The sequence below is a fragment of the Aeromonas schubertii genome (assembly GCF_000820105.1).
GTDB lineage: Bacteria > Pseudomonadota > Gammaproteobacteria > Enterobacterales > Aeromonadaceae > Aeromonas > Aeromonas schubertii.
Window position 1 is genome coordinate 1 of sequence record NZ_CDDB01000097.1, and the last position, 85,074, is coordinate 85,074.

At 61.9% G+C, this 85,074-nt stretch carries 69 protein-coding genes, 1 pseudogene and 1 riboswitch; of the genes and pseudogenes, 46 read left to right on the forward strand and 24 right to left on the reverse strand.

The annotated features are described in order from the left end of the window. Positions 1–51: 51 nt before the first annotated feature. Together BN1133_RS17870 and mutH are read right to left on the reverse strand one after the other, a co-directional pair. Positions 52–372 carry an isoamylase early set domain-containing protein gene (locus BN1133_RS17870; protein ID WP_050667804.1) on the reverse strand — a complete coding sequence of 107 codons (321 nt, stop codon included), beginning with the start codon at positions 370–372 and terminating at the stop codon, positions 52–54. Between the two features lie 89 nt (positions 373–461). Continuing rightward, positions 462–1,136, reverse strand: a complete 675-nt coding sequence (gene mutH / locus BN1133_RS17875; protein WP_050667805.1) for a DNA mismatch repair endonuclease MutH — start codon at positions 1,134–1,136, stop codon at positions 462–464. Positions 1,137–1,854: 718 nt separating this feature from the next. Between mutH and rppH the strand changes: the two genes are divergently transcribed. The 8 genes from rppH to BN1133_RS17915 all read left to right on the forward strand — a co-directional run bounded on the left by rppH (position 1,855) and on the right by BN1133_RS17915 (position 9,411). After that, positions 1,855–2,382: an RNA pyrophosphohydrolase gene (rppH, locus tag BN1133_RS17880; RefSeq protein ID WP_082178049.1), complete on the forward strand. Its 528-nt coding sequence runs from the start codon at positions 1,855–1,857 to the stop codon at positions 2,380–2,382. Positions 2,383–2,393: 11 nt separating this feature from the next. Then, positions 2,394–4,667 (forward strand): phosphoenolpyruvate--protein phosphotransferase, encoded by a 2,274-nt coding sequence (ptsP, locus tag BN1133_RS17885; RefSeq protein WP_050667806.1) that lies wholly within the window; start codon positions 2,394–2,396, stop codon positions 4,665–4,667. A 90-nt stretch (positions 4,668–4,757) separates the two neighbouring features. After that, positions 4,758–5,585 carry a prolipoprotein diacylglyceryl transferase gene (gene lgt / locus BN1133_RS17890; RefSeq protein ID WP_050667807.1) on the forward strand — a complete coding sequence of 276 codons (828 nt, stop codon included), beginning with the start codon at positions 4,758–4,760 and terminating at the stop codon, positions 5,583–5,585. After that, positions 5,582–6,376 carry a thymidylate synthase gene (gene thyA, locus BN1133_RS17895; protein ID WP_050667808.1) on the forward strand — a complete coding sequence of 265 codons (795 nt, stop codon included), beginning with the start codon at positions 5,582–5,584 and terminating at the stop codon, positions 6,374–6,376. Before lgt ends, thyA begins: the two co-directional genes overlap by 4 nt. 167 nt (positions 6,377–6,543) lie before the next feature. Further along, a complete protein-coding gene (nhaA, locus tag BN1133_RS17900) occupies positions 6,544–7,731 on the forward strand; it encodes a Na+/H+ antiporter NhaA (RefSeq protein WP_050667809.1) in 1,188 nt (395 codons plus the stop codon). Further along, a complete protein-coding gene (locus BN1133_RS17905; protein ID WP_396021060.1) occupies positions 7,728–8,138 on the forward strand; it encodes a hypothetical protein in 411 nt (136 codons plus the stop codon). The genes nhaA and BN1133_RS17905 overlap by 4 nt, the downstream gene beginning before the upstream one ends. Beyond that, positions 8,125–9,057, forward strand: coding sequence for a transcriptional activator NhaR (nhaR, locus tag BN1133_RS17910; RefSeq protein ID WP_050667810.1), 933 nt, complete (start codon positions 8,125–8,127; stop codon positions 9,055–9,057). The genes BN1133_RS17905 and nhaR overlap by 14 nt, the downstream gene beginning before the upstream one ends. A gap of 51 nt (positions 9,058–9,108) precedes the next feature. Further along, positions 9,109–9,411, forward strand: coding sequence for an ArsR/SmtB family transcription factor (locus BN1133_RS17915; protein WP_050667811.1), 303 nt, complete (start codon positions 9,109–9,111; stop codon positions 9,409–9,411). Positions 9,412–9,463: 52 nt separating this feature from the next. Here BN1133_RS17915 and rpsT read toward each other — a convergent pair whose 3' ends face one another. After that, positions 9,464–9,727: a 30S ribosomal protein S20 gene (gene rpsT, locus BN1133_RS17920; protein ID WP_005345658.1), complete on the reverse strand. Its 264-nt coding sequence runs from the start codon at positions 9,725–9,727 to the stop codon at positions 9,464–9,466. A gap of 189 nt (positions 9,728–9,916) precedes the next feature. Here rpsT and murJ point away from each other — a divergent pair, with 189 nt between their 5' ends. From murJ to ispH, 6 genes are all read left to right on the forward strand, one after another. Beyond that, the gene (gene murJ / locus BN1133_RS17925) at positions 9,917–11,482 is read left to right on the forward strand and encodes a murein biosynthesis integral membrane protein MurJ (RefSeq protein WP_050667812.1); all 1,566 of its coding nucleotides are present in this window, start codon (positions 9,917–9,919) and stop codon (positions 11,480–11,482) included. 61 nt (positions 11,483–11,543) lie between these two features. Further along, positions 11,544–12,476 (forward strand): bifunctional riboflavin kinase/FAD synthetase, encoded by a 933-nt coding sequence (gene ribF / locus BN1133_RS17930; RefSeq protein WP_050667813.1) that lies wholly within the window; start codon positions 11,544–11,546, stop codon positions 12,474–12,476. A gap of 82 nt (positions 12,477–12,558) precedes the next feature. Further along, positions 12,559–15,420: an isoleucine--tRNA ligase gene (gene ileS / locus BN1133_RS17935; protein WP_050667814.1), complete on the forward strand. Its 2,862-nt coding sequence runs from the start codon at positions 12,559–12,561 to the stop codon at positions 15,418–15,420. Next, a complete protein-coding gene (lspA, locus tag BN1133_RS17940; protein WP_050667815.1) occupies positions 15,420–15,926 on the forward strand; it encodes a signal peptidase II in 507 nt (168 codons plus the stop codon). The genes ileS and lspA overlap by 1 nt, the downstream gene beginning before the upstream one ends. Then, on the forward strand, positions 15,923–16,375 hold the full coding sequence (fkpB, locus tag BN1133_RS17945; protein ID WP_050667816.1) for an FKBP-type peptidyl-prolyl cis-trans isomerase: 453 nt from the start codon (positions 15,923–15,925) through the stop codon (positions 16,373–16,375). Before lspA ends, fkpB begins: the two co-directional genes overlap by 4 nt. Beyond that, positions 16,375–17,310 carry a 4-hydroxy-3-methylbut-2-enyl diphosphate reductase gene (gene ispH / locus BN1133_RS17950; RefSeq protein WP_050667817.1) on the forward strand — a complete coding sequence of 312 codons (936 nt, stop codon included), beginning with the start codon at positions 16,375–16,377 and terminating at the stop codon, positions 17,308–17,310. Before fkpB ends, ispH begins: the two co-directional genes overlap by 1 nt. Before the next feature lie 31 nt (positions 17,311–17,341). Here the strand turns inward: ispH and BN1133_RS17955 are convergent, their stop codons facing one another. Further along, on the reverse strand, positions 17,342–17,722 hold the full coding sequence (locus BN1133_RS17955) for a type IV pilin protein (RefSeq protein WP_050667818.1): 381 nt from the start codon (positions 17,720–17,722) through the stop codon (positions 17,342–17,344). 84 nt (positions 17,723–17,806) lie between these two features. Here BN1133_RS17955 and BN1133_RS17960 point away from each other — a divergent pair, with 84 nt between their 5' ends. The 5 genes from BN1133_RS17960 (at position 17,807) to BN1133_RS17980 (ending at position 22,710) form a co-directional block, all read left to right on the forward strand. After that, positions 17,807–18,349 (forward strand): GspH/FimT family pseudopilin, encoded by a 543-nt coding sequence (locus tag BN1133_RS17960; protein WP_050667819.1) that lies wholly within the window; start codon positions 17,807–17,809, stop codon positions 18,347–18,349. Continuing rightward, complete coding sequence (locus BN1133_RS17965; RefSeq protein ID WP_082178050.1) at positions 18,343–18,954, forward strand: PilW family protein; 612 nt, start codon at positions 18,343–18,345, stop codon at positions 18,952–18,954. Before BN1133_RS17960 ends, BN1133_RS17965 begins: the two co-directional genes overlap by 7 nt. 4 nt (positions 18,955–18,958) lie before the next feature. Then, positions 18,959–20,059: a PilX N-terminal domain-containing pilus assembly protein gene (locus BN1133_RS17970; protein ID WP_050667865.1), complete on the forward strand. Its 1,101-nt coding sequence runs from the start codon at positions 18,959–18,961 to the stop codon at positions 20,057–20,059. An 8-nt stretch (positions 20,060–20,067) separates the two neighbouring features. Next, positions 20,068–22,176, forward strand: coding sequence for a type IV pilus modification PilV family protein (locus BN1133_RS17975; RefSeq protein ID WP_050667820.1), 2,109 nt, complete (start codon positions 20,068–20,070; stop codon positions 22,174–22,176). 72 nt (positions 22,177–22,248) lie between these two features. Further along, complete coding sequence (locus tag BN1133_RS17980) at positions 22,249–22,710, forward strand: hypothetical protein (RefSeq protein WP_050667866.1); 462 nt, start codon at positions 22,249–22,251, stop codon at positions 22,708–22,710. A 27-nt stretch (positions 22,711–22,737) separates the two neighbouring features. Here the strand turns inward: BN1133_RS17980 and BN1133_RS17985 are convergent, their stop codons facing one another. Both BN1133_RS17985 and BN1133_RS17990 read right to left on the reverse strand, forming a co-directional pair. After that, on the reverse strand, positions 22,738–23,502 hold the full coding sequence (locus BN1133_RS17985) for a helix-turn-helix domain-containing protein (protein WP_050667821.1): 765 nt from the start codon (positions 23,500–23,502) through the stop codon (positions 22,738–22,740). Between the two features lie 377 nt (positions 23,503–23,879). Further along, positions 23,880–24,770: a LysR family transcriptional regulator gene (locus BN1133_RS17990; protein ID WP_050667822.1), complete on the reverse strand. Its 891-nt coding sequence runs from the start codon at positions 24,768–24,770 to the stop codon at positions 23,880–23,882. Positions 24,771–24,874: 104 nt separating this feature from the next. Here BN1133_RS17990 and BN1133_RS17995 point away from each other — a divergent pair, with 104 nt between their 5' ends. From BN1133_RS17995 to BN1133_RS18025, 7 genes are all read left to right on the forward strand, one after another. Next, entirely contained in the window at positions 24,875–25,561 is a 687-nt protein-coding gene (locus BN1133_RS17995) for a pirin family protein (RefSeq protein ID WP_050667823.1), read from the forward strand. 18 nt (positions 25,562–25,579) lie between these two features. Then, positions 25,580–25,972: a DoxX family protein gene (locus BN1133_RS18000; RefSeq protein WP_050667824.1), complete on the forward strand. Its 393-nt coding sequence runs from the start codon at positions 25,580–25,582 to the stop codon at positions 25,970–25,972. Between the two features lie 117 nt (positions 25,973–26,089). Then, positions 26,090–29,383, forward strand: a complete 3,294-nt coding sequence (gene recC, locus BN1133_RS18005) for an exodeoxyribonuclease V subunit gamma (RefSeq protein ID WP_050667825.1) — start codon at positions 26,090–26,092, stop codon at positions 29,381–29,383. Then, positions 29,383–32,901, forward strand: a complete 3,519-nt coding sequence (recB, locus tag BN1133_RS18010; RefSeq protein ID WP_050667826.1) for an exodeoxyribonuclease V subunit beta — start codon at positions 29,383–29,385, stop codon at positions 32,899–32,901. The genes recC and recB overlap by 1 nt, the downstream gene beginning before the upstream one ends. Further along, on the forward strand, positions 32,898–34,937 hold the full coding sequence (gene recD / locus BN1133_RS18015; protein ID WP_050667827.1) for an exodeoxyribonuclease V subunit alpha: 2,040 nt from the start codon (positions 32,898–32,900) through the stop codon (positions 34,935–34,937). The genes recB and recD overlap by 4 nt, the downstream gene beginning before the upstream one ends. A gap of 246 nt (positions 34,938–35,183) precedes the next feature. Continuing rightward, positions 35,184–36,572, forward strand: a complete 1,389-nt coding sequence (gene dbpA, locus BN1133_RS18020; protein WP_136612744.1) for an ATP-dependent RNA helicase DbpA — start codon at positions 35,184–35,186, stop codon at positions 36,570–36,572. Between the two features lie 246 nt (positions 36,573–36,818). Further along, positions 36,819–38,261 (forward strand): chitinase, encoded by a 1,443-nt coding sequence (locus BN1133_RS18025; protein WP_082178051.1) that lies wholly within the window; start codon positions 36,819–36,821, stop codon positions 38,259–38,261. 108 nt (positions 38,262–38,369) lie between these two features. On the opposite strand, the gene BN1133_RS18030 is transcribed toward BN1133_RS18025, so the two are convergent. The 3 genes from BN1133_RS18030 to BN1133_RS18040 all read right to left on the reverse strand — a co-directional run bounded on the left by BN1133_RS18030 (position 38,370) and on the right by BN1133_RS18040 (position 41,456). After that, positions 38,370–38,927, reverse strand: a complete 558-nt coding sequence (locus tag BN1133_RS18030) for a hypothetical protein (protein ID WP_050667829.1) — start codon at positions 38,925–38,927, stop codon at positions 38,370–38,372. A 103-nt stretch (positions 38,928–39,030) separates the two neighbouring features. Next, the gene (gene yjeM / locus BN1133_RS18035; RefSeq protein ID WP_050667830.1) at positions 39,031–40,494 is read right to left on the reverse strand and encodes a glutamate/gamma-aminobutyrate family transporter YjeM; all 1,464 of its coding nucleotides are present in this window, start codon (positions 40,492–40,494) and stop codon (positions 39,031–39,033) included. Positions 40,495–40,790: 296 nt separating this feature from the next. Beyond that, entirely contained in the window at positions 40,791–41,456 is a 666-nt protein-coding gene (locus BN1133_RS18040; RefSeq protein WP_050667831.1) for an acyl-homoserine-lactone synthase, read from the reverse strand. A gap of 60 nt (positions 41,457–41,516) precedes the next feature. Between BN1133_RS18040 and BN1133_RS18045 the strand changes: the two genes are divergently transcribed. The 7 genes from BN1133_RS18045 to BN1133_RS18075 all read left to right on the forward strand — a co-directional run bounded on the left by BN1133_RS18045 (position 41,517) and on the right by BN1133_RS18075 (position 49,730). Beyond that, positions 41,517–42,296, forward strand: a complete 780-nt coding sequence (locus BN1133_RS18045) for a LuxR family transcriptional regulator (protein WP_050667832.1) — start codon at positions 41,517–41,519, stop codon at positions 42,294–42,296. A 94-nt stretch (positions 42,297–42,390) separates the two neighbouring features. Next, the gene (locus tag BN1133_RS18050; protein WP_050667833.1) at positions 42,391–42,987 is read left to right on the forward strand and encodes a lipid-binding SYLF domain-containing protein; all 597 of its coding nucleotides are present in this window, start codon (positions 42,391–42,393) and stop codon (positions 42,985–42,987) included. A gap of 120 nt (positions 42,988–43,107) precedes the next feature. Continuing rightward, positions 43,108–45,933 carry an excinuclease ABC subunit UvrA gene (gene uvrA, locus BN1133_RS18055; RefSeq protein ID WP_050667834.1) on the forward strand — a complete coding sequence of 942 codons (2,826 nt, stop codon included), beginning with the start codon at positions 43,108–43,110 and terminating at the stop codon, positions 45,931–45,933. A gap of 119 nt (positions 45,934–46,052) precedes the next feature. Next, positions 46,053–47,729, forward strand: a complete 1,677-nt coding sequence (locus BN1133_RS18060) for a sensor domain-containing diguanylate cyclase (RefSeq protein ID WP_050667835.1) — start codon at positions 46,053–46,055, stop codon at positions 47,727–47,729. A 184-nt stretch (positions 47,730–47,913) separates the two neighbouring features. Continuing rightward, positions 47,914–48,510: an OmpW family outer membrane protein gene (locus tag BN1133_RS18065; RefSeq protein ID WP_050667836.1), complete on the forward strand. Its 597-nt coding sequence runs from the start codon at positions 47,914–47,916 to the stop codon at positions 48,508–48,510. Between the two features lie 132 nt (positions 48,511–48,642). Then, a complete protein-coding gene (locus tag BN1133_RS18070) occupies positions 48,643–49,044 on the forward strand; it encodes an acyl-CoA thioesterase (protein WP_050667837.1) in 402 nt (133 codons plus the stop codon). 23 nt (positions 49,045–49,067) lie between these two features. Next, the gene (locus BN1133_RS18075) at positions 49,068–49,730 is read left to right on the forward strand and encodes a hypothetical protein (protein ID WP_082178055.1); all 663 of its coding nucleotides are present in this window, start codon (positions 49,068–49,070) and stop codon (positions 49,728–49,730) included. Between the two features lie 28 nt (positions 49,731–49,758). On the opposite strand, the gene BN1133_RS18080 is transcribed toward BN1133_RS18075, so the two are convergent. From BN1133_RS18080 to BN1133_RS18100, 5 genes and pseudogenes are all read right to left on the reverse strand, one after another. Further along, entirely contained in the window at positions 49,759–50,436 is a 678-nt protein-coding gene (locus BN1133_RS18080) for a lipase secretion chaperone (protein ID WP_082178052.1), read from the reverse strand. Next, a complete protein-coding gene (locus BN1133_RS18085; RefSeq protein WP_050667839.1) occupies positions 50,433–51,338 on the reverse strand; it encodes a lipase family alpha/beta hydrolase in 906 nt (301 codons plus the stop codon). Before BN1133_RS18085 ends, BN1133_RS18080 begins: the two co-directional genes overlap by 4 nt. A 135-nt stretch (positions 51,339–51,473) precedes the next feature. Further along, positions 51,474–52,172: pseudogene (locus BN1133_RS18090) on the reverse strand (SanA/YdcF family protein); the annotation flags it as partial. Between the two features lie 102 nt (positions 52,173–52,274). After that, the gene (locus tag BN1133_RS18095) at positions 52,275–55,007 is read right to left on the reverse strand and encodes a collagenase (protein ID WP_050667841.1); all 2,733 of its coding nucleotides are present in this window, start codon (positions 55,005–55,007) and stop codon (positions 52,275–52,277) included. Positions 55,008–55,250: 243 nt separating this feature from the next. Continuing rightward, a complete protein-coding gene (locus BN1133_RS18100) occupies positions 55,251–55,541 on the reverse strand; it encodes a fimbrial protein (protein ID WP_231686296.1) in 291 nt (96 codons plus the stop codon). An 86-nt stretch (positions 55,542–55,627) separates the two neighbouring features. Next, a riboswitch (cyclic di-GMP riboswitch) is annotated at positions 55,628–55,714 on the reverse strand. A 546-nt stretch (positions 55,715–56,260) separates the two neighbouring features. Here BN1133_RS18100 and BN1133_RS18105 point away from each other — a divergent pair. The 6 genes from BN1133_RS18105 to BN1133_RS18130 all read left to right on the forward strand — a co-directional run bounded on the left by BN1133_RS18105 (position 56,261) and on the right by BN1133_RS18130 (position 62,114). Continuing rightward, the gene (locus BN1133_RS18105) at positions 56,261–56,794 is read left to right on the forward strand and encodes a fimbrial protein (RefSeq protein WP_050667842.1); all 534 of its coding nucleotides are present in this window, start codon (positions 56,261–56,263) and stop codon (positions 56,792–56,794) included. 73 nt (positions 56,795–56,867) lie between these two features. Beyond that, entirely contained in the window at positions 56,868–57,194 is a 327-nt protein-coding gene (locus BN1133_RS18110; protein WP_050667843.1) for a hypothetical protein, read from the forward strand. Positions 57,195–57,254: 60 nt separating this feature from the next. After that, positions 57,255–59,789 carry a fimbria/pilus outer membrane usher protein gene (locus BN1133_RS18115; RefSeq protein ID WP_082178053.1) on the forward strand — a complete coding sequence of 845 codons (2,535 nt, stop codon included), beginning with the start codon at positions 57,255–57,257 and terminating at the stop codon, positions 59,787–59,789. Between the two features lie 10 nt (positions 59,790–59,799). Continuing rightward, the gene (locus BN1133_RS18120; RefSeq protein ID WP_050667844.1) at positions 59,800–60,531 is read left to right on the forward strand and encodes a fimbrial biogenesis chaperone; all 732 of its coding nucleotides are present in this window, start codon (positions 59,800–59,802) and stop codon (positions 60,529–60,531) included. Between the two features lie 23 nt (positions 60,532–60,554). Further along, positions 60,555–61,559 (forward strand): fimbrial protein, encoded by a 1,005-nt coding sequence (locus tag BN1133_RS18125; RefSeq protein ID WP_407922039.1) that lies wholly within the window; start codon positions 60,555–60,557, stop codon positions 61,557–61,559. A 9-nt stretch (positions 61,560–61,568) separates the two neighbouring features. Next, a complete protein-coding gene (locus BN1133_RS18130; RefSeq protein ID WP_050667846.1) occupies positions 61,569–62,114 on the forward strand; it encodes a fimbrial protein in 546 nt (181 codons plus the stop codon). Here the strand turns inward: BN1133_RS18130 and BN1133_RS19855 are convergent. From BN1133_RS19855 to BN1133_RS18165, 7 genes are all read right to left on the reverse strand, one after another. Further along, a complete protein-coding gene (locus BN1133_RS19855; RefSeq protein ID WP_082178054.1) occupies positions 62,105–63,301 on the reverse strand; it encodes a winged helix-turn-helix domain-containing protein in 1,197 nt (398 codons plus the stop codon). The genes BN1133_RS18130 and BN1133_RS19855 overlap by 10 nt on opposite strands. Before the next feature lie 273 nt (positions 63,302–63,574). Then, positions 63,575–64,963 carry an AMP-binding protein gene (locus BN1133_RS18140; RefSeq protein ID WP_050667847.1) on the reverse strand — a complete coding sequence of 463 codons (1,389 nt, stop codon included), beginning with the start codon at positions 64,961–64,963 and terminating at the stop codon, positions 63,575–63,577. Beyond that, positions 64,956–65,885: an o-succinylbenzoate synthase gene (menC, locus tag BN1133_RS18145; protein ID WP_050667869.1), complete on the reverse strand. Its 930-nt coding sequence runs from the start codon at positions 65,883–65,885 to the stop codon at positions 64,956–64,958. Before menC ends, BN1133_RS18140 begins: the two co-directional genes overlap by 8 nt. Beyond that, a complete protein-coding gene (gene menB, locus BN1133_RS18150) occupies positions 65,885–66,745 on the reverse strand; it encodes a 1,4-dihydroxy-2-naphthoyl-CoA synthase (protein ID WP_050667848.1) in 861 nt (286 codons plus the stop codon). Before menB ends, menC begins: the two co-directional genes overlap by 1 nt. Beyond that, positions 66,738–67,490, reverse strand: coding sequence for a 2-succinyl-6-hydroxy-2,4-cyclohexadiene-1-carboxylate synthase (gene menH / locus BN1133_RS18155; protein ID WP_050667849.1), 753 nt, complete (start codon positions 67,488–67,490; stop codon positions 66,738–66,740). Before menH ends, menB begins: the two co-directional genes overlap by 8 nt. Then, positions 67,483–69,183, reverse strand: coding sequence for a 2-succinyl-5-enolpyruvyl-6-hydroxy-3-cyclohexene-1-carboxylic-acid synthase (gene menD, locus BN1133_RS18160; protein WP_050667850.1), 1,701 nt, complete (start codon positions 69,181–69,183; stop codon positions 67,483–67,485). Before menD ends, menH begins: the two co-directional genes overlap by 8 nt. A gap of 13 nt (positions 69,184–69,196) precedes the next feature. Then, the gene (locus BN1133_RS18165) at positions 69,197–70,513 is read right to left on the reverse strand and encodes an isochorismate synthase (RefSeq protein WP_050667851.1); all 1,317 of its coding nucleotides are present in this window, start codon (positions 70,511–70,513) and stop codon (positions 69,197–69,199) included. Positions 70,514–70,687: 174 nt separating this feature from the next. Here BN1133_RS18165 and BN1133_RS18170 point away from each other — a divergent pair, with 174 nt between their 5' ends. Beyond that, entirely contained in the window at positions 70,688–71,596 is a 909-nt protein-coding gene (locus BN1133_RS18170; RefSeq protein ID WP_050667852.1) for a 1,4-dihydroxy-2-naphthoate polyprenyltransferase, read from the forward strand. Between the two features lie 47 nt (positions 71,597–71,643). On the opposite strand, the gene BN1133_RS18175 is transcribed toward BN1133_RS18170, so the two are convergent. Then, positions 71,644–73,287 (reverse strand): methyl-accepting chemotaxis protein, encoded by a 1,644-nt coding sequence (locus BN1133_RS18175; RefSeq protein ID WP_050667853.1) that lies wholly within the window; start codon positions 73,285–73,287, stop codon positions 71,644–71,646. Positions 73,288–73,457: 170 nt separating this feature from the next. On the opposite strand from BN1133_RS18175, the gene BN1133_RS18180 reads away from it, so the two are divergent. The 3 genes from BN1133_RS18180 (at position 73,458) to BN1133_RS18190 (ending at position 78,877) form a co-directional block, all read left to right on the forward strand. Continuing rightward, positions 73,458–75,293: a M3 family metallopeptidase gene (locus BN1133_RS18180; RefSeq protein ID WP_050667854.1), complete on the forward strand. Its 1,836-nt coding sequence runs from the start codon at positions 73,458–73,460 to the stop codon at positions 75,291–75,293. 174 nt (positions 75,294–75,467) lie between these two features. Beyond that, positions 75,468–77,435 (forward strand): methyl-accepting chemotaxis protein, encoded by a 1,968-nt coding sequence (locus BN1133_RS18185; protein WP_050667855.1) that lies wholly within the window; start codon positions 75,468–75,470, stop codon positions 77,433–77,435. 8 nt (positions 77,436–77,443) lie between these two features. After that, a complete protein-coding gene (locus tag BN1133_RS18190) occupies positions 77,444–78,877 on the forward strand; it encodes an ABC transporter substrate-binding protein (protein WP_050667856.1) in 1,434 nt (477 codons plus the stop codon). Positions 78,878–78,915: 38 nt separating this feature from the next. Here BN1133_RS18190 and BN1133_RS18195 read toward each other — a convergent pair whose 3' ends face one another. Then, a complete protein-coding gene (locus tag BN1133_RS18195) occupies positions 78,916–79,707 on the reverse strand; it encodes a GNAT family N-acetyltransferase (RefSeq protein WP_050667857.1) in 792 nt (263 codons plus the stop codon). 323 nt (positions 79,708–80,030) lie between these two features. On the opposite strand from BN1133_RS18195, the gene metF reads away from it, so the two are divergent. After that, positions 80,031–80,924, forward strand: a complete 894-nt coding sequence (gene metF / locus BN1133_RS18200) for a methylenetetrahydrofolate reductase (protein ID WP_050667858.1) — start codon at positions 80,031–80,033, stop codon at positions 80,922–80,924. A gap of 51 nt (positions 80,925–80,975) precedes the next feature. Here the strand turns inward: metF and BN1133_RS18205 are convergent, their stop codons facing one another. Further along, positions 80,976–83,252, reverse strand: coding sequence for a zinc/cadmium/mercury/lead-transporting ATPase (locus tag BN1133_RS18205; RefSeq protein ID WP_050667859.1), 2,277 nt, complete (start codon positions 83,250–83,252; stop codon positions 80,976–80,978). 116 nt (positions 83,253–83,368) lie between these two features. Between BN1133_RS18205 and BN1133_RS18210 the strand changes: the two genes are divergently transcribed. Both BN1133_RS18210 and BN1133_RS18215 read left to right on the forward strand, forming a co-directional pair. Next, positions 83,369–84,103: a substrate-binding periplasmic protein gene (locus tag BN1133_RS18210; RefSeq protein WP_050667860.1), complete on the forward strand. Its 735-nt coding sequence runs from the start codon at positions 83,369–83,371 to the stop codon at positions 84,101–84,103. A 107-nt stretch (positions 84,104–84,210) separates the two neighbouring features. Next, positions 84,211–84,771, forward strand: a complete 561-nt coding sequence (locus BN1133_RS18215) for a single-stranded DNA-binding protein (RefSeq protein ID WP_050667861.1) — start codon at positions 84,211–84,213, stop codon at positions 84,769–84,771. The last annotated feature ends 303 nt before the right edge of the window (positions 84,772–85,074 follow it).

Below are 85,074 nucleotides of genomic sequence, written 5' to 3' on the forward strand. Positions count from 1 at the left end.
TTAACTGATCGGCATTACGCCAATGGCGAGCCTTTTTCGTTGGGTTGGTGACTACTGTACCCGGATTACCGAGTTGTCACGACCGAAAGGGCCAGGCACATAGTCGTCGGCTGCCCAGTCATTGTCATAGCGCTCTTCCCCCTCCGGATTGACCAGTCGGTAGCAGTATTGAAACTGTGCCTGCCGATCGGTGGGCAGGTTCAGGGTGGTCTTGAACTCCCCGCTCTTCATCCTCTTCAGCTCCAGTGGTTCCCACTGATTGAACTCGCCGAGCAAGAACACGTGATCGGCATCGTTTGCGGCCTCTTTATCGACCGCAAAGGTCACCTTCACCTCCGGCTTGGACTTGAGATATTGCTTCGACAACGGCATGACTGGCTCCTCTGAGTGATGAATAGAATTCCATTCCACAAGGCTAGTTTTACACCAATTGTTGATATTGGTGTTACCTGTCATTGCCATCAGCAGGCGTAATAGTGCCGTAGCAAGGCGTGGGTGAAGGGGATCTTGAGGTAGAAGCCGCGGGGGCGAGTCAGCACAGGGTCGCCGTCCTGACCGATAGCCCGGGTGAGAGCCCGTCCATTGGCCGCTTTGGGACGCAATTGCAGTACCTGACCGTGGCGGGCGGTGATCTGTTCGACCTGCCCCAGAACTATCATGTCCATCAGCTCTTCCCAATCCTGGCGTAGCAGCGCCTCCTCCTCCGGCGAGGGAGACCACAGCAGGGGCATACCCACACGGCGCTCGGCCACCGGAATATCACGGGAGCCCTCGACCGGGATCCAGAGCACCCTGGAGAGCTTGTTGCGAATGTTGGAGTGTTCCCATGACAGGCCCGTCAGGCCGACCAGCGGGGCGACGCAGACGAAGGTGGTCTCGAGCGGCTTGCCGAGAGGATCGATAGGGATCGTCTTGAGCTCGACGCCGAGCTCGGGAAAGTCCTGCTCGGGTTTGCTGCCTGCGGTGGCGCCCAGGTGCCACTCGATAAGCTGGCCGACCCAACCCTTGTGACGTCTCAGATCCTTGGGCACACGCAGATCAGCCCGATGGGCCAACTCGGCCAGAGAGAGGCCGGCGATGTCATGGGCTCGACTCAGTAGCCGGTCGAGCGAGTCGGGGGGAAGAGGCGCTTTCATGGTGGGCCATTCTACCCGATCCACTTCGTCATGGTGCTGTCTGTTTTTTGAGCATGACTTGGCGGGGTGCATCATGCTTGGACTGCTCCGATGACACTTATATAACTATCTGTTTTTAATAGGTTTAGTTTTGGTTTTCCCGGCGTATCTTGACCGCCTTCAATCACCAACCGCTTGTCCAAGGGTTGGGCAGATCTGTTGCACACACTTATCCACAAAAAAATGGGATAACTCCCGTTTTTCTCTCTCAATAGTCGTGGCAAGAGAAAATTCTCTGCTATACGCGCATTTTTGCTGCCGAACCGGTCGATAATCTGGGCGTCTTTTGTGGATAAATTGAGTTAGCTCGATCTTTAATCAGGAAAACTTGTTCACAGTAGCAGGAGGCGATCCAACCAGGATCCCGATCCGCCAAAAGGATCCTTCTGTTTGATATATGATTATGTTTTTAAATGATTTATTATCTTATTACTTCATTTTTATGCTTCTCAGTTCCACGGCAGCGTGGTGACAGGATCGGGAGCTATACCAAGATATCCCAAGCTTTTTCCACAGAACAGGTGGGAAACTTGCGATGCCTGTCGCAGAAAAATGTTTATAACTTTGCTTGAAAACTGAAGTTATCCATGATTCTTCCTCGCCGTCGGCGGTTTGCTGCCATAGGGCGAATGTGGAACAATCATCCCTAAATCAGATTTAGCCTTGTTAAGGTGATCACGTGATAGATGGTGACGGGTTTCGTCCCAATGTCGGCATCGTGATCTGTAACCGTGATGGGCAGGTGTTGTGGGCTAAACGCTATGGTCAGCACTCCTGGCAATTTCCCCAGGGGGGCGTGGATGATGGCGAGACCCCAGAGCAGGCCATGTACCGAGAGCTCTATGAAGAGATCGGTCTCAAGCCGGAAGATGTCACCGTGCTGGCTACCAGCCGGAACTGGCTCAAATATCGTCTGCCCAAACGCCTGGTTCGCTGGGACAGTTCACCGGTCTGCATAGGCCAGAAACAGAAATGGTTTTTGCTCCAGCTCGACAAGAGCAAGGAGTCGCGTATCGAATTTGGCTGCCACGGCCATCCCGAGTTTGATGACTGGCGCTGGGTGAGTTTTTGGTATCCGGTCCGGCAGGTTGTTTCGTTCAAACGCGAAGTTTACCGCCGGGTGATGAAGGAATTTGCCCCCATCGCCATGCCGGTCTCGCAGCCGGCGCAACCCAAGAAGGAACACAGGCGTCACCGCCCACGTTAAGGAGAACCCGATTGCTGACCCAGTTGCGCCATATCGTCGAGAGCATGACGGCGGCTGCCTCCCTCGAGCAGGCACTGCAGGCGCTGGTGCATCTGACCCGCAACGTGATGCAGGTCGACTGCTGCTCTGTCTATGTGGCGGAGCCGGAGCGACGTTGCTACAGGTTGGCGGCCACCGATGGGTTGGCGGAGTCTGCAGTCGGCAAGGCTTTCCTTCCCTTTGAAGAGGGGATCGTCGGCCTGGTGGGGCAGCGTGAGGAGCTGATCAACCTGGCCGATGCCTCTGCCCATCCCGCATTCAAGCTCTTGCCTGATGTGGCAGAGGAGGCATTTCGCTCCTTTCTGGGGACGCCCATCATGCATCAGCGCCAGGTGGTCGGCATCCTGGTTGTGCAGCAGAAGGAGAGCCGTCTCTTCGATGAGGGGGAGGAGTCCTTCCTGGTGACCCTGGCGGCACAGTTGGCGGCCCGTATCGCCCATGCCCAGGCGCGTAGCCAGCTTACCCGAACCGATTGGGGCAAGCCCCTGCGCGGTGTGGCCGGCTCCCCGGGGGTGGCCATCGCTCGGGCCTGGGTATGGCGGCCACGCAAGGAGCTGGCCGCCATAGTGCCCCGCAAGGCGGATGATCCTGACGCTCAACTGGGTCGCTTCGATCAGGCTGTCGAGGTGGTGCGCCATGAGCTGGAAGCCTTGGCACTGCGCTTTCGCGAGTCCTCGAGTCAGGACTCGGTGGCGATCTTCGATATTTACCTCCATCTGTTGGCTGACCCCAGCTACATCAAGCCCATTCGTCTGCGTATCGAGCAGGAGGAGTGGACGGCCATCAGCGCCGTCAAGCTGGTGAGCGAGACTCTGATCGGGCGTTTCGGGTCCATGCAGGACCCCTACCTGAGGGAGCGGGCCACCGACATCAAGGATATTGCCCTGCGCCTCATCAGCCGCCTGGTGCAGGATGAGCCTGAGCATCTGGCCATCAGCGAGCGGGTGGTGTTGGTGGCGGAGGAGGTGACGGCCACCATACTGGCCGAGGTGCCGCGAGACTGCCTGGCCGGGGTGGTCTCCATCAAGGGATCGAGCAACTCACATACCGCCATCCTGGCACGGGCCATGGGAGTGCCGGCCATCATGGGGGTCGAATTTCCTCTGGCCGAGATCCACCGGCTCATGCTGGTGGTGGATGGCTACAGCGGCGATCTCTTCGTCGAGCCGAAAGAGCCCATCCTGGCCGAGTATCGCCAGCTGCTCCATGAAGAGCAGGCGCTGGACCAACTGGTCCACAGTACCGATGGCCAGCCCTCCGAGACCCTGGACGGGGTCAAGGTCTCCCTGCTGCTCAACGCCGGTCTCAGCGCCGATACCGAGATCGCCATCAATGAACTGGCAGACGGGGTGGGGCTCTACCGTACCGAAATCCCCTTCATGCTGCACGACAGCTTTCCCTCCGAGTGGGAGCAGACCGCCCGTTATCGGGGAATACTGGAGACGTATCGCAATCGCCCTGTCTGCATGCGTACTCTGGATGTGGGGGGAGACAAGCAACTGCCCTATTTCCCCATCGTCGAAGAGAACCCCTTTCTCGGCTGGCGTGGCATCCGCCTCACCCTGGATCATCCCGAGCTCTTCCTGGTGCAGCTCAAGGCGATGCTGCGCGCCAGCGAGGGGCTCGATAACCTGGCGGTGATGTTGCCCATGATCAGCAGCGTGGGCGAGATCCGGGCTGCCCGACGTTTGCTCGATCAGGCGTGGAGCGAAGTCTCGCAGGAGGTGGCCACCCGGGGCGGGACGCTGCACTACCCCCCGCTGGGGGTGATGATAGAGGTGCCATCGGCCCTCTATATCCTGCCCGAGATGGCGCCGCTCATCGACTTCTGGTCGGTAGGCTCCAACGACCTGACCCAATACCTGCTGGCAGTGGATCGCAACAACGCCCGGGTGGCCAGTATCTATGACTCCTTCCATCCTGCCGTGATCCGGGCCCTGCAGCTGCTGGTCGACTCGGCACGCCGCTATGGCAAGCCGGTGTCGGTGTGTGGCGAGCTGGCCGGTGACCCTATCGGCGTGCTGGTGCTGCTGGCCATGGGATACCGCCGCTTCAGTATGAATACCCGTAATATTCCGCGCATCAAGTATGTGCTGCGCAACGCCTCCCTCGATGAGCTGGTCCCCCTGCTGGCCGAGGGGCTCAGGAGCGATTCACCCCACGCCTTGCGCGGGCTCTTCTCCCGTTATCTGGAGGAGCGCGGCATGGGCGGCTTTCTGCGGGCCGGCCACAAGGTGACAGCCTAATCAATCACCTCTGGATTGGCCTGCAAGGTTGCCCAAGGTGGGGAATGATAGGACAATGCGGCTCTTCAATTTCACGTGACAGAGTCTCCTATGCAAGTGCAAGACGGATATTGGGTATTCCCACAGTTTGACCCTGTGGCCTTCGCCCTCGGGCCGCTTCAGGTTCGCTGGTACGGTCTGATGTACCTGTTCGGTTTCGCCTTCGCCATGTGGCTGGCGGGGCGCCGTGCCGATGAGCCGGGTAGCGGCTGGACCCGTGACGAGGTCTCCGACCTGCTGTTTTATGGCTTTCTCGGCGTGATCCTGGGTGGGCGCGTTGGCTACGTCCTCTTCTACAACTTCGATCTCTTCCTGGCCGACCCCCTCTACCTGTTCAAGGTGTGGACCGGTGGCATGTCCTTCCACGGCGGCCTCATCGGTGTCATCACCGCCATGATCTGGTTTGCCCACAAGACCAAGCGTCACTTCTTTACGGTGGCGGATTTTGTGGCGCCGCTGGTGCCGTTTGGTCTGGGGGTCGGCCGTCTTGGCAACTTCCTCAATGGCGAGCTGTGGGGACGGGTAACCGATGTGCCCTGGGCCATGATCTTCCCCGAGGCCGGCCCGGAGCCACGCCATCCCTCCCAGCTCTATCAGTTTGCCCTGGAAGGGGTGGTGCTGTTTGTCATCTTGAACCTCTTCTGGCGCAAGCATCCGCCGCGCGGGGCCATCTCCGGTATGTTCCTGCTCTGCTATGGCCTGTTCCGCTTTATCGTGGAGTTTGTGCGTCAACCGGACAGCCAGCTCGGTCTCTACTTTAACGAGATCAGCATGGGGCAGATCCTCTCCACCCCCATGATTCTGGCCGGGCTGCTGATGATCTGGGCGGCCTATCGCAAGCCGGCCCTGTTCGGCGTGAAGGCGGAGGGTGCAAAATGAAGGTCTATCAGGCGCTGATGCGCAAGATCCTGGCCGAGGGGACCGACAAGTCGGATCGTACCGGCACCGGGACTCGCTCTCTCTTCGGTCACCAGATGCGCTTCAATCTGGCCGAGGGGTTTCCCCTGGTGACCACCAAGAAGTGCCATCTGCGCTCCATCATCCACGAGCTGCTCTGGTTCCTGCAGGGGGATACCAATATCGCCTATCTCAAGGCGAATGGCGTCAGTATCTGGGACGAGTGGGCCGACGAGAACGGGGATCTGGGGCCGGTCTACGGTGCTCAGTGGCGCTCCTGGCCGACCCGGGACGGTGGCGTGGTCGATCAGATCCAGAAAGCGGTGGACGACATCAAGCACAATCCTGACTCGCGTCGCATCATCGTCTCGGCCTGGAACGTGGGTGAGCTCGACAAGATGGCGCTGGCCCCTTGCCACGCCTTCTTCCAGTTCTATGTGGCAGATGGCAAGCTCTCCTGCCAGCTCTACCAGCGTAGCTGCGATGTCTTCCTCGGCCTGCCGTTCAATATCGCCAGTTATGCCCTGCTGACCCATATGATGGCCCAGCAGTGCGACCTGGAGGTCGGTGACTTCGTCTGGACCGGCGGTGATGTACACCTCTACTCCAACCATATGGAGCAGACGGCCCTGCAACTCAGCCGTGAGCCGCGCGCCCTGCCCACCCTGATCATCAAGCGCAAGCCCGACTCCATTTTTGACTACCGCTTCGACGATTTCGAGATAGTGGGGTATGACCCCCATCCCGGTATCAAGGCTCCCGTAGCCGTTTGACAAGAGGCGCCGAAAGGCGCCTTATTCATTTCGGATCTCCTCATAATTTCCGCGTTCAATCGACAACTCTTCGGTTTTTTCGAGTTTAAAGGTAGTTAGAATCGATTTTTAAAGGGGGAACGCCTTAACTAGACTGGAGAAATCAAGCACAACGAGGTTTCAACGAAATGAGTGAAATGGTCAAAAGATTTCTGCGGCTGGAGTCTGCATCGGGGATCATTCTGATCCTCTCTGCGGCCTTGGCGATGCTGCTGGCCAACACTTCATGGTCTGGCGCCTATCAGGCGTTTCTGGATACGCCGGTGCAGGTGCGTATCGCCGCCCTGGATATCAACAAGCCGCTGCTGCTCTGGATTAACGATGGCTTCATGGCTGTCTTCTTCCTGCTGGTCGGTCTCGAGGTAAAGCGCGAGATGCTCGAAGGGGCTCTCTCGACCCGCGAGCAGGCCACCTTCCCGGCCATTGCGGCCCTGGGGGGGATGCTGGCTCCGGCGCTGGTCTATACCCTGTTCAACTACTCCGACGAGGTGGCACGAGCCGGCTGGGCCATTCCGGCGGCGACCGATATCGCCTTTGCCCTCGGCGTCATGGCCCTGCTCGGCAAACGGGTGCCCCTGAGCCTCAAGGTGTTCCTGCTGGCGTTGGCCATCATGGATGACCTGGGGGTCATCGTCATCATCGCCCTCTTCTATACCAGTCAGCTCTCTACCACTGCCCTCGGTGTGGCACTGGTGGCCATTGGTGCGCTCTGGTGGATGAATCGTCGTGGTGTCGACCGCATCTCGGCCTATATGCTGGTGGGGATCGTGCTTTGGGTTGCGGTCTTGAAGTCCGGCGTGCATGCCACCCTGGCCGGTGTCGTGGTGGGCTTTATGATCCCCCTCAAGGGTCAACGCCATGAGTCACCTCTCAAGCATCTGGAGCATGCTCTGCATCCCTGGTCTGCCTATCTGATCCTGCCGCTGTTTGCCTTTGCCAATGCGGGGGTCTCGCTGGCCGGGATCGGGCTGGCCGATATGCTCAAGCCGGTGCCGCTTGGCATCATGCTGGGGCTCTTCGTCGGCAAGCCGCTCGGGGTCTTCACCATCAGCTGGCTGGCGGTCAAAGCCGGTATTGCCAAGATGCCCGACGGGATTAACTTCCGACACATTTTCGCCGTCAGTATCCTGTGCGGGATCGGCTTCACCATGTCCATGTTTATCGCTTCGCTGGCCTTTGAGCACGGTGGTCTGGACTATGGCAGCTACTCTCGCCTCGGCATCCTGAGCGGCTCTACCCTGGCGGCCATAGTGGGCTATCTCGCCCTGCGTTGGGCCTTGCCACAAAACAAGCCAATGGAAGGAGGGGATAAATGAGATCCGTGTGGATGATGGCCGTGTTGTTTTCGGGTTCGGTATTGGCTCAAGGGGAGGGGATCGATGCTTGCAAGAGCGATGCAGCCTCCCAGGCCTGCGCGACCTACCTCAACGGTGTGGTCGACAGCGCCCTCATGATGGGGGATCGGCAGGCTCGTGCCACCTTCGGTGAGACTTTCGGCGAGCGGGCGCTCAGCAGCCGGGTTGGCGAGCGAATCAAGCAGACCGGCCGCAGCGATTGTCGCCATGGCAGACCGGACCCCCTCTATCTCAAGGGGGTTCTGCGGGAGGAGTTCGCGGCCGGCAAGGTTGACTCGACCAGCGACATGTACGACATTCTGGCCGCAGAGATGAGCTGCCCCAGCCGGCAGCGTGCAGCGGAATCGAAACGGGATGTCACACCTTAACTACAACCACCTCTACTATTTTTGGATGACCCAGAAGAAGGGCTCTGTCACCCAGGCGGCAGAAGCCCTTTTTCTGACCCCCCAGACCGTTACCGGTCAGATCAAGCTGCTCGAGCAGCGTCTCGGGGGAAAGCTGTTCAAGCGCAAGGGACGCTCTCTCGAAGCCACCGAGCTGGGCCAGCTGGTCTACCGCTATGCCGACCGCATGTTCAGCCTCTCCTATGAGATGCTCGACATCGTCAACTATCGCAAAGAGAACCAGATCCTCTTCGATGTCGGGATCGCCGATGCCCTCTCCAAACGCTTGGCCAGTCGGGTCCTGCTCTCTGTCATCCCCAACGATGGGTCGATTCACCTGCGTTGCTTTGAGTCGACCCACGAGCTGCTGCTGGAGCAGTTGAGCGAGCACAAGCTCGACATGATCCTCTCTGACTGCCCGGTGGACTCTTCCCAGCACGCGGGACTGCTCTCCAAGCGGCTCGGTGGCTGCGGGGTCAGCTTCTTCTGCAAGGCCCCCCTGCCCGAGCTGCCGTTTCCTGCCTGTCTTGAGGAGCGCAAACTGCTTATCCCGGGGCGTCGTACCGCCATGGGGCGTCAGCTGACCCAGTGGTTTGAAGAGCAGGGGGTGACGCCCCAGATATTGGGGGAGTTTGACGATGCGGCCCTGATGAAGGCCTTTGGCTTCTTCAACCAGGGGATCTTCATGGCACCCTCTATCTATCGGGAGGAGATCCTGGAGAGCGAGGGGGTGGTTCTGCTGGGTGAGACTCAGGATCTGAAGGAGGAGTACCATGTCATCTTCGCCGAGCGGATGATCCAGCACCCAGCGGTGAAGCGTATCTGCGAGAGCGACTTCTCCTCACTGTTTAGCGGCGTCGAAAACCTCGACAACCTGCATCCCCCCACGGTCGGATTTTAAAAGTCGCTCACTCCCAGTATGATACAACCCTTTCACCAATCGGAGAGGGTCATGGAACTCGAGCAGATGGAAGCCAATGCGGCCCGTGCCGTAGCCCTGCTCAAGGCGTTGGCGAACGAGCGTCGGCTTTTTATCCTGTGTCATCTGCTGGATCGGGAGCTGTCGGTCGGTGAGCTCAACACCATACTGGGTCTGAGTCAGTCGGCCTTGTCACAACATCTTGCTGTGTTGCGGCGTGATGGGCTGGTGGCGACGAGAAAACAGGCGCAGACCGTCTACTATTCGCTCAACAGTTGCGAGGTGCGGGAGGTGATCGCTTTGCTCCATCGCCTCTACTGCAGCGAGGTGCAATAAAAAACCGGCATTTCTGCCGGTTTTTTCGTTCGATCGAACTGCGAGGCGTAGATTAGGCCAGAGCCTTGATCTGAGCAGCCAGACGGCTCTTGTGACGAGCAGCCTTGTTCTTGTGGATCAGACCCTTGGTGGCCATGCGGTCCAGGATCGGCTGAGCCTTCTCGAAAGCGGCAACGGCGGCAGCCTTGTCACCGGAAGCGATAGCAGCGATCACTTTCTTGACGTAGGTGCGGGTCATGGAACGACGGCTGGCATTGTGCTGACGACGTTTCTCTGCCTGAATCGCGCGCTTCTTAGCAGATTTGATGTTAGCCAAGTTAAACTCCTAAAACTGTCTTAGCGAGTGTATTGCAAAGGCCGAGGAATATGCCCTTGCAACCACATTTTGTCAAACGATTTGTGCAAATAAGCACCGACCCCCGATGGTGTGTCAGCGGGCGTGCGGGTAAACTGTCGGCCGATTCTAGCAGCATTCATTTCTTTCTGACAGTTCCCGAGGCCTTCCTTGAGCAAGAAATTGATTAAATCGGGCATGATCGTCTCGTTCATGACCCTGCTGTCCCGCATCATGGGGCTGGTGCGCGATGTGGTCATCGCCAATCTGCTGGGGGCGGGGGCGGCGGCCGACGTCTTCTTCTTCGCCAACCGCATACCCAACTTTCTGCGCCGGCTGTTTGCGGAGGGGGCATTCAACCAGGCCTTCGTGCCGGTCATGACCGAGTACAAGAAGGAGGGGAATGAGGAGAAGGTGCGCGAGTTGCTGGCCGTGGTGTCGGGAACCTTGGGTGGTATCGTCACCCTGGTCACCCTGCTCGGGGTGCTCTTTTCGGGTGTCCTGACCGCCCTGTTTGGCTGGGGCTGGTTCTGGGACTGGCTGCACGGGGGGCCGGCGGCCGAGAAGTTCGAGATGGCGAGCCTGATGCTCAAGATCACCTTCCCCTACCTCTGGTTTATCACCTTTACCGCCATGGCGGGGGCCGTGCTCAATACCTTCGGTCGCTTCGGGGTCTCCTCTTTTACCCCAATCTTCCTCAATATCACCATGATCGCCGCCGCCTGGTGGATCTCGCCCCTGCTCGATGATCCCGAGCTTGCGTTGGCGATCGGGGTCTTTCTCGGCGGCCTGGTACAGTTCCTGTTTCAGTTTCCCTTCCTGCGCCGGCTCAATATGTTGGTGTGGCCAAAATGGGGATGGCATCACCCCGGGGTCGTGAAGATCCGCACCCTGATGATCCCGGCCCTGTTCGGGGTCTCGGTGAGCCAGATCAACCTGCTGCTCAACACCATGCTGGCCTCTTTTCTGGCTACCGGAGCCATCAGCCACCTCTACTATTCCGATCGTCTGCTGGAATTCCCGCTCGGTCTCTTTGGTGTCGCCATCAGTACGGTGATCCTGCCGGCCCTGTCGCGCAAGCATGTGGATGCGGATGCGGCGGACTTTGCCCGCACCATGGATTGGGGGGTACGCATGGTGTTGCTGTTGGGGCTGCCCGCCATGCTGGGCATCGCCGTGCTGCGTGAACCCATCCTGCGGGTACTCTTCATGCGTGGTGAGTTCGGCATGCACGAAGTGACCATGTCCAGCGCCAGCCTGCTCGCCTCCGTCTCGGGATTGCTCTCGCTAATGCTGATCAAGGTATTGGCCCCCGGCTACTATGCCCGTCAGGACACCAGGACCCCGGTGCGCATCGGCATCATCGCCATGGTGGCCAATATGGGCTTCAATCTGGCCTTTATCTATCCCCTCGACTATGTGGGGCTGGCCCTTTCCACCGCCTGTTCGGGAACCCTCAACGCCATCCTGCTCTATCTGGGGCTGCGCAAGGGGGGCATCTATTCCATCTCCCGCGAGACCTGGTTCTTTTTGCTGCGGCTGGTGGTGGCCGGTGGCCTCATGGCGGCGCTGCTGGCCTGGCTCTCACCCGACCTGACCCAGTGGGGAGCCTGGTCCATGCTTAAGGCGACGTTGGAGCTGACCAAGCTGCTGCTGCTTGGTGGCGCGGTCTATGGTGCCGTGCTGCTGGCCAGCGGGATCCGCCCTCGTCATCTGAAAGCGGGACGCGAGGGCTGATCGCAGGGCCCGGCTGAGATATAATCCGGCGATTTCGACAGCAGCAAGACACAAGGCACTGATGGAGCTTATCCGCGGCATCCACAATCTGCGCCCCCGTCATCGGGGGTGCGTGTTGACCATTGGCAACTTCGACGGGGTGCACCTCGGCCACCGCGCCGTGCTGGCGCGGCTGCAGGAGAAGGCGGCCAGCCTCGGCCTGCCCGCCTGTGTCATGCTGTTCGAACCCCAGCCTCTGGAGCTCTTCGCCGATGCCAAGGCGCCTCCCAGATTGACTCGCCTGCGAGAGAAGGCCGAAGCCCTCGGAGGCATTGGCATCGACCGGGTGCTCTGCGTTCGCTTCAACCACGCCTTTGCCGAGCAGTCCGCCGAGACCTTTATCGAGGATCTGCTGGTGGGCAAGTTGGGGGTTCGCTACCTGGTGGTGGGGGATGACTTCCGTTTCGGCAAGGGTCGAGAGGGAGATTTCCACCGGTTGGAGGGGGCGGGGCAGCGCTTCGGTTTCGAGGTGATCAGCACCCAGAGTTTCAGCCTCTCCCGCCAGCGGGTGAGCAGTACCCTGGTACGCGAAGCGCTGCGAGCCGGCCGTATGGCCGAGGTAGAGCTGATGCTGGGACGCCCCTACAGCATCAGCGGACGGGTAGCTCACGGAGACAAGTTGGGCAGGACCATAGGGTTTCCCACCGCCAATCTGGCCCTGAAGCGGCGCGTGGCGCCGGTCAGTGGCGTCTATGCGGTGGAAGTGTTATGTTCCGGCAAGACTTTCCCCGGCGTTGCCAATGTGGGGCAGCGACCCACTCTGAACGGCACTCAGGCCCGTTTGGAGGTTCATCTGTTTGACTTCTCGGGCGATCTTTATGGTCAGCAGGTCAAGGTGCTGCTTCGCCACAAGTTGCGTGAAGAGCAAAAATTTGCCTCGTTTGATGCCTTGAAGGTACAGATTGAACAGGATGCCCGCACCGCCCGGGCCTGGTTCGGGCTGGTGACGGGATGACCGTTTCGCACTCTATTTAATGCACTCTCAAGTGATGACTCTTTAGTTATGACTCTTTAGTTATGAAGGGAACCCTGGATCGATGAGCGACTACAAACACACCCTGAATCTTCCGGAAACCGAGTTTCCGATGCGCGGCGATCTGGCCAAGCGTGAACCCCAGATGCTGCAGCGCTGGAACGATCAGGACCTCTACGGCACCATCCGTAGCGTCAAGAAGGGCAAGAAATCCTTCATCCTGCACGATGGCCCCCCCTACGCCAACGGCAACATCCACATCGGTCACTCCGTCAACAAGATCCTCAAAGACATCATTATCAAGTCCAAGGGCCTCTCCGGCTTCGACTCTCCCTATGTACCGGGTTGGGACTGCCATGGCCTGCCCATCGAGCTCAAAGTCGAAGGCATGGTCGGCAAGCCGGGCGAGAAAGTAACCCCGGCCGAGTTTCGCGAAGAGTGCCGCAAGTATGCCAAGACCCAGATCGAGGCTCAGAAGGCCGACTTCATCCGTCTCGGTGTGCTGGGTGACTGGGAACATCCCTACCTGACCATGGACTTTGGCACCGAGGCCAACATCATCCGTTCCATGGCCAGGATCGTGGCCAATGGCCACCTGCACAAGGGCTCCAAGCCGGTGCACTGGTGTACCGACTGTGGCTCTGCCCTGGCCGAAGCCGAGGTGGAGTACTACGACAAGAACTCCCCCGCCATCGACGTGCGCTTCAAGGCCGTCGACGAGGAGGCGGTCGCCGCCAAGTTTGACTGCGCCGAAGGCCATTTCGGCCACGGCCCTCTCTCTGCCGTGATCTGGACCACCACCCCGTGGACCCTGCCGGCCAACCGAGCCATCGCCATGCACGCCGATCTCGACTATGCCCTGGTGCAGGTCGAGGGGGATAACCCCGAGCGTCTGATCCTGGCCACCGAGCTGGTCAAGGACGTGATGGACCGTGCCGGTATCGAGCACTACCACAATCTGGGCTTTGCCAAGGGTGCGGCGCTCGAGCTGCTGCGCTTCAACCACCCCTTCTACAGCTTCGACGTGCCTGTGGTGCTGGGCGATCACGTTACCCTGGATGCCGGTACCGGCGCCGTCCATACCGCCCCCGGCCATGGTCAGGAGGACTTCGTTGTCGGCCAGAAGTACGGTCTGGAAGTGGCCAACCCGGTCGGTAGCAACGGTGTCTATCTGCCCGATACCGAGCTGTTTGCCGGCCAGCACGTGTTCAAGGCCAATGCGGCCGTGGTCGATGTGCTGACCGAGCGCGGTGCCCTGCTGCACCACAGAGTCTTCAACCACTCCTACCCGCACTGCTGGCGTCACAAGACCCCGATCATCTTCCGTGCCACCCCCCAGTGGTTCATCAGCATGGATCAGAACGGTCTGCGCAAGCGCGCCCTGGAAGAGATCGAGCGCATCGAGACCCAGGGTATCGCCGAGCATGGCCAGAGTGGTTGGGTGCCGGCCTGGGGCAAGAACCGCATTCAGGCCATGGTGGAGGGTCGTCCGGACTGGTGTATCTCCCGCCAGCGTACCTGGGGTGTGCCCATCGCTCTGTTCGTCCATAAAGAGACCCAGGCCATCCATCCGGACTCCGTCCGCCTGATGGAAGAGGTGGCCAAGCGGGTCGAGCAGGCCGGTATCCAGGCCTGGTGGGATCTGGACAAGGCCGAGCTGCTCGGTGCCGATGCCGATCAATATGACAAGGTGCCCGACACCCTGGACGTCTGGTTCGACTCCGGCTCGACCCACGCCTCCGTGGTTGACGCCCGCCCCGAGTTCAACGGCAAGCCGGCCGACATGTACCTGGAGGGCTCTGATCAGCACCGCGGCTGGTTTATGTCGTCTCTGATGATCGGTGTCGCCATGAAGGACAAGGCCCCCTACAACCAGGTGCTGACCCACGGCTTCACCGTGGACGGCCAGGGTCGCAAGATGTCCAAGTCCATCGGTAACGTGGTGAGTCCCCAGGACGTGATGAACAAGCTGGGTGCCGACATCCTGCGCCTGTGGGTCGCCAGTACCGATTACACCGGTGAGATGACCGTCTCCGACGAGATCCTCAAGCGCTCCGCCGACGCCTATCGTCGTATCCGCAATACCGCCCGCTTCCTGCTGGCCAACCTGAACGGCTTTAATCCGGCCACCGACATGGTCGCTCCCGCCGACATGGTGGTCGCGGATCGCTGGGCCGTGGGTCGCGCCAAGGCGGTACAGGAGGAGATCGTCGAGGCGTTTGACGCTTACAACTTCCATGGGGTCACCCAGAAGCTGATGCAGTTCTGCTCGGTCGAGATGGGCTCCTTCTATCTGGATATCATCAAGGACCGTCAGTACACCGCCAAGGCAGACAGCCTGGCCCGCCGCTCCTGCCAGACCGCCCTCTATCACATCGTCGAGGCCATGGTGCGCTGGATGGCGCCCATCATGAGCTTCACCGCCGACGAGATCTGGGCCCTGCTGCCGGGTGAGCGTGCCAAGTTTGTCTTCACCGAGGAGTGGTACCAGGGGCTGTTTGGTCTGGCGGCCGACGAGCAACTGGGCGACGCCTTCTGGGCCGAGATCCTCGAGGTGCGTGGTGAAGTCAACAAGGCGCTGGAAGCCGCCCGTGGCGAGAAGCGCATCGGTGGCTCCCTGCAGGCCGAGGTGACCCTCTACGCCAAGCCGGCTCTGGCCGAGCAGCTCAAGGCCCTGGGTGACGAGCTGCGTTTCGTGCTGCTCACCTCCAAGGCCACCGTCGTCACCGCCGAGGCGGCTGCCGAGGGGGCTGTGGCAACCGAGCGTGACGATCTCTGGGTCAGCGTGGTGCAATCGTCCGCCGCCAAGTGCGAGCGCTGCTGGCACCATGTGGAAGACGTGGGCACCATTGCCGGCCACGAGCAGATCTGTGGTCGCTGCGTGACCAACGTCGACGGTGACGGCGAAGTCCGTTCCTTTGCCTGATGGGTGACATGATGCAACAAAAGAGTGGCCTGCGTTGGCTGTGGCTGGCTGCCCTGGCCTTTATCCTTGACCAGGCGACCAAGCTCGCCGTGGTCAAGCTGCTGCCATATGGCTACCCGGGGGTGGAGATCACCCCCTTCTTTAACCTGGTGCACGTCTACAACAAGGGGGCGGCTTTCAGCTTCCTGGCCGATCAGGGAGGCTGGCAGCGCTGGTTCTTCGCGGCGTTGGCCTTCGCCATCTGCGGTCTGCTGACCCACTGGCTGCGCAAGCAGCCGGCCGAGCAGAAGTGGAGCGGCATCGCCTATGCCTGCATCATCGGCGGGGCGCTTGGTAACGTGTTTGACCGGTTGGTGTTGGGCCATGTGGTCGACTTCCTCGACTTCTACTGGGGTCGTGCCCACTGGCCGGCCTTCAACCTGGCCGACAGCTTCATCTTCATCGGTGCCGCCATGATAGTGCTGGACGGCCTGCGCGGTGACAAACAGGCCAAGGAGCACGCATGAGCAATATCATTGGGGCCGACAGTCAGGTCATCTTCCATTTCACCATCAAGCTGGAAGATGGCTCGGTGGCGGATAGCACCCGGCTCGGCGGTCAGCCGGCCAGGCTGGTGATGGGCGATGGCAGTCTGACCCCGCACTTCGAGGCCTGCCTGTTGGGCCTGTGTGCCGGTGACGCCAAGAGCTTTACGCTGGCGCCGGAGCAGGCCTTCGGCCTGCCCAACCCCGACAACGTCCATCACCTGGATCGCGCCAAGTTCGGCGCCGATGCCGAACCCGAGGTGGGCGCCATCATCGGCTTCAGCCTGCCGAACGGCGGCGAGATCCCGGGGATAGTCCGGGCGGTGGAAGGGATGTCGGTGACCGTCGATTTCAACCACCCCCTGGCCGGGCACACGGTGACCTTCGAGGTCGAGATCCTGGCCGTGGACGAGGAGCTGGAGGAGGCCTGATGGAGATCCTGCTTGCCAACCCCCGCGGGTTCTGCGCCGGCGTCGACCGCGCCATCAGCATCGTCGAGAGCGCCCTGGAGAAGTTCGGGGCGCCCATCTACGTGCGTCACGAGGTGGTGCACAACCGCTACGTGGTCAACAAGCTCAAGGAGGCGGGGGCCATCTTCGTCGAGGAGATCGACGAGGTGCCGGATGACAACATTGTCATCTTCTCCGCCCACGGTGTCTCCAAGGCGGTGCGCGAGAAGGCCAAGGCCCGCGCCCTCAAGGTGTTCGACGCCACCTGCCCGCTGGTGACCAAGGTACACATGGAGGTCCATCGCGCCAGCCGCAAGGGCTCCGAAGCGGTGCTCATCGGCCACGCCGGCCACCCCGAGGTGATCGGTACCATGGGCCAGTACGAGAACCCGAACGGGGGCATGTACCTGGTGGAAACCCCGGATGACGTCGCCACACTCCGGGTGAAGAACCCGGACGATCTCTGCTTCGTCACCCAGACCACCCTGAGTGTGGATGAAACCTCCGATGTCATCGACGCCCTGCGCCGCCATTTCCCCAAGATCCAGGGGCCGCGCAAGGATGACATCTGCTATGCCACCCAGAACCGCCAGGACGCCGTGCGCGAGATGGCTGGTCTGGTGCAGGCCATGCTGGTGGTGGGATCGCGCAACTCCTCCAACTCCAACCGCCTGCGCGAGCTGGCGGAGAAGGTGGGGGCGCGTGCCTATCTCATCGATGATGCCGCCATGATCGAGCCCCACTGGCTGGAAGGGGTGGCGCGCATCGGCGTGACCGCCGGTGCCTCTGCCCCCGAGGTGTTGGTGCAGCAGGTGATAGGCCGGCTGCGCGAGTTGGGTGGCGAGATGGTGGCCGAGCACCCGGGCCGCGAAGAAAATGTGGTGTTCGAGGTACCCGCCGAGCTGCGGATCCTCTAAAAGAGCATGCCGGCCCCTGGGCCGGCATTTTTTATTTCCAGCAGTCAGCCGGCGTCTTGGTGTCGGCCTTATTGATGCTCATGGTGGCACAGGCGGTATCGCCGCTCTGGCTCCCCTTGGCGGTGGCGGTGAGGGTGTAGCCGGTGGCCGAGGCACCGGACACGGCGAAGTCGTAGTAGTCGCTGGTGGGGGCGCCGAGCTGGGCCGTGGTGCTGCTATAGCTGGCATTGGTGATGCGGTGCTCTTCCTGGCGCAGTTGCATGGAGAGCAGTCCCTTGATCGCCTCGGCGCGGCGGGATTTCTGCAAGCCAGAGGTGAAGGCGGGATAGGCGACGGCGGCAATGATGGCCACCACGGCCACGGCAATCATCAGCTCTATCAGGCTGAATCCACATTGTGAGCGGGCTCTCATTCGCAGGCTTCCCCAATCAGGTTGATACTATAGGATAGTCTTTGCCGACCCCCATCGGGTCTCAGACAGGAGTCGCTGGCATTCATGGACCGTCGTTACTCATCGTCTCTGGGCTTTACCTTAATCGAATTGTTGGTGGCCGTCAGCCTGGTCGCCATTCTGCTGGCCGTCGGTCTGCCCAGCTACCAATCCCTGCGCCAGGAACAGATGGTGCGGGCCGCAACCAGCGCCCTCTACACCGACATGATGCTGCTCAAGTCCGAGGCCATCAAACGCAACCAACCCCTCTCCCTCATCGTCTTCAACAGCGGACAGAGCAGCTGGTGCTACCGCATTGCCATCGATGCGGGCAGTTGCAGCAGCTGTGCCGACAGTTGCTCCAGTGTGGAGGGGCGCAAGGGGGGAGATGCCAGCGAGTTTCCCGGTATCAGCTTGACGGCAAGCTACAGCGAGAGTGCGACCAACATTCGCCCCATCGCGTTTTCTCCCCGCCGTGGCAGCATGCCAAGCGGTAACATTACCCTGAGTGCCGATGCCTACAGCATGCAGGTGGTATCGAGCAATGTGGGGCGGGTACGAACCTGTGCCCCCTCGGGTAGTCAGGTAGGGGGTGTTCCTTCATGCTGACTCGCAGCCGTGGATTCAGTCTGGTTGAGTTGATGGTAGCCATGGTGGCCGGCCTGCTGCTGGTGGCGGCGGTGTCGGCGCTGTTTGCCTCTGTGGTGCGGGCCAACAAGACGGCGCTGCAGGTGAGCCGCCTCAATCAGGAGGTGCAGGCCATCACCGATATGATGGCGCGAGATATTCAGCGTGCCGGTTATGACAATGCCTCTGCCAGCACCGCCTTTCTGTCAGGGACCACCTCTCCCTTCAAGTTCGAGTCATCGGTGGACCTGATGAGTGAAACTGCCACCGGCTCGGCCCTCTATCGCTGCATTCGCCTTCATTACGACGATAATGACAACGGCGTTCTCGATAGCAGTGAGACCTACGTCTATAACTACAGTTCGAGCGATAAGGGGGTTCGCCTTGGTACGACTTGTACCGCCGGGAGTCTGCTCAGCACCGATAACACCATAGAGATCACCAACCTCACCTTTTCACTGATGGCGGGAAGTGTCTCATCGGGGGCTCGCACCATCCGTATCGCCATCGATGGCAGGGACAAGTCATCCCCCTCCCTGACCCTGAGCCTGCAGCGGGATATCAAGCTGCGTAATGACGGGTATTGATACCATGAGAGAGCAACGCGGCTTTACGACCTTCACCGTCACCCTGCTCATCATCACCATATTGATCGGCATCTCTGTGCTGGTGGGCAAACTGCTGGTCGCCGATCGTCGGATCACCCTTAACGAGGTGCAGTATCGCCAGGCGATGGCGCTCTCAGAGCTGGGCCTCTCCGATGGTCTGGGACGTCTTGGTATTGACTCCGGTTGGCGCAGCAACGGGACCACCGTCAGTCAGGCGATGGGCTCTTATCTACTCTCGGCCAGCGAACTCGATGGCACCATTACCATAGGGTCGACTCAGGTGGTCCCGGTAACGGTGCGGGCCGTGTCGACCCTGGCCGATGGCACGGCCACCGCCTCCACCCAGGTGAAAGCAGTTCGCTTTCGGGTACTGGCGGGGAGCCCGGCGGCGCCGCTCACTGTCGCAGGGGGCATGGCGGTGGGGGGCAACTTCACCGTCGTCGCCAATCCCAACGGCGGAGGGGCCGGGGTGCCGCTCTCCGTCTGGACCAATGGCAACGTGGATCTCATCACCGGCTCGGGTCAGACCTGCCATCAGGGGGATTACAGCGGTGGTTGTTCGGCCAACATCAGCCAGAAGGGGGACAAGCAGTCCGATATCAAGGATAACGACCCCACGTTTCCCACCGATCTGGTCTGGTATCTCTTTAACGAGAAGGATGATGCGGCCGGCTGGGCCAATCTCGAGGCGAGAGCGACCCAGAAATTGACCAGTTGTGCCTCACTCGGACCGGCATCGACCGGGCTCATCATCGTCGACGGTGAGTGCAAGCCGAGTGGTGATGTGGGCAGCACGGCCGCTCCCGTGGTGTTGATCGTGCGTAACGGGGACCTGACGGTCAACGGTAACCAGAAACTCTACGGGCTGGTTTTTGCCTATTCGTCGGCGCCGGCCAGTGCCACCACGGATGTGAAGCTGACCGGGGGCGCGATTGTTAATGGAGCCCTGGTGGCGAATTACCAGCTGGGACACGCCAACGGTACCTATGACGCCAGGTATGATGCGGCCGTGCTCAGCAACATAGAGAATGGCGCGGCCTATCAGGTCATTAGTCTGATCCCGGGCAGCTGGCGGGATTGGTAGGAGGCACGATGAAGCAGCACAAGGGATTTGGACTGCTGGAGATATTGATCACCCTGGTGTTACTGGGTGTCGGAGTCGCCGGGTTGGTAGCCATGTCACGGGGTGCCCTCTTCTCCTCCCAGGATGGGCGGCGTTATGAGATCGCCATGCGTCTGGCCGAATCGAGGCTGGATGCCTTTCGCAACTTCAATGGCATCATCGCGGCCACCTCGCCCGAGACGGCCTATGCCGCGATCACGGCCGGTACCAGTAGTGTCTCCCTCTCAGGGGACAGCTATAACCTGAGCTGGAGCGTGGCCAACCAGTATTGGAACGGTGCGGCCTGGCAGTCGACTGCCCCCGCCGGTTATCGCTACACCTATCCGGGTCGCAAGGTGATCGATGTGACGGTGAGCTGGAGCGATAGTCAGAGTCAGACGCGCTCCCTGCTGCTCTCCGGAGCCGTCTCTCCGACCGAGTCGTTGACCGGGGATCAGATTAACGGGGGACTGGATACGGCGCGCCCTCAGCCCCAGGTGAGCTATACCCCAGGGGTGGCGCCGGACGTCATCTCGATCGAGATCGACTCGGAAGGACGCAAGCAGGAGACCAGCAAGCCGCTGCCGACCGTGACCTCCAAAGATGGGACCGTCGGCAAGCTGGTCCAGTTCGAGACGGTGACCTACAAGCCCGATGCCAGTGGCACGACCCGTCAGGTGCTGCAGGATCTCGCCTCCGTCTCCTGCTCTTGCACCTATGGCTCCACCCTGACCTCTTATCTGCCCGGGCAGGTCAGCCTCACCTCGGGAAACCTGCTCTATTGGACGGTCGGTAATCAGACCAGCAAGGTCACCGGGATCGTCGACAGTAGCGTCAAGGATCAGCCTGCCCTTTGTGACAGCTGCTGCAAGAATCACTTCGATGGCAGTGGGACCAGCTTCGATCAGTTCTATGCGCCCCTGCGGACCCCTCGACAGCGTTATAACAGTTCTCTCTCGGTTGCCAGCAGCGGTCACTATGTGGATGCCTGCCGTTTCGTGAGACTCGACGGGTATTACCGACCTCTACCCGATTGGAACCTGGTCAAGGTGATAGTGACCACGGCTGACTTTCTGGCCAAGCCCGCCAACCAGACCAGCTATCAGAACTACATCAAGTATGTGGTCAAAACCTATGTCACCTGGCAGAAGAACACCCTCAACTGGAGTTATGGGGGAAGTGTCTCCTCCCCGACGATCGAGGAGTTTGCCGATTGGCTACCTGTGCATGCAGCCGCCGGGGGGGATAGCACCACAACCCTGACGACCGGGACCGGGACGGCTCAGCTTATCGCCCGTGGCATCTATGTGGATCTGATGTCACCGGACTACCTGCAGCAGACCATTACGGACCTTGGTGACGTGGATCTGCTGGCCAAGATCCCCTTCCAGGATATCAACCTCACCATGCTGGCGGAGTGGAGCCTGGTTCCACTGAGTGGGCAGCTTAGCGGCAATGTCTCCGACTATGTGGCCGTGACCAATGAACCGGTGAAGACCATCGTCGATCTCAACAACTACTACTTCGGCAGCTACAGCCGGGGGTACCTCTCGGCCAAGAAGAGCACCAAGGACGCTGGCAATGTGCTGCAAGCCGTAGCCATCAAGGCCACGACCTATCAGGGAAACTCGGGGATCACCTCCACCCTCATCTCACCTCTCGATCAAACAGGCAGCAAGACGGCGCAGTTGCCGATCAAGATCGATGTGGCCTCTCTGCCGACACCGACCCTGACGGTGACAGGGCGTATCTCCTGCCTGGAGAAGAGCAGCAATAACAACCCCGACCCTGTAGCTTGTAACAAAAACACCTTCAATGGCCTGTCCATTTCGACCACGACGACGGGGGCCAGCTGCCGGATCGACAAGCCCCAGGCCAACAACCAGCCGGCCACTTACTCCTGCAGTGCGCCGGAGGGGAGCAGCCTGGTGCTGACCCTCTCTTATACCGCACAGGGTAACGGCACCTATCTGCTCAAGCCGTCGACCATGAGCATTCCCATGACCTCTCCGGGCACGGGGCAGGTCATCACAGGGCCCTGCTCACTGTTGGTGGATAACGGGGTGACCAATGCCTCGAGCCTGACCTGCTCCCCGTGAGAGTGACAGTGGAGGCGGGCAGGTTTTAACATAGAGCTTCTACCACCCAACCATATAGAGATAGTGGCGATGATGATTGATGATCCCTGGGCCTTGTGCCACCTGGATGACTCTTTTGATGGCTCGGTATTGGGCACCAAGGGGGCTCAACTGCTCTGGTTTGAAGAGCGCGACGCGCTGCTTGAATACCTGCAGGGGGATTTCATCGATCTGCTGGCAGATGTAGGCGAGCTCGATGAGGATCAGGTAGAGGCCGCCCGTGAGCGCTTCGCTCTGCTTATCGAGCAGAGCTTTGACGATCGTGGCCTGATGGACGCAGTCAACGATCTGGCCTCAGGCCTGCGTCGTATCGTCTGGATGGGTCCGCTCTCCGAGCTGGCCGAGGTACAGGACGAGTTTGCCAGCGGTCTGCGTCGCTACTTCTGGAGCCAGTATGACGGTGACGAAGACGATCCCGAAGGCTGGGTGCCGGAAGAGCTGTGGCCCCAGCTGGCCGAGGTCGCCGACGAGTTTCTCGAAGAGGGCGAATTTTGACGGGAGGCCGGTCAGTGACCGGCCTCTTCAGTTATCGATATTGGGGATCAGATCGTCAAAGCTCTGATAGCCGCAGTCGGCCAGTTGCAGCGACATGGTGTAGGTCTTGCTCCCCTCTCGCTGACCCACCGCCGGTCGATTGAGCTTGAGCTCGCTGTGCCAGTACTCCTTCATCCGCTCGATGAGGGCCATGGCCTCCGGCTCTTCCAGATGAAGCTGGCACAAAGCCATGTAATTGTTGGGCTTGTGCATGTTGTCTACCAGGTAATCCCCCAGCATGGTCATGGCCTGTCGAGCCTGGGCCCTGGCGAAACGACTGTGTTGCTCGAAGCTGATCCGTTCGCTGATGAGGAAGTGGTAGCTGTTGTCGATGCCAAGCTGAAGTATGCCGAGCTTCTCCAGCTTGCGCAGATAGAGATAGCAGGAGGCATCGGTCAGGCCGTATTCGCGCTTGATGTCGATAAGGCTCTTCTCGCGCCAGAAGATGTTGGCGAGAAAGGCGTAGAGACCGGGCTCGTTGTGAAAGGCGTCGTCCTGCTCCTTGGTGAAGACGGCGCGCCGGCTCTGGGCGTCCTGGGTCCGCTCCATCAGCTCTTCGAAGGAGAGTCCGGCCAGATGGCAGATCTGCAGCAGGGTATCGAAAGGGAGTGAGGGTTTGTTCATCATCCGCTTGATGGTGGCAATGGAGACATCCAGGGTCTCGGCCAGGGTCTGATAGCGGATGCCTTTATCATTGAGGGTTTTCTTGAGCGTTTCCAGAATATTGTTGGCCAACTCTTGGCTGTAGGTCATGCATTCACTCCCTTAAAGTGCATTTTTATGAAACTATCCCTTTTTTCGTCTCCCCCGCAGGGAGGCAGTTTTTGATACTGCAAATGACTATCTCACCGTATAACTGTTCAGATTCCAACCTTTTCAAGGGATTGGCCAGACCAGTGCTCTTGCTCAGGCTCACTATATGATACTAGCCGGTGCATATTCCTCTACTCGAATACAAAGAGCTGGTGATGAATAAAACTCCGTTCATACTCTCTCACGTGGTCGATTTCAAAGCCTTCCTGGTTGTGTTGTCGACCGTTTGCTTCCAATTTAAGGGTTTTAAACCGAAAGGTTTTTATTCTTTCCTGGCAAATTGAGCGGATCCCGACGGGGCTCCGCTTTCTTTTTATCTAGCCCAGTAACCTGGGTATCTCCCTCACCAGCCAGCTCTTGGCCTTGCCCATCACGTCGCGTCGCCAGGCGAGGACCAGTTGCACCCTGTGACGGTATTCGGGGCTGATCACCTTGAGCCGCCCGGCCGTTATGTCCTCCTGCACCCAGCGCAGGGGCATGGTGCCGACACCCACCCCCGCCAGCAGGGCCGAGCGCTTCTCGGCCATGGTGCTCACGGTGAGTCTGGGTTGCTTGTCAAACAGTCGATAGGTGAGGGGGGGCTTGCGCAGGGCTGTGTCGGCGACGGCGATGGCGCGGTAGCGGCGCAGGGTCTCATCGGCCAGTGGCTCGGGTTCACTGTGCAGGGGATGCTCGGGGTGGGCCACATAGAGCATCTCTTCTTCGAACAGGGGCTGATACTTGATGCCGGTCATGATGGTGCCGGGATTGAGGCTCGAGATGAGCAGGTCGGCGCGTCCATCCTCCAGACACTCCCAGCTGCCGGCCAGGGCCTCGCCACGAAAGCGCAGTCGGGTGTCGGTCTCCCTGGCGAGAGACTCGACCAGGGGATAGAGCGTCTCGACGGGCACCAGGGCATCCACCACCAGGGTGATGTCCGTCTCCCAGCCGCGGGCCAGGGAGCGGGTTTCGCCCACCAGTTGTTCGGCCGCCTCAAGCAGTTGTCGCCCCCGCTCCAGCAGCATGCGGCCGGCGGGGGTGAAGCGGGTGCGGTGGCCGCTGCGATCGAAGAGCACCACATCCAGCTCATCTTCCAACTTTTGCACCGTATAGCTCAGGGCCGAGGGAACCCGCCCCAGCTCTTCTGCGGCGGCGGCAAAGCTGCCACGCCGTTCGATGGCATCCAGTGCCCTGATTGCCTCCAGGGTCAGCGCCCGCTCCTTGCCCATATCATTTCCTTCAAAAATATTGAATGTCCGCCTCAGATTAACTCGCTAACAAGGGGAAGCAAGCCTCTTTATGATTCTCATTATCGAATCGGATGGAGAGAGCCATGTTTGCATTGAGACGGTCCGAGGAGCGTGGTCATGCCAACTTCGGTTGGCTCGACACCCGCCACAGCTTCTCGTTTGGTCACTACTATGACCCCAAGTGGATGGGGCACTCGGCCCTGCGCGTCATCAATGAGGACTATGTGAAGCCGCAGGGGGGGTTTGCGACCCATCCTCACGCCAACATGGAGATCCTCACTTGTGTGCTGACCGGCACCATAGAGCACAAGGACAGCCTGGGCCACGTGGAGCAGATCCCCGCCGGGGAGTTTCAGCTGATGAGCGCGGGATCCGGCATCCGCCACAGCGAGTACAACCCGTCACCCGGCGAGGAGCTCTCCCTGTTGCAGATCTGGATCGAGCCGAATGAGCAGGACACGGCCCCTGGCTATCAGCAAAAACGCATTGAGGCGCAGCCGGGGTTGACCCTGGTGGCCTCGCCAACTGGCGAAGGTGGATCTTTCCGGATCCGCCAGCAGGCCCGAGTATGGCGACTACAATTGGCGGCGGGTGAAAGTCTCACCTGGGCCCTTTCTGGGCGCCACGGCTACCTGCACCTGATTACCGGGGAGTTGGCCGCTGGCGGCCTGACTGCCCGACCCGGCGACGGGCTGCTCAGTCGCGATGAAGTGAAATGGGATCTCGTGGCCAATGTCGCCAGTGACGCCCTCCTTTTTGACCTGCCATGAGATGACGAGGAGTTGAACATGGATAAGATGAGAGATATCGCCCTGCTGGTAGGGCGCGTGTTGTTGGCCCTGATGTTTGTCTCGGCCGGCTGGAGCAAGATTGGCGGTTACGCCGGCACCCAGGGCTATATGGAGGCCATGGGCGTGCCCGGTATGTTGCTGCCCCTGGTGATCCTGCTCGAGCTGGGCGGCGGGCTGGCCATCCTCGGCGGCGTGTTGACCCGTTCGGTGTCACTGCTGCTGGCCGGTTTCTGTGTGCTGGCGGCCCTGCTGTTCCACTACCAGCCTGCCGATCAGATGCAGATGATCATGTTTATGAAGAACATCTCCATCGCCGGCGGCTTCCTGGTGCTGGCCGCAGCCGGTCCGGGCGCCTTCAGCGTCGACGCCAAGCAGGGTAAGTGCTGGTAACACCCTGTTTTAATGTAGTTTCCGTACCTATGTTGGCCGGAGCACCCGCTCCGGCTTTTTTGCATCCGGCGCCCCAATCGCGGACAATCCTGCCATTGCCTTCGACGGGGATTGTCCATGTTCACTCTCTATCACTCCAACCAGCTCGACGTGCTCAAGGCCCTGCTGGTGGAACTGGTGCGCCGCGACCCGCTGACCGATCCGTTCGAGCACGAGCAGATCCTGGTCCAGAGCCCCGGCATGGCCCAGTGGCTCAAGCTCGAGCTGGCCAGTGCCTTCGGTATCGCCGCCAACATCGACTTTCCCCTGCCCGCCAGCTTCATCTGGCAGATGTTTATCGAGGTGCTGGGGGACGTGCCGGCGCGTAGCCCCTACAACAAGCCGAGCATGAGCTGGCAGCTGATGATGATTTTGCCTACCCTGCTCGAGCGGCCCGACTTCGCCCCCCTGCGCGGCTACCTGTCGCCTGAGGGGGAGGCCCCCGAGCAGGTGCGCCTGTGGCAGCTGTGCCAAAAGGTCGCGGATCTGTTCGACCAGTATTTGGTCTACCGCCCCGACTGGATCGAGCGCTGGGAGCGCGGTGAGGGGCTGCCCGAGGAGCTCGGCGAGGTGACCGGGCAGGATTGGCAGCCCGTGCTGTGGCGCGAGCTGGTGGCCCGCACCCTGCAACTGGCCGACAGCGGCTATCACAGAGCGAACCTGTTCGAATCCTTTATTCAGGCGCTGCAGAGCGGTGCCCCTCTGCCGGGCAAGCTGCCCAAGCGGGTCTTCGTGTTCGGCATCTCGGCCCTGCCCCCCGGTTATGTGGAGGCGCTGCGGGTGCTCGGTGAGCGCATCAAGGTGCACCTCTTTGTCACCAACCCCTGCCGCTACTACTGGGGGGACCTGCTCGATCGCAAGACCATGGCCCGCCTCGAGCGGCGTCTGCGCCCCGGCACGGATCTTGAGACCCTGCAAGGGGAGACCAATCCCCTGCTCGCCTCCATGGGCAAGCTCGGGCGCGACTACCTGCACCACCTGATGGGGCTGGAGCCGCCGGAGGTGGAGGCCTTCGTCGACATGGCCGAAGACACCCTGCTGCATCGGCTGCAATCCGATGTGCTGGAGCAGCGCGATCGAGGCGCCGTGTTCGACAACCCCGATGCGAGCCACCACAAGACGGCGCTGCTGCCTGGCGATCGCAGCCTGCAGATCCACGCCTGTCACAGTCCCGTGCGCGAGCTCGAGGTGTTGCACGATCGCCTGCTCGATCTGTTCGAGGGCGACCCGACCCTGACTCCGAAAGAGGTGGTGGTGATGATGCCGGACGTGGCCGGCTACGCCCCCTTCATCCAGGCGGTATTCGGTGCCCGTGGCCAGATCCCCTTCTCCATCTCGGATCGGGCCGCCAGCCAGGAGAGCCCGCTGCTGCAAAGCTTCCTGGCGCTGCTGCGCCTGCCGCGCCAGCGCTTCGGGGCGGGGGAGCTGCTCGCCCTGCTCGAGGTACCGGCGGTGCTGCGCCGCTTCGCCCTGACGGTGGAGGAGTTCGACACCCTGCGGGTCTGGGTACAGGAGAGCGGCATCCGCTGGGGGCTCGACGATGCCTACCCGGAGCGCTTCGACCTGCCGGCCCTGTCGGGTAACTCCTGGCTGTTTGGCCTGCGCCGCATGCTGCTCGGCTACGCCATGGGGGAGGGGGAGCCGGTGGCCGGCATCCTCCCCTACGCCGAGATCGAGGGTCAGCAGGGGGTGACGCTCGGCAAGCTCGCCGCCTTCGTCGACACCTTGGCCCACTTCCTGCCGCTGCTCGACGCGCCCCGCTCTCTGCCCGAGTGGAGCCGGCTGCTGCACGCCCTGCTGGGGGCCTGCTACGAGCCTGACGAAGACGAGGAGCGCCACATCCAGCTGGTGCGCGACGCCATCGCCGATTGGCAACAGGCCCTCGGCGAGGTGCGCTTCGACGAGCCGGTGACGCCGGCGCTGCTGCAAGACGTGCTCGGCCAGGCCCTGGCCGCCCAGCGCTCGAGCCAGCGCTTCCTCGCCGGCCAGGTCAACTTCTGCACCCTGATGCCGATGCGCTCCATCCCGTTTCGCCAGGTCTGCCTGCTCGGCATGAACGACGGCGTCTACCCGCGAACCCTGCCGCCCATGGGATTCGATCTGATGGCCCTGGCCGGCCGGCGTGGGGACCGATCCCGCCGCGATGACGACCGTTACCTCTTCCTCGAGGCGCTCTTGAGCGCCCAGGACGGCCTCTACATCAGCTATCAGGGCTTCAGCGTGCAGGACAACAGCGAGCGCGAGCCCTCCGTGCTGCTGGCCGAGCTGCTCGACTACCTGCGCCAGGGCTTCGTGCTGGCCGGTGACGAAGCGCTGCCCGACGACGAATCGGGCCAGCGCCTGTTGCAGGCTCTGGTGACGGCCCACCCGCTCACCCCCTACAGCCGCGACTACTTCTTCCCAAGCGACGAGCGCCTCTTTACCTACGCCGCCGACTGGCTGCCGGCGCTGACCCCGAGAGCCGGGGCGCGCAACTTCCAGAGCGGCGATCTGCCCCTGCCCCCCGAGATGGAGGGGGGCGAGCTGGAGCTGGCCGAGCTGCTGCGCTTCTACCGCAACCCGGCGCGTTATTTCCTCAACCGCCGCCTCAAGGTGTGGTTCGAGCTGGATGACACTCGGCTCGAAGAGAACGAGCCCTTCGCCCTCGATGGGCTGGAGAACTACCAGCTCAAGGATCGGCTGCTGGCCGCCCACCTGGAGGAAGGGGGAACGGCGCGCCTGCGCGAGCGGCTGCGCCTGGCCGGCCAGCTGCCCCAGAGCTGGTTTGGCCCCCTGCTGCTCGATGAGCTCGATGACAAGATGGCCGGGCTCGCCGAGCGGGTGCGCCCCCTGCGATCGGAAAAAACGCCGGTGGAGATCGACATCCCCCTGCCCCAGGGTCGGCTGCTCGGCTGGCTCGACACCGAGCAGGGCAATCAACTCATCGTCAAACCCGGCAGCTTCCACGGCCGCGACTGGTTGCAAGGCTGGCTCAGGCATCTGTGCCTGTGTCTCTCGCGCTCTGCGGGTGAGACCCTGCTGCTCGACGGGACCAAGAGCTGGCGCCTGCCCGTGCTCGCACCCGAGGTGGCCCGCAGCCACCTGCTCGCCCTGGTCGATGACTGGGTGGTGGGGCTGCGCCGTCCGCTGCCGCTCTTTCCCAAGAGCGCCTGGAGCTGGCTGGCTGAGCAGGCGAAGAGCGGTGACGAGGAGAAGGCCCAGCGCGCCGCCCGCACCAGTTTCGAAGGGGGGTGGCAGCTCACGGGCGAGGGGGAGGACCCCTACATCCAGCGCTGCTTCCCCGCCCTGGACGAGGCCCTGATGAGCCAGCTTGTGGCGCTCGCGCGCACCCATCTGCACCCCCTGTATCAGGCGCTGGAGGAGTTCGACTGATGTCCCGCACCCTGGAAACCCTGCGCTTTCCCCTGTTTGGCGAGCGCCTGATCGAAGCCTCCGCCGGCACCGGCAAGACCTACACCATCGCCGGCCTCTACCTGCGTCTCCTGCTCGGCCACGGCCCGGAAGATGAAGAAGGGCGGGTCACCGCCCACGTCCGGCCGCTCAGTGTGACCGAAATTCTGGTGGTGACCTTCACCGAGGCCGCCACCGCCGAGCTGCGTGGCCGTATTCGCGCCCGCATCCACGAGGCGCGTCTGGCCTTCCTGCGCGGGCAAAGCGGCGACCCTTTGCTGGCCCAGCTGCTCGACGAGGTGCCGGATCACCAGCAGGCGTCGCGCCTGCTGCTCGCCGCCGAGCGGCAGATGGATGAGGCGGCGATCTTCACCATCCACGGTTTTTGCCAGCGGATGCTCAAGAGCAACGCCTTCGAGTCGGGCGCCCTGTTCGAGACCGAGTTTCTCACCGACGACAGCCAGCTCAAGTTGCAGGCGGTGAGCGATTACTGGCGCGCCGACTTCTATCCGGCCGGGGAGTCCCTGGCCCGCGCCCTGCGTAAACACTGGAAGAGCCCGGCGGAGCTGCTCGCCGCCATCAACGGCTGGCTCGACAACCCCGAGCTCGAGATCCTGCCCCCCGTGGGGGACGAGACCCTGTTCGATCGCCACGAGCGGGAGATGGCCCGTGTGGCGGCGGTGAAGGCCCAGTGGCGCGAGCACCTCGATGCCATCCGCGCCCAGACCGAGGGGGTGGTGAGCCGCTACACCGGCAAGAACTACGAGGGCTGGCTCGAGAAGATTGGCCAGTGGGCCCACAGCGATGAGCACGGCTACGCCCTGCCCGAGCCCCTGGCCCGCTTCGCCCGCTCGACCCTGCTCGAGCACCTCAAGAAGGGGGGGGATGCCCCCGGTCTGCCGCTGTTTGACGCCATCGAGGCGCTGGTGACCCGCCCCCCCGCCATCGACGATCTGGTGTTGCAGCGGGCCGCCCGCGAGGTGCACAGGCGCATGGGGCGCGCCAAGCGCGAGGCCTATCAGCTCTCGTTCTCTGACTTGCTGGGGGATCTCGACCGGGCGCTCGCCTCGCCTCTGGGAGAGCGGCTGCGCGATCGCATCCGTGCCACCTACCGGGTGGCCATGATCGACGAATTCCAGGATACCGACCCCCAGCAGTACCGCATCTTCCGCTCCCTCTACGGCGGGCAGGAGGAGACAGCCCTGCTGATGATCGGCGACCCCAAGCAGGCCATCTACGGCTTTCGCGGCGCCGATATCTTCACCTACATCCAGGCGCGCCGGGCAGTGAGCAGTCACTACACCCTGGGGCGGAACTGGCGCTCGAGTCGGCCCCTGGTGGGGGCGGTCAACGCCCTGTTCGAGCGCGCCCGTGCCCCCTTCATCTATGACGATGACATCCCCTTCCTGCCGGTAGAGGCCCAGGGCAAGAGCAAGTGCCTGACGCTGGCGGGGGCCGAGGCGCCGGCCCTGTGCTGCTGGTGGCTGGGGCAGGACCCCACCATCAACAAGGGGAGCTATCAGTCGCGCATGGCGAACGCCACGGCGGCGGAGATCCACCGGCTGCTGACCCTGGCGCGCCAGGGGGAGGCCTCGATCGGCGACGCGCCCCTGCGTGCCGGCGACATCGCCGTGCTGGTGCGCACCGGCAGCGAGGGGCGGGTGATGCAGCAGGCCCTCTCGGCGCTCGGCATCGCCTCTGTCTATCTCTCCAACCGCGAAAGCGTGCTCGAGAGCACGGAGGCACGCGAGATCCTGCTGATCCTGCACGCCTGCCTGCACCCGAGCGACGAGCGGGCCCTGCGCGCGGCGCTCGCCACCTCCCTGTTTGACCTCGACGCCAAGGCGCTGGACGCCTTCAGCCGCGACGAGAAGCTGTGGGAAGCCACGGTGCAGGAGTTCACCGACTACCGCCGCCAGTGGCGCCGGGTCGGCGTGCTGGCCATGCTGCGCGCCCTGTTGCACCGGCGCCAGCTGGCCGCCAGCCTGCTCGCCGGCCCGTTCGGCGAGCGGCGCCTGACCAACTATCTGCACCTGGCCGAGCTGCTGGAGCAGGCGGCGGGCGAGCTCGATGGCGAGTATGCCCTGCTGCGCTGGCTGGCCGAGGCGACCCGGGATGGCGGCCAGGCCGAGGAGCAGGTGCTGCGCCTCGAGTCCGAGCGCAAGCTGGTGCAGATCGTCACCATCCACAAGTCCAAGGGGCTCGAATACCCGCTGGTGTTCCTGCCGTTTATCTGTGCCCACCGCGAGAGCGACACCCCCCTCTATCACGAGGAGAGCCGCACCCTGCTCGATCTCACCCGCTCTGCCAAGGCGCTGGAGCAGGCCGAGCGCGAGCGGCTGGCCGAAGATCTTCGCCTGCTCTACGTGGCCCTGACCCGGGGCGTCTACGCCACCTGGCTGGGGCTGGCGCCGGTGCGCTCGGGGGCGGGCAAGTCCACCAAGACCGACCTGCACAAGACCGCCATCGGCTACCTGTTGCAACGGGGCGAGGAGGGGGAGGCCGAGCTCATGGCCGAGGCCCTGGCCGCCCTGGCGCGGGAGGTACCGGGGGTGGTGGTCGGTGAGCCGTCACTCACCCGCCCGGCCCCGCTGGTCGACGAGCATGGGGAGGCGTCGGCGCCCCGGGTGCGCCGCTTCGGCGGTCTCATCGAGCGCGACTGGTGGGTCAGCTCCTACTCGGCGCTCTCGACCTCCGGCAGTCACCACGACCGCGGCGTGCTGGCGACCCCGGGGTTCGATGCCGAGGTGGCCCGCGAGCGCGGCGAAGAGGCGACGCCTGAGCGATCCATCTTCACCTTCCCGCGCGGCGCCCGGCCCGGCACCCTGCTGCACACCCTGTTTGAGGAGATCCCCTTCGCGCTGGCACGCGACCCCGCCAGCCACGGCGAGGTGGCCCCCAAGGTGGCGGCCCTGCTCGAGCGCGATGGGTTCGACCCCGAGTGGAGTCAGGTACTGACCGCGCATCTGGCTGCCGTGCTCGGCACCGAGCTGCAGCCCGGGCTGCGTCTGGGGGAGGTGGCGCACCATCAGGCCGAGCTCGAGTTCTTCCTGCCCATGGGGCGGGTGACGGCCGAGGGGCTCGATGCGGTGCGAAGGGCCCACGATCCCCTCTCGGCGCGCGGCAAGCCCCTCGGTTTTCAGAGCGTGCAGGGCATGCTCAAGGGCTTTATCGATCTGGTGTTCGAGTGGCAGGGGCGCTGGTTCGTGCTCGACTACAAGTCCAACTGGCTGGGCAATAGTCCCCTCGACTATGCCGGCGCGGCCCTCGAGCAGGCCATGCTCGATCACCACTACGATCTCCAGTACCAGCTCTACACCCTGGCGCTGCACCGCCTGCTGGCCCATCGTCTGCCCGATTACGACCCGGCCCGCCACCTGGGCGGCGTCTTCTATCTCTTCCTGCGCGGCATGCCCGAGGCCGGCGTCTTCCACGCCGCCCCCTCCCTTGCGCTGGTGCGCGCCCTCGATTCACTCTTTGCCGGCGAGGAGGCAGCATGAGCGCATCCATCCACTCCACCGACAGCCCCCTGCTCACCCGGCTGCGCGCCCTGGCCGACGCCGGCCGGGTGCGCCAGCTCGACGTGCAGTTTGCCCGCCTGATCGAGAGCCTGGGGGGCGAGCAGGAGCTGGTGCTGGCCGCCGCCATGGCCTGCTTCGAGCTCGGCCGTGGCCATATCTGCCTGCCCCTGGCTGCCATCGAACGCCCGTTCGGGCTGGATGGGGACGAGCGCGCCGCCCTGCTCGAGGGGCTGGCCCCCGCAAAGGCGTGGCCGGAGCGTCTGGCCGCCTCGCCCCTGGTGGGGGATGGCCGCCACGACACCCCCCACACGCCGCTGGTGCTCTGGCGCGAACGGCTCTACCTGACCCGCTACCACGACTTCGAGCGCTCGGTGGCGGGGCGCCTGCGCGCCCTCTCGGCGCGGGCCGAGTTTCCCGACATTCGTGCCGCGCTGGATCGCCTGTTTGCCCGCGACTACGGGCGCCTGTTTGCGGCGCTGCTGCCCCTTCGCACCGCGCCGGCCTTCTCGGTACGCCACTTCCTCGAGAAGTACCTGGATCTGGTCGAGGGGGCCGAACTGGCCTGGGGCGACATTGAACGCTTGCTCGCCTCGGCCCAGAGCGGCGCCGATCTCGCCCCCCTCGATGCCCTGATCCCGCTGTCGGCCTGCTGCAACGGCCAGAAACTCGCGGCCGCCACCGCCGCCGGCCGCCCCTTCGCGGTCATCTCGGGTGGCCCCGGCACCGGCAAGACCACCACGGTCGCCAAGCTGCTCGCCATCCTGGTCGAGACCGGTCTGAGCTCCGGGGCGGCGCCCGCCATCCGGCTGGTGGCCCCCACCGGTAAGGCGGCGGCGCGCCTGACCGAGAGTATCGGCGCGGCCCTGCAGGATCTGCCGCTCTCCCCCGAGGTGGTGAGCGCCATCCCGACCGAGGCGGGCACCCTGCACCGGCTGCTCGGGGTGATCCCGGGGCGCACCCGGTTCCGCCACCACGCCGGCAACCCCCTGCACCTGGACGTGCTGGTGGTGGATGAGGCCTCCATGGTGGACCTGCCCATGATGGCGCGCCTGCTCGAGGCCCTGCCGGCGAAGGCGCGCCTCATCCTGCTTGGCGACAAGGATCAGCTCGCCTCGGTCGAGGCCGGTGCCGTGCTCGCCGATATCTGCAGCTTCGTGGCGCAGGGGGTGAGCGAGCCCCAGGCCGAATGGCTGTCGGCCCAGAGCGGCTACCGGGTCAGCGGCTCGGCGGCGGGGGCTCCGCTGCGCGACAGCCTCTGCCTGCTCACCAAGAGCTGGCGCTTTGACGAGCGCTCCGGCATCGGCCGGCTGGCGCGTGCCTGCAACGGCGGCGATCCGGCTGCCGTCGAGCGGGTGTGGGGGGAGGGCTTTACCGATATCGCCCTGCACCCCTGGAGCGCCGAGCGCTACGAGGCGCTGATCCAGCTGGCGGTGGAAGGTTATCGCCCCTATCTGGCGGCATTGCAGGAGGGGCAGGATCCCAAGGCGGTGTTCCAGGCCTTCAACGGCTTTCAGATCCTCTGCGCCCTGCGCGAGGGGCCGTTCGGGGTCGAGGGGCTCAACGATCGCATCGAGGCGGCGCTCGGCCGGGCACGGCTGATTGCCAGGGAGGGGGAGTGGTACGCCGGGCGCGCCGTCATGGTGGTGCAAAACGATCACGGCATCGGCCTCTACAACGGCGACATGGGCCTGTGCCTGCCGGACGAGGAGGGGCGCCTCAAGGTGTGGTTCGAGCAGGCCGACGGCGGCGTGCGCAGCCTGCTGCCGAGCCGCCTGCCGCCCCACGAGACGGTGTTTGCCATGACCATCCACAAGTCCCAGGGCTCGGAGTTTGCCCACACAGTGCTGGTGCTGCCCGATGCTCCCAGCCCCCTGCTGACCCGCGAGCTGGTCTATACCGGCATCACCCGCGCCAAGGGGCGGCTCGATCTCTATGGCGATCGCGCCCTGCTGGCCCAGGCGGTGCGCAAGAAGACCGAGCGTTATTCGGGATTGGCACAGAGGTTGGGGGAGTGAGTGATTGGATGGCGGTATACTGGTGGCCAAATGCACTATGCCACTACATTTCGCCGTTGCAGTGATGCGCTCCCTGGGCCACATCCAGTGTTGTCATGCCGAGGAACCCATCCGCTCTTTGGGCTGCGAAGCAACCGCGCCATCGGGGGGCTCGCTCATCCGCTGTCGGACCGGCCACCAGGAAACCTGCGCGTTTTCCCGCCAAGTCTGCTATGCTCCGCGCCCCTCCTATTTTTGTCCAGCGAGATGCCAGCCGTGAACCACACCGACTTTGCCCAACTGGGGTTGCCTGCCGCCCTGCAAGATAACCTCGATGCCCTCGGCTACAAGGAGATGACTCCGATCCAGGCCCAGAGCCTGCCGTTGGTGCTGGCCGGCAGGGATGTGCTCGCCAAGGCCAAGACCGGTAGTGGCAAGACCGCCGCCTTTGGCTTGGGCCTGCTGGCCGGTTTGGATGTGGGTCAGTTGTCGGTGCAATCCCTGGTGCTCTGCCCGACCCGGGAGCTGGCCGATCAGGTGGCGAGCGAGCTGCGCCGTCTGGCGCGCGCCATGCCCAACGTCAAGCTGGTGACCCTGTGTGGCGGCGTGCCGACCGCGCCCCAGTCTGCCACCCTGGGCTTTGGCGCCCACATCGCCGTCGGGACCCCGGGCCGGGTGCTCAAGCACTTGGAGCAGGGTACCCTGCGTCTGGAGTCCCTCACCACCCTGGTGCTGGACGAGGCGGATCGCATGCTCGACATGGGCTTTGGCGAGGATATCCATAAGGTGATCCGCTTTGCCCCGCGCGAGCGCCAGACCCTGCTCTTCTCGGCTACCTATCCGGAAGAGATCGCCAGCATGAGCCGTGGCGTGCAGCGCAGCCCGGTCGAGGTGAGCGTCGAGGCCATCCACCAGGACGCCGCCATCGCCCAGCAGCTGTTCGAGGTGGCGCCGGGTACTCGCCCCGAGGCGCTGGCCCGCCTGCTCAGCCACTACCGCCCTGCTTCCTGCGTGGTGTTCTGCAACACCAAGCGCGCCTGTGGCGAGGTGAGCGACTACCTGGTGAACCGCGGCTTCTCGGCCCTGACCCTCAACGGCGATCTCGAGCAGCGTGAGCGCGACCAGGTGCTGGTGCGCTTTGCCAACGGTAGCGCCGCCATCCTGGTGGCGACCGATGTGGCGGCCCGTGGCCTCGATATCAAGGAGCTCGGCGCGGTCATTAACTACGAGCTCACCTATGACCCCGAGGTGCACGTGCACCGCATCGGCCGTACCGGTCGTGCCGGTCAGCAGGGTCTGGCACTCTCCTTGTATCAGCCGAACGAAGCCCAGCGTGTGACTCTGATCGAAGAGTACCTCGGCAGCCCGATGCCACAGGGGGATCTGGCGGCGCTCGGCAGCGAGCTGCGCCCGGTGGCGCCCGAGTTTGCGACTATCTCCATCGGCGGCGGTCGCAAGCACAAGCTGCGCCCGGGGGATATTCTCGGCGCCCTGACCGGCGAGACCGGTCTGCCTGGGGATCAGGTGGGCAAGATCCAGGTGCAGGATCAATTCTCCTATGTGGCGGTGCGACGTGCCCAGGCCAAGGCGGCGCTCAAGCGCCTGAGCGATGGCAAGATCAAGGGCAAGAGCTATCGGGTGCGCCTGCTTGGCTGACGGATCTTGGGTGAGAGAAGGGTCGGGCATGATGTCCGGCCCTTTTTTTGCTTCAAGGCGGATGAAAGATGTAAATATTAAGGATTTTCAGTTGGATAGAACGGTTTTGTGCGCCAGATAACACAGCTTCATATGAATAGGTGAAGGCGCTCACAAAATCGGCATCAATCTTAATTCTCGTCGTGAATTTAGTCTCGCCTCTGCCTATGCTCGGTGGGCCAAGAACATAACGACAAGGAATTATCCATGATCAAACCTAGCCGCTGCGCCTGGCTGGTTGCGGCCGCCTGTACCCTGCCCGCCTATGCCATGAATATCCAGCCCGACCCCCAGAATCCCGGGGGGTATCTGGTCTCCTCTGCCGATATCAAGGCGGCGGAGCAAGGCAAGACTGCCAATCCCATGTACGCCACCTGGTCCAGGGCCCTCGCGACCCGTCCCAATACGGTGGTTGATGCCATCGAGCCTGGGCTGGTCTCCAACCCGGATAACGTGAAACGGGCCGAGCGGGTCTTCCCCGCCTCAGAGTGGGAGTTCCTGACCCAAATGGCGGCGCCCGAGTACACCTATGTGCGCTTCCTGCGGGCGGTGGGCAAGTTCCCCGCCTTCTGCGGTGACTACACAGACGGGCGCAACGCCGACGCCATCTGTAAACAATCCATCGTCACCATGTTTGCCCACTTTGCTCAAGAGACCGGCGGTCACATCGCCAAGGACAATGTCTCTGACAACCCGCAGGGGCTCGAGGAGTGGCAACAGGCACTGGTGCACGTGCGCGAGATGGGGTGGTCGGAAGGGCAGAGTGGCTACACCACGGGCTGCGGTCAGAACGACTGGCAGAACAAGAAGTGGCCCTGTGCCACCGGTCAGGGTTACTTCGGGCGTGGCGCCAAGCAGCTCTCCTATCACTTCAACTACGGTGCCTTCTCCGAGGCCATGTTCGACGGCAATGCGACCGTGCTGCTCAACGATCCGGGCCGGGTAGCCGACTCCTGGCTCAACCTCGCCTCCGCCATCTGGTTCTTCCTCACCCCCCAGGCGCCCAAACCCTCCATGCTGCACGTGGTGGACCGTACCTGGAAGCCCTCCCAGCGCGAACTGGATGCCGGCATCGGCTACGGCTTCGGCACCACCATCAATATCATCAACGGTGGCATCGAGTGCGGTGAGCACAACAAGGACAAGGGGCAGCCGGTCAATCGTATCCGCTACTGGGAAGGCTTGGCCGCCCACTACGGTATTCCCCTGTTGCCTGACGAGAAGAACACCTGCTGGCAGCAGACTCCGTACGGCAGCCTCAACCTCAACGGTGCCACCGATGTGCTCTACACCAACTGGGACGGCAACTGGAAATACTATCCGGATCGCCCGGGCGGCTACTCCTTCGAGTGTGAGCTGGTGGGGTTTCAGACCGCCTACTCGGCCCTGGTACCGGGGGATTACGAGAAGTGCGTGACCAACTTCTACGGCTCTCATGCCAGCTGGCCCAAGGTGAGAGTGGTAGAGAAGCTCGATCCTCCCCCGACTGACCCGACCGATCCTCCCGTCGGCGGCGTTCCGGCCTGGGAGGCGACCAAGGTCTACACCGCCGGCAACAAGGTGAGCCATAAGGGGGCCATCTATCAGGCCAAGTGGTGGACCCAGGGGGACGATCCGGCCAAGGGTGGCCCCTGGGCCTTGGTACCATAACGCTCGTACGTGAAAGAGGGGAGCCGGTGGCTCCCCTCTCTGGTGTGGTAATGAAAAAAGGCGGCCAATGGCCGCCACTGCGCTGGCATCCTTGCTGCCGCTTGCTTGCTAGGGAGCGTAGGGCAGTGAGGAGTGATGCAGGGTGATGCGGACCTTGCCATCCTCCCCCTTGCGAAAGCCCCAACTCTTGTCAACCGTCGTCACCTGCCCTTTGGCGTCGGTCAGATGAACCTTGCCCATGGTATAGGCGCTGTTGCCATCGATCTGGATGGCGGCGTTATCTACCCGATAATCCTTCCACCCCTTGAGGGCGAACCCCTTGTCGATGGGGAAGGCGGGGTCGTTGCCGACGAAGTAGGCGAGGGCGCCGGCACGGGTGAGGCGGAAGGTCTGATCGCCGCTGGCCAGGGTGGGTTTGAACAGCACAGGGCCAGACTGGTAGGCATAGGCGTCGTCGATCACCTGACTGGCACTCTGCCGGGCTTTCTCGATGCCACCGCTGGTGTAGTCATCGCTGATGCGGATCAGGGCCTTGCCCCAGGCCTGTTGGGCTGCCTTGACCTCCTCTTCACTGATATTGCGGTTGCTGATCTCGGTGGCGCTCAGGCTGGTGCTGGCACCAAACAGGACGAGGGCGAGGACGTGTTGGCGGTTGAGCAATGACATGGAGAGCCTCCTGCTGTATGGAATGAGAAGCAGTATGGCGTTGTCGGCTGAATCGTGATTGAAGGGGCCATTCAGCAAACAGGCAGAATGGCCCCGTGGGGGATCAGTGTTCGTCACCCCGGTGGATCTTGAAGCGCATGGCGATCAGGGCAAACAGCAGGGGGCCCACCATGGTCCAGACTCCGGTGGAGATATCTCCCGCCAGGAAGGGTGAGACCAGGGTGAAGAGGTTGCCGAAGGCGACCAGCAGCAGGCTGACCAGGGTGGCCCCCAGCACCGAGGCCGGGCTGCGGAAGAAGATGAGATCCTTCTCCAGCTCCGGGTTCTGGCGATAGCGATACCAGGCGTAGATGAGGAACATGTAGGGGATGGTCATCCCCACATTGGTCATAGTGATGATGAGCTCATAGAGGGCGGCCGCCCCTTCCGGGTTGATCAGGGTAAAGATCGACTTGACCGCGATAAAGGCACATACCACCAGGGCCTGTACTTTGAGTGCCTCGGTGCGCACCCCGTTCTCATTCTCGCGCTGGAAGCGCTCCGGCCAGAAGTAGCTCGGAGTGCCGGTGATAAATTGGCGCAGGGGCGCGTAGGAGAGGGCGATGAAGGCGCCCAGATAACTCAGAAACATCCCCAATCCGGCGAAGCGCATCAGCACCTGCCCCAGCCACTCACCGCCCAGGTGGCGGCCCAGCTCCAGCATGATGATGAAGAGTGCCGACAGGGACGTGATCCCCTCGTTCGGGAAGTCGCTCCAGCGCATGATGGCCCCGACCGCCAGGAAACCTATGACGTAGCAGAGCACGATGAAGGCGCCGGAGAGGAAGATGCCGCGCTTGAGGTCTCGCTCCGGATCCTCCAGCTCGTCGGCCACCCCGGCCATCGCTTCGACTCCACCATAGGCGAAGATGGCGAAGACCATGAAGCCGAGAAAGGGGATGAGATCGTTGAACGCCGCGTTGGGTGAGGTGGTGAGGGCTGCCTGCTGCAGGGGCTCTTGCAGGGTCATGCCGCTCAGGGCAAAGACCAGCACACCGCCCACCAGAAGCAAGATGTTGAGCGCCACCACCGAGAGACCTCCGATGGCGGCAACCTTGGCAAAACGGGCACTACCCAGGGTGATGAGTCGGCTGACTATCAGCACCAGCGCGATGGCCACGACCCCGAGCAGGAAGGGGCCCACATCCAGGGTGCCCAGGGTGAGGGGAATGACGGTCACATCGCGTCCAAACAGCATGAAGGAGAGGGGCACCCACATGGAGAGGGCCTTGCCAAACATCCAGATGATGTAAGAGGCAAACCACATGGTGAGCCCGATAAAGGCAAAGCGGGTGGAGACAGAGTGACGCATCCAGGTGAAGATCCCCCCCTGCTCCCGGCGAAAGCCGGTGCCGAACTCGATCATCATCAGGATGAAGGGAATAAAGAAGAAGAGACCGCCGATAACAAACATGGGGATGGCGGCGTAGCCCATCCGATAGAAGCCTATCCCGATATTGGTGACACCGAATACCGAGGTGAGGATCATCAGGATAAAGGCGCCCAGTTTCAGTTTCTTGCTAGCCATGGGGCAACTCCCTGGAGTCAGGCCGGATAGAGGGTACGCCGGGCCGGCCAGAGGAGAATAACCTGAGGTTGGTCTCGTAAGGATCTTTGGTGGCCCGGGATGGGGCTCGATATTACCATCTGCGGGATGGTGTCGTTATCATGGTTGTTAATCGCTGATTGTTTGGTTGGTTATATTGCTTTTCGTGTGATACGTGGTTTTTTATTCTTTTGGTTTTCAAGGGGCAGCCCGGCTCATCGTGTTGAGGAAACCAGGCTGAAAGGAACGATGGGAGGTGACCTCATGGTGTGTGAATTTCACGACGCCATGGAGAGATGGGATTGGCGAGGCTGAGGTGACTCGATAAGCGGGAGATGCATTCGGGGCTCATAGTTACCCTGCAGGGGGATGCCGACGGCGCGGGCGAAACGCTCATCCATGATAAAGCGAATGCCGACCCCGTTGACGGCGCCCAGATCGACCGGCTTGCCATCACCCATCCGCTCGACCGGTAACCCCATGCGGCGGAAGATCCGCTCTACCGGCAGGCTGACCACGGCCAGCATCTCGTCGATCCCCTGCTGGCGAGCAAACTCGTAAACGCCGCGAAAGATCACCAGAGTGAGTTCGCTGACCCCGTTGTTGAGGCGCGGAGCGCGTTCTGCATCGATGGCCAGCCGCGTCAATTCCCAGACATTGGACTGGCGTGGGGGCTGCTCACCGGCCAGGGCGGTGGGGAAGATCTCCGGCAACATATAGGGCCCCTCGGTCGGCAGCATACGGATGCAGCCACAGAGCCCCTGTTCGTCTTCAACCAGCACCCAGTGGGTATCGGGACCATCGTAGCGATCCTGCTCCAGACCCTGATGATGCTCGACATCCCAGCCGAGACGGTCGGAGAAGACACTCTTGCGGAACTGGTAGAGTTGCCGGATCAGGGACCGATTGGGGTGTTGCGATGTTTTACCTTTGTAAATGAACATGTTTTTGCTCCTGTATGATGGCAAAATGCGAGGGATAGCTTGGAGGAGAGAGGAGGGCGCATGCGCCAAGACGTTCAACTGGCATTCCTGGAACAGTTCACACAGGTGACCAGTGCCGATGCGTTGTCTGCCCTGATAGGACGATTGGCCAGGGAGATCGGATTCGACTATTTCCGGTTTGCCGTCATCCTGCCCATGTCGATGCAGCGCCCCAAGGTGGTGCTCTTCAATCAGTGTCCCGAGAGCTGGATCAGGGCCTATACCGAGAACCATATGCTGGCCCGTGACCCCATCATCGAGTTGGCTCGCACCCAAAACCTGCCCATTTTCTGGAACCGTCTCGACGAGCGGGCCAGTTTTCTGCAGCAGGGCAGCCTGGACGTGATGCGACTGGCGGCCGACTTCGGCCTGCGCAATGGCATCTCTTTCCCTTTGCATGGCGCCAACGGAGAGAACGGCATCCTCTCCTTTATCAGCAAGGAGTCGGCGTCGACGGACCTGCTGCTGGAGAGCGCACCGCTGCTGGCCTGGATGTCCAGCTACATCTTCGAGGCAGCCATCAGGGTGGTCTGTCTGGAGCAGGAGACGCAGGAGGCCCTGACTGAGCGGGAGACCCAGTGTCTGTTCTGGGCCAGCGAGGGCAAGACCTCGGCGGAGATCGCCTGCATCCTGGGCATTGCCGAGCGCACAGTGAACTTTCATCTCAACCAGGTCACTCGCAAGATGGGCACGATGAACCGTTATCAGGCCATCGCGAAGGGGGTCAACCGGGGCATAGTTCGCCCAAATCTGGAACAGGTAGTGATTACCAACTACTCGGTGCATGCCCGCTTGCAGTAGCGGACAATCCGCGCCATTTTTGGTCAGTGAGTGTTGACCAACAATTGACAGATCCTGCTATTGACAATGGGTGAATTTCCGTTGGGGAGGGGTGATGAGACGGATTGGGATGCTGCTGATGATCCTCTTGCTGGCAGGTTGTGCCGCCAAGGGGGAGACGCCGGCCCAGAAGCGCAGCTATGTGCAACAGATGCGCCAGGAGGCCCTGAGCGAGTTCTACCGAGAGAAGCCCGAACTGCGCCGTGAGGTGTCGGCCGCACAGGGTTATGCTCTTTTCTCGAGCTTTAACAATAACCTGCTTCTGGTGAGTGCCGGCAGTGGGTTTGGGGTAGTACGGGATAACCGAACCGGCAAGGACACCTATATGCGGATGGCCATGGCCGGGGTGGGGCTTGGGTTCGGGATCAAGGACTTCAGGGCTCTGATCCTGTTTCAGGATCGCGTCGCCCTGCAACGCTTCCTCGAAAGTGGCTGGGAGGCAGGGGGGCAGGCCGATGTGGCCGCCCGCTCCGATGACAAGGGGGCCGCGATCATCTCCGAGGCGGCCAGCGCCGATCTGAAAGGGGTGAGGGTCTACCAGATGACCAAGCATGGCATCGCGCTCCAGGCCACCGCCCAGGGGTACAAGTATTGGCCCGACGACGAGCTTAACGGGCGAGCGCCTGCCTCGGTTCGTAGCGCGGGGCAGTAGCCGGCATCTCCTCCGGGTGGAGGGATAGACCTCTCCTCCACCCGAAACAACTGTCTATTCATCCAGTATGCTCTGTGCGATACTTCACCGTCTGATGTGTCGAAACCGAGCGTGCGCAAGATGGAAAAGATCGTGGTCCGGGGTGCCCGCACCCACAACCTCAAGAACATCAACCTGACCCTGCCCCGCGACAAGCTGATCGTGGTCACCGGCCTCTCCGGCTCGGGCAAATCCTCCCTGGCATTCGATACCCTCTATGCGGAGGGGCAGCGCCGCTATGTAGAGTCGCTCTCCGCCTACGCCCGCCAGTTCCTCTCCCTGATGGAGAAGCCGGACGTGGACCACATCGAGGGGCTCTCACCGGCCATCTCCATCGAGCAGAAGTCCACTTCCCACAACCCGCGCTCCACGGTCGGCACCATCACCGAAATTTACGACTACCTGCGTCTGCTGTTTGCCCGGGTCGGCGAGCCGCGCTGCCCGACCCACGGCATCCCGCTCACCGCCCAGACCATCAGCCAGATGGTGGATCAGGTGCTGGCCCAGCCGGAAGGCGCCAAGCTGATGCTGCTGGCCCCCGTGGTGCGCAACCGCAAGGGGGAGCACGTCAAGCTGCTGGAGAACCTGGCGGCCCAGGGCTATATCCGTGCCCGTATCGACGGGGAGGTGTGCGATCTCTCGGATCCCCCGACCCTGGAGTTGCAGAAGAAGCACACCATCGAGGTGGTGGTGGATCGCTTCAAGGTGCGCGGCGATCTGCAGCAGCGTCTCGCCGAGTCGTTCGAGACGGCGCTGACCCTCTCCGGCGGCATCGTGCTGGTGGCGCCCATGGACGGGGAGGCAGGGGAGACCCTGACCTTCTCGGCCAACTTCGCCTGCCCCGAGTGTGGCCACTCGGTCTCGGAGCTGGAGCCGCGCATCTTCTCCTTCAATAACCCGGCCGGCGCCTGCCCCACCTGTGACGGGCTCGGGGTGCAGCAGTACTTCGATCCGGACAAGGTGATCCACGATCCGGGCCAGAGCCTGGCCGGCGGCGCCATCCGCGGTTGGGACAAGCGCAGCTTCTACTACTTCCAGATGCTCAAATCCCTGGCCGAGCACTACGACTTCGATCTGGAGGCGCCCTGGGAGGCGCTGCCCCCCAAGGTGCAGGAGGTGATCCTGCGCGGATCCGGGCGCGGCGACGTGGAGTTTCGTTACATGAACGACCGTGGCGATGTGGTGGTGCGCAAGCACCCGTTCGAGGGGATCCTGCACAACATGGAGCGCCGCTACCGGGAGACCGAGTCCAACTCGGTGCGCGAAGAGCTCTCCAAATACATCGCCAACAAGCCCTGCGCCAGCTGCGGCGGCAGCCGGCTGCGGGAAGAGGCGCGTCACGTCTTCATCGAGAACCGCAACCTGCCGGCCATCGCCGAGGATTCTATCGGCGATGCCCTCACCTTCTTCGCCGGCCTGACCCTGACCGGCCAGCGCGCCCAGATTGCCGAGAAGATCCTCAAAGAGATCGTCGAGCGGCTCGGCTTCCTGGTGAACGTTGGCCTCAACTATTTGAGCCTGTCGCGCAGCGCCGAGACCCTCTCCGGCGGCGAGGCCCAGCGGATCCGGCTGGCCAGCCAGATCGGGGCCGGTCTGGTGGGGGTCATGTATGTGCTGGATGAGCCTTCCATCGGCCTGCACCAGCGCGACAACGAGCGGTTGCTGGGGACGCTTACTCACTTGCGCGATCTCGGCAACACGGTGATCGTGGTGGAGCACGACGAGGACGCCATTCGCCTTGCTGACCACGTGCTCGATATCGGACCGGGGGCCGGGGTGCACGGTGGCGAAATTGTTGCGCAGGGCACTCCCCAGCAGATTATCGACAACCCGGATTCGCTGACAGGCGACTATCTCTCCGGTCGCAAGCAGATCGCCATCCCGGCCGAGCGCACGCCGCTCACCGGCAAGTGGTTGAAACTCAAGGGGGCGAGCGGCAACAACCTGCGTAACGTCAACCTGGATCTGCCGATCGGGGTGATGACCTGCGTTACCGGCGTCTCCGGCTCCGGCAAGTCGACCCTGATCAACGACACCCTGTTTCGCATCGCCCATCGGGAGCTCAACAAGGCGACCGAGTCGACCCCGGCCCCCTATCGCAGCGTTGAGGGGCTGGAGCATCTGGACAAGGTGGTGGACATCGACCAGAGCCCCATCGGCCGCACCCCGCGCTCCAACCCGGCGACTTACACCGGCCTGTTCACTCCGATCCGCGAGCTGCTCTCCGGCACCCAGGAGGCGCGCTCGCGCGGCTACCAGCCGGGCCGCTTCTCCTTCAACGTCAAGGGGGGCCGCTGCGAGGCGTGCCAGGGGGATGGGGTCATCAAGGTAGAGATGCACTTCCTGCCGGACGTCTACGTGCCGTGCGACGTCTGCAAGGGCAAGCGTTACAACCGCGAGACCCTGGAGGTGAAGTACAAGGGCAAGAACATCCACGAGATCCTCGAGATGACGGTGGAGGATGCCCGCTCCTTCTTCGATCCGGTGCCGGCGGTGGCGCGCAAGCTGCAGACCCTGATGGATGTGGGCCTCTCCTACATCCGCCTCGGCCAGTCGGCCACCACCCTGTCGGGGGGCGAGGCGCAGCGGGTCAAGCTGGCGCGCGAGCTCTCCAAGCGTGACACCGGTCAGACCCTCTACATCCTGGACGAGCCGACCACAGGGCTGCATTTCCACGACATCCAGCAACTGCTCAAGGTGCTGCACCAGCTGCGGGATCGCGGCAACACCATGGTCATCATCGAGCACAACCTGGACGTCATCAAAACCGCCGACTGGATCGTCGATCTGGGGCCCGAAGGGGGCTCGGGGGGCGGCCGCATCCTGGTCACCGGCACGCCGGAGGCGATCTGCGAGAACAAAGAGTCCCATACGGCGCGCTTTCTGGCGCCCATCCTGAGCCGATAGGCGATCTGCATCAAAGAGGGGGCGTAAGCCCCCTCACTTTTTCCCGTGCTCATGACACAATCCGCCCCTTGTCCTCCATCCTTCACCATAATTGAGACGAGTCATCAGGAACTGTTGTCATGCATCGTTCGGATCGCACTATCAACTATCAGGTCGCCTTCTCCATGGCATTGGTCTGGCTGGTCGCCATGGGGCTGCTGGTCGCCATGCTGGTGATGTTGCTGGTGCCCCAGATCCGTCATGTGGAGCAGCGACAGATGCGCGAACATCTGGTGCGCGCCATCAGTCTGGTCCAGGCCGATCTCAAGCGGATGCGCGCTTTTGCCCGCGACTGGGGGGAGTGGGACGATGCCTATGACTTCATCGCCGGCAAAGGAACCCGCGCCTTTATCGATGCCAATCTGGTCTCCTCCACCCCGATGGATGATTTTGACCTTCACCTGCTCAGCTTCATGGATCTGCGGGGTAACGAGGTGTGGAGCCGCTCCCGCCTGCCCGATATCCAACAGAGTCATTTCATCAGTTACCCCCTCTTCATGGAGTACTTGAAGAAGGCGTTACTGGAGCGTGTTCAGGAACACGGCATCCAGGGGATGCAGGACTCCCAATGGGGCCCCCTGATGTTCGCCTTCCATCCGATCACCGACTCGCAGCGGCAGCGTGGGGTCAGGGGTTATCTACTGGCGGCGCGCTGGATCGACGAGAGTTACCTGAGCGAGCTGTCCCATCGGGTGGCCATGCCCATCACGATGCGGGGTCTGCATGGAGAGGTGGATCTCACCCGTTTCCAGGCGTTGCAGCGAGGCTATCTCTACCGCATGGGGTACAGCGGCCTTGATACCCAGTGGGGGGAGATAGTCATGCTCGACAGCACAGGTCACCCTGGCCTGTTGCTGCGACTGGAGTCCCAGCGTGAGCTGATGTTGGGGGGAGGGCGGGTGCTGCTGTTTACCCTGGCAGGGACTCTGCTCATCTGCCTGGTGTGTGGCCTGTTCGCCTTTTTCCGCTTGCAGGTCATGGTGTTGCAGCCTCTGGGGCTGTTGATCCAGGGGGTACAGCGCTACGAGCGGGATGGTGATTCGGCCACCCTGCCGCTCATAGAATCGAGTCGTGAGATGCGGATCCTGACCCGTCGCTTTCGCGAGATGGCAGCCCGTCTCAGTCTTCAGCACAAGGCCGCACAGGCTCACAGCCAGCGTATGGAGGAGGCCGCCAATCGTGATCCGCTGACCGGCTGCTTTAACCGTCGCTATCTGGATGCCTGGCTCGAGGTGCTGGAGCCCTCCGAGCTGCAGCTGGCGGTGCTGGCCATCGATCTCGATCACTTCAAACAGGTCAATGACACCCATGGTCATGACACAGGCGATCGTGTACTGGTGCAGTTTGCGGAGCGCTTGCGTCGCCACCTGCGTCACGACGAATTACTGATTCGGGTTGGGGGTGAGGAGTTTTTAGTGGTGTCAGAGTGCTCAGACGCATCCCAGGCCAGTGCCCTGGCCGAGCGTCTGCGGCGGCTGGTGGCCCAGACCCCCTTTGGTGAGGAGCAGGCTCCCTTCCCGATGACGGCCTCTATCGGTTTCTCTCTCTTTCCTCTGGGGGAGGAGCGCCACGATCCTGGCTGGCGCCTGTGCCTCAAGTTGGCCGATATGGCCCTCTACAACGCCAAGGCGCGAGGTCGCAATACCTGGACCGGTCTGGTCTCCCGCCATGGAGGTGTGCTGCCCTCCCTGAACCCCGATGATCTGTTGCGTCAGGGGGCTCTCAGCCTGATCGAGGCGCCTCTTAAAGAGAGATAGGCGAGCCATCTTATGATGGCCGTAGCCAACACCTTTCGCAGAGAAAAAGAGACTCAAAGGTGTATGGTACATATGGCTAAAATGTTGGTAACAATTGAGCCAGGTCAATAACTGGTCGTTTACGATCCCTTAAAGTGGTCGCCGCTTACAGCACCAAACGAACACAATAAAAGGGATTATAACGATGAAAAAGATGCTTCCTCTGCTGATCGCCGGCGCCCTTGCCTCCCCCTTCGCCATGGCCCATCAGGCCGGTGATATCCTGGTCCGTGGTGGGCTGGCCTTTGTCTCTCCTCAGGAGAGCAGTACCCCCGTCGAGCTCGAGATCAACGACAACATGCAGCTGGGTCTCACCCTGGGCTATATGATCACCGACAACTGGGGCGTCGAGCTGCTGGCTGCCACCCCCTTCTCCCACTCGGTCAAGTTGGGCGATACCGAGGTGGCCAAGATCAAACACCTGCCGCCGACCCTGATGGCCCAGTATTACTTCGGTAACGCCCAGAGCAAGGTGCGCCCCTATGTGGGCGTCGGCGTCAACTACACCACTTTCTTCAGTGAAGAGGGTCGTGGCCCGCTGCAAGGGACCGATGTGAGCGTGGACGATTCCTGGGGCATTGCCGGTCAGGTGGGTATCGATATGGCTATCACCGATCGCTGGTTCGTTAACGGTTCCGCCTGGATCATTGATATCGATACCGACGTTCATACCGCCATCGGCACCATCAAGACCAAGGTCGATCCCATGGCCTTTATGGTTGGCGTCGGCTACCGCTTCTAAGCACTTGTGAATGGGCCTTTGGCCCGGCACGCTCCTTGGCCCGACTGGTTCGGGCCTTTTTCTTTTCCGGTGACTTGAGTCGGCCCCGGCCGCGCTGTAGCCTGAGCGCGGTTTGATGACAAGGATGCAATCATGCTGGAGATGCAGATCCACCCCCGCTTTCAGGAGACCGATGCCCTCGGCCATATCAACAATACGGTGCCGGCGGTCTGGTTTGAGTCGGCGCGGGATCCCCTGTTCCGTGTTTTCACCCCGGATCTGGATGTACGCGACTGGCGCCTCATCCTGGCGGGCTACTCGGTTCAGTTCAAGCGGGAGCTCTTCTACGGCGAGGTGGTGACCCTGAAGAGCGCGATCAAGCGGATCGGGGGGAGCTCCTTCACCGTCTGGCAGGAGGCCTGGCAAGGGGGTGAGCTGGCGGTGACCGCCGAGACCACCCTGATCCACTTCGATTATCAGTCCCGCAAGGCACTCCCGCTCACCCATGAGCAGAGGGAGGGGCTGGGACGCTGGCTTCTGGAGGCGAGTGAGTGAAGCTGTCTGCCCTGTTACCCTTGATGACCACATTACCCGTGATGGCGTTACCTCTGATGACCCTGGATCAACAGTTCGACCTGATGGAGAAGGGGGCGGCGACAGCCCTGGATACTCGCCAGTTCACCCTGGACGGGGTGACGGTGACCGGCTGGCTGGATGGTGACATGCCGGTGATCATCGCCGTGCCGCGGCGCGATGAGAAGGGGCAGGATCAGGGAGAGAGCCGCTACTACTTCAAGGGGGGTGAGTTGTTCGGGGTGCGCGAGCCCGAGTCCCGCTTCGGTTTCGAGAAGGGCAAGTTGACCGCTTGGCTCGACGAGACCGGCAAGCCGCAGGCCTACATCAGCAAGGTGAGCATGGAGCAGCGCGAGCAGTGGCTGAAGCGGCGGGCGGCCCAGTTGCAACGGGTGTTCCAGCCGAGCCAGGCCGAGCTGGGTCTCGATGGCGCCCGAGATCATAACGGATCGGGTGCCAAGGGCAGTGAGTGGCTCTGTGGTGAGCGCCTCAAGTCGCTGACCGGCACGACCAGGGTCATGTTTGGTCCCTTAGATGCCAGTGCAGCAGAGGTGAAGGGCGCGGTGCGTATCGTGACGCCGGGGGGATGGCAGGATCTCGACATGGAGTGCAAGGTGGCACAGGGATACCGGGTCGTGAGTCTCACCTGGCGTGCGCCCAAAACATGACTGAAAGGCGGGGCCGCAGGCCCCGCTCTCATTCCTGAGTGATGCGGGTCAGGGCCTCGACCCGTCGCCACTGACTCTCGGGGAACCAGTGCTCGAGCAGGCTCTGCTGCTGGGCGATCCGCTGATCATCGCTCAGGGCGGCTCGCTCCTTCAGATAGCCTTGTAACTGCTTGTCGAAGGCCTGCTGGTTCTGCTTGAGCTCGGCGAGGCGATCTGCCGCCTCGGGGCCAAGCTGTTCCAACTGCCACTGCCTGTCCTCCTGATGCTGGCGCAGCCGTTCCAGCACGCGCCCATTCTCTACCGAGCGCTGAAACCACTCAGGTTGCTCGCTCAGCCAGACCTCAAGCGACTCCTGCAACACTGCCTGCTCTTCGGGGGAGGCCTGCTGCAGTGCCTTGCGCCTCAGGGTCCATTGTTCCTGGCGTCGCTCGTCGGCGAACAACTGCTCCTGTTCGGCAGGAGAGAAGCGTTGGCGTCTCAGCTGCTCCCGCTGTTCGAACAATTGCTCCAGGCTGGCCAGATCGGTCCCCTCCGGGATGGTCAGGCGCGCCTCGGCCTCCCGGAAGGCGCCATAGCGTTGATCCAGCACCGCAGGGGGGGCGGGCCGGGCCGCGGGCGTCTCCTGAAGAGAAGGCGTCACGCTGACGTGACGCCAACCCAGGATGAGCAGAGGGAGCAGCAGAGTCCCCAGCCATACCTTTCTCACAGGCCGAGTCCCTTGAGGCGGCGGGCATGCTGCACATAGAGGGAGACAGGATCCACTTCGAACAGGTGACGAATGCCGAAGGAGTGGTTCACCTCATCCAGATGGTTCATCTTGTAGTCGGTGCCAATCACCTTGCCCAGATGGCTGCTACAGACCCCGACCAGGCCATCGTTGGGCTCATCGAAAAAGAGACCGGTGAGGACCAGGGCCGGGTCGACCGGGTCGAGGATGTTGGTGAGGTTGCCCCGACCACTCCAGGAGAAGTAGTAGACCCCGTTGTTGGCCTGCATAGGCCCTTCGCCACACCGGGTCGTGGGCAGACCTTCCGGATAGTGGCTATTAAACTTGGCGGCACCTGCGCTGGTCAGGGCATCGAGTGCCTTGATGGGATCCTGGGGCAGCTTGCTACCGCCGGAGAGCAGTGAGATCACGCCCGAGAGGGCCTGGGCCGCGCTCGATGCCAGTGTCTCTGCGGCGGAACCGGGAGGGGCATTGACCCGCACCAGATCGGCGATGGCAGAACCCTGGTTCACCCCCCCCACGCTGGTGGCAGAGGCGACCAGCTCGGGAGCGACCGAGGCCACATAGCGTACGGTCGGTCCGCCGTGGGAGTGACCGATCAGGTTCACCTTCTCGGCACCCGTGATGGCCAGCACTTGTTGCACCTGGCTCAGCAACTGCTCTCCACGTGCCTCGGAGCTATTGGTGGCCGAGACCTGCGCCACATAAACGGTGGCGCCATCCCGGGTCATGGCCTGGGGAATACCATAGAAATAATCGACCCCCATCAGCTTGTCGAAGCCAAACAGGCCGTGGACCAGCACTATGGGGTAGCGGGTGTGACTGTCGGCCAGCGCCAGGCCGGGTAGCAACAGGAGCAACAACATCAATTGACGGATCATGGACACCTCCTTGCGTTCATTGGGCCCCGTCATGGGGTCGGACCAGTATGAAGGCTCCGATTCGAACGACACTGTGCCCTGGATCACTCTTTAGGGCGGCCTGGCGTCAGGCCCCCCAAATGGTCAAGATTTGTGCTGGATACAGGGCTGAAGGGTTCCGACTGTGCTAAGGGGCAGGCAGGGGATGGGGGCGCCGATCTCGATGGGTTCACCGAGGAACTTGGGCTCTTTGTCCAGCACATAGAGATCGAGCAGGCTCATGAAGCGGGCGAAAATCTCCCGCACCCGGGTCTTGATCCCCTCGTTGGGGGCCACATCCGGGGCATTGAAGCCGATGGCCTCGATACCGAAGCGACGGGCGATAAAGATGGCGCGCTCGTTATGAAACTTTTGGGAGACTATGGTGTAGCTGCTCTGGCCAAAGACCTCTTTGGCGCGGACCACGGAGTCGAGGGTGCGAAAACCGGCGAAATCCATATAGATGGCCGAGGCGGGAATACCTGCCCTGATCAGGGCCCGGCGCATCAGGCGCGGCTCGTTGTACTGCACGGTGGCGTTGTCGCCGGAGACGATCAGGTAGTCTACCTTGCCGTTGTTATAGAGCTGGGCGGCAGCCTGGATGCGGTTGCTGAAGTAAGGATTGCGTCCTCCTCCCACCAGATACTTGGAGGTGCCGAGTACCACGGCGACCCGGTTGTAGGGGAGATCATCCACCCTGTCATAGGTGAGGCGCCCGGCCTTGGAGACTCGCCACTCCCCATAGGTCAGCAGCAGCAGGCAGAGGGCCAGCAGCAGGCTGAGGGTGGCGAGCAGGATCAGGGCAAACTTCTTCATGTGCGACCGATCGGTTACGAAACAACAGGTGGGCATTCTATTACAACTGTCCGTCAGCGTCAGCGACGGGAAAAGAAGAGGCGGCCGATGGCCGCCTCTCGCTTAGTGAGCCGAGTCGTTTGACTGGCACTCAGGGCTATTGCGGTTCGCCGCCCACCAGGGAATGAGCTGCCCATCGACCCAGTCGCGGTAGGCCTGGCTGTCGTTGGTAATCAGCTGCTCCATCACCCGCTCGTAGTCGGCCATCGCCTTGCTCCGATCGGCCTGGCGCAGGGCCCGGGCCATCGCCAGCCAGCTGTCGCGGCGTCCGGTCTCGTTGAGGAAGCGGTGCACCGTATAGGACCAGGAGTAGACCATCTCGCTGCCGCTCTCGTAGTCGAGGTGCAGTATGGATTGCAGCGACGGGCGTTGTCCGGCCGGACTCTGGGTGACGGCGTTGAGGCCGCGGGCGAAGCATTGCCCATGGGCAATGTACTCTGCCAGCCCCTCGGCCCACCAGGTGGTGCGGTTGAGCGGGTAGTGGCCGAAGTTTCCATAGAGATTGAAACGGCCATCCAGATAGTGAACATACTCATGGCGCAGGTTCCACACCTGGAAGGCGGGACGTTTCCACTGTGCCTCATAGGCGAAGAAGCGGGCCTGATTATCCTGGCGAGCCGGATCCCCCTCGATATAGATGCCTCCGTTATCGGTCGATACCCCGTCAAACAGGGCGCCACCGTAACGGCTCCACTCATCGGAAGAGTCGAAGATCACCAGCTCGAGGGAGCGATTGTTGTCGTCGGTAACCGGTTGCCAGCCTGTCTCCATCACCCGATGAAAGTGCTGCTCTTCCTCACCCAGTTCGCGACAGATCTGCTCGGCCTGCTCCTGGTTCAGATCCTGGGCGCGCAGTGAGAGGGTCGGCGAGCAGGTGTGGCTGAATGGCAATATATCCTCGGCCTGAACGGGCTTGCAGTAGCCGGCCAGGGGGCCTTCGCTGCACGCTGCGGCGCTGCGATCCGTGTGGCGCAGGTAGTAGGTGGAGAGGGTGATCGAGGCCTCTTCCAACAGACGGGGGCTCTGGGCACCACCGGGCACCAGTCCATGACGGTTGAGCAATGTGATGACATCCCGATCCAGGCTGTCGCGATAGGCCTCGCTGCCGGCGCTGTCTCGCCCTTGCATCATGCGGTAGAGGCGGGTGTAGGCATCGAGTATGTTATTGAATACAAACAAATCAGCCTGTCCATCCCGGCGCTTCCACAGGGCCAGCTCGCTCTCCCCCAGCGCCAGCATGGCACGACGCAGTGCGGGCTCTTGTCCGATGAGGGCGGGGCCGAAGTCGGCATCGCGCGAGTGGGAGCTGGCGTAGTCGATCAGATTGAGCAGCTCAAACAGCCCATCGGCCCACGGCTTGTGGCCATTGATGACGGCCGCATGCTGTACCGCGTAGTCGAGGGCGCGGATCAGCTGGGCCGGCATAGGGGTGGCAGCCTGACGGAAGGCCATTTGCCCGAGTTGCCCCTGTGCGGCGACGCTCCAGGCCTCCAGCACGGTGCCAGCCTCATCCTGCGGCTCATTCCCCAGCAGAGCCGGGTGGTTGAGCAGGGCGACCATCACCCGGGCCAGTGCGCGAGCGGTCTCGTCGCTCTCTCTGGCAACGCCACCGAAGTAGTTGTGGGCACGCACATAGTAGAGCAACTTGTCCATGGCGGGGTGAGTCGGCCGGTTGGCGTCCAGCAGGGCTTGCATCCCCCGAATGGCGGCCATCAGCTTGGCATCGTCGTGGCCATAGTTTGCCTGCCATGCAGGCTTGTCGGCGCCGCTCACGTCGGCGACCAGTCGTGCGGCCCCGGCGTCGAGGAGGTCCAGGTCCGGCTCTGTGGGTTCGGCGCAGGGACGGCCATTGGCCTTGCGGCAGTCGAGCTGCTCCTCTGTGGTGGCCAGCACGAGAGGCTGGCTCAGGGTCTTGGCCTCTTGCCAGCTGTCACTTTCTGGCAGTGGCTGCCACTCGTTTTTGTCGGCTGGCATCATATAGCCGGTGTCATGCAGGGTGACATTGATCTGGCTGCCGATGGGCAGCAGCTGGCGGCAGGTGCGGACGGTGAGGGTGTTTCCCGCCTCTTCACGGGTCCTGGGCTCGCCACACTCCTCAATGGCCTGGGCCGGATCCGGTTGCCATTGATGCTGGCGCCACACATGCAGCTCGCGCACCATCTTGGCGGCGGCGCTCTCACTCTTGGGTGAGAGCCGATAGAAGATGTGATCGAGGCGACCATCCCGCTCACTGGGGCTCTCTTCCATCACCTGAAGCTGCTCCCATTGCCTGGGATCGTAGTGCCATTCGTCACTCGGGCAGCGCCCCTTGGCATCCAGCTGGCAGCGATCCAGCTCCACCTCTTCCTGACCCAGCGCGAGGGCTTGCGGCAGGGCGAGGCGATCGCCGCGCCACCCGGTCGGTGTGTCGGGGAGCGCACTCCATCCCGACGATGAGAGGCCGTAGCCGAAGTCCTGGCTCTCGGCCTGAATCAGGGTGCCGGCCTTGAGGCTCAATTCGCACAGCTGGGTGCGGATCCGCCACCCTTGCTCTATCCGGGTTTGCTTGTCACCACATTGGCGCTCGGCTTGTTGTTTGAGGCCGTCGATTTGCCAGCGATAGGTGCGGTAGATGTGCATCTGCTGCCAGCGGGCCGACGACGTAGTGGCCGTCAGGCGGAAGAGCTGGGTGCTCTGCGTCGATTCGAATTGGCGGGTCTCGGGGGCGCTGGCGCCATATTGGTGCCAGTCGGAGGGACTATAGGCTCCGGCGAGGGGCGCTGCGAGCAGGCAGAGGCTGCCGATCAGGGTTCGCACAGTGTAACTCCTTGAATGAGGTGGGAAGGAGTTGCACTCTATTTTGGCTTCAATTGGGTCGCAATGGGGAAAAAGAAGAGAGGAAAGGGGTCAGACCCCTTATGAAACTGGTATCACCCCATCTCCTTGGGGTTATCACCCCTCTCCCCATTCGGGGGGGAAGCAACAGGCGGAAATAAAAAATCTGACATGGATCACACCAGCCCTCCCTTTGGATAGAGAGGGGCTTCTGCCTCGTCACGATCAGAGGTAGCTCACCGTCACTATGGCCACATTGCTGTTCGTGGGGGAGACGCGATAGTCGATCTGGCTACTGATGGTCGCCAATGAACCAGAGTGTTGCAGCATGGTCATATCCAGATCTTGCCGCTTGGCTCCTGAGTAGCAGGTAATGCTGTTACTGGTGATGGAGCAGGGCGCCTCGTTGATGTAACCGTTGAAGGTCACAGTGCCGTTATCGGCATGGGCGGCAAAGGCTGCCATGGTGAGCAGGGAGAGTGAAACGGTGCGTTTCAGTGCGGTTTGGATATTCATAGTCTGTCCTTTTCGATACAAGTCGTTGTTCGAAAAGGGCAACGCAATCTGAAAGACAAAGAGATCAGAAGCACACTTGTCTTCCTAATGGCGGCTCCGCTGTCTTAGGTATTGCTACCCTTAGACCGGTGGCTTTGCGTCCCGACTTTTCAATCGGTTTGCCCTTTACATCATGTCTAGAGCATATCATCCCCATTTGAGAAATCAATTGAGCAATAAATGTGTGACTGTCCCGGAGTGAGTGCGCTCTGCTTCAGCTCTGGTGGATGAGGGAGCTACTTGCGGGGGAGGGAGGCATTTGGGTGTGCATTGAGCAATAACTCTAGTTGTTTCTGGTTTGTTGCCGGTATGTTTTTCTCCTGCTTTTCGTTCGCGATGTGTACAAATTGCGTGCGATGACGGTCAGGCTCCAGGCCGCAACAACAATGTTCATGATGTTTATATCATCCTGATTTTAAAGCGAATTTAAAAGAATCTCTATTAATTAAAATGTATTTGATACGCATCAAGGTGATGGATAACTTTGCCCCCGAGACGACGCTATGGGATGTCTTCGGCGGGCTTGGGGAGCGGTTTTCACTCCCCCTGTGTTGATGCCGATGACAGGTCGTTTCGCGGGGCTTGGCCCCAATACAGCCGTTCAAAATTTGGGTGGTGACTCCAGGCCACCCCTTTTTTCGGCTTCGACACGTAAGTCATGAATAAAAAGGTATCAACGAATGAAAGCGAATAAGATTGTAGTTGCGATGGGTGTCCTGCTGATGGCTGGCGCTGCCTCTGCTGCAGGCCAGGGTTCCGGCAAGGTCACCTTCAATGGCGAAATCATCAATGCCCCCTGCTCCGTGGCTCCCGAGTCTGTTGACCAGGTCGTTGAAATGGGCCAAATCAGCACCAAGGAGCTGGTCAAGGGTGGCGAGTCCAACTCCAAGCCGTTTAGCATCAAGCTGGAAAACTGCGAGATCACCGAGGCCGATGATGCCGTCAAGGTGACCTTCAGCGGTGCCCAGGATCCGGTCGACAGCAGCCTGCTGGTGATCGGCGGCGGCCAGGCTGCCGGTGCCGGCATCAAGATGACCGCTCCGGGCGGCGCTCCGATCGTTCTGGGTACTCCGACTGCTGCCTACAAGCTGGTAAACGGTGACAACCAACTGGACTTCAGCGCCGTGCTGAAGGGCTATGAGGATCAAACCACCAACCCGCTGCAGGCTGGCGCCTTCACCGCGACCACCAACTTTACTCTGGCCTACGAGTAATTCTTTCTGACGTGTGATACCGGGTGCAGTGGCTTGGCCACTGCGCTTCACCCGTCATTACCGGAGTTGCACCATGAAGATGACTCTTGTCACGCTGCTTGGTCTGCTGGCCTTACCTCTGGCGGCCGAGGAGTTGAGCGGTACTGTGGCAGAACCCGCCTGTGCCCTGATCCTGGAGCAGGTCAACCCGCCTGATCTGATTTTGGGGGTGAGTGGCTGCCGCATCGATCAGAATGCCGGTGGTGTTTTCCCTTTTATGGTCAAGTTGCAGCGCAGAGACCAGCGGGGGGGGAATATCTCCGAATCTCCAAGAACGTCCCAGCATGAGCGTCGGCTCGAGGTTCACCTCGATGAGACATTCGAAGGCGATACAGCCCTGCTCGAAGTTCGATATTTGTAAGCCTTCCGGCTTGTGTAGATACCACGAAATGTGAGTATTATTATGTGTTTAGAGTGATGTATGAGTCATTCAATATTAAGTTTTGTCACTGAGCACCAGCGAATTAAAGCGGCACCTTTGATCGGGTTTGCTGCGCTGTTGTTATTGGCAAAGAACGTATGTGCCGAGACTGAGTTTAATATTGATGCGCTCGATCTTGATGAACGGACCAAGATAGATCTCTCCCAGTTTGCCCAGGACGGGTATATCTTGCCGGGGGATTACTACCTCGAAATCGAGATCAACAAGAATAAGTTGCCCCTGCAGAAGGTGCCTTTCTACGAACGGGAAGGTGCCGGTAGTGGCGGTGTCGCCTGCATCTCTCCCGAAGCGGTCGAGAAGATGGCGCTGACCGATGATGCCCGGACCAGGGTGGGCCGTTGGCATGACGGTGAGTGTGCCGATCTGTTGGCGCTGGACGGGGTCGTCATCTCCAACCGGATTGGGGAAGGGGTGCTGAGGATTGCCATGCCCCAGGCCTGGCTCAAGTACAGCGACCCCAACTGGATTCCTCCGGAGCAGTGGGAGCACGGGGTGACCGGCATGATGCTGGATTACAACCTCAACGTGCAGGCCACCGAGGGACGCGATACGTCCAACGGCAGCGTCAGTAGTTACGGCACCCTGGGGTTCAACCATGGGGCATGGCGCCTGCGCGGGGATTATCAACTCGCCTCCTACTGGGGCAGCGACAGCCGCAGCAAAAACGAGTTGAACCGTATCTATGCCTTCCGCCCCCTGCCCTCAATGGCCGCCAAGCTGACTCTGGGTGAGCAACAGCTCAACTCCCAGATCATCGATGGCTTCCGCTACACCGGGATCAGCCTAGCCAATGACGAACGGATGCTGCCTCCCAGCCTGCAGGGGTATGCCCCCGAGGTGAGCGGTATCGCCAAGACCAACGCCAAGGTCACCATCTCCCAGTCTGGCCGCATCATCTATGAGACCAATGTGCCGGCCGGTCCGTTTCGCATTCAGGATCTCGACAGCTCGACCCGGGGCCGTCTCGACGTGCGCGTCGAGGAGCAAGATGGCAGCGTCAGCACCTTTCAGGTGGATACCGCGACCATTCCCTATCTGACCCGCCCGGGTTATGTGCGCTATAACCTGGCAGTTGGCGCACCTTCCGAATCGAGCGACGACGTGCACAAGGTGGATGGGCCTGCCTTCGTGACCGGAGACTTCTCCTGGGGGGTGGCCAACTCCTGGTCTCTCTACGGAGGAACCCTGATCGGTGGCGAATATAACTTGTGGGGCCTGGGTATCGGCCGCGATCTCTATGCCCTGGGGGCCGTTTCGGCCGATATCAGCCAGTCTATCGCCAAGCTGCCCGGTCTCTCGACCAAGATTGGCCAGTCGTTTCGCCTGAACTATGCCAAGCAGTTCGACGAGTATGACAGTGCCATCACCTTCGCCGGCTATCGCTTCTCCCAGCACAATTTCATGACCATGTCCCAGTTCCTCAACAACAAGGAGCGGCTCGAGAACAACCAGAGTCTGGTGGATAGCGATGACTACAACACCTGGGGTGACAAGGAGCTCTACACCATCACGGCCAACAAGACCTTCTGGGCCGACGAGCCGGCCAAGGCCCTGACCGCCTACCTTGACTACACCCACAGGACTTACTGGAGCCACGATGCAGAAGATCGCTACGGGCTGACCATCAACAAGACCTTCGATCTGGGTGACTTCAAGGATATCTCTCTCTATGTCTCGGCCTACAAGACCAAGAATGAGAACTATGAGGATGACAAGAGTGTGACCCTGACCTTCAGCGTGCCTATCGGGGATCGCAAGAACGCAGGCTATAGCGTGCAATCCTCCAATGGCAATGTCACCCATCTGGCGACCTATCAGGATTACAGCCGTCCCAATGACACCTATCAGCTGGGGGCCGGAGTACAGAGCAATGGCCACGGGGTGGTGCGAGGCTACTACAACCATGACGGCGCCCTGAGTGCCCTGAGCCTCAATGCCTACAGCGTACAGAGCGAGTACACCTCGATCGGTGGCAGCCTGCGCGGTGGCCTCACCGTGACCGAACACGGTGCGGCACTGCACCAGGCTACCCGTCGTGGTGGCACCCGTATGATGGTCGATACCGGTGAGGTGAGCGGTGTCTCCTTCAACGGTGGTCGTAGCGTCACCAACGCCTTTGGCGTGGCGGTGCTGGGGGATGTGACCGACTATCGCAAGAGTGACACCCGGGTCGATGTGGATTCACTCAGAGACGATATCGACGCCGTCAACGCCATCAGGCAGGGGACCCTGACCGAGGGGGCCATCGGCTACAGCGCGTTTGAGATTGCCCAGGGCTTCAAGCTGCTGGCCACCCTGCGACTGAGCGATGGTAACGTTCCTCCCTTTGGTGCCACCGTACTCAAGGAGAGTGGCAAGATGGCGGCCGTGGTCGACGAAGAGGGGCTGGTTTACCTGACCGGCGTCAAGCCCGATGAATCCTTTGTGCTCTCCTGGAGTGGTGCCCGCCAGTGCAAGTTTGTGGCGCCACACGATGTGACCGACCTGTCGACGAAGACAATCACCTGTCAGTAATGGGATACCGATGAAAAAGTTACTCACCTTCACCTGTGTTATGGCGCTCTCCTCTACCGCACTGGATGCCTCGGCAGCCATCGTGCTGGATCGCACCCGGGCCATCTATCCGGGCGGAGCCAAGTCGATCAGCCTCAACATCAAGAACGAGAATCAGAAGCTCCCCTATCTGGCCCAGGCCTGGATTGAGGATACCCGGGGCCAGAAGATCACCTCTCCATTCGTGGTTTTGCCACCGGTGCAGCGGGTCGACGCCAACCAGAAGTCGATCGTGCGCATCGCCAGCGTGCCCGATGTGGAGAAGCTGCCCAAGGATCGCGAGTCCATCTACTACTTCAATCTGCGCGAAATCCCTCCCAAGAGCGACAAGAGCAACGTGCTGCAGATCGCCGTTCAGTCGAAGATCAAGCTCTTCTATCGCCCCGAGGCCATCGTTCCAGAGCGTAATGCCGTGTGGCAGGATCAGGTGGTGATCACCAAACAGGGCAGTGGCCTCAAGGTGGAGAACCCGACCCCTTATTACATCACCTACGTGAGCCTGGCTCACCCTGAAGGGAAGGGGAAGCGCCCCATCAAGAGCTTCTCCGCCTTTATGGTTGAGCCCAAGTCGACACTCGACGTGCAGAGCCCCGAACCGCTCGGCAGCCGCTTTATCATCAGCTATGTGAATGATTACGGCGGCTATATGGATGTCACCTACCAGTGTGCGGCCAGTGTCTGCCGCGCGATGAAGAGCGAGTAACCCCTATGCGCCACTCTCTCTTGATGGCCGGATTGCTGTTGGCTGGCAAGGCGCTGGCCAACGGCTATGTGGTGCCCGATTCGACCCACGACTACACCATCGATCTCGACAAGGCCGATATCCAGAACCAGGCGGGGTATGTGACCAAACCGTTTACCTGGGATTTGGGGGGGCTGTATGCGGGCACTGTGACCTGTCCGCAGCAATCGATCCCCAAATCCCCCGTCTACTACAAGGCCATCATGAGCAGTGGCCTGCCTTCGGCGGGTGGAGGCTTCGTCCAGCTTAACGACTTTCTCGATATGAAGGTGGAGATCTGGATAGCGGGTCAGCGCAACGATTATGTGGTCGCTCCCTTCAATAATGAGAGTAACCGAAATAGTCAGTTCAGCTGTCGTCAGGGGGGCTCGACCCGGATCACTAATTTTGCGAGTGGCAGCAAGGGTAAGGTGACCTTCCGGGTACGCAAGCCCATCATCAACGGGGTGCAGATCTCCGACCGCCAGGTGGTAGAGATGTTTGGCCGTCTGGGGAATACGGTGAGTGACTTCAACAACGTGCCCATGTCACGGATCACCATCTCCTCCGCCATCCTCTACGTACCGGAGAAGTGCATCATCAACGGTGGCCAGACGATTGAGGTCGAGTTCGGTGACATGCCGGGTACCGGGCTCGATGGCAATAACTACGAGCGTACTGTGCCCCTGAGCTTTCGCTGTGAAGGGGGCGCTTTTGACAGCAGCGTCAGCATGAAGATCAACCTGGGGATCTCGGGGCGTGGCGCCTCGTTCAATCAGGATTACCTGCGTACCACCAAGGATGGCTACCAGAGCGCCAGCGTCATCGACAATTTGGGGATAAAATTTCGTCAACTCGACGGTTCCCCTCTGAATATCAACCAGTTTTACCCTGTCTCCATGCAAGGCAACATCGGTGACTGGGGCTTTATCGCCGCCCCGGTTGGCAATGGGGCCGTGGCTGCCGGTGACTTCTATGCAACCGCCACCATAGTGGCCGAATTTCAGTAGGGGGCCCGTATGCGTATTTTCTGGATAGGGTTGGTGTTGTTGCCTGCCGCCGTGATGGCGATGAGTGGCAGGAGCGATGATCTGGAGTTGCTGGGTAACGAGGTGAGGCTGCACGGCAGAATCATCGATCAGCCCTGTACCATAGCGCCCGACTCGCTCGATCAGACGGTGGATATGGGAGTGGTCGATGTGCGAGAGCTGTATGCCAATGGTGGTGGCGCCTATATCCCCTTTACCATTCGGCTCGATAACTGCAAACCCGGTATCTTCAAGGCTGCCAGGGTCACCTTCAGCGGTAAGGAGGACGGGGTGATGAGCGGTGCGCTCGGGTTTACCCAGGGCAGTGCGGCCGGGGCCGGTTTGCGTCTCTATGACGACAGACAGGGAAAGATAGAGTTGGGTCAGCCGACCCATGGTTACACCCTCTCGGGAGGGAGCGAGAACGAGCTGCTTTTCTCGGCCAGGGTAGAGGGACACCCGGATGCCATCATCAACCGCACCATTACACCGGGCAGTTACGGCGCCGTGGCGAACTTTGTCGTCGCCTATGAGTGAGGTTCAGGTCCCTTCAGGCTCTCCTGGCTGCTCCAGGTGAGCACCCCTCCCAGGTAGCTGGAGAAGTAGAGGCCGTCAGGCAACAAGATGTAGTGTGCCTTCTGCTTGGGCGAACGAAAGGCGGCCATCATGGTGGCGACCAGCGGGCTGCTCAGCAGTACCTCATGATTGATATTGCCGAGGGTGGTGTTGCTGATCTCCACCACAAAGTCTTCATCGATCTTATCCACATCGCCCACGGTATCGACCGTGAAGAGGCGGCGACCCTGACTATCCACCGCGCTGAGGGCTGCGACGATGATCTCACGTCCCTTGCCTCCCTTGAGCAGATGGCTGCGCTGGCTGATCTCCACCCATTCATCACCCGCCCGGCACTCCTGATGAAAACGCAGGGTGGTGGTGGTGAGTGCCGTGTAATCGGCGCTGACCGCATCACTTGCCGCCGCCATGGTATCGAGAACACAGCGTAACTCGCTATCTATCTTACTGCCGTCGCGCAGCAAGAAGACATTCTCGTTGCGAAGCCTGCCTTGGGGATCGAAAGTGACATAGGAGATGGCCTCTTGCCCGATCAGGATCGAGGCCCTCTTGCCTGTGCCCTGGCCCAGCTGCCTGGCCAGGAGATCGATCGAGGTGCCATGGGTCTGCTCTGCATAGCGAGTCATGTAGAGCGAGACGTTGCTGATATCGATCGACTTCAGGCTGTTGGCGGTGGCGACCCGATAGGCGGAATAGGCGACCAGCAACAGGGTGAGCAAGAGTAGCGACGCCATGAGGATCCGCTTGCGAGAGAAGAGGCGATCGCTCTTGCGGCGACGATAGACTACAGGTGCCGCCGGATCTTCCTGAGGTGTCTCTTCTTCTCTGTAACCGGGTTCGACGGCGGCGGTAAACAGGTATCCCACGCGAGGGATGGTATCGATAGCATCCATCACCCCGAAGGCCTCAAATTTGCGGCGCAGGGAGAGGATCTGCCGGTTCAGATTGGTGTCCGTGCTCTCCTGATTGGGCCACAAGGCCTCTTGCAGCTGGTTTCTCGGGACGACAGCGCCCGCTTCATTACACAGGATCTCCAGAAGCTCAGTCTCTTTGTTACTGAGTTTTACCTCTCGCTCTCCCTTGGCCAACCTGAATACTGCGGGGAAAAACAGAATATCCTCCGCAATTTTGTAGAAGGTGTTAATCATCAGTGACTCTTTTTCCTACCAAGGAGCACATTTTACCATCGTAATTAGGTTGTTCAAATGTTGGTTATTCTATAAAGACTTTGTTTTTCAATTGGTTACAATCTTTCACTCTGTAGTGATTATTCTCTCAACCTAAATAGACAGATATTCGCTCGTAAAGTGAGCGACATGACCCGGAATAGTAAGTGTTATGGGCTGTCGAGAGGAGTGAGAGAAGCGAAAAGGGATAAATTGGCACCCACAGTGTGATCGGGGTGCCCTTATACGGGCATGTTATGACAGTTTGTGTCGTAGGACGTCGAGGGCGTTTAGCCGCCATTCATTGCGCCTGGGCTTGAGCTCTCCTCCGCCGTCAGGCCAGGGGAGCCAGTGGTCCGGCACCATAAAGCCGGGCAGTTGGCTGCGGATCCACTCTTCCAGTTCGGCCTGGGGGGCGGGGGCGTCTCGCCACTCGATAAAGCAGACGGGGCGCTCCCCCCACTCCTCGCTTGGCACCGGCACGACCAGCGCCTGGGCTACCGCAGGGTGATCCACCAGACGCTGCTCTATGGTCTCGGGCTGGATGTTCTCTCCTCCCGAGATGAAGAGATTGTCGAGTCGCCCCTCCACCACCAGTTCGCCGCTGTCGATCAGGTCGCCCCGGTCACGGGTATGGAACCACCCTTCGTCATCGCGTGCAGGATCGATCCCATCGAGCGTGTCATAGCCCATAAACAGGGTCTCCCCGCGCACGCAGATCTCCCCCTCCTCGATCTTGACCTCCCGATCCGGCAGGGGGAAGCCCACCCGACCCGGCAGGGTGGGGGTCGCGGTGCAGACCTGGCTCGCCATCTCGGAGAGGCCGTAACTCACCCTGGGGGTGAGCCCCAGAGCCGTGAGGCGTGCCACCAATGGCGCGGGGATGGCTGCTCCCCCCAGCAGCAGCTCGCACAGCCGGGTCTTGGCGGGATCGAACCCCTCCGCCAGCAGTCGCCATAGCTGGGTCGGCACCAGAGAGAGGTGGGTGATGGGCTCACACTCCAGGCGAGTCTTGAGCGGACGGTTGCGATCGTGCAGCACCAGGGTGGCGCCGGCCAGGAAGACCCGAAACAAGATGGCGTAGCCCCCCACGTGGAACAGAGGCAAGGAGAGCAGCCAGCCGCAGTCGTGATCGAGGGGGAGAAGCCGGCTCGACCCCCGGGCCGAGGCGAGATGGTTGGCGAGACGGTGCAGCACCGCCTTGGGTTCGCCGCTGGAGCCCGAGGTGAGGATCAGGTTGTTCGGCTGCTCGGGGTCAAGGGGCCAGTCGCCGCTCTCCTCCCGCTCGCTTTCGACGTCGAGCCGAAGCTTACGCCATGGGCCCATCGCGTCGATTCCCCAGACCCCGTCGACGCGCAGTCGCTCGGCCAACGCCTGCTGGCGGAGTGGGGGGAAGGCGGGATTGAGAGGGCAGAAGATCAGGCCGAGACGCACGCAGGCCCAGGCCAGCAGAACGTCCTCCAGATTGCCTCGCACCGGTGCGGCGAGGCGCATGCCACGATGCATGCCCTGAGCGTCAAGCCGGGCACACAGGGCATTGAGACGGCGATCGAGGTGTCGATAGTCGAGAGGCTCGGGGCCGAGGATGGCCGGCTGCGCCGGGCACTCCTGAGCCCAGCGCCGTACCGGGCAACACTCAGTCATGTTGCCAGACCTGGATCAACTTACTCAGGTCAGGCGTGCCGTCAGCGGCCAGCAGATCCTCGGCCAGCCAGCGTCGGGTATCGAGGCCGGGAGCCTGCTGCGGGGCCCACTGCTGCCCGAGGCGGGCCAGTTGGCCGAGGCCCAGGCCCGATTCGAAGCAGGAGGAGACGATCACCTTGAGACGCAGTTCACTGGCCCGGCTGACCAGCGCCTCGCAGCGGCAGAGGGATCCTAGCAGAGTGGGTTTGAGCACCAGGGCACGCAGTTGAGGGATGGGTTCCCACGGCTTGCCCTGGGCCAGCAGCTCGTCGAGGGCGATCGGCATGTTGGTGCGGGCGGCAACGAAGCGGATATCGTCGAAATCACCGCAGGGGTCTTCCAGATATTCGATGCGCGCGGGGTCGAGATGTTGGCAGAAGGCCCAGGCCTCCTCCCGGCTCCACCCCTGGTTGGCATCGAGGATCAGTTTGAGATCCGGGCGGCGATCGAGCAGCAAGTGGATAAGGGCCAGCTCGTCGCGCATGGGGTAACGAGCCACCTTGAGCTTGGCCTTGGCCGGTGTCTTGTGTAGCCACTCCTTCCAATGCTTGAGCAGTTCCTGGGGGGAGCCCTGGATCAGCGGATAGGGCTCGGGCAGGGGTTGCCCGGCATCGGGCCAGCTGCGGCGTGCACAGTCGAGACCGAACTGCACCGAGGGGAGGGTGGCGGTCACCATCTCACCCCGAGCCACTCCCTTGAGGCAGGCCAGGGCCTGCTCTTGCGCTTCATCCAGGGTCTCACGGGAGAAGCCGGGCAGGGGGGCAATCTCCCCCCAGCCATTGCCGATGCGCACCAATAGGCCCTGACGTGCCGTCTCGACCCGGCCATGGAACGTCAGGGGTTGGGTAAAGGCGAGGCGGTAGCGATACAGGGCCAGCATGATCACGGGTTCCGTTTGAACTTGGAAAAATCGGGGCGGCGCTTCTCATTGAAGGCGTTGCGTCCCTCCTGACCCTCGTCGGTCATGTAGAACATCATGGTGGCGTTGCCCGCCAGCTCCTGCAGGCCGGCCTGACCGTCGCAGTCGGCATTGAGGGCCGCCTTCAGGCAGCGCAGTGCCATGGGGCTGTGTTGCAGCATCTCGCGGCACCAGCGTACCGTCTCACGCTCCAGCTCGGGCAGGGGCACGACCGTGTTGACCAGCCCCATATCGAGAGCCTGGGCCGCGTCGTAGAGGCGGCACAGGAACCAGATCTCCCGGGCCTTCTTCTGGCCGACGATGCGTGCCATGTAAGAGGCACCCCAGCCACCATCGAAGGAGCCCACCTTGGGGCCGGTCTGGCCAAACATGGCGTTCTCGGCGGCGATGGTGAGATCGCACATCATGTGCAGCACATGACCGCCGCCTACGGCGTAGCCGGCGACCATGGCCACCACGGGTTTCGGGCAGGTACGGATGTCGCGCTGGAAGTCGAGCACGTTGAGGTGGTGCACGCCGGTATCGTCACGGTAGCCACCGTAGTCACCGCGGATCTTCTGGTCACCGCCGGCACAGAAGGCCTTGTCGCCGAAGCCGGTGAGGATGATGGCGCCCACCTGGTCGTCGTAGCGTGCGTCGCTCAGGGCCTGAATCATCTCCTTCACCGTCAGCGGGCGAAATGCGTTGCGTACCTGGGGACGGTTGATGGTGATCCTGGCGATCCCCTCGCTGGACTTGTGGTAGAGGATGTCCTCATAACCGCTGGAGCAGTCCTGCCACTCGACGGGGGCATAGAGTTGCGCTTCGGTCAGACCTTCAATCATGGCTCTTCTCTTCTGGTGGTGAAGCCCAGCGAGCCAGCTCGCGGGCGTAAGATTCGGGCAGGGTGGCGTGCAGGTTGTGCCCGCCCTCCAGAGTCCGATGGTCGATTGTGGAGCCCGGCCCTGCCAGCTGGCAAGCCAGGGTATGGAATTTGTGATCCCGCCGCCCCGAGAGGTAGGTGACCGGCAGACGGGTGGTCGACAGCCAGGGACGCAGATCCGGCTGCTGGCCGAGAGAGGTGGCCCGCAGCATGGCGGCGATGGCGACGCCGTCGTTATGGCGGCGCCGGGCTATTTGGGCGGTGCGCGCCGTCTCGTCCAGATCGGCGAACACCCCCTGGCGATACCAGTCGTCCAGCACGCGGGTCAGGGATTCTTCCTCAAAGCGTCTGGCCCAGGCCTCGTCGCGGGCCAGGCGGTCAGGGCGCCGCACCAGCTCGAGCCCGGGATGGCAGTTTTCGAGCCAGAGGGCCTCGAGCCCGCTCGGCTCCTGGCTGGCGTGATAGAGGGCGAGGCGTCCTCCGAGGGAGTAGCCGACCAGCCGGTAGCGCTCGACACCGGCTTGGCGTAACTGTTGGCAAAGCCAGTCGTCGAACTCGGCGAAACCGGCGACGCGCACCCCTCTGTTGGCACCGTGCCCCGGCAGGTCGAGGGGAAGTAGCGGGCCGGGGAGTGCGGCGGTGACGACCGACCAGTCGTCACCGCTGCCCAGCAGGCCGTGCAGCAGAACCGTGCTCACCTCAGCCACGCAGCCGGCTCCCCAGAGTCTTGAGATCCTCGCTCACCTCGTCGCTCGGCACCCTGATTTCCAGCAGGGTGACGCCGCCACGCAGCGCCTCACGATACAACTGCTCGAAGCTGGCCAGGGTCTCGGGAGCATGATAGCCAAGGCCAAACATGGCGGCGGCGTGGGCAAAGTCGAGCCCGTGGGGCAGGCGATAGTAAGTGTCGCGCAGACCCGCCTCGGTGGGGACCGGCAGCATGTTGAAGATGCTGCCCCCGTCGTTGTTGAGCAGGATCACCACGAAAGGGTGAGGGCGCTTGGTGAGCAGGGCCAGGCTATTGAGATCGTGCAAGGCGCTGAGATCCCCGATCAGCAGGGTGGTCGGTCCATCGAAGCTCTCGGCGAAGCCGCAGGCGGTAGCGATGAGGCCATCGATGCCGGAGGCTCCGCGATTGGTCATCACCCTGGTTGGGCCCTGGCCCGGGGTGCCCAGCATGTCCATCAAACGGGCTGGCATGCTGTTGCCGACGAAGAGTTGCCCCTCGACCATGGCATTGAGGCGATGACACACCCCGAGCTCGGAGAAGCGATGGCTGGCCGCATCGATCAGGGCGGCAGTGCGCGCCAGGGGCTCGCTCAGGGTGTCCCAGCGCCGGGCTGGGGTGGTCACCGGATGGCTGGCGACAAATGCGCAGGGGGTACAGTGCAGACGGCGACGCAGCCGGTAGTCGGGGTCGAGGCGAGCGGGCTTGGGATCGATTAGCCAGTAATCTTGCCAGGCCTGGTCGCGCACGAAGTGACCCAGGCGCTTGGAGATGAGGCGGGCACCAAACTGGAGCAGCACCTCGGCCCGTCCCAGCGCCTCGCGAAAGCGAGGATCGTGCAGGGCGAGATCCGTGTGCAGCAGGCTGTGGGGGTGAAAGCGCAGCTGGCTCTGAAGATCCGCGATGAGAGGCCAGCCGAGCCGCTCGGCCAGCTCGGCCACGGCAGTCGCCTCGGCAGGATCCTCGATACGGCCGGCGATGATGAGCCCTCGTTTGCCGGCGAAGTGTTCCCAGTCAGGCTGGATATCGACCCTGTGCAGCGGGGCCTGCCAGGGGCTCCAGGGCGCATCGCCGTTCAGCCAGTCACCGAGGGGGGCCAGGTAGTCGCCATAGTTCCCATATGCGCCATCCGGATAGAGGGGCTCGGGGTACATGCAGTTGAAGTGCACGACCCCCGGAGTTTGCCGCTGGATGGCGATGGCCTGATCCACGGCACTCAGCACGAAGGCGGGAGCTATGGTGGGCGTCGGGCTCGGCAGGTTGAGCTGATAGACGGGGTAGCGGGCGAAGATCCCCTGCTGATCGATCGCCTGGTTGGCGCCGTTGTCGATGAGCTCGGCCGGCCGATCTGCCGAGAGGATCACCAGTGGCACCCCGGTCAGCTGGGCCTCGGCCACGGCGGGCCAGAGATTGGCCACGGCGGTGCCCGAGGTGGTGATGATGGCAACCGGGCGTGCGCTCCCCTTGCCCAACCCGAGGGCAAAGAAACCCAGCCCCCGCTCGTCGAAGTGGAGGTGGGTACGCAGCCCCGGGTGGGTGGCGGCCACCATGGTCAGGGGGGCGCTGCGAGAACCCGGTGCCAGGGCCACGTCACGGACGCCGAGGCGGTAGAGCTCCTCCAGCAGCAGGGCGGCCCAGACATGGTTAAAGGTGGCGTGACAGGGATCGAACATGATGATTTCCGGGTTAGTCCTGCGCCAGCAGGGAGAGGACATTGTCTATCTTGTTGTCCAGCTCGGCCCACTCGGCCGAGGGCTCGGAGCCGGCGACGATACCGGCTCCGGCAAACAGGGTGACGGCATTGGCGTCGAGCAGGGCGCTTCGGATGGCCACCGAGAATTCGCTGGTGTCGCGGCTGAGCATGCCACAGGCGCCGGCGTACCAGCCACGGCGATAGGGCTCGTGGCGGCGGATGAAGTCGATGGCCGCCTCGCGGGGGGCGCCGCCCACAGCCGGGGTCGGGTGCAGGGCCGCCAGCAGTTGCCAATCCTCCACCCCGGGGTGCAGCTCGGCCTCGATATCGCACTTGAGGTGTTGCAGCAGGCGCAGCTTGAGGATGCGCGGCTCGGTGAGGCTGGTCTGCTGGGCCAGGGGGGCGAGGCGGCTCAGGATATCGGCGTGAACCAGCCGGTTCTCCAGCCGGTTCTTGTTGTCACTGAGCAGCTCGTGGGCGAGAGCCGCGTCGATGGCCTCGTCACCGCTGCGTCGTATGGTGCCGGCGAGGGCCTCGGTGAAGAGATGATGCCCCTCACGGCGATAGAGGCGCTCCGGTGAGCAGGAGATAAAGGCCTGTTCCTTTTCAAACTGAAAGCCGAAGTGGAAGCAGCCCTGTGCCCTGGCTCGCCAGGACTCCAGCATCTGCCAGGGGTCGACGGCGTGAGCGGTCTCGAGCCGGCTGGCGCGGGAGAGCACGACCTTGGGGGTGTGGGCCTGAAAGTCGGGGGCGGTGACCCGCTCTACCAGGTTGTGCCAGGTGGCAAAGTCCGGGGTGTCGTGCCGCAGGTAGCCCTGGCCTTGCATCGGCGTCAGGGGATGCTCCGGGCAGAGTGCCTGCAGCGCCTGCTTGGCGCGGGCGATCTCCTGCTCCCGCTCCCCCTCGTCGAGCAGCAGGTTGAGGCAAAGGCTCACCTCCTCCCCGCGGCGTACCAGCTCGATGCGCGGCAGGATCAGGCGGCAGGGGCCGAAGCCGGGCCAGCCCTCCCCGTCGGGATCGAAGGCGAGTCCACCGAAGTAACGAGGAGAGTCGGCACCGGAGAGGGACGTCTGATGACAGAGGGCGTCCAGCCTGGCCGGATCCCGGATCTCTCTAATGCATCCCAAAGTGGCATACTCGGGGCGATCGTCACCACGGGCGTGCCAATAGATGCGGGGATAGAGGGGCTGGGACGAGAGCCAGCCGAGAAAAGAGTCTACGCGAGCCGGCACGCGCAACCGCACGAAACCGCAGGTTGCCTCATGACGCAAGGCGTCCAGCTGTTGCATGAGATGAGTGGGTGCCAACATGGATAGCGATTCGAGGGCCTACTTTGTGCCAAAAGGCGGACAATTCATATATATTAACTGCCCATTCTTCCATGTAAATTGTCCGGACATCTAATCCTGAGCGTGCCCAGTATAGGCAAGGGGTCTCTCCCTGAACATCGACGGGATCAAGAACCGGTCGTTTGGCCATCGAATATGCGTAAAAAAATCAATGCCTGGGTGATGGCAGCTCGTCTGCGAACCCTTCCCCTGGCCTGTTCTTCGATCCTGCTGGGCAGTGGCCTGGCGGCCAGCCGTGGCAGTTTCGACGGGGCCATCATGGGGCTGGCCCTGTTGACGGCCATCCTGCTGCAGATCCTCTCCAACCTGGCGAACGACTACGGGGATGCCGTGTCGGGTGCCGACAACGGGGATCGAATCGGTCCGCAGCGGGCCGTGGTCTCGGGCCTTATTACCCGGGGCGAGATGGTGCGGGCCATGGCGCTGGTGGCGCTGGGCTCGGTAGCGAGCGGGCTGGGGCTGCTCATCACCGCCTTTGGCCATAACTGGCTCGATGTGCTGCTGTTTGTGGCGTTGGGTGGCTTCGCCATCATCGCCGCCATCACCTATACGGTGGGTAAGACCCCCTACGGCTACCGTGGGTTGGGAGATATCTCCGTCTTCCTCTTCTTCGGTCTGCTCGGGGTGCTCGGCTCCTTCTACCTCTTTACCCACAGCCTGAATTGGGAGCTGCTGCTGCCGGCGGCTGCCTGCGGTCTGCTCGCCACCGCCGTCCTCAACATCAACAACGTGCGGGACATAGAGAGCGATGCGGCGAGCGGCAAGATTACCCTGGCGGTGCGCCTCGGCCGTGACAAGGCGATCGCCTACCACTGGGTGCTGCTGGGAGGGGCCGTGCTGCTGACGCTGATCTTCTTGTTGATCCATGGCGGCGGAGCCTGGCCCTGGATCTTCCTGCCGGCACTCAAGCCACTGACCGATGCGGCGCGCACCCTCTCTCAAACCCGGGATGGTGAGGTGCTGACCGGCGCCCTCAAGCGCACGGCCATGGGCTCGTTCCTCTACAGCCTGCTGCTCTCAGCCGGGCTGGCACTCGGAGCCTGAAACAGCAAAGCCGTCACCCTGTGACGGCTTTTTTCTATCCCCTGGACCTAGTGGTGTGAAGGGGCGGCGGGTTGATCCTCGTGCAGCCGGAAGTCCGAGAGGCGTTGATCCAGATTACGCGAGAGGTCGGCCAGCAATTCGCTCTCTTGCGCCAGGTAGCTGGCCGATTGGGCCATCTCCTGGGCCGAGTCATTGATGCCGAGGACGTTGCGGTTCATCTCCTCGGCCACGGCGCTCTGCTCTTCGGCCGCCGTCGCTATCTGGGTCGCCATGTCGTTGACATGACGAATGTGATGGACGATGAGGTCCAGATCTCCCCCTGCCTTTTCTGACTGGGTGACGCTGCTCTCTGCCAGGGTCCGACTGGCCTCCATCGCCTGGGCGGCGCTCAGCGCCCGTTGTTGTAACTCGCTGATGGTGCTCTGTATCTCCTCGGTCGAGTGGCGAGTGCGGCCGGCCAGCTGGCGTACCTCATCGGCCACCACCGCAAAGCCACGCCCCTGCTCACCGGCCCTGGCCGCCTCGATGGCGGCGTTGAGCGCCAGCAGGTTGGTCTGCTCCGAGATGGCGCTGATGACGGCGGTGACCTCGCTTATCTGCATTACCCCCTCCTTGAGCTGGTTGACCTGGGTAGTGGCTTGCTCTACCTCCCGAGCCAGGCTCTGGATGCCGCTGACGCTGGCGCTCACATCCCGGTTACCCAGACCGGCCTCGTCGGTGGCTTCCTTGGTGTCCTGGGCCGTGTTCTCGGCATGGCCCGCCACATCGGCGATGGTGGCGCTCATCTCGTTCATGGCAGTGGCCAGTTGCGAGAGTTGATCGCGCTGGTTGGTGACGGCCTGGCTGGTCTGCTCGGCAGAGGAGGCGATCCGCAAGGCGGCATCCGCCACCTCTCTGGCCCCCTGGCTGGCTTCTTGCAGGGCGCCACGAATGGCGCAGAGGCTCTGATTGGTGCAGGTGGCCAGTTGCCCCAGCTCGTCGCTTCCCTGCACCGGTACCGTCACCACCAGATCACCCCGGGCGACCCGGGCCATGGCCTGGTTGATGGCGGCCAGCGGATTGACGATGGAGCGGCTGATGCCGTGGCCGAGTAATCCCATCAAGAGGGCGATGATCAGTGCGGCCCCCCCCATGCGCAGGAACTCATGCCACAGAGTGGACTGGATGTCGTGGATCAGGATGCCGGATCCCAGGATCCACCCCCATTCGGGGAAGCCGGTGACCCGGCTCATCTTGAGCAGGGATTCACCGTTGGGAGAGGGCCAGGGATACTCCAGGGTGCCGGAGCCGCCCCCCTGTGCCAGGGTCACCATCTGATTCCAGTGAGCACCTTGGGTGGCCGCACTGCCGCTGCCCATCTGCTGGCCTACCAGCTCAGGCTTGAGGGGGTGGACCAGCATATGGCGCTGCTCGTCGATGACGAAGAGGTAGTTATCCCCGTCGAAGCGCATGTTGTCGATCATGGCCCTGGCCTCGCGCTGGGCGATCTCCCTGGGTTGGGTGGCGGCCAGGTGGGCGATGCGGGTTCGAGCCAGGTCGAGCACGGCGGAGAGCCGGGCCTGGCGCTCTGCCAGCAGGTTGTCGTGCAGGCTGCTGGCCGAAATGGCCAGCATGGCCAGAAAGCCGAACAGGGCCAGCGCCAGCATCAGCCACAATTTGTGGCTGACGGCAATATTCCCGAGCCTTAACATAGATCCTCCTTGACTGGGTTTCTGCAGAACCGTCGACGAGCTTATTGGATGATTGTTGCTCTATTGAGTCTAAGTCTTGATGATGGTCCGACCATGTGTCCAATCGGGGATGGGAGCAGGATCACATCTCGGGTCAAGGGTTCACAACAACAGATATAAAGAGGGAATTGATGTCTGCCAGGAGTTATTTTGACCAGTTGAACCGTGATTACCTTGCCGTGCACAGACGAAAGGAGGAGCTCTTCTGGTCCACCTACATGGGCACCAGCGACGATCACGCCGGTTTCACCGCGGCCGAACAGGCCTACAAGGGGTTTTGCGCCAACCCGGTGCGGCTACCCGAGCTGAGGGCGGCCATCGAGCAGGCGGGTGACGACCCGCTACTGCTGGCCGGCCTCAAGGGCTGGCTCGCCTTCTTCGAGTGCAATGTGATTGAGGACGAGGAGGCCGCCCGTCTGATGGACGAGCTGGTGGTCGCGGAGTCGCAACTGTTTGCCGCCCGCCGCGAGCTGGCTCTGACCCTGGTGGGCGAGCAGGGGGAGACTCTGCCGGGCTCTTTGCCGACCGCTTCCACCCTGATTGGGACCAGCTCAAGCGAGGCGTCGCGCCAGAGTGCCCTGACCCTGTTTCGCACCCTGGAGTTGTGGGTGGTCGACCACGGTTTTCTCGACATAGTGCGGCTGCGTAACCGCTTCGCCCGGGCCATGGGCTATCGCAACTACTTCGACTACAAGGTGCACAAGAACGAGCAGATGAGCCCGGAGCAGCTCTTTGCCGTGCTCGACGACTTTATCGCGCGCACCGACGAGCGCTGCTTTGCCAGTCTTTCCGAGCTCAGGCACAGCAAGGGGGAGGCCGCGCTGCTGCCCCATAACCTGCGTTACTTCTCCAGAGGGGATGTGATCCGGGAGCTCGACGCCTATGTGCCCTTCTCTCGTGCCCTGCGTGACTGGGTCGAGAGCTTCCGCCGTCTCGGCATCCAGTTCCGCGATGCGACCCTGACCCTGGATCTGCTCGAGCGCAGCGGCAAGTTTGAGAATGGCTTCTGCCACGGCCCGGTTCCGAGCCACTGGCAGGGAGATACCTGGGTTCCTGCCACGGTCAATTTCACCAGCCTGGCCCAGCCGAATCAGGTGGGTAGCGGCTGGAGTGGCCTCAACACCCTGTTCCACGAAGGCGGGCACGCGGCGCACTTTGCCAACGTGACCGGCAACTCCCCTTGCTTCTCTCAGGAGTTCCCGCCCACCTCCATGGCCTATGCCGAGACCCAGTCCATGTTCTGCGACAGCCTGCTGGGAGATGCCGACTGGCTCAAGCGTTATGCCCGCAGTGCCGCCGGGGAGGCGATTCCGGATTCCTTGATCCACCGTCTCATCGAGACCAGCCAGCCGATGCGCGCCTTCAACGAGCGTCAGATCGCCCTGGTGGCCTATTTCGAGTGGGATCTCTACCGTCTGGAGGAGGAGGCTCTGACCGGTGAGCGGGTGATTGCCCTGGCTCGGGAGTGGGAGCTGCGCATCCTGGGGGTCGAGAGTCCGCGTCCCCTGTTGGCGATCCCGCACCTGCTTAACCAGGAGTCGGCCTGCGCCTATCACGGCTACCTGCTGGCGCAGATGGCGGTCGAGCAGACCCGCGCCTTCTTCCTGCGTCGCGACGGCTATCTGACCGATAACCCGAAGATCGGGCCGGATCTGGCCGCTCATTACTGGGCGCCCGGTAACGGCAAGAGCCATGACGAGACCCTGCAGAGCCTCACCGGAGAGGGGTTCAATGCCCGTTACCTGGCCGACGCGTGCAATCAGACGGTGGCGCAGGCGTGGCAGGAGGCCCAGGCCTGTATGGCCGCCGCTGCAGGTCGTTCGGCACCGGGGGAGGGGGCGCCCCTCAACGCCGTGATCCGGGTCGTCCATGGCAATGAACCGATCGCCGATAACAGTGAGTCGGAGGCGGCCATGTTCGCCGATTTTGAAGCCTGGATTGCCAAACACTATCCAGCGCATCGCTAGGCCCTCATTGGCTCCTGTTTTCTCGACAGGAGCCAACTTCTTACACTTCGTTACCTAATCACCCCGAAAATGTGTTCTACATCAATGGAATAAGAGCGTTCCTGGCTCCAGTTTCCCTGTGGGTGGTCGATAAGCACTATGTTGAACACATCCCCCCATATTGAGGACAGCTCCATGAGTCTCTCCATTGTGCAAAGGATCATTGCCGGTTTCGTGTTGATGCTCCTCTTGCTGATCCTGCTCGGCACCGTCAGTGCCCTGAAGATTCGCGGTATCAACGCGGGCCTGACGGACGTGACCGAGCGCTCTACTCCCCTGCTGGTGGCCGCCGCCACCATCAAGGGCAATCTGCAGGATGCCAACCGCTGGGTGCTGGAGTATCGCACCAGTGAGGAGGCGGGAGCACTGAGTGCCCTGGCCAGCCGCTATGAGGAGCAGCGTCAGCGCTTCGACAAGAGCCGCGAGGCGCTGCAACGACACGATGATGGCGGTCGTTTCGGTCAGATCGAGCAGGGTGCCAACCAGTTCTTCTCCCTCGCCGGCCAGGTGCTCGAGCAGCATCGTCGCGCGGTCGAGGCGCAGGATCGTCTGGCGGAGCTCAACAAGGGCTTCATCCGTCTGGAAGATACCTATCAGTGGGCCGCCGATCTGCTGTTGCAACAGGCTTCCAGCCAGCGCTCCATGCGTAACAAGGCTGAGCTCATCACCTCGGGGATCGCCCGGGACCTGAAGAATATTCGGCGTGCCGACCGGCAAACCGATCTGGCCAAGCTGGAGAAGGTGCTCACCACCGACATCGAGATGGCTCGTAAACGTCTCGAGCGGGTTGCCGTCGCCGATGATGTTAAGGCGCGCTATCTGGCCAACCTCGGCAAGCTCGAGGAGCTGGCGCTCGGCCCCCAGGGTCTGCTTGCCAGCATGCGTAATCAGCAACAACTCGACGCCTCTCTCGCCGATCTCAATGGACGCCTCGATGCCTCCATGGCACAGGTGTTGAACCTGCTCGACGAATTCAGTGCCAGCGCCGGTCAGCTGGCTTCCAGCAGTCGTAGCAGTGCCGACGGTGCGGTCAGCAGTGCCAGCTTCTGGATCATCACAGTGGCCGCCGTCTCGGCGCTGGTTGCGCTGGTGATCGGCTATACCACGGCGCGCAGCATCCAGCGGCCGCTGCAGATGATCAATCGCGAGCTCGACGCCATGGCCGCCGGTGACATGACTCGCCGTATCAACTATCAGAGTGGATGCGAATTTGGTGCCCTCTCCCGCTCCATCGACATGCTGGCCAGCAAGACCGGCGATCTGCTCTCCCAGATCAACGCCGGTTCCCGCCATCTGGTGGATGAGGCCTCTCGCGCCGCCGAGATCAGCGAGCGCGCCATGGCCCGGGTGCAGGAGCAGAAGAGCCAGACCGATCAGGTGGCAGCCGCCATCACCGAGCTGGAGGTGAGTGCCAGCGAGGTGGCTCGTACCACAGACAACACCAAGCATGAGGTTGCCCTGGCCAACGACGAGACCCAGGCGGGGAGACGCAAGGTGGCCGATACCCGGCGCATCACCGAATCCCTGGAGCAGGCCATGGAGGAGGCGGTTGGCATCACCCACAAGCTGGGCGAGTTCAGCGACAACATTGGCAGCATACTCGACGTGATCCGTGCTATCGCCGAGCAGACCAATCTGCTGGCGCTGAATGCCGCCATCGAGGCGGCGCGGGCTGGTGATGCGGGCCGCGGCTTTGCCGTGGTGGCCGACGAGGTGCGTGCGCTGGCAAATAGGACTCAAACCAGTACCGAAGAGATCCAGGCGATGATCGAGAACCTGCAGGCATCCAGCCGCCATGTGGTGGAGGTGATGGGGCGCAGCCAGGATCAGACCCGGGGTTGTGTGGCCCAGACCCGTGAACTCGATGAGGCGCTCCAGGCCATCGCCGGGCGCATGAGTACTATCAAGGAGCTGGCCGATCAGGTGGCGCATGCCGCCACCGAGCAGATCTCCGTCAGCCAGGGGGTCGCCCGCCACATCTCGGGGATTGCAGAGGTGGCGTTTGACACCGAGCGTGAGGCCCGTCAATCGGCAGACAGCAGCGAGGTGCTGGCCGATCTCGCCTCGCAACAGCAACAACTGATCGCTCACTTCAAGGTCTAGGAGGCCCTATGTCGAATAAATGGTTAGGGCTGCTTGGGCTCCTGTGTGCGGCCCCGCTGGTAGCCAGTGAGTTGGTGATTGAGAGCTGGCGTACCGATGACCAGGCCCTGTGGGAGCAGAAGATCATTCCCACCTTCGAGGCGAGCCATCCCGGGATCAAGGTGCGTTTCCATCCGGTGCAAAACGTCAATTACATGCCGACCCTGCTCGACAATCTCAAGGGAGGCAAGGCAGGAGATCTCATCACCTGTCGTCCCTTCGACGATTCCCTTGCGCTGTTCAAGGCCGGCCACCTGGCCGAGGTGACCGAAATGGCCGGGATGGAAAACTTCCCGAGTTTTGCCCAATCGCCCTGGCAGACCGATTCCGGTGCCCAGACCTTCTGCGTGCCCATGGCGTCGGTTATTCACGGCTTCTTCTATAACAAGGGTATCTTCAAGGAGCTCGGCATCGAGCCTCCCCAGACCCGGGATGCCTTCTTTGCTGCCCTCGACAAGGTGAAGGCCGATGGTCGCTACCTGCCACTCGCCATGAGTGGTAGCGAGAGCTGGGTGGCGTCCGAACTTGGTTTCCAGAACATAGGTCCCAACTACTGGAAGGGGGAGGATGGGCGCCTGGCTCTCATCAATGGCAGTGAGCGGATGGATGCCCGTCCCTTCGTGCAGGTGTTTGAGGAGCTGGCACGCTGGCGACCCTATCTGGGTGAGGGGGCGCAGAGCCGCGACTATGGGACCAGCAACCAGCTCTTTACCTCGGGCAAGGCCGCCATGTATGTGGCCGGCTCCTGGGAGATTGCGCCCTTCACCGGCAAGGTGGACTTCGGGGTGCTACGGCCGCCGGTCGCCAAGAGTGGGGATAGCTGCTTCTTCACCGATCACACGGACATCGGCATGGGGATGAATGCGGCCAGCAAGAACAAGGAAGAGGCAATGCAGTTCCTGCAGTGGCTCACCACGCCAGAGTTTGCGGAGCTCTACACCAACGCCCTGCCTGGCTTCTTCTCCCTCTCCAATCACTTCTTTGAGGTGAGTAACCCGGCGGCCAAGGCCATGATGGAGTGGCGTGACCAGTGCGACTCCACCATTCGGGTGGCGACCCAGATCCTTTCGCGGGGGACGCCCAAGTTGGGTGATCAGCTTGCCGAGCTGAGCCAGGCCGTGTTGCTGGGCAAGGAGAGCCCCGGTGAGGCTGCGCAGCAACTGCAGAAAGGGTTGACCAGCTGGTATGGCCCGCAGCAGAAGCCGAAGGGCAAGCGTGATGCCGCAGCCGAGTGTGACTGCGCCCCTGTGGCGCCGGTCACTGCTCCTGCCGTGGCATCAAACGAACCCGCGCCGGCTGCCGTGGCGCCGACCACAGAGGCCGCACCGGTTGCGCCGGGTGAGACTGAGGAGGCGTTGTCCCAGGAGCTGGAGCGAAGCGCAGCGCCACTCCCTTCGCAGTAACCCCGAGAGCGGGGAGGCTTGGCCTCCCCGCTCTCGTTTCAGCCCTGTTCCCAGCGGCAGAGGCTGCCGGTACGGGCGACAGGCTCGAAGCCGAGTCGGCGATAGACACGCTGGGCGTGATAGTCGCAGTCTGCCACTATGATCAGCTCCGCCACTCTCCCCAGCCCGTGGCGAGCGACACCATGAAGCAGATGACGGCACAGGCCGCGGTTGCGCCAGGCCTCCCGGGTTCTGACCCACTGAAAACGCCCCAGGCTCTCGGTGAAGAAGAGACCACAGCTGGCAACCAGGCTCACACCGTCCCACATCCCCCACCACTGGCCCAGACCATCGGCTATCATGGCCCGATAGAGACGCACGCGGGAGAGGAGAAACTCATGATAGTGCGCCGCCTCATGGGCCGGATTGCGTTCCCTTAACTCGAGTTCGACCCAGGCAGGCCAGTCATCCGGGGTAAAGGGGCGAACCGGGAGGGGCAGGGGACCATCGGGGGGGATCAGACGCTCTCGGGTCAGAGAGAGCGCGAGACATTCCATATAGTGGTAACCACAGGCGACGAAGGCACCAGGACAGCGACTCAGCCCCTCGTCCAGTGGCCACAGGAAGGTGCGATGGCGAATGCGGGGGTCCTGACCGATGAGGCGATCGAACGTCTGCTCCAGCCATCCCTTGTCCCTGTCATCGGGTGGGCGTGGCAGCAGCAGATAGTTACCGAAGTAGTAGTCCGGGCTCTCCGGAGTCGAGATGGCCCAGTAGTCGGAATGACGCTGAATGAGACCCTGATAGCTGTCAAACAGCAGATCGGTGGAGATGGCGGGGTGGGTCTCCATGGGGGGACTCCTCACAAGCTTGAACCAATCTGGTTATCGGCAGGGAGTGGCGGCTCTACATAAAAGAAGGGCCGGAGAGACTCCGGCCAAACAATCACACGCAGATTCAGAACGTATAACGTTCTGCACACATCATAACTGGATTCCGAACTCTTGGGGATGGGGTTCAATCAGATAACGCAAAATTTTTCTTTCGTTTGCGGGTTAATCTGGTGAGAAAAGATGACAGACAGGTTGACATCCCCGGGAAACCGGGCAGGATATAAAGACGTTTGGACGTCTAAACATCCATTTTTGAGTCGTGTCGTACAGGGAGAGAGCAGATGGGATTTCACAGCGCACGTCAGGTTGAAGCCCTCAACCAGAGCATCGCCGATCTGAGCGGTGATATTTCGGTCAGCTTCGAGTTCTTCCCGCCGGGCAGCGAGAGCATGGAGCAGACCCTGTGGCAATCCATCGAGCGTCTCAAGGTGCTTGAGCCCAAGTTTGTCTCTGTGACCTATGGGGCCAACTCGGGTACCCGGGATCGCACCCACAAGGTGATCAAGGACATCAAGGAGCGTACCGGCCTCATCGCAGCGCCACACCTGACCTGTATCGACGCGAGCCGCGACGAGTTGCGCACCATAGCTCGCGACTACTGGAACAGCGGTATCCGCCACATCGTTGCCCTGCGTGGCGATCTGCCCCAGGGGGTGGAGAAGCCGGATATGTATGCCGCCGATCTGGTGGCCCTGCTCAAGGCCGAAGCCAACTTCGACATCTCGGTCGCAGCCTACCCCGAGGTACACCCGGAGGCACGTAGCGCCCAGTCCGATCTGCTCAATCTCAAGCGCAAGATCGATGCGGGTGCCGACCGGGCCATCACCCAGTTCTTCTTCGACGTGGAGACCTACCTGCGTTTTCGTGATCGCTGTGCGGCCATCGGCATCGACGCAGAGATAGTGCCGGGCATATTGCCGGTCTCCAACTACCAGACCCTCACCAAGTTTGCCGGTTTCACCAACGTGAAGATCCCGCGCTGGATGCACCAGCGTTTCGAGGGGCTCGACAACGACCAGGCTACCCGTAATCTGGTGGGGGCCAGTATCGCCATCGATCAGGTGCGGGTACTGAGCCAGGAGGGGGTTAAGGACTTCCACTTCTATACACTCAACCGCTCCGAACTCACCTACGCCATCTGCCATACCCTGGGGGTTCGTCCCAAGTCGGTGTGATGCCCGGATAGCAAGAAGCCCCGCCAGAGCGGGGCTTCTTCATCATGGAACTCAACGCTTGCGCAGCAGGCGCAGGGCATTGGCGGTCACCAGGGCGGTGGCGCCAGTGTCGGCCAGCACCGCCAGCCAGAGCCCGGTCAGACCGAGCAGGCTGGTGACCAGGAAGATTGCCTTGAGACCGAGAGCCAGGGCGATGTTTTGACGTATGTTGGCGAGCGCAGCCCGCGATAACCGGATCATGGCCGGCAGCCCGTGCAGTTGGCTGGTGGTCAGGGCGGCATCGGCAGTCTCCAGCGCCACATCCGTGCCCGACCCCATGGCGATACCGATACGGGCCCGCTTCATGGCCGGGGCATCGTTGATGCCATCCCCTACCATGGCGACAGCCTTCTGGTTCCCCAGATTGGCAACGGCCTCGACCTTGTCGGCGGGCAGCAGGCCGGCCCGGTAGTCCAGGTTGAGCTCTGCCGCGATGGCGGCGGCCGCTCTTGGATTGTCACCGGTCAACATGACGCCATCGATCCCGAGTGCCTGCAACTCGACCAGAGCGGCACGGGCATCGGGACGCAGGCGATCCTGCAGAGCCAGCAGGGCACGGGGGATCCCCGTCTGAGCCAGTACGATGACGGTTTTTCCACCCTGCTCGAGGGTTTGGATTTGTGCCACCGTGCCTTTGGCGAGGCCACCTTGATGGGTCGGGGCCAGTAGGCTCCAGGATTGACCATCGATCTCCCCTTCAACCCCCATGCCGGGCAGGGCGCGAATCTCACGGGCCGTGGCCGGAGTGACCCCAAGGCCTTGGGCATGAGCCACAATGGCCTGGGCCAATGGATGGTGAGAGCCCTGTTCGATGGCGGCCGCCATGGCCAGCAGTCGCTCGATCGGGTGTGTGTCATCCAGAGCGATCAGATCGGTTACCGCTGGCTTCCCCAGAGTCAGGGTGCCGGTCTTGTCGAAGGCGATGAGTTCGACACTGGCCAATCGTTCCAGTGCTGCACCTCCTTTTATCAGGGCTCCCTGACGGGTCGCCGCAGCCAGCGCCGAGGTGACGGCTGCCGGAGTCGAGATGACCAGGGCACAGGGACAGCCGATGAGCAGCAGTGCCAACCCACGATAGATCCAGGTCTGCCAATCGGCCCCCATGGTCAGGGGAGGGATCAGGATGACGGCGAGAGCGACCAGCATCATGGCTGGCGTGTACCAGCGGCTGAAGCGGTCGATGAAGCGCTCGATGGGGGCGCGTTGGGACTCGGCCTCTTCGATGAGTTGCAGTATGCGGTCGATCGCATTGTGACCCGGCTCCGAGATGACACGCAGTCTGATCACTCTGTCTACGCAGAGGGAACCGGCGGCGACCTTTTCACCGCTGCGGCGCTCAACCGGGAGCGACTCACCGGTGAGGGCGCTCTCGTCGAAAGCCGCCAGTGCGTCGAGTAATTCGGCATCGGCAGGCAGACGGGCGCCAGGCGCCACTTCAATGACGTCGCCCGGCATCAGCTCCCCGGCTTCCACTTCCTCGCGGAGCTCGCCGCGTACCCGTACGGCTCGCTCGGGGACCAGGGCCATCAGGGCACTCACTCCGGCCCGGGCACGCCCGGCGGCGTAGGCCTCGAGTTTTTCTCCGAGCATGAAGAGCAGCAGCACCATGGCGGCTTCGGCGGTTTCCCCCAGGTAGAGGGCGCCAACGGCAGCCACACTCATCAGGGTCTCTATCGCAAAAGGGGTTCCACTACGGGCCAGCTGCCAGGCCTTACAGGCAACTGGCCACAGCCCCCATAATGTCGCCAGGATGAAGAGCCACTCGCCTTGAGTCGGTGCAATCTGGCCTATCAGGGTAGCCAGCGCCATCAGGGTGGTCAGAGAGATGAGCGGAAGGTTGCTGCGTAACCAGCCGGTCGTGGCCGGAGTGGTCGCGGTCGTCTCCTCGTTCAGGGTAAAGCCGGCTGCGCTGACTGCGGCCATGATGTCGAGAGGGGAGAGTGCCGGGATGGCATCAACCACCAGACGCTCGGTTGCAAACAAGACCCTGGCCTGATTGACCCCGTTGAGACGCCCAACCGCTGTTTCAATCTTTCGGGCGCAACTGGGGCAGTCCATCCCGCTCACCTGCCAGCTGTGGCGACGGCTACCCTCGGCCGGTGCATCAGGCTTCAGAGGAGGATCGTCATCGTTGCCGTGAGCGTCGAGATCGCAATGCCCATCGCTATGCTCATGGGATGCCTGGGGTGCGGTGACGGCATCACAGCAGTGATTGCCGTGGTGATGAGGCTTGTTGGGGTTGATGGCCTTGATGGTGGGCGGGTTACCCGAGCAGCAGGAGTGGCTCATGGCGAGTTCCTTGTTGTCCAATGCTTGAAGACGAGTCTAGACCTTTGACCATAGTCCAAGGTCAAGGGGCTATCAGGGCGACCTATACTTCTTCAAGGTGGTGTGGGAGTGTGCATATGAAGTGTTGTCTGTTGCTCTTGGTGCTATGGCAGCCCTTGTGGGGCGTGGCGGCCCCCCTGACCTTGGTGGCCGGGGATTTCTCACCCTATACGGGGGAGTCTCTCCCACAGGGGGGGCTGTCTACCCGCCTGGTGAGGGCCATCTTTGAAGAGGCCGGATGGGAAGAGCCCAACATAGCATTCATGCCCTGGAGTCGCGGTTATAAGCAGGCTCGTCTCGGCATTGTCGCCGCCACTTTTCCTTATGCGTGGAATGCGGAGCGTGCCGGGCAGTTTCTCTACAGTGCACCGATTCATTTCGATCATCTGCTCTGGTTTAGCCGAAAAGAGAACAAGAAGGCAGCTAAAGGAGAGTGGAAAGGAATGCGCCTGTGCATTCCCAAGGGGTGGAATACGGCTCATGCGGCAGAGGCGATTAAACGCTATAGCCTGAGACTGGAGCAACCCCTCGAACTGGAACGCTGTCTCGAGTTGGTGATGGTCGGGCGGGCTGATCTTATTGCGATGAATGAGCGGGTGATCGGCGAGGCCTGTATGCAGGAGTTCCGCCATAGAGAGTGTCTGCAGAGGCTTCCTTTCTACCCCCAGACAGACTCTTTCTATCTCATCATGTCACGCAGCTATCCCGATGCTCCTGCCTTTATCGAGCGCTTTAACACGGCACTGGCTTCCCTGCGTGCCGATGGGCGTTACGATCGGATACTGCTCGAGGGATTCGCCCCCGCCGAATAGCACCAGCACCAAGATTGTGGCAGACTGTTTCCCCTGCACTGGGTGAATGTCCACCCACAGATTGAGTCCAGGTCGAGCCTGGCATAGCGATAGAGTGAGAGAGAATTATGGCCAGTCGCGGCATCAACAAAGTGATTCTGATTGGTAACCTCGGGCAAGATCCCGAAGTTCGTTACATGCCCAGCGGTGGAGCGGTGACCAACATTACCCTGGCCACCTCTGAAACCTGGCGCGACAAGCAGACCGGTGAACAGAAAGAGCGTACCGAGTGGCACCGCGTCGTGTTCATGGGCAAGCTGGCCGAAGTCGCAGGGGAGTATCTGCGCAAGGGTTCGCAAGTCTATGTAGAAGGCAAGCTGCAGACCCGCAAGTGGCAGGATCAGAGTGGTCAGGAGCGCTACACCACCGAAGTGCTGGTCGACAGTTTCACCGGCGTGATGCAGATGCTGGGTGGTCGTCCCCAGGGGGCGGGTCAGCCGATGAATCAAGGGGGTGGCCAGCAAGGCTGGGGTCAGCCCCAGCAACCCATGCAGCAGGCCAGCCGTCCTGCGCCGAGCCAGGGCATGCAGCAACAGGGTGGCTATAGCCGCCCGGCTGCGCAGCCTCAGTCAGCCCCGCCGGTTTACAACGAGCCGCCCATGGACTTTGACGACGATATCCCGTTCTGAGTCTTGCAAGACATCGACAAAAGCCTCGCATTGCGAGGCTTTTACTTTATATATGTCTTTGAACCGGCCCCCAGGGGCGTTTCTGTGGATAATTCTGGTGATAATCTGTGTTTTTGCTTTGTGTTTGGTCGAACGCACCAAAAACGACACTTTTTCACGATTTAGTCCTTGCCAGAATTCGCCGGCTCCCTATAATGCGCCTCCATCGACAGGGCAACGCCGCCACAGCAGCGAGCCGGTCGATGGGTGAAAAAGCCTTGAAAAATAAGGCTTGACTCACCGGGCGGGAAGCGTAGAATGCCA

Bases quoted from the DNA above. Each gene is read 5' to 3' on its own strand.
- BN1133_RS17870 (WP_050667804.1), bottom strand. From the start codon at position 372: ATGCCGTTGTCGAAGCAATATCTCAAGTCCAAGCCGGAGGTGAAGGTG.
- mutH (WP_050667805.1), bottom strand. From the start codon at position 1,136: ATGAAAGCGCCTCTTCCCCCCGACTCGCTCGACCGGCTACTGAGTCGA.
- lgt (WP_050667807.1), top strand. From the start codon at position 4,758: ATGCAAGTGCAAGACGGATATTGGGTATTCCCACAGTTTGACCCTGTG.
- thyA (WP_050667808.1), top strand. From the start codon at position 5,582: ATGAAGGTCTATCAGGCGCTGATGCGCAAGATCCTGGCCGAGGGGACC.
- nhaA (WP_050667809.1), top strand. From the start codon at position 6,544: ATGAGTGAAATGGTCAAAAGATTTCTGCGGCTGGAGTCTGCATCGGGG.
- BN1133_RS17905 (WP_396021060.1), top strand. From the start codon at position 7,728: ATGAGATCCGTGTGGATGATGGCCGTGTTGTTTTCGGGTTCGGTATTG.
- nhaR (WP_050667810.1), top strand. From the start codon at position 8,125: ATGTCACACCTTAACTACAACCACCTCTACTATTTTTGGATGACCCAG.
- BN1133_RS17915 (WP_050667811.1), top strand. From the start codon at position 9,109: ATGGAACTCGAGCAGATGGAAGCCAATGCGGCCCGTGCCGTAGCCCTG.
- ribF (WP_050667813.1), top strand. From the start codon at position 11,544: ATGGAGCTTATCCGCGGCATCCACAATCTGCGCCCCCGTCATCGGGGG.
- ileS (WP_050667814.1), top strand. From the start codon at position 12,559: ATGAGCGACTACAAACACACCCTGAATCTTCCGGAAACCGAGTTTCCG.
- lspA (WP_050667815.1), top strand. From the start codon at position 15,420: ATGGGTGACATGATGCAACAAAAGAGTGGCCTGCGTTGGCTGTGGCTG.
- fkpB (WP_050667816.1), top strand. From the start codon at position 15,923: ATGAGCAATATCATTGGGGCCGACAGTCAGGTCATCTTCCATTTCACC.
- ispH (WP_050667817.1), top strand. From the start codon at position 16,375: ATGGAGATCCTGCTTGCCAACCCCCGCGGGTTCTGCGCCGGCGTCGAC.
- BN1133_RS17955 (WP_050667818.1), bottom strand. From the start codon at position 17,722: ATGAGAGCCCGCTCACAATGTGGATTCAGCCTGATAGAGCTGATGATT.
- BN1133_RS17960 (WP_050667819.1), top strand. From the start codon at position 17,807: ATGGACCGTCGTTACTCATCGTCTCTGGGCTTTACCTTAATCGAATTG.
- BN1133_RS17965 (WP_082178050.1), top strand. From the start codon at position 18,343: ATGCTGACTCGCAGCCGTGGATTCAGTCTGGTTGAGTTGATGGTAGCC.
- BN1133_RS17970 (WP_050667865.1), top strand. From the start codon at position 18,959: ATGAGAGAGCAACGCGGCTTTACGACCTTCACCGTCACCCTGCTCATC.
- BN1133_RS17975 (WP_050667820.1), top strand. From the start codon at position 20,068: ATGAAGCAGCACAAGGGATTTGGACTGCTGGAGATATTGATCACCCTG.
- BN1133_RS17980 (WP_050667866.1), top strand. From the start codon at position 22,249: ATGATTGATGATCCCTGGGCCTTGTGCCACCTGGATGACTCTTTTGAT.
- BN1133_RS17985 (WP_050667821.1), bottom strand. From the start codon at position 23,502: ATGACCTACAGCCAAGAGTTGGCCAACAATATTCTGGAAACGCTCAAG.
- BN1133_RS17990 (WP_050667822.1), bottom strand. From the start codon at position 24,770: ATGGGCAAGGAGCGGGCGCTGACCCTGGAGGCAATCAGGGCACTGGAT.
- BN1133_RS17995 (WP_050667823.1), top strand. From the start codon at position 24,875: ATGTTTGCATTGAGACGGTCCGAGGAGCGTGGTCATGCCAACTTCGGT.
- BN1133_RS18000 (WP_050667824.1), top strand. From the start codon at position 25,580: ATGGATAAGATGAGAGATATCGCCCTGCTGGTAGGGCGCGTGTTGTTG.
- recC (WP_050667825.1), top strand. From the start codon at position 26,090: ATGTTCACTCTCTATCACTCCAACCAGCTCGACGTGCTCAAGGCCCTG.
- recB (WP_050667826.1), top strand. From the start codon at position 29,383: ATGTCCCGCACCCTGGAAACCCTGCGCTTTCCCCTGTTTGGCGAGCGC.
- recD (WP_050667827.1), top strand. From the start codon at position 32,898: ATGAGCGCATCCATCCACTCCACCGACAGCCCCCTGCTCACCCGGCTG.
- dbpA (WP_136612744.1), top strand. From the start codon at position 35,184: ATGCCAGCCGTGAACCACACCGACTTTGCCCAACTGGGGTTGCCTGCC.
- BN1133_RS18025 (WP_082178051.1), top strand. From the start codon at position 36,819: ATGATCAAACCTAGCCGCTGCGCCTGGCTGGTTGCGGCCGCCTGTACC.
- BN1133_RS18030 (WP_050667829.1), bottom strand. From the start codon at position 38,927: ATGTCATTGCTCAACCGCCAACACGTCCTCGCCCTCGTCCTGTTTGGT.
- yjeM (WP_050667830.1), bottom strand. From the start codon at position 40,494: ATGGCTAGCAAGAAACTGAAACTGGGCGCCTTTATCCTGATGATCCTC.
- BN1133_RS18040 (WP_050667831.1), bottom strand. From the start codon at position 41,456: ATGTTCATTTACAAAGGTAAAACATCGCAACACCCCAATCGGTCCCTG.
- BN1133_RS18045 (WP_050667832.1), top strand. From the start codon at position 41,517: ATGCGCCAAGACGTTCAACTGGCATTCCTGGAACAGTTCACACAGGTG.
- BN1133_RS18050 (WP_050667833.1), top strand. From the start codon at position 42,391: ATGAGACGGATTGGGATGCTGCTGATGATCCTCTTGCTGGCAGGTTGT.
- uvrA (WP_050667834.1), top strand. From the start codon at position 43,108: ATGGAAAAGATCGTGGTCCGGGGTGCCCGCACCCACAACCTCAAGAAC.
- BN1133_RS18060 (WP_050667835.1), top strand. From the start codon at position 46,053: ATGCATCGTTCGGATCGCACTATCAACTATCAGGTCGCCTTCTCCATG.
- BN1133_RS18065 (WP_050667836.1), top strand. From the start codon at position 47,914: ATGAAAAAGATGCTTCCTCTGCTGATCGCCGGCGCCCTTGCCTCCCCC.
- BN1133_RS18070 (WP_050667837.1), top strand. From the start codon at position 48,643: ATGCTGGAGATGCAGATCCACCCCCGCTTTCAGGAGACCGATGCCCTC.
- BN1133_RS18075 (WP_082178055.1), top strand. From the start codon at position 49,068: ATGACCACATTACCCGTGATGGCGTTACCTCTGATGACCCTGGATCAA.
- BN1133_RS18085 (WP_050667839.1), bottom strand. From the start codon at position 51,338: ATGATCCGTCAATTGATGTTGTTGCTCCTGTTGCTACCCGGCCTGGCG.
- BN1133_RS18100 (WP_231686296.1), bottom strand. From the start codon at position 55,541: ATGAATATCCAAACCGCACTGAAACGCACCGTTTCACTCTCCCTGCTC.
- BN1133_RS18105 (WP_050667842.1), top strand. From the start codon at position 56,261: ATGAAAGCGAATAAGATTGTAGTTGCGATGGGTGTCCTGCTGATGGCT.
- BN1133_RS18110 (WP_050667843.1), top strand. From the start codon at position 56,868: ATGAAGATGACTCTTGTCACGCTGCTTGGTCTGCTGGCCTTACCTCTG.
- BN1133_RS18115 (WP_082178053.1), top strand. From the start codon at position 57,255: ATGAGTCATTCAATATTAAGTTTTGTCACTGAGCACCAGCGAATTAAA.
- BN1133_RS18120 (WP_050667844.1), top strand. From the start codon at position 59,800: ATGAAAAAGTTACTCACCTTCACCTGTGTTATGGCGCTCTCCTCTACC.
- BN1133_RS18125 (WP_407922039.1), top strand. From the start codon at position 60,555: ATGGCCGGATTGCTGTTGGCTGGCAAGGCGCTGGCCAACGGCTATGTG.
- BN1133_RS18130 (WP_050667846.1), top strand. From the start codon at position 61,569: ATGCGTATTTTCTGGATAGGGTTGGTGTTGTTGCCTGCCGCCGTGATG.
- BN1133_RS19855 (WP_082178054.1), bottom strand. From the start codon at position 63,301: ATGATTAACACCTTCTACAAAATTGCGGAGGATATTCTGTTTTTCCCC.
- BN1133_RS18140 (WP_050667847.1), bottom strand. From the start codon at position 64,963: ATGACTGAGTGTTGCCCGGTACGGCGCTGGGCTCAGGAGTGCCCGGCG.
- menB (WP_050667848.1), bottom strand. From the start codon at position 66,745: ATGATTGAAGGTCTGACCGAAGCGCAACTCTATGCCCCCGTCGAGTGG.
- menD (WP_050667850.1), bottom strand. From the start codon at position 69,183: ATGTTCGATCCCTGTCACGCCACCTTTAACCATGTCTGGGCCGCCCTG.
- BN1133_RS18165 (WP_050667851.1), bottom strand. From the start codon at position 70,513: ATGTTGGCACCCACTCATCTCATGCAACAGCTGGACGCCTTGCGTCAT.
- BN1133_RS18170 (WP_050667852.1), top strand. From the start codon at position 70,688: ATGCGTAAAAAAATCAATGCCTGGGTGATGGCAGCTCGTCTGCGAACC.
- BN1133_RS18175 (WP_050667853.1), bottom strand. From the start codon at position 73,287: ATGTTAAGGCTCGGGAATATTGCCGTCAGCCACAAATTGTGGCTGATG.
- BN1133_RS18180 (WP_050667854.1), top strand. From the start codon at position 73,458: ATGTCTGCCAGGAGTTATTTTGACCAGTTGAACCGTGATTACCTTGCC.
- BN1133_RS18185 (WP_050667855.1), top strand. From the start codon at position 75,468: ATGAGTCTCTCCATTGTGCAAAGGATCATTGCCGGTTTCGTGTTGATG.
- BN1133_RS18190 (WP_050667856.1), top strand. From the start codon at position 77,444: ATGTCGAATAAATGGTTAGGGCTGCTTGGGCTCCTGTGTGCGGCCCCG.
- BN1133_RS18195 (WP_050667857.1), bottom strand. From the start codon at position 79,707: ATGGAGACCCACCCCGCCATCTCCACCGATCTGCTGTTTGACAGCTAT.
- metF (WP_050667858.1), top strand. From the start codon at position 80,031: ATGGGATTTCACAGCGCACGTCAGGTTGAAGCCCTCAACCAGAGCATC.
- BN1133_RS18205 (WP_050667859.1), bottom strand. From the start codon at position 83,252: ATGAGCCACTCCTGCTGCTCGGGTAACCCGCCCACCATCAAGGCCATC.
- BN1133_RS18210 (WP_050667860.1), top strand. From the start codon at position 83,369: ATGAAGTGTTGTCTGTTGCTCTTGGTGCTATGGCAGCCCTTGTGGGGC.
- BN1133_RS18215 (WP_050667861.1), top strand. From the start codon at position 84,211: ATGGCCAGTCGCGGCATCAACAAAGTGATTCTGATTGGTAACCTCGGG.